Here is a 115,343-nt window from a genome sequence, read left to right as displayed (position 1 = left end):
CTACTTCTTCACTTTCAAGATCAGTTCCTGCAATTTCGTTCCAATCACTAATTAGCGCCTTGCCGTTAACCAAATAACGCTGCTGCTCAATATATTCGATTTCTTTCACTTCATCCTCATCGAACTCATCACGGATTTCCCCTACTATTTCTTCTATGATGTCTTCGATGGTGATGAGCCCCGCCGTTCCACCATATTCGTCCAACAAAATTGCAATTTGAACGCGTTCCTGCTGCATTTTGCGGAGCAGCTTATTGATCGGCATGACTTCAGGAACTGACATAACGGGCTGAAGCAGAGATGTTACGTCGATATCTCGGTTTGTTTCATAGCGGAGAAAAAATTGCTTTGTATTTAATATCCCAATGATGTTGTCTTTGCTTCCTTTGGCCACAGGGAAACGTGTGTATTGCTCTCTTATTATAATTTCGAGGTTCTCTGCGCGAGTATGATCCACATACAAACAGGCCATATCCGTCCGAGGAACCATAATCTCTCTCGCAAGCCGCTCATCAAACGCAAAAATCCGGTTGACATAGCCATACTCACTTTTATTAATTTTCCCGCTCTCATAGCTTTCCGACAAAATGATGCGGATTTCCTCTTCGGAATGAGCCTCATGCTCATTCGCTGGCTTTAAGCCCAGCAATCTTACCAAGGAGTTAGCAGATCCGTTGAGAAGCCAAATAAACGGATACATCACCTTATAAAAAACGATGATAATTGGAGCTGTAAACTGACTGACTTCTTCCGATTTAATGATGGCTAACGTTTTGGGAGCAAGTTCTCCTAGCACGACATGCAAGTACGTTACAATGATGAAGGAAATGACAAACGAAAGCACCGAGCTTAGCTCGCCCTCGATATGTATCCGATCAAATAACGGGTGCAATATAAGCTCAATCGTTGGTTCTCCCAACCATCCGAGGCCAAGCGCCGTAATCGTAATGCCGAGCTGGCAGGCAGATAAATAACCGTCAAGCTTGCTCGTTACCTGCTCAACCGCTCTAGCATTTTTCATGCCCTCTGCTACCATCTGATTGACGCGGCTTGATCGCATACGAATAATTGCAAATTCAGTCGCGACAAAAAAAGCTGTAAATACGAGCAATAATACGAATAGTGCAAGCTTTAAAACCATCGTCTTCTCCCTTTTGCAATGGAGATGCTACTAGTAGCCCACCTCAACTGATGCATTAACGATGTAAATCAAATCGTTTTTATCATCTTTGTCCGGCAGTACTACACCGCTAGTCGTCAGCATGCCGCCGTGTATGACTTCTACAGTCACTTGTCCATACGGCAGCACTGCTTTTACCTGCTCAACGTCAAGAAGCTCATGATCACAAGGAAGTGCAAGCCTTACCCGCACCTTCATGTTATCAAGCGTTCCTCCTGGCAGTACGGATCGCAGTCCGGGCATCGAGTTATGATGAATCGCGTTTTGTACCGCGCGCACCGATGCCTTTGTAATATTTTGACCGTGTAGATCGCATCCCATGCCTATTTCTATAAAAAATAAGTTGTCCACTTAAATATCCTCTCCTTCAAAGTGAAATTTCATACGTACTAGATGACTTACCATGGAACATCATCGTTATTGCCTGAGCCTTCTCCAGCAGGGGTGTAGCTATATCCGGAATCCGCATCCTCAGCAGGCTTCTTGCTTCCGATACGCGGCATAACATCAACCAGATCAAGCGGCTGGACGAGCTCAACCGGCGACATGCCTTTATCGAATTGGAAGGAATCCCCTTCAATTACGACGACTTAACGTCCGTTATGCTTGGCAAAATGGATGCTGTCGCCAAAGTCAGCAAGCAGTCCTTTTACTGTAACGTCGCCTAGTTTAAATGTAAAAGGTAAATCCGGCTTCTGCTCTACTAATGCCGCTGCTGCAACTCCTACCTGCTCCGGCGTCCACCACTCCTGAAGGTCGCGCTTCTCACTTGCCGCCCACACCTCAACCGCATTTTCTTCCTCGCGGCGCTCCGAGCTTTCATCCTCTTGCCACTTATCCGCAATATATTGATGAACCATCTCCACCACTTGCTCACCCATGACCTCAGGCAAAGGCTTCTCATAAGAAACATATTTTAAGAAATCTTCAAAATATCGAGCGTGCGACGCCTGATGAATTTTTAGCTCCCAATGCTCTAGCATGCCCTCCTCTGGCATATGCGGATACTGAATCGATTTGATGCTGCGAGCAGATATCGCCATCTCCACCTGGGAGATTAGGCTTTTTTCATCCGAAATACGAGCAATCTTAGGCTCAAAATCACATTTCAGCAAAAATAAAAACGGCTCATCGAAATACGTATTAAGCTTGGATAACGCAATAATAAATGCGCCTCCCCTTACTGCACTCGTATCCATGTAGATTCGAACGAGCTCGTCGGCAATGCCGATAAAGCGCTCCTTGGAATCCGCGTCACGCAGTCGCTGAAATAAATTGTAGTTCTGATTGCTACCGAGTTCATAACCGGGCTCGACCATAAATCGACCAATCTTCGTTGGCGCGCCTGCTGAGTTAGGATTGCGCTCTACTTTTCTTTTGACGATCCGTTTAAATTCATCATCCAAAAACCTTTGAATTTCACTATCTTCATACGTGTCCTCTTCTAAAGTCTGATAATGCTTAAACCGTTTTCCTGATGATGTGGCACTCTCTTCACCATCGGTATGAATAACGAAAAAGGATAAATATTGCATATTAAAATCCACGTTTATAATTCCTCCAAACAAGCTGATGTCATCTACTTAGAATAGCATATCTCGCCTCTTCGCGACATCAGATGAGAGAACCAATCACATTAATCTCTCAACTGAATCTGATAGAATTTCAAACATGTTCCAAGTGTATTTCAAACCCTTGATAATAATATCTTGCACAACATGTACAATGTTTGTAGAATGTTGTGAAGGCTATTTTTGCTTACTATAAGCATTCGAACGAATGAAGGAGAATCTCGACATGACAGAACGTAACACCATGCTACATATGACTACCCAGGTATTGGACAAGCGAGCTGTTCTTACAGCTATTGAGCAGTCGCTCGCCATGATCGAATTCGATGTTCAAGGGAAGGTTTTATGGGCAAACGAAAATTTTGCGCAAGCTATGGGATATCACTCCTCAGAAATGCCAGGCATGCTGCATAAGCAATTTTGTTCGCAACAATTTGTGAATAGCACTGCGTATGCCAAACTCTGGGAAGACTTGCGCAATGGACTACCCTTTCAGAATAAAATTTTGCGGATTACAAAAACCGGAAATGCAATCTGGCTGGAGGCCACTTACATGCCGGTCAGAGATGAAGAAGGCCGTGTTATTGCGATTTTAAAAATGGCAACCGATATTAATGCCCGCGAACAGGCTACTTCTCAGATGACAGAAAATTTGCTAAAAATGTCCGAGGAGCTGCTCAGCCGTGCCCAAGAAGGGATATCACACAGCCAAGAAGTGGAAGCGGCAATTGAAAGAGTGGCTGTAGGTGCAAGCGATAATATGACTGTTCTCCACCTTCTGGAACAACAAACAAGCTTCATTCGTAAAATCGTTCGTACCATCCGCGACGTTGCGTCGCAAACGAATATTTTATCTTTAAATGCGGCAATCGAAGCTGCACATGCCGGTGAGCATGGCCGGGGCTTCAATGTGGTCGCGATAGAGGTGCGCAAGCTGGCTGGTCAAGTCCAGGAAGCAACCAAAGAAGTAAATGGGTATGTAGAAGATATCGTAAACCATGTTCATGAGGTCGTGAACGGCACCAAACTCTCACAAGAGGTCGTTGCGGAAAGCCAGCTGCGCATTCAACGGGCTGTCGATGAATTCATCAGCATTGGAGAAGCGGCGCGGCAGCTGGATATGCAGGCGAAAGAGCTTAAAAATACGATATAGCAATCATCTTCAGCATGGCCCGAAATGAGATGAATATGATTCTCCCGTACGGCCTCAAGCTGTTTCTACTCCCCTTACACGATTAATTATGTAATAAATGTTATACATTAGGTGCGCTTTTTCGCTCCTTTATTCCTGCATGCTCTCTATAATTTCACTAACACAACGTTCGATATCCTTATTTGAGCAATCAAAAGTTATATCACTATACTTCATGTATAGCGGCAATCTTTCCTCATAAACGTCCTTCAGGCTATTTCCTTTCTTCATTACAATCCCTCTGGTTGTTATGTTTATGAGCCGCTTTTGAATTTCTTCATATGGGACATGTAAATACACAATCTGCCCAACCTGTTTCAGGGCATTCATAGCTTTATTTGAATAGATAACACTTCCACCTGTAGAAATCACACAATTATTCAGTTCCAGTTCAGAAACGATTTTCTCTTCGATTTCCATAAATTTGTCGATACCCTCATGATCAATTATTTCTTGCAGCAACCTACCTTCTAGTTGTTGAATAATAAGATCTGTATCGATGAAATCCATTCCTAAAGCTTTTGCAAGCAATACACCTAAAGTGCTTTTACCCGCTCCTGACATACCGATTAGTACGATATTCATATTTTTCCGCACCTTTGTAATGCCTCCATCTTCCCTTTAAAATAACCTCAAAGTAGCACGGGAAGGCTGTCATCCTACCGGCTGCCTCGTTCAGTTAATTGTTCAGATCATTGTTTACCTAATCCTTTACAGAGTTTGTCAGCCGCTTGTTGATTAACTCATCAATTTGATTGATTGCTTCTTCACTTAAGAAATATGACTTTTGTACTTCAAGATCTGTAATCATTTTTAGAGGTTTGCTATTCCAGTATCGAAAACGTTGCTCTGAGGATGAATATTTTACGACAATGTCGTAGTTCGGTCCGATAGCAACAACCTCCCCTGTAGCTCTAACCGCATCTTTTATTGCTTCTGAAAATGCTTGAAATTCATTTTTCTCGGTAAGAGTCGCTAATGGTTTAGGCATTGGCTCTAAATCTATGCCATCAGGTTCTATGATAACAATTTCCTTTATTTCATTCACTGGCAATTGTGCAAATGGCAAATTTTCTTCAACTACAGTATTTACGGAAGTTCGGTTTGATGCTGCGGGATCAGACTTTGTGGAACAACCAGATATACAAACCGTAATAAACAATACCAAGCAGACAAACTTTTGCACAAGAACCCCTGCCTCTCTAACATTCAAATTAAAAGTACACACATCTACTTCGACGTATGTTAATAATTTTATGTTGCGTAATTTTTGAGGATCTCCTGCTAAGATTCGTTCGAATTAATTACCCATATGCACAAAAAAATGGTTGCCAATCACTCAAAATGAAATACATTTTTGTTGTCTACATTAAATCCATTCAATATGAAACCAGGATAAACCTCGCTATAACGATCTTGCAAAGCAAACCATAGCTTAGTCCCATTTTGTAGCTCCACTATTTCTGCATCTTTATCAATATGTTTGTTTGTACCTTTATCTTCGATATGAAGTCTGGCAATCGACTGTTCATTTATAATGCCATAATAAAGCTGGTACTGCTTATCTTCTTTTTTTGCATTGTTATCAAGGTTAACCCATCCCCAGTCAACATCCCTCTCCGAAGAAAACGGCACCGTACCGCCGCCGAAGCCCCATTTATACCTATTTCCCTCATTATAAACAATACCAGCATCTATGCCTCCGCTTGGATTTTCATAAAATAAAATGACTCCTTTTTCCACTTCATATTGATGATAAATTTGTTTGGATTGTATTCCAGCGTGTTTCATAGCTTCATCTATCGATTTATAGCCGAGTTTAAGGCAACTTGAAAGGATAAGAAATATCGCCAAAAGAAGCAGCATTTTGAATCTCATCACATACCCCCTTTTCTTGGTTTACCTAAAATAAAATGTGCAAGACACCCCAATGCCTGCTCATCCTTATGTATGATTCTTATATCGTTTAACGTCAGCTAATAAAAGTCTCTCAGTTGATTACAGTTTACTAAAATTAACATTCCTAGATAGTATGTGCGACCAACATATTGCCATCGGGATCAAAAAATTTCAAAAATCTTCTTCCTTCCTCGCCTGGCGGTGCTTTTGGGTCACCATGTACCTTGACGCCAGCTTCAGATAGCTTTCTGCAAAGCTCATCCATATCCTCTACCTGAAAACCAATGCTCGGAAACGGTTCGCCGTTAACTGTAAACGTTGATGATTCCTTATCTGAAGACTGCCATAAAAAGATATGTGTTTTATCTCCCTTAAAGCCTATAATAGCAAATTCACCGAAATTAGCATGTAACGTACAATCGAGATTGGTAATATACCATAAAGCTGCATCCTCCAAGTTTTTCACTGGAATCTGTACATGGCTAATAAATTTTCCCATAAAGAGCCTCCTTATTTTTTTAGTCTCCTATTAAAACAATCAGGCATTCATAATTTTCTCTGCAAAAGCAAGTTCATCTCAAAATTCGACTTCACATGCTTAAAATAAAAAAATAGAGGAGATTAGCCCAATTCATGAACTAACATTCCTCTATTTATCTTACTACATTTCATACATTATTTCCTTAATATGGAGCAGCTTGCGCTCGATAAGCAGGCGTTCGTTCCGCATCATCAAAGCTGCGATGCCATATGCCCGTTGTAGCGGGTGACATAGGCGGTATAAGCCATGACCAACGACCGGTCACAGCTCTACCCTGCTCCTGCTCTTGCTTCTCAAAACGTAGAAACTGCTCCGATGCTGTATGATGGTCAACAATGCTGACGCCCTGCTTTTTGAATGAATACAGTACAGCTACATTAAGCTCCGTTAAAGCACGGTCCTTCCATAACGAAGTATTCGTTGACATATCAAATTGAAAAAGCTTTGCAACATTCGGCAGCTGATTATAGCGACTGGTGTCCGATAGGTTTCTCGCTCCGATTTCAGTACCCATGTACCATCCATTAAAAGGAGCAGCCTTATACAAAATTCCACCAATTTCAAGCTCCATATCGGATATAAAAGGAACGGCGTACCACTGCAATGCGAGCTGCTCGAACTCCTGATTTTCAGGATGCGTCAACGCAACCTCTAGCACGTTCTCTTTAGGCAGTTCATACCATTTAGGCGATTTTCCTGAAAGCGAAATGACTAGCGGAAGCACGTCAAATCGACTACCTTCCCCCTTCCAGCCCAGCTTCTCACAAACAGCTGTAAAGGCTGCGGAGGCAGGATCGCCAATAATAGCTTCCCCCTCGCGGTAACCTGCATAACGTACAAGCTGATGATTCCAAATTATTACGTTATTTTGGGAGTGGCTGGCCGGAAAAATCGTAATAGCTGGCCTAATCCTACCTCCATTTGTTGCATAGCTCATATGTTGGAAGATTCGTTTTGCAGCGTCTTGTTCATCCACTATATCGCGTGCATCGAATACTTCCAGCGTCTGCCAAAACAATCGACCGATACAGCGGTTATTGTTCCGCCACGCCATCTTTGCACCATGCCTTAGCTCTTCATACGTATGTGTATAATAACCAGTATCCTCTAATTGCTTCAGCACTTCATCAATTCGCCGCTTCGCTTCTTCTTCGGTTTTTCCAAGCTCATAATACGCTTCACCTAGAAAAGCAATCGCTTGCTCGGCTATGGTCTTTCTCATGCTGCTCGTCGTCATTATGCTTTCGCCTCATTTTCCCCCAGCTTTATCAATACTCTGCGTTTTCGATACAGCATGGTTGCTGCTTCTGCAACATCATTCAGCATGCCCCGATTGATGAACGCTCCGAATAACATGCCTGCCACAGGTATCATTTGAAATAGCTTCTTCCAGCCAAAATTGTCCCGATAAACAGCAACCACTTCACTCCAGCCCTGCAGCTGCGACAGCATTTGATTGCTTCGGTTCATTTCCTCATAAGCACTGAGCTCATCAAGTATCGCTTTTTTCCCTACAATATCTGAAGAAGCAAATTGCATTACTTTAACTGCAAATACACGTTCTTCCTTGCTTTTTGGATCAAATCCATAGCAAATCGCAATTTCTTGAATGATCTTCAGCGATAAGCCGAGTATTGCTGGAATATCGATCGCTAATGTAAAAATGCCGCCAATTCCTGTCGTTGCCCCTTGAAGCGTGGCCATTTTCGAACGACTGGATGCCAATTGCTCAGCAGTTAAGTTTAAAATAGACAACGGCATATTAGCCACATCGTTAATGGTCATCTCTTCATGATCGGCTCCAAGAAGCACATCGTTCTGAGCCGCATTATGATGCAGTTTATCAATAACCGAACGCTCCGAAATCAAATATTTCCCGCCATTTTGAATATAGCTTCCGATCTCATCCACTGCAAGTCCAAGTTTTTCCTGTATAAACTTTGGAGTAATTTTGTCGAGCAGCATAAATGGCAAACGCCCAAGCTTTTCCCAAAACCATAAATCCTTCTGTTCTTTTTCCCATTTCTCTATTTCAAGCAAAGCAGATTTCAAATTTTCTGGTGAATCCATGACAGTAGGCATCTTCGGGCACGCTCCTTCTCCGCAAGTAATACGCAGAAAAACTGGATTCGGATTCGTCCTTCACATTATTGTTCCAATTTGCGTCCCGTAAACAGCAGCATGACAAAAGAGAACGAAATGATAGCTATCGTCCAAGCCCAAGCCATTCCCATTTCACCTGTCTCAACAGCGATGTATATAGCAGTAGGTACTGTCTGCGTGCGACCTGGTATATTTCCTGCAATCATCAAGGTTGCGCCAAACTCGCCAAGGCCTCTAGCAAATCCTAGCAGGTATGCCGTAGTCAGTGATCGTTTAGCAAGCGGCAGCGTGATATATCTCAGCACCTGCAGCTCACTGGCTCCTGCTGAACGTGCAGAATCCTCAAGATGGCGATCGACGGAAAGAAAACCAACCTTCATCGTCTGATAAACGAGCGGAAACGCAACAATGACCGCCGCGATAACCGCGGCGATCCATGAGAAAACGATAGGTTGAGCAAATAACCACTCGTATGCTTTACCAATCCAGCTCCCTCGTCCAAGCGTTATGAGAAGAATGAACCCAACGACGGTTGGGGGCAGGACCAGCGGAAGCATGAAGAAGGTTTCTATGATACTTTTGCCTTTAAAAGAATGCCGTGACATGAAGCGTGCTACGAGCATTCCAATAATGGCAACGATAATGCTAGCAATAATAGATACTCTCAAAGAGAGCCATACTGGCGGCAGCCATTCGTCCCAGTTCATAAATAAGTAGCCTCCGGATAGACGTTATGTTGCTGCCTATTATATCGAAATTAAGCTTCGTCGCCCAGCAGTAATGTGAGTTTTCCGCGATAAAACAGCTTAAGCTTATGCAAGGCGCGCGTGCATCCGACGTACAATAGCTTCGCATCAAGCTCAGAATAAGCTTCCTCGCTCGCATCTGCTACAAGAACGGCATCGAATTCCAAACCTTTAGACAAGTAGACAGGTACTACAGACAGGCCGCCGCCATATGCAGGTTGCTTGCTCTGCACTAACGAAGCATCCAAACCTTGCTTAATCAAGAAGTTATAAATTTCTTCGCATTCAATCGCTGTACGGCCAATGACAGAAATCGTCTCATATTCCGCCTTCGATTGCCATTCACGGATAGTACCTTCAATGGAAGCTAACCAATTATCGTTTTCAACTGGTACTGCAAGAACGGCATCTCCGCTTCGGAAAACAGGCACCGCAGGTTTGACTTCACCGATCATGCTTCCTAAAATTTTGTTGGCAAATTCAATAATTTCCATTGTCGAACGATAGCTTCGATTGAGCTCATAAAAGTCAATCTGCTCTTCATTAAACAAAGCGGTAAGCTCTGTCCAGCTTTGTACGCCTGCGTAGGCATGAATTCCTTGCTGCAAATCGCCTAGCACGGTCATCGATGCCGTTCTTTGACACAGCCGCAGTACTTCCAGCTGAAACGGAGAATAATCCTGTGCTTCATCTATAACGATATGATCGAAAAACTGCTTCGGCAATCCAAATAGCTGAAGCTGGATATAGGCGAGTGGTGCCAAATCCTCCGCAGCAGCCATTTCTTTCTTTAATCGTTCGGCAGTTGCAGCTGCGATAACCTTAGGAATACGGCTCTCAAGCTGTTTGCCGCTGAATAACGAAGCATATAGCTGTAAAGAGGTATAGGCCGGAATTTTTTTGGTGTAGCTATTAAACTTAGTGAGCGCCTTCGCTCTTATTTTTTTATCAACAATCCGCTTCATCTTAAGCTCGGACTCCATCCAGCGACGAATTCGACTAACCAGTCGATCCCGTTTCTTCATGAGCGTCTCTTCGCCATAATCGGTATCATACCACTCGCGAATTTGCTCTGGCGACAGCTCAAGCCCGTCAATTGGCAAAAAAGATGTCGTTGGCACAATCCGTTGCTCAAAGTTAGCGATCCGCTCATCTATAATTGCTTTAAAATCGAGATTCCCTTTAAAACGTCCGGATGCATTCTCCACTTCTGAAGCGGTTCTGCGTTCTTCGAACCAATAAGCCATCGTATCAGACGGATCGCTGACAGTTACTGTTTTCTCAAGGAGCTCAAGAGACCAGTCACTGAATGTCGTTTGCTGAATATCACCCACGCCTAGCTCTGGCAATACACCGGATATGTAGTCTAGGAACATTCGGTTAGGTGCAAAGATAATCATACGCTCCGCTCGCATCCGATCAGCGTACTGATAAAGCAAGAAAGCAAGTCTATGCAGCGCAACGGTCGTTTTACCGCTTCCCGCGACGCCCTGTATAAACAACGCTTTGTTACGATCCGCACGAATAATACGATCTTGCTCGCCTTGAATCGTAGAAACGATATCACGCAGCTTATTATCCTTGTTCTCTCCTAAGCGATACAAAAGGAATTCATCCGTTACCGAGCCTTCTTCTTGGCCGCGTACATAACTATCAACCAGACGAATGATTTCTCCCTGGCGGATCATGAAATTTCGCTTTAAATGGACATATCCTTCAATTTCTCCGTCAGGCGATTGATAAGAAGCTGGCGCTTCTCCGCCTGTGAAGGAATAAAACAAGCTTGCTGCTGGCGCACGCCAATCGATGACAAGCAGCTCATTGCTGCCTTGCTTTGCCACACCGGCTTTTCCAATATATAAGGGCTTTGTTTCGCCCACTGGCAACTCTTGAAAATCAATGCGGCCGAAATAAGGCTCACGCTTCGATATTTCAAGTCTAAGTCTACGTTCCTCTTGCTGTAAATCGAGCATTTGCTCTGTGAAATCATCGCCTTTGTAGCGTGGACCAATTTCTTGAAGCTGATTTACAATATCATTCAGCGACTCGGTTAATCGATCCTGCTCTTCTTGATAGGCACTTTGAACGGTCATGTCAGTTACCTCCTAAGTTTGTGGTGTGCAAGAAAAAAAAGAGAAGCCCCAATATACCATAGGAAGGCTTCTCAAAGCAATCAAGAGTTTACAGTCATTCCAATAAGCTTGGCAGCTCCTAGAATGAGCAATATATTTAAGACAAACAGAAAAGGAATTCCTACTGTAAACGAGCGATGTTTTGTTTTATGACGCCATTTTTTCATCGCAAGCCATGTTCCGCCTGCACCGCCAATGGCACTCAGCAAAAACAATCGTTTCTCGGGAACACGCCTGCGCTGCTTCTTAGCGCTTTTCTTATCAAAGCCCATAAGCGCAAACGTGTAAATATTTATAAACAGCAAATATAGTATGACTAAATAAATGATCATTGCTTTGGCACACATCCTCTCAGAATAGGGAGATTTCTCGTGCTTAGGCAGAAACAGCTGAGTCCCTTATGTGTTTCTCGGCTTCGCTCGATTCGTCGGCATCGCTGTGTAAGGATCATCCGGCCAATAATGCTTCGGATAACGTCCTTTCAAATCCTTCTTTACCTCGAAATACGTATTCTCCCAAAAGCTGCGCAAATCACGCGTGACTTGAACCGGTCGCTGCGAAGGGGATAAAAGATGCAGTGTAACCGGCAACCTGCCCCTTGCTAGTCGTGGTGTATCCGTAAGGCCGAATAGCTCTTGTAACCTTACAGCGAGCACAGGCGACTCCGGATCACTGTAGTCTATCGGTATGCGAGAACCGCTAGGCACAACGATATGGGTAGGAACCTGCTCATCAAGCTCCTGTTTTTGCTTCCAGCTAAGCTTGCCTTCAAGCAGCTGAAGCATGGAGAGCTTCTGTAAATCAGCACGGCTCTTCATCCCAAATAGATGCGGCTTCAGCCACTCTTCGAGCGTGCCGAGCAGCGCTTCATCGGAAGCATCGGGCCAATCATCGCCAGCCAGCGCCATGAGCCTCATCCTTGCTTTCAGCTGCTGCGCTTGCTTGCTCATTGGCAGCATTACAAATCCAATTTCCTGAATCGCAGTAATCAAAGCATCCGCTACAAGTTGTTCATCCGGTTTCTGAAGAATGGTTTCTTTCATCACAATACTGCCAAGTCGCAATCGCTTTCTAGCACGAACAGCTTGTGCAGCAGCATCCCACTCTACGACCTCTTCAGCTGTTATATAGCCACTTAGATAATGCTCGATATCGCTTAGATGAAGTTCAGCCGCTAACCGTATCCGGCTTTCGGAGCCTGTATCATCGAGCTCGCAAGCAGCAAGATAAGCTGAACGCGATAGCGGCTGAAGTTCAGGCAGTACAGCTCCTCTGCCGTTAGCTAATAAATATCGGCCATCGCTGCGCCTTTGAGCGATTCGGTCCGGATACGCAAATGCCAGTAAAATGCCAATTGGAATAGGCGACTTGTGCTGAGCTGTTTTTTCAAAAGCTGTCTCGGCAGCGGTTTGCGCTGACAATTTCCGCTCCCATTGATCCGCTTGCGCGATAATTCGGCGTACTGCGCCTCTGCTGGGATGCTCGGAGCTGCCGCCCATCAGCAGTTTGCCATCTTTTCCGGACAGCTGATATAACAAATCCAACCGTAGCTGCACATCTACATTGCGCTCCTGTGGAAGTAAATCACGTTCGCTTAGCAAAGCTGCTGCATCACATGCGAGTCTTGCAGAACCTAGCTCTGAAGCCTGCAAAATCATGGCACCGAGCCGCGGATGCAAACCAAACTGTGCCATTTTCACTCCCGCGGCTGTTGGTTTACTGTCACCGTCTATTGCGTTTAGCTCTTTCAGCAAAGCAACCGCTTGCTCATAAGCAGCTGCAGGCGGCGGCGTCAACCAATTAAGCTCCAGCGGATCTTTTATTCCCCAAATGGCTAGCTCAAGGGCTAGGGAAGCAAGATCTGCCTCAAGCAGCTCGGGTGTACTCTGTTTCGGCAAATAAACTTGCTCTTGCTCTGTCCATAACCGATAACAAGCACCTTTAGCCAACCGTCCTGCTCTCCCTCGTCGCTGATCCGCGGAAGCGATCGAAACAGGCAATGTTTCCAACCGAGTCATGCCAGTTCTTGGAGAAAACCGGGGAACTCGCATTAAGCCGCTGTCTACCACAACCTTAATTCCTTCAACGGTCAGACTTGATTCTGCAATGGAAGTCGCAAGCACAACCTTGCGTTCACCATCAGCACATGGAGCAACAGCCGCATCTTGTTTCTCGAGCGGCAAGCTGCCATGCAGCTCCTCTACTCGAGCAAATGAAGATACGCCGCTCTCCATTAACCATCTGGCTGTGCGGCGTATCTCTGCAACACCTGGCAAAAACGCTAATACATCTCCATCAAACGAACGGAGCGCTTCCATAATCGTTCGTGCCATGTGGGGCTCTATAGGTCCCGTAAGCTTTGCTTTCATGTACTGTGTCTCAACAGGGAAAACCCGGCCTTCACTGCTAATAATTGGTGCACCCTCAAGCAGCTCGGCAATCGGCTCTGCATCCAGCGTTGCTGACATAATAACGAGGCGTAAATCATCTCTCAGCAATTGCTGTGATTGCAAGCAAAGCGTTAAGCCAAGATCGCCATGCAAGTGCCGTTCATGGAACTCGTCGAACAAGATCGCCCCAACCTGCTCGAGTGCGGGGTCCTCCTGCAGCATGCGCGTTAATACACCTTCGGTCACCACTTCAATGCGTGTTTGCGAACTAACCCGAGAATCTAATCTCACCCGGTAACCAACCGTTTCACCAGCCTGCTCGCCAAGCGATTTTGCCATAAACTGAGCGGCTGAACGTGCGGCGAGTCTGCGCGGCTCAAGCATTATTATTTTTTTGCTTCCCAGCCATGGCTGATCAAGCAGCGCAAGCGGAACTCGTGTCGTCTTTCCGGCTCCCGGCTCTGCGATCAGCACCGCATTCACACCGCTTTGGAGAGCCAATAGCAGTTCCGGCAATACCTGATCAATCGGCAATTGCTGTTGATTCATGCTGATTGCTCCTTATCTTATCTCAACTCATTTTACGATCCGGATCATTTGTACAACCGGTCTGTTATCTCCAGGCAACGATGCCTTGCTGCCAAAAAGCTGAGACGACCCGTCACCATCTAGAAATATACCGTCAACCAGCTTTCCATCGCCAATGCTTGATATAATTGCTTCTCTAAATACAGCAAGCGAGTTTTTCGTTTCACTAACAATTAAATATAACGCCCCTGCTTGATCGTACACCGCTGCCGATCGCAAGCGATTGTCATCTGGAAACGGCGCATTCTCCTTAACCGACTGCTCAATCCAATGTGCATCATCGCCTAAGCTCATGCTAATACCGCCTTGTGCCCAGAAACGTGTGTGATCCTTCACTTTTATCTCGGACGCTTGGCTTGCAACCTGAACGCTTAATGAATCAGAAGCGCCATCCCAAACGAGTGTGCCACGCGCATATTTTACGTTTTCGCTTCCCGTTCCGAAATTGCCAATTTCCTTATTAATCGGAATGCTATTTACAACCCCGATGCTTAACAGCTGATTGCCATAAAAAAATCCGCCGTTAATGCCGACTTTCCCGGTAATGGTAACATTTGTATTGATCGTTTCAAGAGTGACATAGGCGGGCTTTGTTTGCAGTACGTGCAGCTTTACCCCACTAGTTGAAGTCTTTGAAAAATAGGAGTAATGCAATGCTTGCTCAGACTTTGAGAGATTAACTGCATTGCGATTTCCGAGTGAAATAATCATTAAATAAAGCATCACGACGAGTACAAGCATAATGCCTGCCATAATGCCGACTATGGTGAACAGCCGCTTTTTGCTCATCCGAGCAGGTTCTTTCATTTCCATTGCTCTCCAAGCTCCTTAACATTCATTTAAACCAACCTTTGCTTCGGAACCAAGCATACATGCCAAGCCCGATGACGAGCATAATCGTTATGACAGCAAAATAGCCCCACGTCCACTCCAGTTCAGGCATATTACGAAAGTTCATGCCATAAATGCCAGCCAAAAAAGTGAGCGGCATGAAGATCGTCGTGATAACGGTAAGAGTTTTCATAATGGAGTTCATCCGATTGGAGTTAAAGGAAATGAAGCTGTCACGAAGATCTGCCGTCATCTCTCGACTTGAATCCATCATTTCAGTCAATTTGAGCAAATGATCATAAATATCATGATAAAAGGCCATATAAGGCTTCAGCCCGTCAATGCGATCGGAATTCGTTATACGATACAATAAATCACGCATGGGGACAATCGTTTTGCGCAAACGCAGCAGCCTAGAACGTATGTTGAATATATCGCTCATAGCCGTTTGACTTTGTTCGTCGCCGCTTCCGATTTCCATGTCAAGAAGCTGGTCTTCCAGCTCATGAACCGCAGGAAAATATTGATCAACCAGCTTGTCTATTACGAGATATGCCGCATATAGCTGGCCTTTGTCGCCGATCTTCGTGCTCGATAATAGCTTAGTTTGAGCTTCCTCAATCTCTGGTGATCGCTCATAATGAAACGTAACAATAAATGATGGACCGATGAACATATTGATTTCATTTACGGTCAACGTCTTACGCTCAATTTCGTGCAGCACAAAAAAATGAATATCGTCGTAATGATCTACTTTCGGCCGCTGAAGCAAATGGTAGCAATCCTCGATAGCGAGCGGATGAAAATGAAAAAAGGTATCGAGCAGTCTGCACTCCTCTTCCTTCGGGTTACTAAAGTCGACCCAATACCAGTCAAGCTCAGGCGAGTTTAGATCTTCTATCGTTAAATCAGTTAACCATTGCTTTTGTTTTGTATAACCTACTATTTTAATCAAAGGATGTTCCTCCGTTCTAAGCGGCACACGATCGATCTTATGACCGATTGTTCAACTTTATCATTTTACACGATTTCACAATCGCTGTAATGTAACTCCGCTATTTTATTCCGCTGCTTCTTTTATATTTATCAATGAGCATTCCCTCTAATTGGCGCCTTGCTTCCAGGTTTAAGTCTAGATTGCGGATAAATGCTCAAACCATTCGTATTCTTTTGCCCATTTTCGCAGCTTTTTCTCGTATTTTGTCTGTTTGAGCTTCTCCCATTTCCCGTTTCCGTCCGCTATAAATAAATCGGCAATAAACTCAAAGACAATTTCAATTAGCATCCCCATTGTTATCTTGTCTCCCGGCATGGCGTAGTCGGTAGTCGGCAATAGTAAAAGCAGTACGCTGTTTCATTGTTTAAGCTGCATGTTCGTATAATAGGGTTCAAAACCACAATTCGTCCAAAATTGCTGCCCTCGCGGATTGGAGGCCAACACATCAATCGTCACTTTGGCACCGCTTGGAAATGAGTCGCGGACTAATTGTTTTAATACTGCGCTTCCATAACCATGGCTCCGATGCTGTCGAGCGATGCAGTACTGTCTGAGATAAACATTTGACTCCTCTGGTTAAAAATCATCTTCCCTGATTTGATATACCGCATATCCTAAAATAGCAGAAGCCTTCTCAAACAATGCAATCTCCCAGTCGCTTGACAATCATCCAAGAAATCTGTCTTCAAGCTGCACGAGAGTCATTGGATTACGGCTGCCTTCATCCTCGATAAGCTCTTTGTTCATTTGAGAGAGAAGCTTAAGATCATCGATCGTCGCTTTTCGTATCCAAAATTCCAATTCGCATACCTCCTTATAGAAATTATGGCGAAGGTCGTTAATCCTTAGTCATCATGCTGCGTTCGTGTTGCTTCTAGTACAGTCTCATAGACCGCTTCTCCAATCGCGCACCCAATTGTCGTAGCTGCACCAGCATACGCATGAACCGCATTCCAGCTTGCTGCTTGACTAACCGCTACGACAATGGCATCCGTTGTCGTCCCCGTAGCTGATTGTCCTGTTTCCATCTCAACGATGCCTAAATGCTGTAATGCTGCTGTTTTCGCTTCAGTTGCTGTTATGACCGCATTCACCATAGCTGATTCAGTCATTTGACCATCGATTAAAATAACTATATTGATCGTTCCCGGAGAATAAGCAGAGAAGGTACTTCGCGGCATACCAGATCTTGCTGCATTACGTGTGCCTACCGTCGTACAGCAGATAAGCTTAAACAGATCGCCTTCCATTTCAGTGATGGATGCATGTGTCAGCTTCGCTGCTGTTAATAATCCTACTGTAGCTTCTGGTTCGCAGCCCCATTCCGAACATTGATTAATGATGTCGAGAACAGGATCTTCACATTGATAAGTAAGCGGCACTTTCCAATTCACAATACGATTGGTATAAGAAAAGCCGCCCGGATGAATTGCGCTGCTTAGTGCATATAAAGGAACATTGCTGCTTGCTTCAATACGGTCCTCAAGGAGCTGCAAGCTTACGCCGCACCACAGCTGTGATTGATAATAATGCTGATCTTTGCGAAAGGGCTGTGTCACTTTTTTCCCTCCTTTGGCTGTCACAGAAGCTTATACATGAGTTTAATTTGGAATGGATAGGAAATTTGCAATTTGTTAAATTTCCTTATCCGCCTTGGTTTTCATTCCATTTCAAGCAATGCTTAAAAGCAGCGACCAGCTGTTCATTTTGCTGCCGAAGTTTAATGGCAACCCGGATATACGTATGATCAAGCCCTGCAAATCTCGATGCATCGCGAATAAGCACCCCCTGCTTGCCCATCTCAAGCTGAAGCATGCTGGCACTGAGACCCGCATCGCTCGGAATCCGAATGAGCAAATAATTGGCCGCACTTGGGTTAACTTCAAAGCCGATCGCCTCAAGCTCAGACATGAGCCAAGGTCTTTCCTGCTCTAACCAAGCAAGTGTACGCTCTGCATAATCCTTCTCATCCAGCACCGTTTCCCCAATCAACTGCGCTAAAGAATTAACGCTCCATGGTATTTGCAAGCGTCGCAAACCGCTTATCGTTCTAGGCATGCCAACGATATATCCAAGTCGAATGCCGGGTATCGCATAAAATTTTGTCATTGAGCGGATGACGAACAACCGTTCATGCTTAGTTGCTTCTTGAACAAGGCTGTACCGTGCTTCATCAGGCACAAAATCCATAAACGCCTCGTCAACTACGACGTAGGCTCCTTTACTTAAGAGTGCACGTATAAGCTCTGGATCTACGAGCTGCCCCGTTGGATTGTTTGGCGAACCGAGCATAACTAATGATCCTGTTGCGGCCGCTTCGCATAAATGCTCGGAATCCAAGCTAAGCTTAAATTGCATGTGAGATGATAATTTAATTTCATACACAGCTCCGCCGATTTTCCGAATGGCATCGCCATATTCATCAAAGCACGGAATGGCAAGTGTCGTTAACTTTGGTTGCAGCGTACGGACGATAAGATCGATTAGTTCTGCCGCTCCATTTCCTACTACGATGGATTGAGCATCAATATTATGTAGTTCAGCAAGCTTCTTTCTTAGGCCGCGAACGGCTGGATCAGGATATTGCTCTATCATATCTGCATAGGTAAGAAGCGCTTGTTTAACGCTTAACGGCGCTCCTAGCGGATTCATATTCGAGCTGAAATCAACAAATTTATGTGCAGGTATATCGAACGCTTCTTCCGCGGTCCGCAAATCGCCGCCATGACCATATCTTTCTAACATTTTACAAAAACAACTCCTTTTCTATTGCGCATATAACCAGATGACCGCCGCAAGCAGCAATAACGCTTCAATCGCTTCGTTCATCGCACCATATGTATCCCCAGTTAATCCGCCAAGCTTCCGATTTAACCATGTCGCTATAAAACCACCACAGCAAATCGTTAAGATGACGATAATAAGCAGCATTATTAATGCTACGTTTGTACCGGTGCCGGCGATCCAAAAAGTAAGGACAGAAAGAATGGCTGCCATCACAAAAGAAGCAGTCGCCTGCGGCCATTTGACCTCATTAAATAAAACAGCAATCCCTTCACCCTGACGGGCATTCGGCCACCCTGAAATAGCTGCACTCATCCAAGCACGGCTCCAAATCGGCGCGATGATAAGCAGTGGTCCATATTGCTCAAAATGGCCACCATTCAGCAGTTCTGCTAATAACGATGCTTTGAGAAGAAGGAGCAATACTGCGGCAATGACGCCCATCGCTCCTACTCGGCTATCCTTCATAATCTCTAGCATACGCTCGCGAGAGCGGTGACTCAGCACGCCGTCTGCTGTATCCATCCAACCGTCCAAATGCAGGCCCCCGCTTAATGCAGTCCATATCGCAAGAATCAGTACAGCACTTGGCCAAGCAGGGACAAATAATGCTAGCAGCCACGTACATGCAAGGAGGCAGATACCGATAAACGCACCAGCTACAGGGAAAAAGACGACACTTCGCGAGAGAACAGATCCTTGGAAAGGAACCGTGATGGGAACTGGAAAACGAGTTAGAAATTGAAAAGCAGCAATAAGTGCTTGGAAATACAGCTTTAATTCACGACGAACCATACGGCGATCACCCCCGCAAATAATATAAAACTAACGCTGTACAGTAACCGCACGCTTAGTACAATATCGTTTGGTTCCAGTTGGCGAGTTGGCCATCCCATCCTTGCTCGTTCACTGATTACGCCAAAATACGAATTCAAACCGCCGAGCTCAATGCCTAGCGCTCCTGCAACCGCTGATTCCGGTATGCCGCTATTTGGACTTGGATGAAGATGTGCAAACGTGCGAATGGCAAGCCACGCCTGCTTCGCCTTCATTCTCTGATCAAACAGCGATGACAGCGTAAGCAAAACGCCAGTTATTCTTGCAGGGATATAATTTAATACATCATCCGTCCGTGCAGAGCACCAGCCAAAATACTTATATTTTTCATTGCGATATCCGACCATGGAATCCAGCGTGTTCGTTGCACGGTAGAGCATAGCAAGCGGTGCTCCTCCAATTAAAGCGAAAAACAAAGGTGACACGAGCGCATCTACCGTATTTTCAGCAACCGTCTCAATTGCAGCGCGCGATGCCTCCCGTTCATCCAGCTTTGCAGTATCTCGGCCTACGATATAACCAACATATTTACGTGCTTCATCTAATCTTCCTACCACTAGTGGATGATAAACGAGCATAGCTGCTTCCTTTAAGCCCTTAACCGCTAGTGTTGTGGAAATAAACCATGCGCTCACCGCATAGCCTAGCCAAGTATGTATAGCATCTGCCGCCCAAATAATGAACCACATTGCGCCGCAGCTTACAACGAGTGTGACAACGGTCAACACTACACCTAAACCTCTTACAGCAGCCGGGTGTTCCTTCAATCGTTCAGGAGCAAGCAAACGTTCCAGCAGTCGAATGAGCCTGCCTATCCAGATGACAGGATGAGTTGGCCATTTCGGATCACCAACGATCCAATCTATTGCAATGGCTGCCGCTGCGAGGAGCAGGAGCTCCTTTATTGAATAAATCATCATAATTGATCCCAGTTAAAAGCTTGCGATTTCAATTCAACTGGAATGCCTGCGGTGACGAGAAAAACCCGCTCGCATATCGCAGCAATCTGTTGGTTGAACCTCCCCGCCTCGTCTCGAAAAAGCCTGCCTAGAGGATATGCCGGAACAATGCCATCTCCTACCTCATTGGTTACAATGATTAATGGATATGGATAGTTGTTAATAGCTTCGAGAAGTTTCTGCTGCTCCATTTGCAGCCTCGTATCTTCATACGATTCTTGTTCTATTCGCATAAGCCAATTCGTCAGCCATAACGTTAAGCAATCGAGCAATACGACAGCAGGCTGCTGTCCGTTTGAAATTTCTTTATCGATTTGCTCTTTCAATCTGTAAAGCTCATTTGCTGCTTCATGCGGATCTTCGATGGTCTGCCAGCGGAAGCCTGAATCTTCACGATCCTTGCGATGTTTTCCTATTCGCTCGCGCATCTCCATATCATACGGCTGACAGGTCGCAATATAAAATCCACGGGCTGCAACCCTCATCGCATACTGCTCGGCAAATCCGCTCTTCCCGCTTCTTGCTCCGCCCGTTACTAGAATTGCCATTCACGCTCACCTAACCTTTGGATACGCCTGCACTCTCAAATGTTGCCATTTCATTCATGAGATGGAGCGCAGCGTCTATAAAATGAAAACATAATACAGCACCAGTGCCTTCGCCAAGCCGCATCTCCAGCTGCATCATGGGAAGCAAACCTATCGATTCAAGCAGCTTCAAATGGCCTTGCTCTTGAGAGAGGTGGGAAGCAATCATAAAGGGAAGCGTCTGCTCCGCTATCCGCGATGCGACAAGCGCTGCAGCAGATGAAATATAACCATCGATGACGACTGGGCAGCCGTTTGCTGCAGCTCCGATAATAACGCCAACAAGCCCTGCGATTTCTGCACCGCCAACCTTAGCCAGCACATCGATTGGATCGACACTAGCGCGGTCCAATTCGTTGACAGCAATTGCGCGTTTGACTACCTGCACTTTATTTGCCCAGCTTTCATCATTTATGCCAGTTCCTCGGCCGACTGATTCCTCAGGAGATAGACCCGTCAATACGGTCGTTAACGCCGCACTGGCAGTCGTATTGCCAATACCCATTTCGCCTGTTGCAAACAATCGGCAGCCGCGCTGCACCTGCTCATTAACAACTTCAATACCAACAATAATAGCTTGGACGGCCTCTTCGCGAGTCAACGCTGGCTGCTTGGCCATATTGGCCGTTCCCCGCACCACTTTACGGCTTACTAGCTTCTCATGCTCCAAATCCGCATTTACACCAATATCCACACAAACAACATCTGCGCCAGCTTGTCTTGCCAGCACATTGACTGCTGCTCCTCCGCTGAGAAAGTTTAGCACCATTTGTGGTGTCACCGCTTGTGGAAACGCACTGACTCCTTCATCGCATACACCATGATCACCCGCCATGACAATAACGGCTTTATGTGACAAATCCGGCCACAGCTCGCCTGTAATGCCGGCAAGCTGCCTGGCGATTGTCTCTAGCTTGCCGAGGCTGCCTGGCGGTTTCGTCAATGAATCAGAATGCTTCACAGCTAATTCTGCTGCCTCTTCATTAAATGGTTTGATTTGTTTGATCGTCTCTGCAAGCTGAGTTTCCAATGCATGTTTCAATTTCATAACTCCTTCAAGCGTATTATAAGCTTTTATATTTTCATATCCGGTTGGAGCAATATTTGCGGAGCACCTGTAACAGGATGGGCGATCACAGTTGTATCCGCCTGATAAACCTGCTTGATAAGATCTGCAGTTATGACCGCCCTAGGTGTTCCAGCTGCTGCAACTTTGCCTTCATGAAGAACGACAAGCTCATCGCAATAAAGCGAAGCCAAATTAAGATCATGCAAGACGGCAATAACGGTCAGTTCACGATCACGCTGCCAAGCACGTACCGTATCCAAAAGCTGAATTTGGTAACCAATGTCCAAATAAGTCGTCGGCTCGTCCAATAATATAATAGAGGGCTCCTGCGCCATAACCTTTGCCAATGCAACACGTTGACGTTCACCGCCGCTTAGTTGATCCATTTTGCGATGCGATAGCTCTTCGAGTCCCATGGTCATTATCGCTTTATCAATAATTTCCTCTGAATCATGTTTATCGCTGCCAAGCCAGTTTTGGAAAGGGTATCTTCCCATGCTAACAACCTCACGCACAGAGAATCCTACCTGAGGCAAACCGCTTTGCTGCAAAACTGCCATCCTTTGTGCGATTTGCTTTCTTGGATATGCCGAGATGCTCTGCCCCTCGAATAAAACTTCACCTTGCACCGGCTGTTCAACGCCTGACAATACATGCAGCAGCGTTGATTTGCCAACACCATTAGGTCCAATAACACCGTACATCCGCCCTTTTTGAAATGAGCAGGAAAGCTTATTGAGCACAGTCCTCCCTTGCACCGTCTGAACGATGCTGCGCACCTCAATCATAACGCCCCTCCTTGCTTCAGCTTCCGCCGATGCAGCAAATACACAAAAAATGGCGCACCAAGCAGAGCCGTAACAACGCCAAGCGGTATTTCCTTAGGCGTCAGCGCCATGCGCGCAAGCGTATCAGCCCATAAAATAAATATGCCTCCACCGATAGCCGATAAAGGGGTAATTAATCGATAGTCGGGGCCAACGAGCAAACGAATGAGATGTGGAACCACGAGTCCAACAAAACCAATTACACCAGAAACAGAGACTGCTGCTGCCGTCAGCAAGGTCGAGCTGATTAAGACGATCAGCTTCGTTCTCTCGACACGGATGCCAAGATGCGCTGCATGGCGTTCCCCCAGTACAAATAAATTGAGAGATTGCCCATATGCAAGCAGAAGTGGAAAGCCTACCGCGAGAAAAGGAATAAGCATATATACATGTTCCCAGCTTCTCATCGCAAGCGACCCCATTAACCAGAACAAAATTTGATTCACGACGCCCTCTGAGACGGACACCATGAAGGATACAAAAGCGCCTAAAAAAGACTGGATGATAACCCCAGATAAAATTAGCGTTTCAATATGTATAATACCCTTGTTGCGAGACAACCAAAAAACACCAAGCAGCGTCAAGGTTCCTGTAGCAAAGGCAACTAGCGGTATCGTCCACATGCCAATCGCTGACTGCAAGCCGAATAAGATAATGAACGATGCACCAACTGAGCTCCCCGAAGACACTCCTAGTGTATAGGGATCAGCCAGCGGGTTTCGAAGAACCCCTTGAAAGCCCGTGCCAGCAAGTGCGAGACAAGCACCAACGAGGACAGCAAGCAAAATACGCGATAGACGTACTTGCGTGACGATCGCTATTTCGGCAGGTGTATAAGGAACTGAATTATCAGCAAGCCAAGGCAGCTGATGAAGCAAAATACCCCAAACATCTCGAATGGAAATACCAGCCGAACCAATCGATAAACTTACAACGATAGAAACAGCAAGAAGGAGCATAGCTGCTCCTCCATACCAAACTAATTTATAGGTCATCATTATTTTACGAGATCCGGGTGAATCACTTTCGCAAGCTCCAGCAAACCATCTGCAAGTCTCGGCCCTACACGAACAAGCGGATCCTCTGTTACTGCATGCATTTGCTTATTTTTCACCGCATCAATGACATTCCAGCCAGGACGGCTCTCAATGCCAACAACAATCGGATTCGGCTCCTCCTTCAATGCAGGGTATATAATGAGCTCGGGATTCTGAGTAACAATCGACTCTGCACTCACCTCATACCAGCCTGGAGCAGCTCCAGCAACATTCTCGCCGCCAGCCAGTGCCAGCAATTCGTCAAGGAATGTGCCAGATCCAACGGTCCAGCCTGGGGAAAATTCTAAATACACTTTCTTTTTCACTGCATTCTTAACTGCATCCGAAACTTGTTGCTTCACCGAAAGCATGTGACCTGCAACCTCAGCCGCTTCGGATTGTTTATTCATAATATGACCTAAATTTTCGATTTTGGCAATAACTGCATCATACGTGAGAGGGTCTGTCGCATAGACCGGAATTTTCAGTTCTCTGAGCTTCGTGATTGCCTCTCCATTCATTGAAGAAGACGCCAGCACGAGATCCGGATTGAGAGCTGCAACAGCTTCAATATTCGTCGTCATATCGCCAACCTTTGCCTTGCTTGCCGCCTCCTCAGGATAGTTGCTTGACTCATCTACACCTACCACACGGTCACCTGAGCCGATTGCATAAATAGCTTCGGTTTCACTAGGAGCAAGCGAGACAATTTTAGTTGGCTCTTGCTCAAACGTAATTTCCGTACCTGTATCATCCTTTAAAGTTAGTGGATAAACGGTCGATTCATTCGCCTTGGATGGCTCGTCAGTTGCAGCCTGACCAGCATTATTCGTTGTTTTTCCCGGCTCGTTAACCGTGTCCTTATTGGCACCGCATGCTCCTGTGAATACGAGCATCATCACGAGCAGAAAACCTACTAGCGTTTTCATTGTACTTTTATGTAACCTTTTCATTTTCCTTACTCCTCCTGCGTCATATATCGTATTAAAAATAGCATCCCCGACCTTGAGTCAGAAATGCTAGTATACGCTTTTTCTAATTAGGCTAAGCGAACAGCTTCTCCAACAATATCGGATCATGCAGGAGAAGATATGGTGCATCTATCCCCGTCCATCATCTATAAAATGATCCGTTGTTACTATACAACGTCTTGTTCTATTTGTCTAATGACATCCATGCCATACTCATCCTAATTATCGACGTTCTGCTTCACTCATTTGCCGCATAGGTAACGTAATGGGTCTATTTCTTAGCGCGCGTTTTTTTACCATGATGAGTGCGTTTAGCCTTGGCCTGAACTGAGCAGCAAGATGTAATTTTCAAGAGTCCGGCTCATATTTGAAGCTAACGGACATACATTCCGCTATTTGGGCTAACGGCTGCTAAAAACTAACTGGTGGAGCCAAATAAGGGGGCTTCAATGTCCGATGCAGCTACGGCAGCGTAAGTAGCGTAAATCATCACAATAACGTATCTGATGTCCATGAGCTTTTCGCAATAATCACTTCAGATCTCCTAACGGACATACATTCCGCTATTTTCAAGAATTGGGCTCATATTTGAGTCTAACGGACATAGGTTCCGCTATTTGGACAAGAATGAGCTAAAAACTTACCCGTGGAGACAAATAAGGGCTTCTATGTCCGTTACGGTTGTGGAAACAGCGAAAATGAGCTTAATAGCGTATCTGATGTCCGTTAGCTTTTCGCAATAGTCACTTCAAACCTCAACGGACATACATTACGCTATTTTCAAGAATTGGGCTCATATTTGAGTCTAACGGACATAGGGTCCGCTATTTGGGCAAAAGGTAGCTAATAACTAACTCGTGGAGCCAAATAAGGGCTTCTATGTCCGTTACGATTGCCAAAACAACGAAAATGAGCACAATAGCGTATCTGATGTCCGTTACCTCTCCTTGCGACTTCTCCACCCTTGCTATGCTTTTATTTTTCTTACCGTTCGTTCCGCAAGCAAATAGCAGACAGCAGATAATACATCCGACTCTAACACTCATTCTTTTTATGAATCTAACAAAAGAATATGCAACTCATAAAGGAGGTTCTTTCCTAGATATGAAAGTAGAACACAAACCAAATTATAATCTGCTAAAATTCACTATCATTTTACTGGTTGTGGCAATTGTCGTTGGCATAGTTTTCACATGGCTCCGAAAGGGCGAAGAATTATCTCCTCCCATGACTGAACATGTATTCGACAAAGGCGAAGCTAAATGGTCCATCGATGGTTATCCAGCGAAGGTGCTACACAACAATTTATTTAAAATCGAGCTTACTGATCTCTCGGGCGCCCCATTACAAGGAGCTGAACTATCAGTCAAGCTTGAGATGATGGATATGGTTTGCGGCGATTACGAGTTTAAAATGACGGAAGCTGAGCCTGGAACGTATACGGGCGAAGGCGTACCGCTGATGGCTGGCACATGGAAAGCGACTCTAACACTCAAGACGGTTGATCAAACGTATACCATCGACAGATTACTGCGAGCGGTTCATTAGCAAATTACCAAAGCCATGGATTAATCGAAGGAATGACACCATTCACCGCAAGCCCGCGCAAAATCGAGATGACACCCACAGCAATCGCCGTGACTACACTTGCTTTACGCATAAATCGCCGCCATTTCTTATTGGCAAAAGCAGCGATCGACGCGGCAGCCGCTAAAGCAGGGAAAGTCGATAGCCCAAACAGAGCCATGACAGCCGCTCCTTCAAGTCCTGAGCCAGTGGAGGCTGCCGTCATTTGCATCGCATAAGTTAAGCCGCATGGCAAAAATCCGAAGGCTATTCCAGTTGCGAGCAAATGGAACGTTTCCTGCTTAGCAGAGCGAGAAGCACCGCCTACTAATCTTTTGTGCAGAAAGCTAGACAATCGGTTCATGAGCGGCAGCTGAAATCTCCGCCAAAGCCAGAGCAGCAAGAAACAGCCGCCAATAATGGATGCCAATCCTTGAACCCCTGCAAATTTACCTGCAACATCCACAAAAGAACCTACTGTTCCCATTACAGCCCCTAATAAGGAATAAGAGAGAATGCGGCCTGTATTATATAGAAGCATTGATTTTTTAACTGGCGCTGAGGAATTTAATGAGACGGTTGATACAATCCCCCCGCACATACCGATACAATGAGGTGCGCTGAATAAGCCTGTTAAAATAATGAATCCAATCAGCTGCCAAGTCAGCGTCATCTGCTTGCACCAACCCGGCTCTTGCTTTGTAGCTGACCAGAAAGCCGAAGCGCATTGCTTACAACAGAAACAGAGCTAAGCGCCATCGCCGTTCCAGCCATCCAAGGCTCAAGCAAACCAAAAGCAGCAAAAGGGATGACGATAACATTGTATAGGAAAGCAAAGGTTAGATTTTGACGCACATTTCGAATCGTTAATCGGCTAATTCGAATCGCTTCTGGAATGGCATGCAGACGAGAGAAAAGCAGCGTCATATGGCCTGCGCTAAGCGCTGCATCTGTTCCTTCACCCATTGCTAAACCAACATCGGCTGCGGCTAATGCCGGTGCGTCATTCCATCCATCCCCTGCCATTGCGACTCGTTTGCCGCGACGCTTTAACTGCTCCACCAGTGCCAGCTTACCCTCGGGAAGCATGGAAGCATGTATGCTTGTAATGCCAACCGCTTTTGCAGCAGCAAATGCCGGCGCCTTGTGATCTCCAGTAGCTAGAACAGCGGAAACCCCTAAATTTTTAAGCTCTTTCACTGTCTCTCTCGCGTTTTCCTTTATCTTATCGCTAAATGCGATTACACCAGCAATCTGATCGTCTATTGCTGCATATAGCACGGTTTCACCCAAATCCTCACGTTGCCTTGCGAATGCAATGATATCGACGCTCAAAGCCCATTGGCGTTCTGCTGCAAACCGAGCATTTCCGATAGCGAAGCGCTGTTCCTCAATTATCGCTTCAACTCCTCCGCCTGGTGAGAAGACATGATGACTGGAAGCTGGAATAATAAGCCCTAGTCTGACCGCCTCCTTCTCAATTGCTCTTGAAAGCGGATGTGTGGAGTCCGCTTCAGCGGCTGCCGCCAATCTCAGCAAAGCATTTCGGCTCCCTTTAATAGCTAGTGAAGCACTTATATGAGGCTTGCCTTCCGTTAATGTTCCTGTTTTATCAAAAATGATCGTTTGAATGCTTGCCAAACGTTCAAGCGCGCCCGCTTCCTTCGTAATAATGCCTTGCTTCGCAAGTCTGCTGGCTGCGATGACAAGTGAAATCGGTGCGGCTAGACCAAGCGCGCATGGACAGGCTGCTAATAAAACAGCAATGCCGCATATGAATGCTCGGCCCCAATTCCCCGGCTCAAGAAATAATCCCCACATGAAAACCGTTGCAACGGCGAAGAGAAGCATAACAGGAACAAACCAGCTTGCAGCCGCATCTACATTTCGCTGAATGGCTGATTTCGAGCGTTGTGCTTGACGAACAAGCTCCTGTATGCGGTTAAGCATCGTATCATGGCCTGCCGCCTTCGTACGAATGCGAAGCTGCGAGCTTTCATTCCAAGTTCCCGCCCACACTTGATCTCCTTCCCGCTTTGCAATCGGCAGACTCTCGCCTGTTAGCAATGATTCGTTGGTTGCGGAGTGACCGCCGCATACAATGCCATCGACCGGAATCGTTTCTCCAGCCTGTACGATGACAATATCGCCCGCTCGAACAAATTCGGTCTGAATATGTATCACTTCACCTGCCCGTTCAACCGCCGCCGTCTGACTTTGCAGTTTGCCGAAGCCGTCTGATCCGCGCTGCGCCCGCAGCGAGGCGGAAACTTCAATGTATTTACCCAGCAGGACAGCTGTGATTACAACAGCAGAAGTTTCAAAATACAATGGCGGTGCATGAGAAGCCACCTCTGAGATCGGCCGAAACAAGCCGTTCTGAAATACGACATAATGGCTGTACAGATAGGCGGCTGTCGTTCCAATAACAACAAGCACATCCATATTGGCGCTTCGCTCGCGTACCGCATGATATGCGCCGAAATAAAAAGGCAAGCCTATAGCGAATTGAATAATCGTGGCAAGTATGAGCTGCAGCCATGGAATAGTGAGCCAAGCAGGTAAATAATCAAGCATCGGCCTTAAAAAAGGCAGATGCTGCATCATCCCAGTTAATAACGGCACCGTAAGTACCGCTGAAGCAATGAGCCGCAGCTTCAATATACGATGCTCCTTGTGCAAGCCTTCTTTAGCTGTCTCATTAAGCATCGCTTCAAAACCTAATTGCTTGACACGCTCAGCAATTTGTTTCGCTCCGAGCCGCTCAGGCTTAAACTGTACCCAAGCGGTTCGAAGCGGAAAGCTGACGGCAGCCAATTGAACACCATCCATTTTGCTGACTGCTTTCTCTATTCTTGCCGCACAAGCTGAGCAGCTCATTCCCTGAACCGCAAAATCTATCGTAAGGTCGCTATCCTCTACCTGATTATCATGTACCTGCTCCATTTGCAGCACCCGCCCTTCGTTCATCGCTGTTAATGCCTGTACCTCTGCGTTAAACTATATGACGGGCAAGCCAATTGCATGATTGGAACATCTGTTTACATTCTATTTGGCGCAGGAAGTCCCAGTATGTGAAGTGCATCCTGCATCGTTTGCTTATAACGCTCGGTAAGCCAAATACGCAAGCTTTTCGCTGAGCCTTCAGCCTTCAAAATAGGACATGTGGCGTAGAAATGGTTAAACAATGCGGAAAGCTCATATACATACGTACAAAGCTGATTAGGAGACAGCTCCAAAGCGGCAGCTTCCAGCGTTTCTGGCCAATAAGCTAAATGTCTCAGCAATGAATGCTCTTGATTCTCAAGATCGCTAATCTCAGCTAGAGCTTGTGGGTTAAACTCAGTGTCTCCTGCTCTCTTCAAAATACTGCTGGAGCGAGCATACGTATACATCAGATAAACACCTGTATTGCCGGATATTTCGGTTGCTTGATCAAGATCAAACACAACCTCTGTTTGCAAGTGAAAACGAAGCAAGTAATAACGAATCGATGCTGCTGCTATCGTACGACTTGCCAAGCCTCCTTTACGGGATCTTTTTGCGTCTATGATTTGTTCCATTCTTACTAAGAAATCCGCTATTTTTATGCCGATTCCTTGCCTGCCTGACATCGCATACGCATGCTTGCCGTCTGACGTATCGATACCTAAACCATTTGCCGTATTTGGGCTTAATGCAACAACACCATAACTGACATGCTTTAACTGCTCTGCTTGCTCCTGAAAACCCAAACCGAGCAATGCTTGTTTAACCATAGCCTGCGGATACTCTTGGCGCTGATCAATTACATTTATGACCATATCCGCATGACCGATTTTTTTCCTTACACCACTCGTATGCGTTGACCACAAACCATCAGAAAACTTCTGGTAACGGAAATCGTTATCGAGCAATCCAAACTTCCACAAATGGTAAGCAATATCTTTAGCCGTATAAGTCAAAATTCCGTTTGAGCGAACGAGCACTTTATCTGCGTGGAAATCCGATTGTTCCTCTTGTTCTCCGTTTTCATCAGAATGCTTCAGCACATAACAGCCCTTCAGCTTCCCTTCTGTTTCCTTGCGGAATATTCCCGTTGACTGCAGCAGTTCAAACGCGCGAGCCCAGAAGCCTTCACGCACAATATTGCTTTCCCATACCAGAACATCATACGTGATGCCAAACTGCTTCATTTCCTCGACATGCTCGCGCACAATTCTTTCTGCGACCAACAAGCCCATCCATGCTACATTCGAATGCCCTTCTTCCAGCTCTGCAAGAACCTTGGTACGTTGTTCAAGCAATTCTGGCTGCTCTTTATAAGCTCGATTAATACTTGAATACGTATCCCAGCAAAAATCCCCAAAACGCTCATAAGGCAGCACCGACTTTGTCTGAAGAATGCCTACCACCGTATCCGCTAATTGGTTGCCTAGATCATCAATGTAGTTATGCACCTCAACCTGATGACCCGTCCTTCTGAGCATTCGCGCAATCGTATCGCCTACGCAGGAATTACGCAAATGACCAATATGCGCAGATTTATTTGGATTGATAGATGTATGCTCAACAAGCACTTTTTTGTTAACTGTCGTTTTCTGTGATGCAAGCTGTTCTATATTGACTGCCCACCAAGACCAATTCACATAAAAATTTAGAAACCCGGGTGAAGCAATTTCAATCTTTTTTATGGATGAGGAAAGACTTGGATGCTTGATTAATTTTTGTTTGAAGTCATCTGCAATCAATGAAGGCGCACGTTTTAAAAGCCTAGCAAGCTGCATCGCAATATTGCTGCTATAATCGCCATGCGCTAAGTTAACGGGATGCTCGACCGCAATTTTGAGATTTTCAGGTCGCTCTGTACGTCCCTCTTCCAGCATGCCTTGCGTTATTTCTTCAATTGCTCCAATAATCAGCTTATGAATCATTGTAATTCCTCCTATTATCAAAATAAAAAAGGCCCCCGTCTCTAAAATAAGAGACGAGAGCCATAAAGATCCCGTGGTACCACTCTAAGTGCCAAGCCTGATAAGCAGCTTGACCCCTCATTTTCGTAACGGTCAATGACCGGATTTGCCTACTAAGTAACTTCGTTCGTTTCGGCAAACCATTTCATGGGCCCGCTTCATCTAAGACATCCGTACCGGCTTCCACTAACCCGGCTCGCTGTAACTATCGGTCCTAGACTACTGTCCCAATCGCTAATGTTGTTATTTCTAACTCATATGCTTAGAAGTATTTATACAGGAAGTGTATCTCGGTGTCAAGTCTCGCTGCATTTTTCGAACTATAACTTCCATTTGTTCAACGGTTCATCATCCCACACTTGCACTTCGATGTATCTTTCTGGTCCTCTTTCTCCCTTGGCATTCCATTCTTGTGGCAATCCAAATTCTCTTACTACTTCAAAGATCTCGTTCATAGTATAGACCTGACCTCGATAAGGCTTTCCGTCTTGGAACCTCATCGTCGGAAACAAATCTCCATAAGTAAAACTAATCGTATTTGACTCGAAATTCGACATTGGAACTTGCAGTACTTTACCTGCTGGATACCATTCTAAGAGCCATGGACATTCCCCGAGAGTCATATAATGGGGAAACTTCCGAATGGGCATGCCGCCTTTATCTATAAATAAATCTCTTGCTTTTAATTCGAGACTCCGTCGAATTTTCAAATAATCCGTGGACCGTTTGCTAGCGAAGCCTTTATTTTGAACTATGATTTCGTTTAAAACACGATCTGCTTCCTCTGGATTTAAGTCTGATAAATTGCGGAATGGACCAGTCGATTCATCATAGTAGTGATACAAGTATTCAAGCATGCCTATATTCCCCCAATCCATAAAAAGTATAATACTACTTATGGTTGCTTTTCAATATGGAAAATAGTAGAATCTATTATAGAACGTATGTTCTTATTGATAACAAAGGAGCTGCACCTTATGTTTAAGAAACTAGAATGCGTTTGCATTCACACGATCGAAATTGAGAAATCTCTTGCCTTTTACACTACGATGGGTCTAACTGAAAGCTGGAAAATAGAACGAGCATTAGAGGATGGGTTTGTTTGGAAAATCATCGGTCTAAAATTTCCAATGAAGGACAGCTCTGAACTTGTTCTTAGCAATCATCCTGACAACAAATTTACTGAAGTTGAAATTCTGGTTGAAGATGTCCGTGAAGCACACAACGAGTTAAGCAAAAATGAAGAAATTCAATGGATTAGAACACCCTTTGCTACGGAGTCAGGACATGTCGCTGTATTCGAAGCCCCTGATGGCAACGTTTTCGTTCTAGTTGGAAAATAAACCAAGAGCCGTTAAGAAGAGTTGTATATGGGCCAACCTCGAATGGGTCCAGCACTCATATCCCAACAAACATCTTATCGGCTCTTTTTTAACTCATTTCTATTAGAAATTCATAGAAGTTATTTCGTAGATTTTTGCAGCAACTGATATAAAATGACAGCTGCTTGTGCACGGCTTGCCGTTTGATTTGGTGCAAAGCTGCCATTGCCCATGCCGTTAATTGTACCCGCTGCTTGCAGCATGTCTACAGCCTCTTTGGCATATTCAGCTATAGCTGCTGCATCGTTGAACTGGGCTTTATCGTTCACTTGTTCTAACGGAATGCCCGCTTTCTGCAACGCTCTGTATGCCATTGCTGCCATATCCTGACGGCTTATTTTGTCATTAATGCCGAATGTCCCATCTGACAACCCTGTAACAATGCCTAATTGCTGAGCTGAAGCAACTGAATTATAATACCAAGCGCCTTCCTTCACATCATGGAATGTGCTGATCGCTCCTGCTTGCTTCAGGTTTAGCGTTTGAATAAGCATATGGATAAACTCTGCTCTCGTCACTGAACGATTAGGCTCAAAAGCTTGTGAAGATGCACCCGTAACGATGCCACGAGCTGCAAGCCCGATAATACTGTCTTTCGCCCATGTAACAGAAGTTATATCTTTAAAGCTTACATCGATTGAAACAGCAGCATATTTACTAAAATGAGTCGTAATAAACTTGGCTATACCTGTAACAGCATCGTATCTGCTATTCGCAAGCACTTCAAGCTTCCCATCCTCAGAAATATACAATATGACGATTTGATTTGCATTTTCGCCATTCTTCAACTCGTAAGGCACAGATACATCTACAGACAGACCATTTCCAAACTGGCTTATCATCTTGCCGCCAATGATTAAGCTGAAATCATAAACCGCATTCGTTCCAATCTGTTCACGAACCTCGCTAGACATTGTCTCGGCTGCGATTTTATTAACAATGAGTTCAATATTTCCTGTCGATTCAGTGGCTTCGAATAATGAAATCGGCAATTGAACAGTAGCAAGGCCAGCGTTGAATTCGATGGTTTTAATACCTGCCGTTTTCGCAGCTTGAACTTGCTCAACAGAAATATTGAAAGCGACCTGCTTCGCCTTATCCACAGCTTTAGCCTGGAATTTCAACAAACCGGCTTTAGCATCTGCAATAGCAGCTTTCACATCGGCAGCACTGATAGATGCCTTAGCATTGCCGTTCGCATCTATAGTAACATTAATTTCCCCTGGTTTATTAGCAGGAATGCTGCCTGTGTTGCCGTTGCCGCCAGGATTAGGGTCTCCGCCGCCATTAGGCTTGCCAGCTAATACAAGCACACCGAATCGTGAGGTGTTCTCATAAGACTTTCCTGTTGGATCGTTCCACATCCATACGCTATCTCTTTTACCCGTGCCGTTATCGTCATTGTTGACCTGAAGATCAAAACCAATGATCGTCTCGTTGCTTGAAGTGATCAAATCCAAGTTGATTGCAGCCTCTACAATGTAACCCGTAGCAATATTATCAGTCCCATAAACTGTCTTCGTCACCGAAGTGTAGTTGTCATGAGAGGCATGACCGCCTACCGTATGCAGATTTTTGTAATTAATTCGATATTGACCATCATCACCCTCATAAGCGCTAGTTTTTCCATTGTTTTGGTCTACGAAAACTTCAATGGAATCATGTTCCCATGGGTTTGGACTCGCATCCGACAATTTTTTGTCGGTTACCAAAGCATAAACATAAAGATGCTTATCGTCCCACATCGTATAAAATTCAGCTTTAGATCCTTCGCCGCCTTCTACTTTAACTTGGGTAGCAAGCTTGCTGGCGCTCGCCCACATTGCATCCATTTCACCGTCGAGAATAGGCGTACCGTATTTTGCAGTTGATACTTTTGTTCCTGAGATAAGCGTCAACTCGCCATAACCGCTGCTATTCTGATCTTGATTGTTTCCAAGATCGCTCCACGAAATGATACTGCCATTCTTGCCATGCTCAGTACCGTCATCTGAACCAGAATCTGTGACGCGAATATCAAAAGATACTTTGCTGTCCACTGCGCTTCCGCTTAACGGAATAGCAGCAGTAATTGTATAACCTTTATTCGTTTCTACAGCGTTAGCTGCCCCTCTTTCAACCTGTACCTTTTTAATTTCATTTCCGCTCTTCACGAACAAATCGACCTTATCACCAGCAAATTTCGATGGATCAGTCACGATTGCCTTTACATAGATATTATTTTCATCCCACAGCACTTTCATAGCAGCTTCTAATACGCCGCTCTTCTCCAATGAAATAGCTGGAATTGTACTCCAGAAAATATCATTGATGTTGCTTGGGTTTGGACTTCCATTTGCAGCATTTGCAGTTTTCTTCACCGCTACCAGCTTCGTTGGATCAACCATTCCCCAATAAGCAGGTTTCGCTTGGAAGTTTTTATCGAAAGCAAATGGCGCGTCTTGACGAGTGACCGGACGATTGTGGAGCCATGTATGGTCGTCAGCGATTCCCCAGAAGGTAACATTACTTATCCAGCCTTCCGGATTTTCAGCTGTCCTGCCCATATCATCCAATTTCTTCAATTCTTCGAACAACTCTTTAAAACGGTAACCTTGTTTGGCAAGCAAATCTTGAGGCACTTCTTGATAGGCATCCGTGTTGTTCGAATAAACCGAGACATCAAATTCAGTTAATTGGTTGTCGAAGCCGGCCTCACCGAACATCTTAATTGAATTCGAAATTTGCTGAATTGACGGTCCGCTAATGTTAATATGAGTTTGGTGGCCAACCGAATCAATAGGCACACCTTCTGCTTTTAATCTCTTTACAAGGTTTAATAAAAAGTTTGCTTTTTGCGGATTATTTGTTCCGTAATCATTAATAACTAGCTTGGAATCCTTAGCCTTTGCATATTTTATCGGGTCCTGCGCATACAACTCATCGAGCAATCTACGCGTTTCAGTAAAGGCAACTTTAATGAAATCTTCGCCTGTTAATTGATACCATAAACTATTACGCATACCATTCGGTCTGCCCTCATCAATGACCTCATTCACGACATCCCAATCCGTCGCGACGTCTGCATATCTTGGTACCACTGCGCTTAAGTAATCTTTTAGCCGACTGAGAACAAGCGCTTTGTTTTCTGGAGTTGGACTCAATACGGTGCCATTATCATCGTTAAACATCCAGTTTGCTGCTTGTTCATGCCACACAAGCGTGTGGAATCGCATGTTTACTTTGTTGTCTCTTGCGTATTTGGCAAGCCTATCCGCACTCTCGAAATTGTAAGTTCCCTTTGTTGAATTAATTGAACCAGGCTTCATTGCATTCTCAGCAACGACTGAACTGAAATGCATATCTAGAAGTTCTCTGCTTTTCCCTTCAAGCTGAATCGGCTCTAGCGCTGCCCCTACTTTGAAATAATTTTGATAAACATCCTTCAGCTTCGCTAGATCTGTCTGAACAGGTAGGGATGTCTTAGGCGGCGGTTCCGTCATTAAGACATTAATATCGTCGATATAATAAGCGTCACTTACACCCGAACTTTCAACATAGAAGCTTAAATCTGTTAAATTCGAATTGAAACTAAATGTCCCCTTAAGCTGTACCCAATCTGTCGAAGCTACTGCTGCTGAGGCAATGCTTACCCAGCTATATGAACCACTTGCATCCAGTTCAGCCGATAACTTTATCGTTCTGGAAGCGGAAGGCGTTTCAGTAAGCTTGACGAAAGCTGTAACCTCATATTTTGCATTTCTGGTCATTTTGTCGAATACACTAACGGCCGGCCCGTTCCAGTCCAACGAACGGCCTGTCGTTTTCAAGCTGTATTGGCCTGACTTTTGCTGTTCTTGTGATACCGCTACGGCTACGCCCTCTCCCCTTGGTTTCCAGCCTTCTACTGTACCGCCATCAAAGTTATAGCCGAATTCCAATGGCCCAATCGGAGTACCTCCACCACTACCAGGGTTTTCAGTTGGTGTATGATCTACGATCAAGAGATCATCAATAAACACGTCAGCAGTCGACGAAACTGTCTCCAAATACATCGTCATAGCTTTTGAGCCAGTAGGTCTCGTATACGATGTTTTCGAGAAGGTTGTCCAGCTTTGATCATCAATGTTTTGGTTGCCCACGATCCAATCAAAGTTATTCGTTTGATCGGTCATTCTCATCGTAACATGCGCTTGATCTGTACCTGCTCCAAGCTTTACTTTAAACGAAATATCGTAACTATGTCCCTCTTGAAGCAAAGCATTGAGCTCAATGCTCGGGCTGCAGCTAACACTACCCCGCCCAGATAACTTCAAAGCTTTTGATCCCGTTGCGGCCTGCTCTGAAGAAACGGCTGCCTGCGGAGTGCCTCCGCTGCAATTAAACGGCTGCCAGCTGCCAGCATTTCCATCCTCAAACCCATTTTGAAGCACTGTTGTAGATGCTGCTTGAGCTGTGTTCCCGAATCTTCCTATCGGCGTCAGCATACCGAAGAGCAAAATGAACGCCAATAGCATACTTAACTTCCTTCGCATTTCCATCCCCCTTATCTTAATACGAATTGATAACGCTTACACAAAAATCTTATCAAAGCAGAAAGGAATAAAATACCTGAAGAAATATAGATTGTGCTCTAAAAATAATAGTTATATTTATTACTTTAACTAGAGATTTACAGTTTACAAGGGATGAGTTCCACCCAACGCAGTCGACAATTATCCGCACAAAAAAGACCCTTATCTCACAAATGAGAAAAGGGTTTAACCATTATTATCATTACGTTTAGTTAAAATCGCATAATACGGAACTGCACATTAGAGAGATCAACAAGCTTTACATACACTTTTGTTCATTCTCTGTAACTCCATTATTATCAACGGTTAACTTCGTGCTCCCAGAAAGGGATTCTGTATAACCGCAAGCAACAGTCTCCTTCGTCATTCCCCTGTCATCCGTATATTTCAAGTATACGGCACCTTCACCTGTTAATTTCAATTGCGGTTTTATTCGAACCGTGTCGCCAGCTTTAATTACTTTTGCATAGCTATGCTTTTCAAGGCTTGAAATAATTCCAGTTTCAACCGAAACGATATCATAATCCGATTGATTATTAATCGTCACAGAGAAGCTCTGCAGCATTCCGAAATTGTCAGTATTTGTTCTAAGCCAGTTGAATAAAAAAATGACAAGCAGCAAAGAGAAAACGCCTAATAACATATATCCCATTTTTTTGCTCAATATGGCTCCTCCCTCTCTTCAAGGTATTCATCTGATTATCGATGCGTTTTTCCGAAATATGCATGAAGACTAACTTCTTCCTGATATGTAATAAGACACTCTTCCTATTAAAAAAGTAACATGTCGTTAAAAAATGTTTAAAAAGAAGGGTGTTTTAAAAAGTTAACTTCGGAATCCATACCCAAGCTTTACATCTATTAATTTTCGAGAAAAGAACCTTCGTTTCCACTTTTACAGTTTATTGGAAGGTTCTTTCTACATCCATAAAGTCTACTCACTCACGCCCTTTTGGGGACAGTTTCTAAACTTAGAATTTTGTTCTACAAAATAAAATAGCCTGTGGCCTGTTGTTCCACTAGGAACAAACAGGCACGCAGGCCAAGTACAATGAAATTTATAGTAGTGGCCATTAGGCCATATTCATTTGCTATAGTCTGTTCATTTATTAAATCTATTGCTCGGTTAAAATAATCGGACCATTTTCTGTAATAGCAAGCGTGTGCTCGTATTGCGCAGATAAGCCGCCATCGATCGTTCTAGCCGTCCATCCGTCTTCATCGATTTTGCTGTGGTACTTCCCAGTATTAAGCATAGGCTCAATTGTCAAAACCATCCCGGCCTTTAAACGTGTACCTCGATTCGGCGGGCCATAATGAGGCACTTGAGGCTCCTCATGCATTTTCTGACCAATACCGTGACCTATAAAATCTCTTACAACCGAGAAGCCTTGTGCTTCAGCAAAAGCTTGAATCGCATGAGATATGTCGCCGATTCTGTTTCCGACTACAGCCTGCTCTATCCCTTTATACATGGATTCCTTTGTCACATCAAGCAGCTTTTGTGATGTTTCCGATATATTGCCGACTGCATAAGACCAAGCGGAATCTGCTAACCAACCGTCTAGGTTGACTACCATATCAATGGTTACGATATCACCATCGACTAATGCCCGCTCACTTGGAAAACCGTGGCATATTACATCATTAACCGAGGCACATGTTGCAAAAGGGTAGCCGTGATATCCTTTTTGTTCAGGAGTTGCTCCATTCTTTTGCAAAAAAGCTTCGACAAATTTATCAATCTCTAATGTCGTTTTGCCTGCTTGAATAAATGTACGCAGCTCTCGGTGGCAAGCAGCTAAAATTTCACCAGCTTTTTTCATCTTTGCTATTTCTTCACTCGTCTTGATAACAATCATTTCAATCACCCAATCCTTTACTTCATGGACAATGATGCCTGAAGTATTTTTCTAAAAAACAATGTGATTCTAAGGATACCTCAAATGGTCAAAAAAATATATCCAAACTGCACACAAACCGTCAGCATGTTGTCAGTTGCGTGTTCTCATTATATGTGCAAATGTCACTGCGTGTGTAAAGAGGCATTTTAAGGTTTTTACCCTTTAGGGAGAGATAGCAGCTTATCGCGAAGCTCGATATATGCATGATCCCAGCCCATTTTCGCAAAAAAGCGAAGACCGTCCAGACCTTTAAAGTATCGAGCTCCAATAAGCCGTTCTTTAAAGTTTTCAATTGGTTTGCCTAAATGCTCATAATGAACACGGAATGCTTCACCCAAATCTATACCAGGTACTGCTTCTTCTATCGTCGCTATATCGATCATAAAGTCGCCATAGATGAAACCTGCATCTATAATTCCGGTAATGCTGCTGCCATCAGAAATAATATTCCACTCATGACAATCATTATGAACAAAATGTCTATGTGCTGCGTTATAGCTGCAAAATGCCAACAGCCTCGAATATATCTCTTCAAAAACATCACGCTCTAAACAGGTCGTCTGATACAGCTCATGCCAGTTTTCCCAAAAGGTTCCCTCCTGATTCTCTGCAAAAAACGCTGCTACAAATGACTCCCAATCCGCATATTGACCATTTTTTCCGTCGATGACCGGGCCATATCCTGTTGTTTGTCCTAAATGAACCTGATTCATCTTGGAGATGACATGAACCAAATCCGGCACAACGGCCATTTTTTGCTCAGCCTGCAAATCCGCCAGTACGATTCCAAGCTTTCGCTCAGAAATACAATAGGAGAAATGCCGCTCTTCACCGATACCGCAAACTTTCGGATAAGGCAACTCTTGTGAAGAAAGCAGATTTGAAATCGTCTCTTCCTGCAGAAATGATTCTTTGGATGAATTGAAGCGTATTACATATGGTTCATTTGCCCATTCGAAGAAAAAAACGCTGCTGAAATTACCGCCTTCATTAGCCATAATATGGCTTACTTCACTTCCAAAGTGGCGCTGCAGCACCGTATTCACTTCTTGAATCGATAAGCTCGGTTTCGTGTGCGACATAATCAAGCCCCCCTATAATTTGGATTAAATATAGCTTGATTTCGTTAAACGCAGCAAGAGAAACAATAGATATATTCATTTGATACTTTTACCTCAGGTGATCTATTTCTGCATTCGAATATGCAAATAAAAAAAGCCCGCAATGGGCTTTTTTAGAAACCTATTATTCTATTATTCTCCAGTAGCTACTTCGCCTTGCCATTGAAGCATGCCGCCAGCTACGTTTACTACTCTATAACCCTGAGACTCGAGGTAATCACAAGCTTTCCCGCTGCGACCGCCGCTGCGGCAAATAATAAGGATCTCTTCTTCCCCTTGCTGAAACTCATCAATCCGCTCTTGGAGCGACGATAGCGGGATGCTGCGTGCTTCTTTAATATGGCCTTCTTGCCACTCCTCTGTTTCACGAACATCAACTAGATTTAAGGTTTTACCTTCCTTCAACTGGCTCTCTAACTCGGCTGTCGTAATCTCTGAGTACATGTTACCCATCCCTTCAAGCGTTGCATTTAAATTTTCATTTACAAGCATTGTAACGCTACGGCCAGCTCATGTCTATCTTGATTAACCCGATTAATTATTAATAGCATTAAGTAATTGGAACATACTCGCCGCTCCATTCATATTGGTAGTCATTGTTTATCCGTATGTACCCCAGTATAAAGCGTTGTCTTTCCCTGTAAAAAACATCTGAGTAGTTCTGATTGTCTCGATTACCCTCAGCTACGAGTATCTGAGTATCTTCGCAACTCAAAATGATGCCAATATGATCATGAGGCTCATCAGAGAGCAGCTTATCGTAAATGACAATATCGCCTCGCTGAGGTTTAAATCCATCCTGCCCATCCTTATAAAAAAATCCGGTTTCAGGCAGTTGTGCCCATTCCAGCCAAGCAGCTACACCCGCAAAACGACAAACACCATTCGGGTAACGAATGGGGAGACGAAATCCGGCCAATTTGCAGCAATAATAAACAAATGCAGCGCACCAGCTATTTTTCAATACTTTATGGATATCAGAGTCCGGCCAATATCGGCATATCTCTCTATACCTTTCATCGCCAGGCACGCCAATAATATCTTTACCCGCAAGCGACTCTGCGATGTCAGCAAGCAGCTCGCGCGTAGTTGAACGCTCATCCGTCCCGCCAGTATCACAGTTTATTAACGCTCCTACAAACTTGGCAGGAATCATAAGTTCATTTAATACCTTTTCAAGTCTACTTTTACCGTCCTGATCAAAACAATGATTTGGCTGGTAAAGATACAATTGCAATAAATAGGCATCCTTTAAAATTTCTTCATAAGGCCCTTGGCTTCTGCTTCTGTCTTCATAATAAAAGATCGCTCTAAGAATTGTATTTTGCTCTTCCTTCGTAAACAGATCCAAATCCCGAATAAAAGGTCGTACGGACTCCGCACTGTTAAGACCAGAAAACTCACTAATACCGGTTTTGTAATCATAATATCGGTGAAGCAATGCTGCGATTGAAGTGAGCTCAGCATCCTGTCCTCTTTTCATTGCCAACATGGAGGCCAAGCTAGCAACGCCGAATAAATGAATAGACGCTTCTTGTTTTTTCGCCTCATTATTGATCGATGAAATCAATTCTTGGACAAAAAAACGAATACTTTCCATTCGATGCTCTTTTTTTATCGTGTTCAATTGGGCACCTCCTCCGCATAAATAGTAGTATACTAACGCTTCTTTCTGTTTTTCGCTGCAAGCAGACGATTAATCGTGGCTCCGTTCTCTGCTTTGCCTTGCATATTCACACGATTCGAATCTAGTTCTCTTGCAACGCTAGGATCATTTTCTTGCGCGCGCTCCACCTCTTTGGTTGGCACTTGTACGCTCTTGTTCCTTGCAATAGAAACGTTCATTCTTTTCTCATCGTCTCGTTTGCCTGAAGGATCTCCCGATGGGCCTTTATCTTCACGATATCGTGGATGGTTATCTCCGCTATAAAAACGGACTGCTTCTGACTTTCTTTCCTTTAAGCGACTCACAGAGCTTGACGAATGGCCACTTAAAGCTCTTTCGTTATCTCGCTGGATTGATAACTTCGTTTTTCTACGAAATGTTTGGATAATCGGCTGAAACCCACGTTTCCATGAAATAGACAATCTACGAATGGCGATATCGAGCAGCCATAGCAGCAGTGCTGCCACGAGAACGCCATGTGTCCAGTTATAAACTTGCCGTGTAAGAACAGGTTCAAATTGGAAGGCTTGCTTTGGGTCTGTTGGATCTAACATTCTTCCACTAGTTGTGGAGGCCACCTGTTCAAGCAGCTTTAAACCATCCTGATTTGCGATTCGATATTCTGGCGAATAAGGGATCACAAATCCTGCCGTATTCCCATTATGAATAGACGATTGACTATCCCCTTGACCAATCTGCACCAAATAAACACCGGGTTCAGTAACTGCTAGCTTCGTTTCAAATTCACCAGGTGCCACTGGCATTAACCGCTTCCGTTCGCTTCCTCCCTCTTGATTCAGAATACCTGCAGAAAGCTTGCTGTCAGCCCCTGCTCCCTCTGCCTGTGAATGAACGGTTAACTTTGCTTCATTACCATCTACTTGTGCAGTAATGGAATAAGGAGCATGCTCAAACTGTGGAAACGTCCATTTTACCCAATCAACGAAAACTTTAGGAAGCTCTGCCCATTGCACCCATTGGCTTGACCATTTTCCGCTTAAATCACTAGTCCATGCAACCGTCCTTCCAGAACCATAAGACCAGCGTGCGAGGAGTGGATCGCCTTCAGGTGTCCATAATGCAATCTCAGCTGTTTCTTTCGGCGTAGTTGTTATATAGGCATGGATTGCAGGCAATCCATTGCGCCAAAGGGAAGACCACTCTCCTGCTTGACCGATACTTGGGGTGAAGGTTTGCTCCACGACGTACGTTCTAGACATCATCACGGTCTCTCGGCTAAAAATAGCGGGAAGCGTGCTTTCGTCTTTCGTAAAGTAATACCGTCCTTTGGCATTTTTGGCCAGCTGCTCAAGCAGATTTTGATCAGCGCCTTCTCCTACAGCAACTGTCGACAACGTCATATTTTTCTCATTCATTGCATCTGTAATCGTATTGTAGTTGGCATTCGTTGAAGATTGACCATCCGTCAGCAAAATCATGTGCTTGCGCTGTGCGTCAAGCTTATATAAACCTTCATAACCTTCATTCAGCGCTGAAAATATTTCGGTGCCTCCTTCAGGCTGAATGCTTTGGATTTGATCAAGGACAGCTTGGCGATCTGTAAGCTTCGTCGGCTTTACAACCCACCAAGGCGAAGAATCAAACGCAACTACTCCTACTGTATCTGTATCTCGCAGCAGCTCAATCGTTCGCATGGCAGCTTCTTTCGCAAGGTCAAGCTTGCCATCCGACATGCTTCCAGATCGATCAATGACGAGTACAAGTCCTAGCGATGGAATTTGTTTTCTTCCTTGCAAGTCCATATATACGGGTAACGCACGCTCAACTGGCGTTTTGAAATAACCGCCAAGCCCAAAGCTTTCGTCACCTCCGACCATCATCAAGCCTACCCCATAATCGCTAACGGCTTTTGCAATCCATTCCATAGGCTTCTCAGCTATACGCGCAGCGGATACATTATTCATAATAATGCTGTCATATGCTGCATATTGTGCTAGCTCGACCGACAATTGCTCTGGCATGATCGTCTCGTAACGGATGATGGAAGCTTGCAGTGCAGCTTCTATGTTAGCTGAGGAATCAGGGACGCCTTCCACAATTAATACATTTGGTGGACCACTTACCCGGCTAAAGGCATGTGCTGTATTATTTGCCGGCTGTTCATCGCCTGCTGTAAATATTTCAGCTCTAAAACGGTGAAAGCCCGGGTCCAGCGCAACACTTTGCAGCGAATAACGATTTTCGCCTCTTTCAAGCTGGATATCCGATACTGAGAGCTCAGTATCATCTGCATATAGTCGAAGCTGCGCCCGACCCGTAATTGTACTGTTAATGGCAATCTCAAAAGTAAAGGTCTCCCCTTGCTTAAGAGCTGCCGGTACATTCAGTTCTTCAATCGAGGTATCCGTTACAACCGAAGTGTTGATATGGACAACATCAACGGAAATACCTGCATTTTTGAGCATACGTGCTTGTCGAAGTACATCACCTGTATTTTCTGCACCATCAGAGAGCAGAACAATACGTCCTCCGCCTTCTTTTTGCAGCATAGCTCCTGCTAACTGAAGCCCTTGTGACAGATCGGTATAGTTCCGATTGACATTCGCTTGGAAATTAAACTCGGTATCCTCTGCTAAGTTCTTATTCGTAACCGTCCGTTCAACTGCCGCATTCAACCCAGAAGAAATGATTCCTCCCCAATCAGCTTCTTCTTTAGCAGTCCACGCCTCATTTATCCACTTGCCTATACGTTTATCGGCTCGCATGCTCTCTGACCTGTCAGCGACAAATACGAGGCTGCGCTGCTCTCGCTCAATAAACGGCTGGACTTGAGCTGCAATTGCAATCAGGAGTAACAGTATAATCGATCGTGTGACAATAGACATTATTTTTCTGCGACCGCGAAGTCGAAGGGTCATTATGAACATCCAAACGATATATAAAAGCCAAGGAAGCAGCAATAGAAATGCGAGCGGGAACTCAGCCTGAAAGCCCACGGCGATACACCTCCCATTCAGCTGCCATTATGAAGAGCAATAAAATCGCAACATACAATTGCAATGATATCTGCTGTTCTTCTGTTGAACGATCTATGCCGGGAGCTGGAGCGAGCTCAGAGGTTGCGTTCGGCAAAAACACCCCTGCATCGGGTCCATTATTCTGCAGCTCCTCATGATCAACCGTAACAGCGAGCAACCGACTGCTTACAGCCATTTGATCTTTGTCGCTTTCTACGAGGCGGTATAACCCTGGAATGGAGGGTGCGATATATAATCCAGCTGAATCCAAATCAAGCTCTGCTGACTGACGAAGCAGCGCACGCTCAGCTCGGGAGTCTCCTCCAGTAAGCTCAACCGCTTCCCAAACCGCTTTAACCGTATTCGTATGTAGAGAAATTTCCATTAACTGCTCAGAAATGACAGAACCAAGCTCAAGGCGAGAACCGCCGCTCATCCACTGTGCAGCTTGAAGGATAAGAATCGGAAACTCTGGCCGGAGCGGCAAATCTGTATCTTGAAAATTAAAAGTAAAGCGAAGCTTCGCCTTGCCATTCTCCTTGCCTGCATAAATTGCTGGTATTCCGCCATAGCTAAGTACCGGCTCTCCCCATAAAAGCTCAGATGCATCAGGCTTCTCCAGTCGACCAATATGCGTATCAGCAAATGTGATATAAGTCGTAAGGGGATGCTCCTTCTTCTCTACTCTCGTGTTCGTTGGAATGCTTGCTGTTTCATCCGATTGATCGGGATGATCGATCATCCATAGCGGCTTTGATTTAAGCAGCAGGGACCATTCAGAGTCGGCCATCAGCCGTTCATTCATCCCATCTAAAATAATCCAATCCAGTCTATTAACCTGCTCACCTGTTGGAACGGCGCTGTCTGGACTTATTTTTACCGTTTGGACGCCTGCCAGCTGAAGTGCTTTCTCCAGAAACAAATTTCCTTCCGAAATGAGAAGTGCTTGCCTAGCACTTGGAATTGTCGGAAATTGAAATGCCGTGTTATCAATGACAACAGCATCCATGCGTTGTTCAATTCTGGCCTTGTAATAAAGGGCTGGAGGAAGATCGACGATCTCCACGCTTTCCCACTCGCCTGCTGGAACAATAACGGTTCGATTTGCAGCTAGAATCTGCTTTTTCACGTCACTCTCATCATTTGCAGCGAATACATCAAGGTTTACCGTCTGCTCCCGCTTGCTGTCATTTTTTATCGTAATCATACCCACACTTTTACCGCTATCGTTCGAATCTGCTTTGATGCCAAAATATAAAAGCGATACATTGCTGTCAGAGCTCGCTTGTCCTACGATTACACGCTCAACTTTTGCATGCAGGTTGAGCTTGTTGGCTTCTGCAGCATCTGACCACTGGCCATCTGTAAAAATTACGACCTCTCCATTTGAATCCTCTTGCAACAAAGAATCTGCTAACGAAAGGGCTGCGGTATGATCTGTTTTTCCATAAAAAGGTGTTATCGCTTGCAGTTGTCGTTTCATCTGCTCTTTGTTTCTTTGGCGATTCGTCAACACTTCAGGCTGCGCACCTGTGGCAACAATCGTAATCAATCGAGCATTTGATTGTTTGTCAAGCCAGATCTCTGCTGCTTCTATTGCTGATTCAAGGCTTGTCTTCGCAGTAAGATTGTTGTCTCCTGTTTTTGCCGACATGCTTGCAGAACGATCAATGAGGAGGACAGCATGACCAAATGGTGCTGCCTGCCTCATGACTATTGGCTCCATTAAAGCGAAAACGAGTATTAGAGCAACGAGCAGCTGCAAAATGAGAAGCCAGCGGCTGCGGAGCTTTTGCCATGGCCGATTCGCTTCCTGCTCCTGCAATACCCGTCTCCATAGCAGGTGACTAGCGATATGCTGGTTCTTATAGGTTCTCTTTAGGATATACATGGCAGCGATAGCTGGCAACGCAAATGCAAACCAAGCCGATGCCACGGACAAAAACTGCATCCAATACCCTCCAATCCATTCTAATCATGCTTTAAAGAGATCTAGGAAAGTACATATGCAAAAACCTTATAAAGCGATAAATTTGGAACTAGCTGTTAAGTACATACGAGGATAAAAGAGTGTGTCTAACCGTTTCCTCTAATGAAATACCAGTATTCACGAAAATATAGGAGGCGCCGCGTGCTGCGCATATGCTCTTCAGTTCATTTTGAAAGACTGCAACTGCACTGCGGTATTCCTGAAGCAGCTTTTGACCTATCGCTACTTCCTTTCCCGTCCCCAGCTCGCTGTCAATTAGCTTGAGTTCTCCGCTCAAATCGGGGCTCAACTCATCAGGCGACAATAGATGTACCAGTACGACCTGTTGACCTGCTGCTGTTAACGAAATGAGAGTTTCTTCGATTCCCTGTTCAAACATTGCATCTGTAAGTACCCACGCGGAACCAGAACGTCTCGGCAATGCAGCTGCCGTCTGGAATGGTGCTGCCATGTTAATGAATTTTGTTGCAGCAGAGGAAGAAGAATCGCTATCCATCTCCAGCTGCTGCATGGCATCTGCTAAAAAATGAAAAAGCTTTGATGAAGAAACACGCCCATGCAGCGGCTGCAGCTCCTTAATGATCGTATCACGAAACAAACGCACCGAAATTCGATCATCTCCGCAAAGGGCGATATGCCCTAAGCATGCAGCTAGTCTTAATGCATATTGAAGCTTGTTTGTATCTGAATGTCCAAAAGCCATGGATTGCGATACATCGATGTAGAGGCTAACCTGCAGCTCTTGTTCATCCCAATATTGCCGAATAAACGCTTTGCCTGTTCGCCCGTAAACATTCCAATCTATTCGGCGGATATCATCACCGGATGAATAAGGCCGATAATCAGCAAAATCTTGCGATCCGCCAAGCGAGCTGGAGCGCCTTTTGCCTGCCAGCAAACCTTTGATGCGGTTACCTGCACGAATACGCATTCGTTCAAGCTCCGTAAGAAAAGATAGATTAGGAAATAATAGCTTCAAAGCTTCCTGATTCGAAAGTCCGGCAGATGGAGAATAGGCATTCTGTAATGAATTTGCTGATTCTTTGCTCACGCTCATCGCGCGGCCTCCACAGCCGTTAAAATGGCTTCGGACATCTGGTCGCTCGACAAGCCCATCGCTTGTGCCTCATAGCTAAGCACGAGTCGATGCCGAAGCACCGGCAAAGCCGTTTGCCGAATGTCATTCCAAGAAATATGAAGCCTTCCAGCTGATAATGCTCTAACTTTACTAACAGCGATAATGGCTTGAACAGCACGCGGCCCCGCTCCGAATCGTACGTATCGTTTAACCTCTTCAGGTGCGTCAGGCTCGCCAGCATGCGACATCATAACAACCTTAACCGCTAAATCAAGCACATCATCGGCGACTAAAATCTGTTTAGCAGACATCTGTAGATCCAATAATTCAGCCGCGGAAAGAACAACTGATACTTTGGGCTGAGTGATTGAAGTTGTGCGGAGCACGATTTGTTTAAGCTCCTCGCGGCTTGGATAATCCACTCCAATTTTGAGCAAAAAACGATCAAGTTGCGCTTCAGGCAGCGGATAGGTTCCCTCTTGTTCTATCGGATTTTGGGTAGCTAGCACAAAAAAAGGTTTTGGCAGCTGATGCGTCTCCCCGCCTGCTGTTACCGTACCCTCTTGCATAGCTTCCAGCAATGCGCTTTGTGTTTTGGGCGTCGCCCGATTGATTTCATCAGCGAGCACTAAATTTCCGAAAATCGGGCCTGCTTGAAACCGATGTGCGGCTGCGCCTTGGGTACCAAAATCTATCAATGTTGTACCCGTAATATCCGAAGGCATTAAATCAGGCGTAAATTGGATACGAGAAAACTGCAAAGAGATGCAATCCGCAACAGTGCGGATCAGCATCGTTTTGCCAAGGCCTGGTATTCCTTCGAGAAGGGCATGACCCCCGGCAAGCAAACACCAGAGCAGCTGCTCCACAACGGCTTGCTGACCGACGATGACACGGCTAATCTCTTCTTTCAATGCAGCAATCCGCGCGGCAGCCTCATCTAACTGTGCTTTGGATTCAATCATATCGGATCATCTCCATTATCGGTTCGGTTGAATTTGATCAAAATATTGCTTAACCTTCTCCTGCATACTATCAGGCAGCTGAGAGCGTCCTAGCGATTGCTTCGCTTCTGCTGCATATTCGTTATAGACATCCTCATAAGGACGTGTCGTTCCATCGATCATCGGGGATTGACCGCCATTAACGGTCTGCCCCCCTGATGAAGGACCACCATCCTGCTGTACATTACCGGAGCCCTGCATCGTACGAGGCGTTGTGACCAAATTTCTGCCGCCGGCTCCTGTGCCAGCTCCTGGTCCAGTGCCGGAGCTAGAGCTAGAGCCAGAGCCGGTACCAGATCCAAAGCCAGAGCCAGAGCCAGAACCAGAACCATAGCCAGAGCCAGACCCGGAACCAGAGCCAGAGCCAGAGCCAGAGCCGGAGCCAGACCCGGAACCAGAACCAGAGCCAGAACCAGAACCAGTGCCAGAGCTAGAACCAGTACCTAAGGCAGAGCCAATACTAGAGCCAGAGCCAGAGCCAGAGCCAGACCCAGTGCCAGTGCTGGAGCCAGTGCCTAAGGCAGAGCCAGTGCCGGAGCTAGAGCTAGGGCTAGGGCTAGAGCTAGAGCTAGAGCTAGAGCCAGAGCCAGAGCCAGAGCCAGTGCCAGACCCGGAGCCAGTGTCTGAGGCGGAGGCAGAGCTAGAGCTAGATCCAGTGCCTGAGCTAGTTCCTGAACCATAGCTGGAACTAGAGTTAGATTGCGGAGCAGTGCCGGATGCAGCATTAGAGCTAGAGCCAGTGCCGGGCGCAACGCCCGCGGCGCCTTCCGCAGCCAGCTGCTGTGCCAGCTGCTGCCCGCTTTGCCCGAGCTGGCCCGCCATACCTCGGGCCAACTGCTCCAGCTCGCCCTGCGATAATTCGCGGGCGAGCGCTTTCTCAAGCGCCGCGAGTGCATCGCCGGCGCTCTCGCCATCCGGGGCGGCTCCGCCGTCCGCCCCGGCATCACCTGCGGCGCGCGCCTGCTGCGCCGCCTGTTCAAGCGCCGCAGCAAGCTGTGCGGCGCCCTGCTCTTGCGGCTGCTCTGCTGCCAGCCGCTCAAGTGCACTCGCCAGCGCTTCACGCTGCGCTGGCGACAGTTGATGCAGCTGCGATCGCATAGCGTCGATCGCTTGCTGCATGCCTGCGGCGTCTCGGTCCTGCAAAGCTTGACCGAGCTGCCGCAGGCTTGGCTCATTGCTCATCGCATTCGCCGCAGCTTCCAACCGCTTCGCCGTTTTTTGCGTCGCTTCAGCTGCTAATTCCAGCTTGTTAATCGAAGCCTCCAGTTGCTCTAGCGCCTCAGTTCCATCGCTGCCCAGCGAATCGAGCTTGCTGCGCAGCTCCTTCAGTGGTTTAAGCAGCTCCTGCTTCTGATCCTCTGGCAGCTCTGCTGCCTCCGCGAGATCAGTAAGCTTCTCCGTTTCTTGCTCCAACGCCACAAGCCTTTCCTTTGCCGCTGCGAGCGCTTCCGCTCGTTCGTCAAGTGAATTAGGCAGGAATAGCAGTATCGCCAAAACGATCCATACAGCAGCTGCGCTATAGATGAGCAAACGCCAGCTTCGCCAGTCTGGCCACGGCAGCGAAGAATGTAATCCGCTCACATATTTATCTGCAGCCTCTGTTGCCGCTTCTCGCTGCATGATAACGATCGGATGAGCGTGATCTTCTTCACGCATTAACCCATCAAGAGCAGTCGATATCGCATCCTCGGTTACTTGTTTATCCATCATTCTAGCTGCTTCCCTTAAGGAAGCACGCTTCCATAATCCAATGCCCGCACCAAAAACGAAACCTAAACTAGCAATGATGAACACAAGCAGTCGAACATGTAAAATAGGCCACAGCCTGCTTGAACCAAGCAGCAAAAGGCCAGCAGCACTGCTTCCAAGTAAACCTATCAGCGCATAACGGCTCACTGTAAACATTGTCAACCTGCATCTAACAGGCTGGAGCAGTTCAACCAACGACTTCTTTTGCATAACTGGCCCTCCTATAAGTTTTGCAAAGCAAAACTTTACTCTGTAAGCATCATTTGCATTACAAAACCTTACTCTACAGCATGATTTGCTTCACAACTCTCTCTTTCGTAACCATAATTTATTTTTCAAGCATTATTTTCGTCTCAAACGAGGACGAAGTCTACGTATGCCCAGCCATAGAGCAAGGATGGAGAGAAGCGTATAGATAATAATGAACTCCTGCCACAATGCAAGCGGCGCATTATACCCTTTCTGTCCAATCGAATTTACAGAAAAGGCTTGATTTGAGACGAGCGGATCTAAAATGCTGTACAAAGCAGCCGCAGGATTCAAGGCAATAATATGACCGATCCAGCTATAAGCATTTGTAGTCGTTTGCGGCATTTGCTCCATCACGCCTACAAGTACAATAAATAATAATGCTGTTCCGCCAAACATAAACAACGTAACGCCATACGTTACGATGACAGAAATCATTGTTCGCTTGAATAATGTCGAGAATAATATGCCAAAGGAACCGAGTACAAACATAATAAATAAATAAAACAAGAAAACGAGAAAGAGCTGTTCTGGCGAGATGCCACCATACAAAAAGATCATGCTGTATACAGGAATCGTACTGATCACAATCAGTATCATAAAGCTTAGTGACGATACAAGCTTGCTAAGCACAATCGTTGCTGAGCTCTGCTGCGTCGTGAGCAGCAAATTAAGGGTCTGCTTCTCGCGTTCGCCGCTAATAACACCAGAAGTGAGGCCCGGTGCCATGAAAGCAATCAACCCAAGCTGTGCCATGCTCATAAAATAAAACAAAATTTTGCTTTGCTCAGGATTATAGGACTGTCCTCGTCCAGAAGTTACTTCAGTTAAATAAATAGCACTTAAAGCCATTAAGCCAATTGCAAATAAATAAAAAAACAGCGTCCACATCGCGCGAGGCGTCCTCATTCTAAGCTTGAACTCTTTATTCAATACGGGATTGATAAGCTGGTGGCGCCAGCTCATTCGGTCTGCTCTTGCCGCCGATTGCTCCTTCATTCGAGTCCGTCTCCCCCTTTCGTAATTTCCAAAAACACATCCTCAAGATTCGTCTGCGCTTCACTGAAGGAGATCAGCTGAAAACCTGCTACAACCAGCTCATGAAGCAGCTGCGATTGCTCGGCATCTTGTCCGCCAAAGTGAATTTGTATTCCACGATCATCTCGGAAAATTCGGTTAACATAAGGGCGATCACGCAAAAACAGCTCCGCTTCTGACTCCCGATCAACTAATCTCACATGCAAGAAACGTTTGACACGCAATCTATTTTGAATATCTGCGACATTTCCGATCGCAATCATTTCACCATGCTCAATGACGCCGATTTCATCTACCATTTCGGCAAGCTCAGGCAATATATGTGAAGAAATGATGATCGTTTTCCCCATTGACTTCAGCTCTCGCAATATTTCTCTCATCTCAATCCGTGCTCGAGGATCAAGGCCGGAAGCAGGCTCATCCAAAATAAGCAGCTCTGGATCATGAACGAGGCAGCGTGCCAAGCAAAGCCGCTGCTTCATACCCCGAGACAATGAGTCAACGTAAGCATCTTTTTTATCACTCAAATTGACCAGCTCCAGCAATTGCGGAATCAGCTGCTCCCGCTCCGCCTTCGGTATACCATAGCTGGCGCCATAGAAATGCAAATATTCTAACGTTTTGAATTGGTCATACACACCAAAAAAATCCGGCATATATCCAATTCGCTTACGCACCTCATGCGGATGTTTAGTCACATCAAATCCGTCTACTTTTGCGATGCCTGAGGTGGGTATCATTAATGTCGCAAGAATAGACATCGTCGTTGATTTCCCTGCCCCATTGGGCCCAACAAAACCAAATACCGTTCCTTTTGGAATCGTTAGATCTATTGATTTAAGCGCTTGAAACGTTCCGAATGTTTTGGAAAGCTGTTTGATCTCAATCATCGGAACCAGAGGCGCATCATTTGATGGTTGTTCCGCAGGTTCCGTTTTAGGCACTTCCACATTAATGATCTCTATTTCGTGATTTTTGCTCATTTTTTCTGTATCTCTCCTTCTAAAGCAATCTGCGGTAAAGTCATGTCCACAGAACCAATGACAGAAAACTTCATTCGAACAATTTGATTGTTAATCAAATACTCTTTTGGCGCTGCTGCAGCTTTGCTTGGATCTGTCCAATTTCCTTCTTTCTCGTTCCAGACAGTCAATGTGAGATTTGAAGCAGTTGTACTATTGTTGTATAGGATTTCGAGATGATCATATACAGCATCATGATCATTTGGCAAAATATATTCAAATATAAGTTCGCCATCGCCTACAAAATAAGAACCGTTCCCGTAGTGCTGCAATTGACTCGTGGCATTCTCCGTAATAATGGGATTAATAAGACCTGCTGGTACGATGACACGATTCCCATCAATAAAAGATGTCTCGACCTTCTGAACCCACAGCTTCAAGTTATCAGTCTTTATCGTTTCGCCGTTTACCTTGTAATTCTGCTCATGATCAGTGCTAAAGCCAACCACTATAGGCTCCGGCGGGACAATGCCGCCATTGTTTCGATTCCCAAAGCTGTCTACAAGCTGTCGCTCTCGATTATACCCGTCATTGCCTCGGTTAGATGGATTAGGAAACATCATCTGTCCATAAGGGAAATAACCTGATTGATTAACCGTACTCGTTGTAATCGTCGTTTGCCCACTCTCGCCGACCTTCAAATCGCCAAAGAGCTGAGCTTGCCCATTGATTAGCATGGAAACATTCGTAAGATTAGTTGTCGTATTGTTGGTAGCAGTTACCTCAATCGCATGTCTGATCTGCTTATAAGCAAGAGTTAGCTGCCCCGTATCACTGCTCATCGTCTGCTTTTCTATCCATAGTTTCCGTGTCGACCAATAAGGAACGGAGCGCCATAGTGCTGTAGTCGAATCATTTTCAGAAATCAATTGCGTTTTATCATCTATAATCTGATTTCCATTTTGGTTGTAATTGGCGTAAAAAGATAAATTTACTCTTTTATCAAATTCTGCAGTCACTGTGCCCCCAGTTGGAATGAACACCGCAGTTGCACCTGATCGTACAGCGTCTCCTTGTCCAGTCAACTCAATGATCTCAATCGTATGGGCTGATAAATTCCGCTTATCTTCTGCGCCAAAGAAAAAGATTGCGAAACCGGTAATAACAGAAAAAGCAGGGATAAGCCACCAAGACCACTCTCTGCGATCTGCCTTAGCTAAAATTATATACAGTACCGGCGCTACGATGATCATATAGCCGATAAACATCCACATAAGCAGCATAAAGTTGGGCGGTTTAATCGATGGGAACTCATCTATAATACTTTCAATATTCCATTTCATATTATTGTTGATGCTCATCGCGCCAGGCTGAAGCGGCGTCAAATTTTTTTTAAGCACCTTCGCCCATAGCATCGCGCTGCCAGTCCATGTAGACATAGGCTCAAGTGATGGATCAAAAGCGATATAAATAACGCTGCCAAATCCATGTTCACGGGATATGACAAGCGGCAGGCCATTCTCAGCAAGCTCCGTTTTGCCATCTATTATACGACCTGTCGAGACGACCAAAGGTTTTTCAAGTGCAAGTGTGGTACCTCCGAAGCTGGCAAGTGAATCCGCGCTGGATATGGTCGATGTGCCTGACGATTCTAACGGTGCAATCTGTTTAAAGGCATCTGCAGTTTTGCCATAGCCGACTCCTCCAGTTAACACAAGTGTGCCGCCTTGCTGAACCCAATCCGTTATGGCTTTAATCTGTGCTTCATCCCATCCCGTGATTGGCATATCATTGATAACAATCGTGTTGAGTGTTTTGAGTAAAATGGGGTCACTGGGCAGTTCCTTCTGCGCAATCGGAATGACCGTTATTTCGTAGCCTCGTTGATTTAACGATGGCATAAAATTCAAAGTATCCGGGTCACGAGATATGACACCAATGGTGTAGCTGTTAGCCGTTCTTGCGTCTATGTAATCGTTGCCGAAAATCGGAATAAGTTTGCCTGATTTGTAGGAGTCCTTATAAAATCGTATTTTACTGTTGCTCCGATTAAGAAGCTCGCCTTGAATAGATGCAGTTAATTGTATGGCTGTGCCTAGAGGCAGCTCTGTGGGTATGATCAAGTCATTAGACCCTGCTATCGATATAACAACTTCGCCTTTCAAATCCTCAGCTGTCTGGTTTGTCAGTGTAAGCCTTACAGGATACCACTCGGATTGTTTCATGTAGCCTTGAAACCCGACACTCGTTTCCAATGAAATTCCCTTCTCCGTTGCTGCTGCCTGTGCGTTTCCAGTTCCCGCTAAGAAAGCAGCTATCAAACTAATCATGACCGCATATGCGATGGTTCGATTTCTTAAATGAATAAAACGGTTCACCATTTGACCCCTCTCTTTACTTGATCTTCCATTTATACACATCCTTATTTTAACGAATTTTACAATTGAATTGTTGCTTCTTTTTCTAAATAATCATAAAATGCAAAAAAAAACGACAAAACTTGATCATAGGTGATCATAGTTTTATCGTTTTCCAATTTTATGGTAAATTATTTTACAGGCGTACTGCTGTTCCGCTGACAGCTACCATTAACATTCCTTCACGCACAACCTCATAATCAATGTCGATCGCAACGATTGCATTTGCTCCAATCTTAGCGGCTTGATTTTTCATCTCATCAATGGCTACGTCACGAGCTTCCTTCAGCTTGCTCTCATACGCACCGGAGCGTCCTCCAACGATGTCTGTAATTGATGCAAAAAAGTCACGAACGACATTTGCACCCATAATCGCCTCTCCTGTTACGATTCCTATATAATCTTGAATAGGACGGCCTTCTATTGTTGGTGTTGTTGAAATTAGCATCATTATGCTCCTCTTGCTTCATAAAGAAGCGTGTATTTAAAACATTTGCTTATATTACGAAGCTGGCAGCTGTTTTGTTTCAATTAAGTTCCATTCATTAGCTCTTTCAATTCCACATCTATGAGTTTGTCCGTAATCGTGTTTATTCTAATCGTAACGCGAATAGCAAATTGCTTGGCATCTTTATTTAACAGTAGAACAAAACATTCCTCTGATTCTCCATTAGTTAGCTTTTTTCTTCCTTCGTATTTGTAATTAACAATTGAAGCATCCTCGTATGCTTTTGACGTTTCTTGCATGGCCAGCTTTCCCCACTTTGCGTAGGCCGGCTCCGCATGCAAATGAACCGCTTCTGTTGCAAACACTTCCGTATGCGTAAAGCTAAGCAGTGCGAACACAGCCTTAATTACAATATTAATTATCATTTTGCAACCACCTATTTCATGGATTGTGATGGTACTAGCGTCACCCTCTTTGCTTCGTCCTATTCTTCATTCCTAAAGGCTGCAGCCCAATTTATAGGGATAAGTGCCCTTTTTTCATTCAAAGCATATTGTAGAGTATGATAAAAAGGAGGCACACCATGATACGCAATCAATCTTATATGCCGCAATCGGCTGTTATGCCTGAGTATTTTCAACAAATGCAAACAAGCCCTGCCCAGGCCAATGTGGGACCGGAAACTGTGAATGCACAGACGGCTCCCGCTCCCGCTCCAGCTCATTGCTGTGTTGATTTAAGTCAAATGCATCATTATCCTTACATGCACGACTTTCATGACTTTCACCACATGCATCACTTCCATCCCATGATGGATGATTTTCATCCGATGATGGACGATTTCCACCATATGCATCACTTTCATCACATGATGGATGATTATCATCCCATGATGCATGAGATGTGGGATGAGCATATGCACTACGATCACCATCATCCTCATGATGGATGGGAGCTCTCGACTTTAGATTATCATCATGCTTGGTTTCACCCCATGATGCATCACCATCCGCACCATGTTTGCTTCCCTGTTACATGCCAGCCAGCCGGGGAGCTTCAGAAAAAGGTAGCAGCCGAGCAGCCTAACGGTTAAAAAAGAAAAACATAAAAAGGGCAGATTGAATGATTGCCATCATTCAATCTGCCCCTTTGTCTCCTCATCAACTATTGCGACAAACTGCCTTCGAGTCGTGAACGAGGTCGACATGAGCCAATAGGAATTTGAATAAGACTCGTTTGTCCATTTGGCGTTAATCCATAAAGTTCATTCATGGAGCTAACATCGAATCCTAGCAGGGGGCGTCCTTCCATCCTCAATGCGGAAGCGGCTAGCAGCAGACGTTGAACGAGCATTCCCGCTTCCATTTGTTGAATACGATAGCCGCGAAAGCCAAGCTCCTCATGAAAATGCTCCAGATCACCTGCCACATGAAAAGTAAGCGGTACCTGGAATAAATTCACGTTATCCAAAGACATGCCATACTGAAGCCATGACCTTTGGTCACCCGCACAGACAAGCTGCAACGCGTGAGCCGCATCATCATAGTAATACGCTCCATCTTGAATCCCATCAACCCCATAAAAACAGCCATATAAATGGACGCGCGACGATGGACTTCGCACTAAACCATCCAAATCATTGCGATACTTATAAGAAATCATGATCTCCTGCAATAGTTCTGCCAAATCTGTTAGACTCACGGTTTGCAATACATATTCATTTTCTGGCGAGTAGCGCTGCCTGCATACCGATGCTAGATCATACGTCATCCGATTTACGCTCGGTAAAGCATAAACATCGCTACTGCTGGCTAGTATTTGCTGCCCCTCTAGCTGTTTAAACGCGCGTGCGGATTCCATGATGGATGCTTCATTTAGCTTAATCAGCAACGGATATTCCAATACCTTTTTTGATCGCATGTACTGCTCATGTCTAATTAACGGAAGCGTACTGCATAATTCATCTGAAGAAATATTTTTTTCCGCGTTATCACCAGGGTGGAACCATTCCATATTGGCATCTATTGCAAGAGGAATCGTAGCGTATACACTTTCTTCCTTATCAGGTAGACCAAGCATATGATTGATTGCACCATCTAGAAACTGAAAGTAAACACCCGCTTCAAAGTCATAACGTTTAGCCACTTCAAGCAGCTGACCAACGAGCAAGCCAGCATCTAATCCTTGCAATCGATAGGAGAAGTTATTGTATTTATAAAAGTTTTTCCAAAAATAAGTGGACACAAATACGGCTCCGAAGCAGTTTGTTATATCGCACCGATCACCTAACGCATTGCCCAAATATCGATCAAATTGGCCTTCACGCAGCAGCATCAAACGATGATGTGCCACATCATAATGATAAATTCCGTTAGGTAATTCATCCAGCTTCAAATAAAGATATACTTCGCTTGGATACAGCCCTCCGCCTGATGGAACAAAACGTCTACAAAGCTGCAAGGAGTCCTCCCATTCCTCCCCTGTATGTTGTTCAAGAACAGATTGGCTCAGCTGTGTCAGCCCGAACGTATACCAAAGAAAATGGCCTATATCCCGTAGCGTTGGCATCGTATGTTCCCGTTTGCCCGTCAAAGTAAGCGGAACATCCGAAGCGAGAGGAAATGCCGGTACATGACGATATAATTTGTACGGTAGAGGAGCGTTATCCCAATCAATTTCCACATCTTGAGGTTTGGTTTTGTCTGGATCATATTGCAATTGGTGCAAAAAAGCCTTCAGACTCATATCTCCCCTCCTAAGTGCCAACTCGCCGAGATCCATTGCATGACAGCAGTCAGTGCTTATGGAAACGGATGCGGATAAGGATTAAGCAGCTCATGCGTTAACCGCTCCTTGACGTAACCCAGCTCAGCTGGTATTCGCAACACCCTCTCAAGTCCTCTCAAGCGGACAAGATGTTGACCAAACGTCATCGGGAGCATACCTGGAATGAGCACCTTTACACAATGGAGCCCATTTCTCAGCGTTTCCTGTGTCGTTTGATCAACCACGATAACCTCTAAATTTAATTCACGGAAAACTTTGAGGAATACGTTTAATTCATCTGTCAAATCTGCATGCTTTGGCCTTGGTTTAAATGCCTCTTCGAATGTACGGAGCGGCCTTTCGTTTTGAAGAAGGAAGTTCAAACGTTCCTCAGCTTCCTTCAAGCTGTACAGCATCGAATGATCATCCATTTGCCGTACTAGAAAAGGATCATGAAGCATGCGTTCATACTGCTCACGGTTTTCTTCTAACCTCTCATTAAACGCGAGCAGCATGCCAGCGATCTCATGGATGGCTCCTTTTGCTGCCCGCACTGGATCGGGATGCGCCCCAGCAGCACAAATCATATTAACGCCATTTTCCGTTCTGTTTTTGGCAAGCACCCAAACACTTGGAATGCCATGCTCCATAGTCGAATCGAATAAATGGACATCATATTGGGTGACATCTCGTAAACGCTCCACCATTAAGGTTAATTCCAGATCTCCGGAGGAATAAGGATCTATAGGATCAAGCGGAAGCTGTGCGTACCAGGTCATGAGAAATGAATCCCGTTCAACTACTTCCAGTATTCCGTAAAAAATAGCTTCCTCCAGGCTACCTCCTAAAGCACAGCCATTTGAGGTTTCGTATACAAATCCGTGGCCGCAGCCGGAGCTGTAATAAGCGAGCAGCTCCGGCACGAGAATAGGCTTATCCTGCAAAAACGAATAACCCCACACCCAATCGATTTTTCTGCTCGGGTCGAATGGTTGAAACGGAAAATCGGGACGCGCATACTGTTCCTTCTCATGTACGCCTACCCGAACGGGATCAAGGGCAATCTCACTCAAATGCTCATAGCTGTCATGAACCGCTGTCCTCTTTCCTCTAGGCGATATACCGCAATAACGTTCTAAACCTTCTAGTATGGCTGTCATTTCACTGTCTGCAAATGAATTTGTACGGCCAGCGCAGCCTTCATCTCCCGAAAACATCGGTAAAATAATGCTCGAATCCGCAAACGGCGACATCAGGTCAATCATTTTTCCATTCAAAAAACCTGTGCGATTGTCCAAATAATCATTGGCTAATACAGCTTTCAGCTCACTCATCGAACGAGTTCGATAGCTATTTTCGCTAATTTTCGGGCTTGGATGTAGCTTAATTCGCGAACCTATAGCCGAATCATCAGGTATTTCTCCACAAATCGTACAAAGCGGATCAGGCAAATAAAAATGAACCGAGCTGTTGAGCGTTTGCAAATGTACCAGCTTTACACGATTTGCAAGATGAGCCTTGTTGTTAAGGAGGAAATGTTCAGCTTCAACAGCAATATGATGAGCCACATGCAGAAGCCCGCTTCGAGAAGACCAAATATCCGGATAAACTTCACCGTGCATAAAAAGATGCTGCAGCTCCCACATTTCTTTTCGATCATTTCCAGCCATCAAACGCCGCAGATCAGCGCACTGCGAGCAGCCTGCTGTCCTGGGAATAACAAGCGGACCTATTACGCCCTCACCAAACGATACAAAGCCGCGCAGCCATGGTGTTCCCGATTGCTTAAACATTTCCTCTGCCATCAGATGAGAAGCTGAATCATAGCCATCGCTCAGTACGAGCGCAAGCTCTGCCGTTTCTGGAACACCAAACGACAGATCGCTCACTCGTTCAACCTGACAAAATTCAGATAATAGATCGGTTACATAATCTGCGAGCAGCCCTTCGCCCACAATTGCCATTTTAGCGCTCACTCTTCTGTCTCCTCTCGGAGCGAGATGCCGAATACTCCCGCCAGCTCCTCATTGAAAAAAGCTTCCGAAGTTAAGTTATACACAAGAAGACGCTTTTGGTTATTTTGTAGATGCATCAAAGCATTCTTCAGTACCTCTCGATGCTCAAATGGATCACACTCGGTTATGGAGAGGTTCACCACTTCGTCTTCCTTCACATTTACAGAAGCCAATTGATTTATTTTCCCTTTAAAGAGAGAATCTTTGTTCTGAATGTCCAGCAATGCGCCCAATAAAACTCTGCGAAGTGCCCTCGTTTCATTTAAATCAATTGCGTGATACCAGCAATCGCTAGTTCGCAGCCATACAACTGGAAAACCAATTAAAGTCTCACTGATGCCAAAGGAAGGGGATCCTTGCATCGTGGTTAGCGCTTTTATATAGTAACGACATCGTTCATCCTCAACATGACTAAGCTTTATCGGTGTGATAGAAGGAGGTTCTGCTTCGTATTGCCTTATCCATTCTTCGGATAAATACTTTTGCAAAGCGCGGCAGACGCCTTCCTCGATCGTCACCCCTGCTCCTACGCCCATAAACACAGGCTCTAATTCAAAGCCAATTTCAGGAGTCTGGTTGATGAATATATTGGCCATACGAGACACATAGGCTTCAATTCCAGCAAGTCCCGCTTCTCTGCGTGCCTCCTCATGTCTAAAACCGTTGCATACAATTTCCGAGAGCAGCAGCGCTGGGCCTTCTGTTAGAGGATCAACTGACTGAACCCGGCATTGCGACAACGGCAGCTGACGCAGCTCTCCTTCCTCCCAAATATGAAAGATGCCCGTCTCCATGGATGTTAATTGACTGAAGAAAGGGAGTAATCCGCTTGAATCACGTTTTCCCGTGCTCTCTTCCGACAGAAGCTCATAATCTTCAATCTTCTTCGCCTTTTGTTTTTCATTGGCTAACGGATGGGGAAGAAACGGATGCCACTTGCCTTCCAGCGTCTCTAGGTTCAGCAGAAAAAGTTTGTTATTTTGTAATTTCGTTACACCTGCAGCTGTTTTTAGCCATTCAAAAACGATCACGTTAGCGAGCAGCGATTCCGCAACAGATGAACCAGCATAATCATTTGTTTCCTTATAGATAGAAGCATAATGGACTCTGCGCCTTGCTGATTCCCAGTCACCCTCCGAATTTGAATAGGCGAGCGGAGCCGCTAGACCTGCCTGCCCTAGAATTATAGCCGGCAGCAGCACTTTATTATTTTGTAGACATACTTGGTTAAGAGATTGAAGCTCAGCTTCCCCTTCTGGATCTGACACATAAAATATTGCATCGTATGGCTGTATTACTAACGACCATTCCACTCCCCCATCCCTCGGCAAGCTGATCTCATCCACCTTGACCTCTGAATCGAATGGTCTGTAATGGTGCACCAACTCCGTAATTCGTCTAGGTCCCGTCGTTTCCGCGTTCATATTGATGAAGTGAAATTGAGGAAGGCCGGATTCAAGTAAAGATTTCACTACTGACACCAAAAAATTCCCGTTCCCGACAACAAGCACGCTGGACTTTCGAAACAGCTCAAAACGGTAAGCCCCAGACCCATCAAAGCTGTCCAAAAATTCAATCTGAGCCTCATATTGCTTAACAATATGGCTCGGAAGCTGATGCGGCCTATCCTGACTCACATCTTGGACATAACCATTCGCATACAATACTTTTGCAATCTCAAAAACATGATCACGGTATTGATCTGTCAATCCATCCGTTATTTCATGCATCGAATGCTCGCCATTAAACACCGGAATTAATTTCTCTATCCATTGATCAATCGTACTGCCTTCCATCCGAAATGAACCAATATTGTTGCGGAAATAGACACTTCCGTCCGAGCTAGGGAGAAAAAAAGTATCTCCTCTCACTTTAAGGCGCATAGAAGGATCCAAAATTCATTCCTCCTTATTTTGAAATCTGGCTTTTCGTAACAAGAGTTCCTCTATAAAGATATGTATGGCTATTTGTCCGTCATACCTGCACTCGCATAGAAAGACACCCCAGCATCCCGAAAAGCGTTTGCAGGGGTGTCTTGAACCTTCTATTTACATCTGAATATTTAGTTGACTAACGGCAACGGGCACAGCCAGCACAGCGGGCACAGCCGCCTCCGCAGCGAGCACAGCCACCGCATCTTGCACAACCTCCGCAGCCGCCGCACCCGCCACAGCCGCCGCATGAACAAAACCCGATACAAAAACCAATACAAAAGCCGATACACAAACGAGCATTATTTGGATCCATTTGACCTTGACCAGCATTCGGCGTCATTCCACTCGATTTAAATGCATCCATGTTCAAATTTTGAAGATCGTTCTTAAATTCATTCATCTTAGTAGCCTCCGTTATATGTTCATGTGATTATCATCGGCACTCACAAAATAGGAAATGAAAATGAGAACAACCCAAACTGGTCATATGCCGATAATCGTTCATGACATATACGTATGAAAAAAGCTCCGCTAGTGTTACTAATCCATTTACCTAGTCGCCCATTATGCAAACGGAACAACTAAAAAAAGAGGCTGTCTACAAGGTCAATGACCTTGTGACAGCCTCTCTGCTATCTCGAATCGTTATGCTTCTTCTGCAGTGCGTGGTTTGCGTTTACGGTTCAAGAACTCATAAACGATAGGTACGATAATGAGCGTGAGCAGTGTTGAGCTCGTCAAGCCGCCAATTACGGTAACCGCCATACCTTTAGAAATCAAACCGCCTGATTCGAATCCAAATGCAAGCGGAAGCAATGCACCAACGGTTGCAATCGCCGTCATTAGAATCGGACGAAGACGTGTACCCGCTGCTTCAATAAGTGATTCGCGGACGGAAAGTCCTTCTCTCTCTTTTTGAATAACACGGTCAACAAGGACGATCGCATTCGTGACCACGATACCAATAAGCATCAGGGCACCGATCATTGCGGTAACGCTCAGTGTTTCTCCTGCAATTAACAGTGCTACTAGTGCACCGATAATCGTAAACGGAAGGGAGAACAGAATTGCGAATGGTGTAAGTCCTCCACCAAATGTAATGACAAGCACAAGATAAACGACAGCAATCGCTGCAAGCATTGCTAAGCCTAGCTGCATAAATGACTCATTGATCTGCTCCGTTACTCCGCCCATTTCGATATCGACTCCAGCAGGAAGATCAGTCTCATCAATCATTTTCTGCAATTCTGCCGAAACCTTGCCGACGTCAGATGAAGTTGCATCTGCTGAAATCTCAGCATACATACGACCATCACGTCTTGTTATCGTATTCGGCGATTCACCTTCTTCGATAGTCACGACATCTTTCAAAGCAACTTCAGTACCTAACTGAGTAGTCAATTTTACATTCTCTAGATCTGATTTATTCGTATAGGTTTTTGTATCAACCTTCACATAAACGTTAAATTCCTCGCCATCCACTTCTACTGTCGTCAGAACGGGACGCTCGCGAACCGGACTAAGTGCCATTGCAATCTGGCCTGCTGTTAATCCGTTTTGACTAAGCTTCTCTTGATTAGCTACAAGGCGATACTGCTCATACGTTTCTGATAAGCTGGAATCAATATTTTTCAAATCCTTATGATCTGCAAGCTTCTTCATAAGGTCATCCACGATAGGTTGAACCGTGTTCATATCCGGACCATACACAAGCATCGATATGCCCGATCCGCCAAGACCTCCGCCTCCGAAATCCTGCTGTTTCCATTCGCCTTTGCCGCCTAGCTCTTGCAGCATAGGTACAATTTTTTCTTTCTCAGCAGTAAAACCAGCATAATTCTCATCATAGCTCAAGTTAAACAACGCTTGTTTTGAAGCTCCTGGGCTAAATGGATTTTGGCTGCCGACTGCATATTGCACGACTGTAACACCTTCACGATCGAGCAATTTCTTTTCAGCTTCAAGAGCCATTTTCTCTACCTGTTCAAGTGTTTCTCCAGGTGCTGGATTATAGGAAACAATCATCATTTTCTGTTCGTCGCCAGCGATGAAGCTCGTTCCAATCACTGGGAGCAGGAACAAACTTCCGATAAGTAGAAGTGTTGCTAAACCAAAAGTAACCAATTTATGATCAAGCGACCAGCGAAGTGCACCTTTGTACAATTCCGCTAAGCGGCCCGGCTTATCGTGATGCGCCTTGCCAGCTTTCATCCCTTTGCGGAACATCATATGCGCCAGCATTGGTACAACCGTAATGGCAACAAGCAATGATGCTAGTAGAGCAAATACAATCGTTAATGCAAACGGCAGGAACATTTCACCAATCATGCCCGAAACAAGTCCAAGAGGCAAGAATACGGCTATCGTTACGATTGTGGAAGCCAAAATCGGTACGAACATTTCCTTCGTCGCATCAAGAATTAATTCCTTGCCCTTCATCTTCTCTGTAGGGAGCGCCATTCGACGATATACATTCTCGATAACGACAATCGAGTCATCGATTACCCGCCCAATCGCGACGGTCATCGCACCAAGTGTCATAATGTTCAGTGTAATATCCATCCGACTCAAAATCAGAAGAGCGATCAGGATGGAAAGTGGAATCGAAACAACAGCAATAATCGTGGAACGAATATCGCGCAAGAAAATCATAATGATAATGACAGCGAACAATGCGCCAATTACCGCCTTGCTTAACATCGTGTGAACGGAATCCTCGATCGGCTTGCCTTGATCAAGTGTCGTTACAATAGACAAACCATCATTATTGCCTTCAAGCTCTTTTATTTCTGCTTTTACATTATTAACAACGTCAACCGTATTCGAATCAGCCGCTTTGACTACGTTAAAACCAATGGAGTCTTTGCCATTCGTACGAGAAATAGACTCTGCTTTGCCTACGATGCTTAAATCAGCAACATCGCTAAGCTTAACACCTGGCACGATGACTAAGTTTTTCAAATCACTCTCTGTCGTTATGTTTCCATCAACGACCAGCGCCTTCTCTGTCTCGCCAAATTCATAAATACCTAGCGGTACAGAAATAGCTGACGCTTGGATGATGCCTTTCACCATCTCTTCGGTTAAGCCGATTTGCTTTAGCTTATCCGTTTTGAAGGAAAGTTCACCTTCCTTAACATTTTGTCCAGATACTTGAATGCTCGCTACACCTTCAATACCTTGAAAGCGCGGCAACACATTTTCTTCTATTTCCTTCGTAAGCTGCTCCAAATTCATCTTTTCATTGGAGATACTCATCGCAAGGACAGGGAATGCATTCAAGCTGATCCGTGAAACGGATGGGGTTTGCGTTCCTGTTGGAAGCTTAATCTCGGAGAGGATATTTTTAACTTCCGCTTCCGCCTTTTCCATATCTGTCTCATAGGAGTACTCAATAACGACAGATGAAGCATTCTCATAGGATGTTGAGCTAATGACTTTAACACCTTTAAGATTGCGAGTCCGCTGCTCAATCGGCTTCGTAATTTTCTCCATAACCTCTTCAGGTGCAGCACCCGGCAATACAGTTGTGACGCTTACGATTGGAACCGTAATATCGGGCAATGTTTCCATTTTCATATTCATTCCTGAATAAAGTCCAGCAAATAACACAAGCAGCGTCAAAATCCACAAAGCAAATTTGTTATTAAGCGAAAATCGGATGATGCTCTTCAATCTCTCCCACTCCTCATCTTCTATCTATACTTTAAAACGGTAGCCCACTCCCCAAATTGTTTCTATATATTGAGGTTTGGATGGGTCATGCTCAATTTTCTCACGCAGCCTCCGAATATGAACCGTAACCGTAGCTGCGTCTCCATTTGAATCAAGCCCCCAAATACGTTCAAACAACTCTTCTTTCTCAAACACGCGATTAGGGTGTGAAGCTAAAAGCAGCAGAAGCTCATATTCCTTTGAAGTAAGCATCGCTTCCTGCTCATGTATCATGACTCTTCGTGAAGGCTTATCGATAAACAATCCGCGTATGCGAATATGCTCGCCTCGCTCCCCTTTGTCAGCTGTCAAACGCTCGTAACGAGCCAAATGAGCTTTCACGCGTGCTACCAGCTCACTTGGACTGAAGGGCTTGGTCATATAATCGTCAGCGCCAAGTCCTAATCCTCGTATTTTATCAATATCCTCTTTTTTCGCGGTTACCATCAGCACTGGAATATTGATCGTTTGTCTAATTTGACGACAAATTTCAAAGCCGTCGATTTTAGGAAGCATTACATCTAATATGATAAGATCAAACTTTCCTTCGAGCGCTTTCTCAAGTCCTATATCACCTCTCCCTTCAATTTGAACGTTAAAACCGTAACTTTCCAAGTAATCTCGTTCCAGCTCGGCAATGGCTTTCTCATCTTCAATAATTAGTATGCTCTTCATGACCACCCACCGTTTTGACGGATACTGACTTAGGCAATTTTAGACAGAACAACGCACCTCCATGCTCTGCATTTTCCGCCCAGACCGTACCGCCGTGCCCTTCAATAATTTGTTTGACGATTGCAAGACCGAGACCACTTCCACCTGTCTCTAAATTGCGTGATTGCTCCGCGCGATAGAAACGATCGAAGATATAAGGCAAATCATCCTTCTCAATTCCGGGACCTGAATCCTCAATTTCAATCAGAGCGTGCTCCTCCAGTTCTGTTACTCGAACAACGATGTTATGTTTTTCGAGAACAGAAGATTGTCCCATATACTTGACACAATTGTTCAGTATATTAGTTAAAACACGGCTTAGCTTGTCAGGATCGGCTGCGATCATCAGCGGATCAGAACCATGCTCGATATATTGCAATCCTACCCCTGATTTTTCCAGATCAAATCGCTGCTCATCCAAAAAATATTCTAAGTAGCGTTTAATGTCCATCACTTTAAAATCAAAGGCAACCGTTTGAAGATCAAGCTTCGAGAATAGGAACAGCTCATCAATTAATTGATCCATATCTGTAGCTTTACGATAAATCGTCTCCATGTAGCGCTTCCGCTTTTCATCCGTGTTCGCGATACCGTCCATGATCCCTTCAACATACCCTTTAATCGCAGATATTGGCGTTTTCAAATCATGCGAGATATGAGACAGCAGCATTTTACGGTTTTCTTCATACTGAAGGCTTTGATCAATCGACTGCTTCAATCTTACCCTCATATCCTCAAACGCGATGCTAAGCTGTCCGATTTCACCTTTCGTCGTGGCCTCAACCTTGTGCGACAAATCGCCATCCTTAATTTGTAGAGCTGCGGCTTCTAGTTTCTTAATGGGACGAATGATGCTTCTTGATACAAAGTAAGTAAGCAGCAAGCTCGTTAATCCAATAAAAGCTAAACTGAAAGCTGTGCCGACCGGCCTCCAATAGATAGGAACCGTATCATTTCGCCGGAACAGAACAGCACGACCCTCTCCCCCATCAGGATAAATAAAATCGACGGTACTCGTTTCGAATCGAAATGAATTAAATGCAACCTTCGAAGGCGGCTCGTCCAATAATTGCTGCCAATCAGCATGAACAGCTGACTGTTCCAAGAAAGGCGCTACAGAAGTAATCTTCCCATCCCTGGAAATAAGAAGTCCTGCCCATAGCTTGCCTAACCGCTCTTGAATTTCGGCTACGTATTCCTTCTTCTCGAGCTCACCGGAATCATTGCGAAGCACATAGGATAATTCGCCATACACCAAGGCTTGAAGATAAGGCTCTCTGTTCTCATTTTCATAATAATGACGAACATCCTCAACTCCGCGAGCATAAAAGATAAATATCATAAAAGCACTCATTAATATGATCGGTACAAAAATCATCGCCAAGTATGACATATACAGCTTTACTCGAATGGACAATCCTGTTCACGCCTCGCTGCTGCTTTTTTGTTAAGTGTGTTTCTGTCGTTGTTTCTATGGTTAATCATAACGGCTATTTCTAAACGAATTTGTAACCATTTCTTACAAAAGTATTACGTTTGATGATTTTGTGCATATAATTAATGACGTTTTTATTTAATGCTATAAAATAATTATTCGCTCAGTGTACCGAACTTAGGCAGCGGCCAAATACGGAATACGGCTTTGCCTTCGATGCTGGATCTAGCAATTGGACCAAGTTCACGGCTATCCATACTATGCTCACGATTGTCACCCATAACAAACAGCTGTCCTTCTTTAACTGTAAAAGGCACTGAAACACTGCCAGCTACTGTCTGACCCTTAACATATTGCTCTTCGATTTTTTCGCCATTCAAATATACTTCCCCGTTTTGGATATCAACCACGTCTCCAGGCAAGCCTACGACACGTTTAATTAAACGCAAATCGCTCTCTGGTCCGCTAATAATAACGATGTCGCCGTGACGAGGTTCATGAAGCCGGTAAGACCATTTGTCTTCGATTAATCGTTGTCCAGCGACCAGCGTATTTTGCATAGATACATTATGTACTTCCGATTGAGCATAAACATAGTTTTGGAAAAGCAGCGCTACAACGACGGCAATTCCAAGCGAGACGACCCATTCTCTTACTTCCTTCATCCAGCTTTTTGTTTTGCGTTTTTCTGTTTGCATGAACATTCTCCTCATCAGTAAGTGTTTTTTTTCTTGTAAGAATAATAATAATTGTCTACCTAATACGTTCTTTGCTGTACAAAGTTTTCATTATAGCGCCCAAAATAGGAAGTGACAACCGAACCAGACTTGCGATAAAGTGAAAGCGAAGGGGGCTTCCACAACGATGAATCAAATCTCTGGAGCACAAAGATTGCTTTTTACTACTATAACCATTTTATATTGGACTTCCATGTATGTATATGTCCCTACGCTTTCACCTTACCTTAGTGATCGGGGATTGTCCTTGCCTTTTATCGGCATCGTGCTTGGAAGCTATGGTTTTGTTCAAATGTTCGTAAGATTTCCGCTCGGCATTTTGTCAGATCGTTTCGGAAAGCGCAAGCCTTTCATCCTATTAGGGATGCTAACCGCTGCGATAAGCTGTTTGCTGTTCCTCATCCCTGATTCATGGGTATGGCCGCTTGCTGGCAGATTGATGGCAGGCGTTTGCGCATCTACTTGGGTCGCGTTCACCGTGCTTTACGCCAGCTATTTTGGAGCCGGGCAGACAGGTCGTGCAATGGGCAGTATTAGCGTGATGACGGTATCCGGACAAATGATCGGCATGCTCTTTAGCGGATGGTTAACGGATGGTTTTAGCTCAAGTGCTCCATTTATTGTAGGCGCTGTCATTGCTGTCCTTGGTCTAGTGCTCGCTTTCATGCTGAAAGAGCCTCGCTCGGAGCTCAAAGAACAGCCAGGAATGTCGTTTGCCATGATCAAAAATGTGGTAAAAACTAAAACATTGCTGCAGGTTTCTTTGTTGTCCATCCTTGCTCATGGCATTCTTTTTATAACGATGTTCGGATTTACACCGCTCAAAGCTCAAGAAATGGGTGCAGACGGTCTGAAGCTCACCTTGCTCGTATTTTCTTTTATGCTCCCCCATGCTTTTGCCTCACTCGTTACAGCGAGGTGGTTTACGCCTAAATTCGGCTATTGGGGTACGATTGGCGCTGGCTTTATATTGAGTACCATTTGCACAGGAGCAATGGTGTTTGCGGATTCTTTTGGTGTTCTTGTCGCAACGCAGGCGATTAATGGTTTTGCGCAAGGCTTACATATGCCGCTTCTGCTGGGACTGGCGATTCGAGATGTCGAGCTTCCTGGCCGTGCAACAGCAATGGGCTTATATCAAGCGCTATATGCCATTGGAATGTTCTCTGGACCATTCCTTGCTGGTTGGCTCAATGAAAGCTGGGGATTGAACGGAGGTTTCCTATTTGGCTCGCTGCTTGGAGCTGTCGCATTTGCACTTGTAATCAAGTGGGCAATGTCAGATCGCAAAGCTAAGTTTGCCGCGCGCACGAATCATGCAGAGGAGGTAAGCGGATGATTAAGCCACAGCTCGTGCTCGATATTGGAGGCGTGCTGGCGACAAACCTGTCGCCGCTCTTCTGGCAGCTGTTAGCTGCGGAAGCGATCGTTTCTGAAGAACAACTTTACTCTGAATATAAGCAGCAAATTAGCGAGCGGCTATGGACAGGCCAAATAACAGAGAAACAATTTTGGAGCTGGATTGCTGAATATACGCCAAACTTAACTAGTGCGCTAGCCAGAAGTTTTATCGATAGATGCCTACTGCCGCTTCCTGCCCTTGCAGAAATCGGCAATTGGAATGCTGTTGCTGATATTCATGTGTTAAGCAATCATTTACCTGCATGGGTTGAACCCATCATTACACCTATCAAGCCTTATTTGAAAAGTATCACGATCTCAAGTGAAGCAGCACTCCAAAAACCTCATCCGGCTATTTTTGACAAAGTAAATGAACAGCTGCCGCCTGACAGCTTTGTTTTATTTGTTGATGATCATCCTAAAAACACAAAGCAAGCAGCGCTGCACGGATGGCATACGCTGCTTGCTGATGAAGATGGACGTTGGATTTCGCAGGTACTCCCTCTTTTAAAACAATACAGCAATGAGAAATAGCAGAGAGCCTGCTGCTGCTGCAATACTCATTAGACGAGCATCTGCTCGTCCGAAGCGAAGCCGAAAGCTATAAGTCGGCTTTCGCTTCGCATAACCAAAGCCGCGTGCTTCAAGCGCATCCGCCATTTGCTCCGCAAGACGCAATATTGAACGTACGTAGGGAATAAGAATCGGTAGAAGCCTTTTCATCGGTACCGTCTTAAGAGGCGTAACTGCCTTTCCTCTCGCATGAGCCAGCTTCGCAAACCGCTCCCACTCTCCTGTTAGTAAAGGAATAAACCGAAAAATAAGAGTGACGATGATTGCAAAGGAATGAATGGGCACCTTCAGCCTCTCTAGGAAACCGAAGGTTTGCTCAAGCGAGCGTTGAAGCCGTAGAGGCGTCATCAGCTTTAGCATTGGGAGGCCTAAAAGCATAATCAACAAAAGCTTGCCTAATCGGATAACTATTAGCCAAACCTTGTCCAAATCAAAGGAAAGCGGACGAATGCCAATTCCTGCTATTACGCAAAAAATAATAATCATAATGGCATACGCGCGAATGACTCGTCTCCAAGGCCAAATGAGTGTTCGAAACGGAATTAAAAGCAAAATCGTTGAAACAGCTGCGACCGTTAGCTCCAATGCTGTTTTTTGCGCAAAAATGCTCGCAGATAGAAATAAATAAACGAGTACAAGCGCACGAGGATCAAAATAATTTGAACGCAGCAGAACCGATGGTTTGGCGGCTCCTAATTGAGAAACCTCTGTTATCGTTTTTTCAGCGAGTTTACCTTTTGGTTCTTCTTTTGGTTCTTCTTTTGGTTCTTCTTTTGGTTCTTCTTTTGGTTCTTCTTTTGAAAACGTGTTTGGCTTGTTGTGCTCAGTATCTATGCTGCTTGCTATACCATTTGTTACAACAACGGCTGCTGCTCCTGATTTCTGGCCGGCTCGACTCGCGAGTGCAATGGAAATCGCCGCAGCAAGCTCTTGCGGCGCAGGCCAAGGCACCTCATCCGCGTCTGCGCGCTGGATGAACTGCTCCAGCGGCATAGCCGCTTCCTCGCGCAGCGCGTCCAGCGCGCGAAGCGCCTGCGGCGCAGAGGCGGCATGCGCGATCGCCGCCGCCTTAGCCGCTGCGCGGACCGTGCCGCCGTCAACGACGGCGACCGCGTCCGCCAGCGGCAGCAGCGCGTCGAGGTCGTGCGTTGCCACGACCGCTCCGCGCCCAGCCGCCCTGTGCGCTTCCAGCACCGCGCACAAGCGGCGAATACCGCCGGCGTCTAACCCCGCCGTCGGCTCATCCAGCAGCAGCCAATCCGGCTCACACGCCAATAAGCAGGCGAGTGACAGCCGTCGCTGCTGACCGCCGCTGAGCGTCCATGGATCACGCTCCAACAGCTCCACTGGAAGCCCTACTCTCGCAAGAGCTTCCGCGATTCTCTCCTCGATTATGGATGAATCGAGCTTATATGGCTTGAGAGAATAAACCATTTCTTCTCGTACAGATGACGCAAACCACTGTGACTCCGCATTTTGCATCGATATGCCAAGCTTAAGCACCACTTCTGGATTTAGACGGCTGCGGCGGCCATTCTCCATCCATAGCTGATCGGTGCCCAGCTCAATATTTCCGCTTTGAATCGATCGTATGCCCGCCAATGTCTCAAGCAGCGTTGACTTCCCAGCACCATTTCGCCCGATTAAAAGTGTGATTTCACCTGCTTTGAAGGACGTATGAACTTCTTTTAGCAGCTGTTTTTCATTGTCATTCTCCGCGTGCACGCTAACGCCGCTTAACTGCCAGTCAGCGCCCATATTGCTTCACCGCCTCTGCCAGCATAGTTGCTGTGAACGGAAAAGGCGAAAGCTTCACACCCTGCTCCTCTAACTCCCATGCCACCTGAGCACAATAAGGAGCCTCTAAACCAAGTTGCTCACAAAAACTATCCCTTGCTCCCGCAGCCGATCTAGCAAACCAGGCTTCTACCCCGCCATCGTACATAATCGTACCGGCATTCATCGCAACGATTCGATCTCCCGCCTGCAGCTCCTCCAGCTTCTGCGTAATCCAAATGACCGTAATTCCGGCTTGCTGCAAACTTCTTGTTTGCTCCAGCACAGAGATTGCTGCTTCTGGGTCCAGCATCGCTGTTACCTCATCAAGCACAAGCATGGGCGCTTTTAATGCCAAACACCCCGCAATCGCAACGAGCTGCTTCTGCCCTCCGGATAAGGTTCCAATCGGTTGATGCATTCTCTCACCCATGCCTACTCTTTGCAGCGCATGCTCGGCTTCAGATCGAATACTAGACGCTTCCTGCTCATTCTGCTCCAGCATGACAATAATATCCTCGAGCGGCGTTGCCCCGATCATCGCTGCCTCAGGCTGCTGCATAACAATTGGAATCGGCTTCCCCTTTGCAGCAGTATGAATGTTCCTTAAGACTTGGCCGCTGACGCCTGCAACCCGAAAACCAGCAGCTACTTTCGCAACTGTGCTTTTCCCGCTTCCATTGCAGCCAAGCAGAGAAATCCATTCTCCCTCTTTTATAACAAGCGAAATATCTTTTATTATTGGTTTCCGTTTTTGTCCTTCACCTATTGCCGGAGGCGTAACGGTAACCTGCTTCAATTGTACCTGATTGCTCTGATTCAAAAAATTTCACCCAACCTCTTCCCGAAAACGATAGGCTATGCTACAATTCGATTTGTTAACCTTTTTTAAATATAAATGGTTAACAATATTATCGCAAGTACATAAAGGAGACTAACATCATTATGCAAACCAGCAACATTCGCTCACTCGTCTTTATTTCTTTGTTCGCAGCTTTGTTTATCGTCATGAGCTCTTTGACAATTAAGTTCGGCGGCTCATTCGTCCCGATTACTCTTCAAACCTTAGCTGTTGGATTAGCAGGCCTCTTTCTGACGCCGCGCAACGCTTTCCTCAGCATATTTATCGTCATTTTGCTTGCTGCTATCGGCCTGCCGCTATTTAGCGGGCAAGGCGGTATCCCTCATCTTACAGGACCTACTGGCGGCTTTATATTTGCCTTCCCGTTCTGTTCGCTATTGGTTAGCCTAGCGATTGGCGGATTTCTACGCAGTAACATGTCCAAAGGAAATCAAGCCTTAGCTTTTATTGTTTTTTTCATCATTTTCGAGCTATTCAGCTCCATCACCTCATACATTCCAGGAATTCCATGGCTTATGAATTCTCTGGACCTTTCGTTCCAGAAAGCGATGACGGTCGGATTCTATCCGTTCATTATCGGTGATGCACTAAAATCATTGGCAGGCGCTATTTTAGCAACCTCTTTAACACCTTACATTGTCCACATACGCTCGTCAACCGTAAGAAATAGCGAAGAGAAAACAACTTTTAATGTTTAAAACCGCTGTTCTATGAAAGCAAAAAACCGCTTTATCCGATTATGCATTTTGAATCGGAATATAGCGGTTTTTGTTTTAGACATCTACTTTGAAATGCCTCGCGAGTTACTTTCCTAAAGTTCTTAAAATGTTCCCGCGATATTCAGTATCCTTTTCTTTCAATTCAAAAACCTTATTCTGTACCGATATATTCATATATAATTCGCAATACAAATCAAGTTCATTATTATCATCGAAAAAGACCTTAAACTTAATATCTTCATTTGCAATATTTCTAGGGTCACCCTCTAGTGCAAAACATGTAAATGAGATTTCATCATCACACTTTAACTCTCCCTCATTGCCATAAAGCTCCAACAAAGCCGTAATGAACGCATCTGATTCTTTACCAATTGATTTAAGAGTTATTCCCTCAAAATAAAATGCCTCTTGATTGATTTCTCCCTGATTCCATCCAGGAATCATATCCTTGTTTATTAGCACTTCGAAGCCAACAATTTCATTTCCATATTGACCATGAACAAGAAAATAATTTCGATGATTTATCACATGACTTTCAATGATATCGAATTCTAAATCCTGAAAATCATCTTCAGTGTTTTGGTTTATTTCTCTATATTTCATTTGGAATAATCCCTTCCGCTTGTTATGTTAATTTGAAAAAAGTTACATTTCATATGTAAAAATGAAAGCCGCATGTCTGCATCCCAAAAAAGGAGCTGCAAAACATACGGCTTATAATGCTAGTCTAGCTTATTTTAGTCGCTGCACTCTTCAGGAGCTGGCTCTGACGCATCCTCAACGTTGATTTTCTCAGACACGGTATCACGGATGATCGAAATAACGAGCTGAAGCAAATAATTGATGTCGCTTTGACTTTGTTGGAACTCGGACACGATAGGAATGCCATCAAGCTCGTCCTGCAGCTCTTCCATTTCGCCTTCGATCTTTTTAACCATGTCAGCATTTTTGAAAGTGGTTTCGAAAGCAACAACTTCCTTTTGTTTTTTCTTAATTTTTGTAATCAACTGCTGCACGCGCTCATTGCCGTTAATTTGCAGCTCTGCGCGGCGGTAGTGCTGTACTTCCTCTGAAGTAAAGATGAGATTTGCTAATTCTTTCGCTTTTTTCGAAATATCTTCACGTACGATGAGATCGCGAGTATGGAAACTCGGAATTCCACAGCCTTCGCCATGCTCATGATCATGGTCACATTGCGCTGCTTGATTATCTGCTGTATGCTGCTCTGCCATTTGTCATCTCTCCTGTTTTACCGTTAGCTAACGGCTTCTTGTGCATCCTGTTCTATTCTTTCGGCTTTGATATACCAAGTTTGTGCCTCAGTAACCTTAGCCATAATAAACTGGCCAACCCATTCCTTTGGACCTTCCAAATGCACTAATTTATTCGTACGCGTCCGTCCAGAAAGGACATTAGCGTTGTTTTTGCTTTCGCCTTCAATGAGAACCTCGACAATTTCGCCGCGAAGCTGCTCATTCTTTTCTCTCGCATTTGCAGCAAGCTGTGCATTGAGACGCTGCAGACGAGCTTTTTTCACCTCTAGCGGAACATTATCTTCCATACTAGCGGCAGGTGTACCCTCACGCGGAGAGTAAAGGAAAGTATAAGCCGAATCAAAGCCAACTTCTTTCACCAGCGTCATCGTATCCTCGAACTGCTCGTCTGTTTCACCAGGGAAACCGACGATTATATCTGAAGTGAGCATTGCACCCGGTATTGCTTTTTTAATTTTAGCAACCAGCTCTAGATACATCTCGCGAGAATACTTGCGGCTCATTCGTTTCAATATTTCGGTGCTGCCGGACTGTACAGGCAAATGAATATGCTCAACCAAATTGCCTCCTGTTCCAAGCACCTCAATCAAATGATCGTCAAAATCACGCGGATGGCTCGTCATAAAGCGAATACGCGGAATGTCAATTTTGGACATATCATGCATCAGATCGCCAAAGCGATAGTTGATGTCCTCAAAATCCTTGCCGTAAGCATTAACATTTTGCCCAAGCAATGTAATTTCTTTAAATCCTCGTCTAGCTAAGTCGCGCACTTCAGCAATGACATCTTCTGGACGTCTGCTGCGCTCTTTCCCGCGTGTATATGGCACGATGCAATACGTACAAAACTTATCGCATCCGTACATAATATTAACCCAAGCACGCATTCCTTCGCGTTTCTTAGGCATATTTTCGATAATATCGCCTTCCTTGGACCATACCTCAACGACCAGTTCTTTACTGAAATAAGCATTTTGCAGCAAGTACGGAAGTCTATGAATGTTATGCGTACCAAAGATCATATCTACAAACGAATGCTTTTGCAAAATACGTCCTACAACCGATTCTTCCTGTGACATACAGCCGCAAACACCTAACAGCAAATCCGGTTTCTCCGTCTTCAGCGCTTTCAAATGGCCAAGCTCTCCAAACACTTTATCTTCAGCATTCTCACGAATGGCACATGTATTAAGTAAGATCACATCTGCAAGATTTCGATCCTCCGTAGCTATATAACCCATTTCTTCGAACATGCCCTTCATGACTTCGGTATCATGCTCGTTCATTTGGCAGCCATACGTTTGGATTAAATAAAACTTTCCTATACCCATCGATCGAAGCTCAGCAGGAATCGCAAAGTCATAATGCACCTCGATATCCTCTTTGCCCCGCTTCTTCTCATCCTTGTGATTAGGAGCAGAGTTGATTTGTATATTCCGACCTTTAATTCGAACGGTAGTCATGCCATCTTCTTCTCGTAAAATCTTTGCATCCGAAAAATCGAAATACTTGGAGTAGTCCTTAACACCCGTGCCAGATTTTAAGTCTGGTGTGCTTTTGGTCTCCTTCGTCATAGGGATTCACTTCCTTTATCTGCAATTTCCTTAATCAATTATATTTATTCATTTGAACATATCAATTAGAAATTATATCATAACGCCCCCGCCTAATCCATCACAAGCAAATCAAAAAAAGCTTATAGAAATGGTTTCTTTCTTTTACTATCATTTTTATTGCAATGTATAGTCAAATGGCAGTCATTCAAATGGACATTGATTAATGTTTTATAACTCACATTGCAATGTCATAATTTACATGCTAAAGTTAATATATAGATTATTGATTAGAGTAACCTTATTCAAACGAAAAAGGAGTAGTTTTATGGCTGGAAAAAAGATCAAAATTGCTGTGCCCGACGAAGAAGGACAGGTTTCCATCATGTTTTCCCGTGGAGGACCTCGTGCTGGAGCCGGAAGAAAAGGATTTGGGGAAACTAAAAAAATTTCTTTAACGCTCACCAATGAGGTCTGGAGCGAGCTTGAAAATCAGTGCAAAACATCTGGTCTCTCCAGATCTGAAGTAATTCGCGGAATAATAGAGTCATCATTAAATACACACGACAAATTATTGTAAAGACGGGTGACAATCATGCTTGTTGAAGTGAGACAGCAATCGTTGCATATTGGACTTCAGCATATTGCTGCTGGTTTGGCCTTAAGAGCAGTTTCCCCTATTCTTTCAGGCATTAAAATGCAAGCCGGAGCCCATGGTCTTTCTCTCACAGCCTGCAATGCATCTATGGCTCTACAATATAATATCCCTTATCATTGTGACCAGCTTAAAATTGATAGAGAAGGAAGTACAGTTATCCCCGCTCGTCTTTTGCTCGATATTGTCCGCAGTTTTTCAACTGAAAGCAAAGTAAAACTCGCAGAGTTAAAACATAATTTTATACATATTGAATCAGATCATTCTATATACAGTCTGGCTACAATGGATGTTTCACAATTTCCAGATATGCGCAGCTTGGAGAATAAAGCTAAATATCAAATCGATAATATAGCGTTTAAAAAGATTGTGAAGCAAGTTTCGTTTGCAGCATCCACTTCTGAAGCGAAACCGATATTGACAGGCATTTCTTGTCAAACCATAAATGGAAAGCTGAGGCTTTCTGCTACCGATGGCGTTCGGCTTGCTACAAGCACCTCAAATCTAAGTGAAAACAGCTCTGATTCAGTTCCGTTTGTTATTCCAGCAAAACATTTGTCCGATTATTCTAAAATGTTGTCAGATGGATCTAGCAAAACACAAATTACGATTTCAGACCAGGTCATTTCCTTCAACACATTAAATTTCAGTATGCAATCGCTGCTTATTCAAGGCACATTTCCTGTAGTTGAAAGATTGGTGCCACAAACCTTTTCAACCGAAATAACGATGAACACTGCCCCTTTTCTTCGGGCCGTCCAACGCGTCAGCTTGCTCGTTAGTGATACACATGCCATCGGGATGCGCATTTCATCTTGTGAAGTCGAATTATTTGCAACAGCAGCTGAGATAGGCGATGTCTCGGAAAAGTTCGCTATTAGCCCTATTTTTGGTGAGCCGCTTGTTGTTTTTTTCAATGGAAAATATATGAGAGATATTTTGCAAGCGATTGACAGCACACAAGTGTTGTTGCGATTTACAGGAAAAAATAAACCGATCTTAGTTAGGCCGACCAACAACGAAGATACACTATACATTATTTCTCCAGTGCTGACTGCGCATCAGCTATAATTTCAAGACAAATAAAAGAGAGAACAGCATATACGCTGTCCTCTCTTTTACATTACTAAACAATTAACGAAATAAAGGATCAATAAATGTCTTGCAAAACCGGTCCTGTATTTCTTCACAAGTGTAGCCCATCACGTACCGCAATTGCCTAAACGTATGCGGGGATTGAATGGATATAAAGGAATGAGCAGCATAACAAGGATCAATAGGCTTAATTTGCTCTTTCTCCATTGCTTCCTCAAACAAGCTGCGCAGGACAGTATGCAAATAAAGATAAGGGGGTGATTGGAAAAAATCACCTTTAGGATGTTCAAGTTCGATTTTATTAAAAGATTGCATCACGCCAAGCCATTTCGATTCCTTATCGATAAACGCTATAATTTTGCGCATAACTCCGCTCAATCGCTCGTGTACGGACAGCATAGCCTCTTCTGTCAAATACGCGTCGATCTCATTGATGAAAATTTCAAAATTCTCTTTCATCATATCCATACACAAATCACCTTTGTTGGAATACCTCCGGTACAAGGTGCCTTGTCCAATACCGACTGATTTGGCGATTTGATGCATACTGACCGATTCTACCCCATGCTCCGTAAACAAGTGATTAGCCGTACGCAAAATCGCTTTGCTGAGCGCTTGTTTCGTTCTGCTGTTTTCTGGTGCAGTCATCGTTCCTATCTCCTTTTTCCGCGTTTACAAATCTTACGATTGACAATTGCCCCATTCGTCTTTATTATTCAGTAATGCGGACAATTGTCCGCTCATAGAAGCGGTCACCTTTTATTGTAGCCTGCTGGTACACAGAGGTCAACAATAGTTGGATAGACCCTCATATTTGGATAGGAGGAAATAAAATGGCTTCAGCTTCAAAAAAAGCAGCACCTGCTGGTGATCCGATGTCCATGCGCAATATTATTGCACCGCTGATTGCCATTATCGTCGGTATGTTCATGGTTATTTTGGACGGCACCGCAATGAATGTCGCTATGCCAGGCTTAATGGCCGACTTCAAAAGCTCGATGTCACTTGTGCAGTGGACCATTACGGGTTATGCACTTGCACAGGCTGCTGTTATTCCGCTTGCGGGATGGATGTCAGATCGTTTTGGCGCCAAACAAGTCTTTTTGTTCTCAATCATTATGTTTACGATTGGTTCCGGTCTTTGTGCATTAGCAACAACCGCTGAACAGCTTATCGTATTCCGTATCATTCAAGGTCTTGGCGGCGGTATGGTTGCTCCAATCGCAATGGCCTTTACCTTTAGACTCAGCCCTCCTGGCAAACAAGGAGCAGTTATGGGTATGATCGGTATTCCAATGCTGTTAGCTCCCGCTCTTGGCCCTGTAGTAGCAGGCTGGCTCGTTGATTATGTGTCTTGGCATTGGATATTTATTATTAATCTTCCGATTGGTGTCATTGCCGTTATCGTAGGGCTTCGCACCTTGCCAAAAATTGAACGCAAACATGTTCCTTCCCTAGACTTTTTAGGTATGATTTTTGCCCCACTTGCTTTTGCCAGTCTTGCTTATGGCGTAAGCTCTGCTGGCGGCGGTGAAGGCGGCGCAGGCAGCGGCTGGACCTCACCTGAAGCTTTGATCGGTATGATAGTAGGCGGTATTTCGCTTATCCTCTTCATCATCATAGAACTGAAGCGCAAGGAGCCTTTGCTTGAGCTTCGCGTCTTTAAATCAAGCAATTTCACACGCGGCATTATTTTGCAGTGGATTGTTCAAATCGCATTATTCGGAACATTATTCTTAATTCCGATTTTCTTGCAAATCGCCAAAGGTTACTCCGCATTTGATACTGGACTTATTTTGCTTCCACAAGCTTTAGCAGCAGGTATATTCATGCCGATCGGCGGCAAGCTGTTTGACCGCTTCGGAGCTCGTCCAATCGTCATTGCCGGTTTATCCATTGTAACAATTGCAGGCTTCATCCTTAGCCAGCTTTCAGCGGACACGACTCTTCTCACTCTTATGATTCCGATTGCTCTTCTTGGTGCAGGTATGGGCTTGTCGATGATGCCGCTTAACACACATATTATGCAATCCGCTCCTAAGGAGCTCGTTAGCCGCGTAACCTCGCTGACCGCAGCTGCGCAGCAGGTTATGACTTCCTTTGCAATCGCCGGCTTGTCGACGATTCTCGCTAGCAGAGTAGAGCATTACAGTGTAACTAACCCAGGACCAAATGTAGTGTACTCCTCTTACGGGGATACGTTCTTCATCTTGGCATCCATTTCAATCGTTGGCGCCCTCACAGCCTTCCTGCTTCGCAGACCGAAGCAAGAAGATGGCACCAATGCTGAGAATAAACCTGAAGTATCCATGATGATGGGACATTAATTCCATCTTTCCAAACAAAAAAAACAGCTTCCTCATCGTCTCTGACGACAGGGAAGCTGTTTTTTTTATTGACTAATCTATGATTTCAGCCATATCTCCGTTTTTCACGCCTGCTGCATTTGCTTCATCTGTATCAATATGCATATCAAGTGCGAATTGATCAGATACACGTGCAACAACATTTTCGAATACGACACCGCGCTCGCCAGCGAAACGAACCCGCAGCGACTGCTTGTCCGCAATACCAAACCGCTCAGCATCGCTTGTGTGGAAATGAATATGACGAGCCGCTACAATGACGCCCTCTTCGATTGTAACCTCTCCAGCAGGCCCTTGAAGCTTAATGCCTGCAGAGCCTTTTGTATTACCTGATTCCCGAACTGGCGGGTTAACGCCTAACGCAAATGCGTCCGTACGCGATACCTCGAGCTGCGTCTCTTTCCGTGCAGGTCCGAGAATTCTTACTTTTCCAAATGTTCCTTTTGGACCAACAACCGCTACCGTTTCATTCGCAGCGTATTGTCCTGGCTGAGACAATGGTTTCATTTCAGTTAACGCATAACCTGCCCCAAACAATATTTCAACATGCTCCTGTGATAAATGAATATGTCTTGCAGATACTCCGATTGGTACTCCTCTATGTATCATGTTGTCACTCTCCTGATTTAATTTTGTTGTTTTCCACAGAGTTGAAAGAAAAAGCATACGGCCTTTTGGCCGCATGCTTATCATACCACTTATTTAAATTCGGCAACAAGCTTATCGAATTCTTCTGGGGTGATTTTGATATTTTGCTTAGCTAGAGCCTCGGGCTTGAAGCCTGTAATCAAATCTTCATAGGCTTTTCGCGTTTTATTCTGATAGATTAGTCCTGTGAGCATGCCGTTTGTTTCCATAATCTTGTTCATCGCCTGCACGCGGTTTGTTGGATCGTAATCAGGGAATTGCTCCAAGTTCACGATATTTTCCTTGAACCAGTCGTACGTATTAATTTTGTTGAAGGTAACACATGGGCTGAATACGTTAATCAAGGAGAATCCTTCGTGGTTGATTCCCTCTTCGATTAATTTCGTCAGCTGCTTCAAATCACTCGAGAATGATTGAGCAATAAATGTTGCACCCGCAGATAACGCAATCTCAAGCGGTGACAGCGTCGACTCAATCGAGCCTTCCGGCGTCGATTTTGTTTTGAAGCCTTCCGCGCTGCGCGGTGAAGTTTGACCTTTGGTTAAGCCATAAATTTGGTTATCCATTACGATATAAGTCACATTCAGGTTGCGACGGATCGCGTGAACCGTGTGCCCCATACCAATAGCGAAGCCGTCTCCGTCTCCGCCTGAAGCGATTACGGTAAGCTCGCGATTAGCAAGCTTTACACCTTGTGCGATAGGCAGCACGCGGCCGTGTATGCCATGGAAGCCATAAGCGTTAATGTAGCCAGAGATCCGACCTGAACATCCAATACCTGATATAACCGCTAGGTTCTCAGGTTCTAGTCCTACGTTAGCTGCTGCACGTTGAATCGCCGCTTGAATAGAAAAGTCTCCGCAGCCCGGGCACCAGTTAGGTTTTACATTATTTCTAAACTCTTTGAACGTTGCCATCTAAACTCAACTCCTTACATGCTTTGTGAACGTCGGAAGGTAAAAATGGGTTACCGTCGTATTTAAGCAAGCTATCGATTTTTTCTGCAAAACCAGCATGCATTTTAATTTGTCCTGCCAGCTGTCCGGTTGCATTATTTTCGATGACAATTACTTTTTTCGCATTTTGCAAGTAAGGAAGCAGAGGTTTAGTTGGGAACGGATGAATTTGACGAATCGTGATATGGTTCGTTTTCACGCCATCTAGAGTCAGCAAGCTTCTAGCTTCATCAATCGTGCCGCCAGTAGAACCCATACCGATAATAAGCAAATCAGGCGTTTCATGAGGCGCGTCAACACGAATAGCTTCACGAATGTACATATCATTCAGCTTATTCAATCGCTTATCCATCATGTGCTGACGGTTCATTGCATTCTCCGATGGACGTCCAGTTTCATCATGCTCTACGCCGGTCACATGATGCAGACCGCCCTTCTCGCCAGGCAATACACGAGGGGAAATGCCGTCTTCTGTTAGCTCATAGCGTTTAAACAAGTCGTGGCCTTCAAGGGCAGGCACATTCTCGACTAGTTTGCCGCGTTTGATTTCAATTTTGCTGTAATCAAGCTGATCACAGGATTGTTTGCCGAGCGACAGCTGCAAATCGGTCATCAGAATAACCGGTACTTGATATTCCTCAGCCAAATTGAACGATTCAATCGTATCGTAGAAGCAGTCTTCAATCGATGCAGGAGCAATGACGATTTTTGGAATCTCTCCATGTGTGCCATAAACCATTGCGTTCAAGTCCGATTGCTCTTGCTTCGTAGGTAGACCCGTTGAAGGACCGCCACGCTGCGTATTAACGATGACCAGCGGTGTTTCTGTCATGCCTGCAAGACCAATAGCCTCCATCATTAGGGACAGTCCAGGACCCGCAGAAGCGGTCATTGTGCGTACGCCAGCATAGTTTGCACCAATCGCCATCGTTACCGCTGCAATTTCATCCTCCGTTTGCACGACTGTTCCGCCGAATTTCGGAAGCTTTTTAATTAAATATTCCATAATCTCGGAAGCTGGTGTGATCGGGTAAGCCGCCATCAAACGGCAACCAGCTGCCAAAGAACCTAGACCGATTGCTTCATTGCCAATCATGAACAGCTTCTGCTGCCCATCCGCCTCATCTAGCTTAAATTCGTCAAGCGGTCCGCCCGCTTGCTCCAGCACAAACTCAGCGCCGCTTTTTACCGCTTCGATATTTTTCTCTACAACAGCTGCGCCTTTGCGTCCAAACTCTTCTTCAACCGCTTTATTGAATACTTCAAGCGGAAGACCAAGAAGCGCCCAAGAAGCGCCGGAGGCAACCATGTTTTTCATTAATGAAGTGCCTAGCTCCTCAGCCATCTTCGTAATCGGAACAGCAAACAGTCTAGCATCTATGCCTTCAGGTATCGTTGGGTTAAACTTTGCATCTGCAACGATAACGCCGCCTAGACGCAATTCCTTCGCATTCAAATCAATGCTTTCTTGGTCAAAAGCAACCAAAATATCCAAATCATCCGAAATAGCACGAATCGGCTTCGTGCTTATACGAATTTTGTTATTCGTATGTCCGCCTTTGATCCGCGAGGAGAAATGACGATATCCATATAAATAATAGCCTAAACGGTTTAGCGCCGTGGAAAAAATCCGGTCTGTACTTTCGACGCCTTCACCTTGTTGTCCCCCGATCTTCCAAGACAATTGACTAATCAAAATGCCCAACTCCTCTTTGTCTAAAACGTGCAATATTCTATTTCATCAAGTAATTATATAGTATAATTCATAACAGTCACAACAAGTTTAAAGCGCATATCTATAAAAATCAAGATGTAAACGCTTAATATAAGCATAGTTTGTTTCGATCAATCCCATACCGCAAATAGATCGAATTCATTTTAGTTAAAAGGGAGATTTTCCCGAAGGAAACGAAGAGCATTGCCGGACATAAACTGTTCGGTTTGCTGCTCAGAATATCGTTTAAGAAGTGCCTCTTGAAGATTAATGAGTTCTCCAGGATGCGTTAATTGTTTCATATAACTATCAATTCCGTCAAAATCAGAGCCGAGCATAATATGCGATGCTCCGCCTAGCTCACAAATATGCTCAATATGACGCAATAAATCATCGATGACAACGACTTCCGCGCTGGATACAAACCAAGGCACAAAAGTAACCCCCACTACTCCATGCATCTCAATTATTTTTTCAATTTGGGCATCCCTCAAATTTCGCGGATGATCACAGATTGCTCTTGCATTTGAATGAGAAGCTAGGATCGGTCTCTTGGAAAGCTCAGCAACATCCCAGAACGCACGTTCAGATAAATGTGATACATCTATTAGTATATCCAAATTATTGCATTCTTCTACTAGCAATTTCCCTTTTGCGGTCAAGCCCCCGCCACGCTGCTCCATCGCTCCGTCCGCAGCCCAATTCGCATGATTCCATGTCATTCCAGCTGCACGTATGCCTAATTGATGCATAATGCGAAGCAGCGACATTTGTCCTTGAAGACCATCAACACCTTCAAGCGACAGTAATGCTCCAATTTTTCCATCCTTAATACAAGAATCCAAGTCATGGGTTGTCCTTACCCACACCATGTCCTCGCAGCTTAATACCATCTGGTGGAAACGATCTATACTCTCCAAAATTGGCTCTAGTCGACCATTCATTGATTGTGGAATATAGATTGCAAAAGTTTGCAAGATCGTTCCTGCAGCCTTTAAACGCTCGTATGTAACATCTAATTTGCCGGGTTTATTGCCTTGAAAATATAAATTTTCATCAATCAACAGTTTGCATAGCACATCGCAATGGAAATCTACCACTTTCATAGACGCACCTCACCGTTTATAATTTGCAGCAAAAAAACCTGTCTACGACGTAAACAGGCGAACGATTGTTTTTTAATCCAATTGGCTTACACCTTAACGCCGCTTGGACTTGCTACCGAGGTTCAACAATCAATTTGATTGCTGTTCGATCCTCCCCATCGATAACAATGTCAGTAAAAGCCGGTATGCAAATTAAATCCACCCCGCTGGGAGCGACAAATCCACGAGCAATCGCAACTGCTTTGATCGCTTGATTTAACGCACCAGCACCAATGGCTTGCAGCTCCGCACCACCACGTTCACGAAGAACGCCAGCTAGCGCACCTGCAACGGAATTTGGATTGGACTTTGCTGAAACTTTTAATACATCCATAAAAAGAACCTCCCCTTGGACTGTTGGATGGATTCCACTTTTAAATAGTATTCGAGGGAGTTTAAAAAATTCCTGCTTTTATTCCGCATATTAACAAACTGTTCTGAATTGTCAGAACTTTCACTAGAATCATAGTATTACATCAGAAGCCATTCATCTTCCGTAAGACGAATTTTCTCAATTTTCCGTGCCTGTCCCGTCGCATCATCGATTTGAACAGAGATTGCATGCAAATGCCACTTTCCTTCATCCACTACAAAACGAACCGGCAGCTGCGTAATAAATTTATGCAAAACGGCGTTTCGCTCCATGCCAAGCACCCCTTCTTTAGGGCCAACCATGCCAACATCTGTTATGTAAGCCGTGCCCCCAGGCAGGATCGTATCATCATTCGTTTGTACATGCGTATGCGTGCCAAGCACGATAGAAGCTCTGCCATCGAGATGCCATCCCATTGCGATTTTCTCCGAGGTTGCTTCCGCATGAAAATCAACAAGGATATTGTTCGTTTGCTCTTTTGCCTCTTCGATCAATTCGTCTGCTTTGCGGAATGGACAATCGATTGGCGGTAAAAAGGTGCGGCCTTGCAAGTTAATAATAGCGAGCTGCTTGCCGCCAGCCTTAATAAAAGCCATGCCTTGTCCAGGAGCGCCTTCTGCATAATTTGCTGGGCGAACCAAGCGCGGCTCGTCGTCGATCCATTCAAAAATATCTTTATTATCCCACGTATGGTTGCCCATCGTTATGCCATGGATTCCCCATTCGAAAAATTCTTTAGCAATGGTTGCTGTAATCCCACGACCAGCAGCGGCATTCTCGCCATTCGCAATAATAATATGAGGGTTATATTTACTTTTAAGTGCTGGCAGTACTCGTTTTAACGCGCTTCTTCCTACATTGCCTACGATATCGCCGATAAATAATACGTTCATTCATTACACTTCCTTTTTTGTACGCCTGCAAACAGAAAAGTGGCTAACTAGCAGCCACTTTTCTGAAAAGCTTATATTTTTTTGTTTACTTACTTTGCATATTCAACCGCGCGTGTCTCACGAATAACCGTAACTTTAATATGTCCCGGATAATCAAGTTCGCTCTCGATTTTCTTCGTAATATCACGAGCGAGTCGGAATGCTTCTGTATCATCGATTTTCTCTGGCTGCACCATGACGCGCACTTCGCGGCCAGCTTGGATCGCGTATGATTTTTCAACGCCTTCAAACGATTCGGAAATGTCTTCAAGCTTCTCCAGACGTTTGATATACGTTTCAAGCGTTTCACGACGAGCTCCAGGGCGTGCAGCGGACAATGCATCTGCTGCTCCTACGAGCATCGCGATAACGGAAGTGGCTTCCGTATCACCGTGATGGGAGGCAATACTGTTAATAACGACAGGATGCTCCTTGTATTTCTTAGCGAGCTCAACGCCGATCTCAACGTGTGACCCTTCAACTTCGTGGTCAAGTGCTTTACCGATATCATGCAGCAAGCCTGCACGCCTTGCGAGCGTAACATCTTGACCAAGCTCTGCTGCCATCAATCCAGTCAAGTAAGCGACCTCCATTGAGTGCTTCAGCACGTTTTGACCATAACTTGTCCGATATTTCAATCGACCTAAAATCTTGATTAAATCCGGATGCAAGCTATGAACGCCAACCTCGAAAGTAGCTTGCTCACCGTATTCACGGATACGCTCATCCACTTCTTTACGAGATTTTTCAACCATTTCTTCAATGCGGGCAGGATGGATACGACCGTCAGCCACAAGCTTTTCCAAAGAAGTGCGGGCAATTTCGCGTCTTATCGGGTCGAAACCAGATAAAATGACCGCTTCCGGTGTATCGTCGATAATAAGATCGATACCAGTCAATGTTTCCAAAGCACGGATATTACGGCCTTCACGCCCAATAATACGGCCTTTCATTTCTTCATTAGGCAAGGTTACGACGGAAACCGTCGTCTCAGCCACATGATCTGCCGCACAGCGCTGAATAGCTAGTGATATAATATCACGGGCTTTCTTATCGGCCTCTTCTTTCGCTTGCTGCTCGATCTCTTTAATCATCTGTGCTGTCTCATGTCGTACTTCCTGTTCAACATTGGATAAAATGATCGATTTCGCATCTTCCGTTGTCAGACTCGATATACGTTCCAATTCACTTAACTGTTGCTTGTAAATGGAGTCGATCTGCTCTTGCGTTTCTTCGATCCGTTTTTCTTTGTTGGCTACAGTTTCTTCTTTGCGTTCTAGCGCTTCTAACTTTTTATCCAGCGACTCCTCTTTTTGGAGCAAACGTCTTTCCTGACGTTGAGCCTCGTTGCGACGTTCACGAATGTCTCTCTCGGCTTCGGAACGAAGTTTGTGGACTTCATCTTTTGCCTCTAGCACAGTTTCTTTCTTCTGAGCTTCCGCTTCTTTTTTCGCATTTTCTACGATTACAATAGCAGCTTGCTCAGCACTTGAAATTTTGGCCTCGGCAATCGACTTTCGAATAAAATAACCAATCCCAAAGAATATTGCGCCAACAAAGAGACAGATCAAGATCCAAATGATCTCATTAGGCATCTTGTTCACCTCCTTGTTGCATACACCAAGGCACTGCTTGGGATGATATTAGGTTTTCAACCGGCTTCAAACCGTTTAAACATTTACTAATTTGACGAAAATAATCGTATTGAATCAACTTTTGGAAGGAAAATTGATTCAATAATGAAGGAATACAACCTCATTTTATCTTTTCGTAAAATCAATTGTCAAGCAAAAGCCCATCATCTTCCTCGAATGAGTCTTCTTCCCCATCCAGATCGATCGTCTTTATCACATCTTTCACGATATCTCCCGGAAAGCCGCTGCGCATTAAATACCCCATAAGCTTACGTTTTTTCTCAAATGGTTCGCCTTTTAAAGATCGCCATTTCTTCTCCGCAGCCTTTCTAGCAGATGCTAATTCCACTTTCTGGTCCAGTGAACCGATTGCTTCTGCTGCGGCTTCTTTCGACACGCCTCGCTGTTGCAGCTCTTGCTGAATGAACCGTCGACCTTTTAAGCGATTCTTAAGTCGGCTGGTCGCAAATTGGCGTGCATATTGTTCATCATCCACAATATGCTCTCTTTCTAAACGGTCAAGGGCATACTGAATATTGTCAGCTTCAAAAAACTTGCGATTCAAATATTGCTCAATCTGCTTTCTCGTTCGCGGTCTAGCTCCCAAATATGCGATAGCCATTATATATCCCCGATAGCGCTCATCTTCCATTCGTATTTCATCGGCCTGAGCTTCGGTTACAAGTTGTCCCTTGGTCAATCGATAACGAATCAATATATCTTCATGCACGGACAGAATAGCTTTCTCTGACTCGGCAAAAAGATGGTATAACTTCCGTTCTTTTTTGTCTTGCTTAACGGATAATATCATCCATTCTTCTTCGGTTCTTGAATGGCTTTCGGTCATACGGTACATCCTCTCTAAACACAGCTTCGCCGTCCCTAACAGGACGGCGAAGCATCAACACGTATAATTGCCGGACAATTTATTCTAGATCTTCGAACTCTTCATCGTCTTCATCAGGTTTGAAATTAGCCTGAGTTGCTGCTGCAGACAAGTTGCTCGCATCGCGAATTTGCTTTTCAATAACTTCGGCAACATCCTTGTGATCTTTCAAATATTGCTTCGCATTCTCACGACCTTGGCCCAGACGCTCGCCATTGTAAGAGAACCATGCTCCGCTCTTCTGAACGATATCCATCTCAACACCGATATCAACAAGTGTACCTTCTCTGGAAATACCTTCGCCGTACATGATGTCCACCTCAGCTTGCTTAAACGGTGGAGCAACCTTGTTCTTAACAACCTTAATACGAGTACGGTTACCTATCATGTCATTGCCTTGCTTCAGCGTCTCAATACGACGTACGTCAAGACGTACGCTTGAGTAGAATTTCAATGCGCGTCCGCCTGGTGTTGTCTCGGGGTTACCGAACATAACGCCGACTTTCTCACGCAATTGGTTAATAAAGATCGCAATTGTTTTCGATTTGCTGATTGCTCCCGATAGCTTTCTCAAAGCCTGAGACATCAGACGAGCTTGAAGACCTACGTGAGAATCACCCATGTCGCCTTCGATTTCAGCTTTCGGTACGAGTGCCGCAACGGAGTCAATAACGATAATATCTACCGCGCCGCTTCTTACAAGAGCTTCGGCAATTTCCAAAGCTTGTTCGCCTGTATCAGGCTGCGAAAGCAATAGCTCATCAATATTTACACCAAGCTTGCTTGCATAAAGCGGGTCAAGCGCATGCTCGGCATCGATAAAGGCAGCTTGTCCGCCAATTTTTTGAACCTCAGCAATCGCGTGAAGCGCGACTGTCGTTTTACCAGAAGATTCTGGTCCATATATTTCGATAACCCGTCCACGCGGTAATCCGCCTATTCCCAAAGCAATATCTAGAGCAAGCGAACCGCTAGGCACGGTCTCAACTTGCATGTGTGTGGATTCTCCCAATTTCATGATGGAGCCTTTACCAAATTGTTTCTCAATTTGACGCAAAGCCATTTCTAGTGCAGCGCGACGATCCGACAAGAAACTCACATCCTTCTTTATTTATAATTTTATGATACCTTTTTTCCGGCAGGTTGACAAGCATTTTTTCGAACATACATTCGCCTTTTCGCTTCGCCCCCTTAAATGGACATAAAAAAACCGCAGCAAAGGTAATCTTCGCTACGGTTCTTCCGATAACTAAGCTTTATTATAACGGTCAAACCGTCAATTGACAAACATTATTTATGGCAATCATCCATTTACCAAACAAGCATCTGCCATTCCTAATCAACAAAATTACCGTGCTTGCAGCGCAAGCCACAAACGATACAAAGCAGACTTTACTGCTCGCATTCTGATCATGCCTCTGCCGCCGCTCAAATTCAGCGTATGAACAGCGGTCGGTTTGCCGCGCTCGGCAATTCCTACATAGACAAGCCCCACTGGCTTGCCTTCTGATTGTGCTGGACCAGCAACTCCTGTCAAAGAAACGCCAAAATCAGCATCGGAGAGTTCTCGAACCCGCTCTGCCATTAAAGCGGCAGTCGAATCGCTAATCGCTCCAGGAGCCCCTTCGCCTTCAAGTTGAGTCATCGGAATGCTGAGCATATGATGCTTCATTATATTGGTGTAGGTGACAACCCCTCCTACGTACTCTCCACTGCTTCCAGGAACGTTTGTAATTAGCTCGGCAAGCAAACCCCCACTAATGCTTTCCGCGCTCGCCAGCTTGCGTCTTGAGGCTCTCAGCAGGTGTATAACCTCCTCCTCCAGAGGGATATCCTGCTCTGCATACAAATACTCGCCTACCCGATCCTTAATCTGCTGCACACTTTTATCGATTTTCAGATCAGCCTCAATGGAAGAGCTCGCTTTGGTCGATACGCGTATCGAAACCTCGCCTTCCTTTGCATAAGGTGCGATCGTTGGATCAAGCTGCCCATCAATTAGATCCAGAAGCTTAGCTTCGAGGTTGGATTCACCTATCCCCGCAAACTTTAAAATGCGAGAATAAAGCGGATTGGCCTCTCCCAACATCGAACGCAGCCACCGTTCACCGGCGCCTTCCATCATCGGCTTCATTTCACGCGGCGGTCCCGGCAGCAGCAAATAAAGTGTTCCATCAACAGACAAACCGTTGCCAACTGCTAAGCCTGTTGTATTTTCCAACGGAACCCCGCCATCGATCATCAAAGCCTGACGACGATTGCTCTCCACCATATGAATGCCGCGCGAGCTGAACATCTGCTCAATTGCTGACATAGACGGCTCATGAATACTCAGCTCACGGTTCAAATAATCAGCTAATACATCTTTTGTAAGATCATCTTGTGTTGGTCCGAGTCCGCCAGTAAAAACAAGCAAATCCGCTCGGCTTCTGCCGATCTCAATGGCTTGCCTCAGGCGAGCAGAATTATCCCCAACTACAGTCTGAAAATAGACGTCTACACCCAACTCTGCAAGCTTCTGCGATAAGTATTGGGCATTAGTATTAACAATTTGCCCGAGCAGCAGCTCTGTCCCGACTGCAATAATTTCTGCTTTCATGATTCAAGTTCTCCTTCATATTCAAATGTATGAGTAAATACAGGCAAATACAGGCATATAAGCAAAAGCATCTCCCCTTTTTGACGGAAAGATGCTTTACCATTATTCTACCGGAATCAGATGTTTGTTTTTCAAGAAATAATCAATGCCTGAGTAAACCGTAATAGCAGCTGCTACCCAGCTTGCGATAACATCGAATGGAAAATCAATAAAATTGAATGGGAAATTATTAATAAGGAGAGCGATAATCATCGTAATTTGAATCGCCGTCTTCCATTTCCCCCAAGTGCTGGCAGCCATAACAGAACCCTCTAAAAGTGCGATTTGACGAAGTCCTGTAACAGCAAACTCTCTACTGATAATAACAATGGCAATCAGCGCATTAAGTTTATCCATTTCAACAAGTGAAATGAGAACTGCCGCCACGAGAAGCTTATCCGCCAAAGGGTCAAGCAGCTTGCCGAGGTTAGTTACAATTTTGTTTTTCCTTGCAATATAACCATCTAGACCGTCTGTGCTTGCTGCCACAATAAAAATGAGTGCCGCTGCAATTTGATTGTATGTAATGGAGAAGTCAGAAATCGTGAACGACCCCAAATCCACTTTAATAAGCAGAAAAAACATAATAACCGGCACCAAAAATATTCTGGCTAGTGTAATGCGGTTCGCCAGATTCACGCAATTCCCTCCTCAGATCGATCTAACTCATAGGTGTGCGTTACGCGAACCCTTTGTTTGTAAAAAAAATCAGATTTTTGTCCCAGCTGCAATTCATTTGTTAAGCAGCTTTGAGTGACCGCATGTGTTTTTTCTCTCATCTATGTATCCCCCAGATCCAACTGTAAAGCTGTCTAAACAAGTATAATACATGCCATTACACGTGTCAAAAGCGGCTAAAGCCTCATTTTTCATCTATGGCTTTACCAAAACGAAAAGCCCCGTTTCTCGGAAACCGATGAAACGAAGCCTTTTTAAATATAAGAAAGTATATAGTTTGCACCTACTCTTCTTATATTTCTTCGTCAAAGCTGCTTCAGCATCCAGAGGACGCTGAAGGCGTTTTTGCTTGTTAGGAACGATAATTAGTAAATTGAAGCTCTACAGGCAAATCCGCTTCCCTGAGCAGCTTCATAACAGCTTGCAAATCATCTAAGCTTTTTCCGGAAACGCGCAGTTGGTCGCCTTGAATCAAGCTTTTTACCTTCAGCTTTGAATCGCGGATAAGTATATTAATTTTTTTTGAAACATCCTGCTCAATACCCTGTCTTAGCTTAATGCGCTGACGAACCGTATTGCCGGAAGCACCTTCAATTTTTCCGTAGTCCATATTTTTAATTGGAACTCCGCGTTTTACCATTTTGGATAATAAAATGTCCAGCACACTCTTAAGCTTATACTCATCCTCTGAAGCAACAACAAGATCTTCCTTCTCAAGTGCAATGGAACTCTTGCTGCCTTTAAAATCAAAGCGTGTTTCAATTTCCCGCTCCGCCTGCTTAATCGCATTGGCTAATTCTTGCATATCCACCTTGGATACAATATCAAATGCATTTTCTGATGCCAATTCAATCTCTCCTTTGTTACGGTATTCATTATTCCGTTTTCGTTTGATTCGTTTCCGTACCTGTACCTGTACCCGTGTTAGTGCCAGATTCAGTTCCAGTTTCAGTATTTCCACCTGTTGGAGCGTTTTCGTCAATTAGAGGTTTAAGCAGCAGCTTCTTCGAGCCCGCTCTGTCCCCGTCAGGAACAATAACGCCATCAACCTTAATTTCCGTCAAATCTGCTCTACCAACATTGATATAAAGCGGACCCGTCAGTTCAAATGTTTCAACACTGCCGTCCTCAGCATTCGCAGAATAAAGCTTCTCGCCTTGATTGCTGTCTGAACGTACCTCTAACCAGCTTCTGCCGCCGCTCACTTTAACTTCAACCTTATGGGCAACGCCAACAGGACCGATATCATATTGATCCGCTTTGCCTACTTTGCTTCCGAAAGTAACCGTAGTTGGTGCTTGTGTTGGTGTTGGTGGAGCTGGATTGTCGGTTGGCGTGTTTTCGTTTCCACCCGCGGTTCCTCCCTCGTTCGTAGCTGGAGGTTTGGAAACTTCCGTGATATTAGTATTGTTGTCGGTTTGTTTGGCACCACCTGTGTCATTATTAATAACATACACCCAGATGACGACAACAATTAAAATAAGAAACGACCACATCATCACATTGAAGCCGATTTTCCCTAGTCTTTCTGAAGACTGGGACTGCACACGTCTTGGTGATCTTGATACAATCGGCTCAGATATTTGTTCTACCGGCGCTGCAGGCACCTCATGCTGATACAAACGAAGCACTTCGTCCGGATCAAGCCCAACAGCTTCTGAGTAATTTTTCACAAATGCTCGTACATAAAAAGGACCAGGCAAAACCGTGTGGTCTCCACTTTCAATCGCTTCCAAATACCGTTTTCTAATTTTTGTCGTTTCTTGAATATCGTCAAGCGTTAATCCACGTTGCTCTCTCGCCTTGCGAAGCAATTCTCCTAAGTCAGACATGAGACGGCCTCCTTCCGATTAGAAATCGTCTGTATAGTTAGTTGTAAAAGACTCATAAGAAATTTCTTCATCTGGGTTGTTCCGTAATTCAACAATTATATCAAAATGGCTATAATCGTAATTGGATTCCTTAATAAATATGTCCGGATGCTCAATTACTTTAGTTGATGGCATAGCCATAATTTCCTGAAGCAAGCTGTAGTGCTTTTCATTTGAACGAATCGTACTGACGATACCATCAATGATAAAAATCGTATTCGGCTGCATTTCGTCCTCTGACATCTGGCTTCTAACCGTCTGGCGCAATAAGGTGGAGGACACAAAGGACCATCGTTTGTTCGAGCATACGCTTCCTGCAATAATGGATTCTGTCTTCCCAACTCGCGGCATCCCTCTTACACCTATAACCTGATTGCCGTCTCGTTTAAACACTTCACCCAAAAAATCGACCAAAATGCCCAGCTCATCACGTGTAAAACGAAACGTCTTGCGATCATCAGAGTCACGTTCAATGTAGCGTCCATGGCGCACTGCCAAAATATCAACAATTGTAGGCGTTCTCAGTTTGTTAACAGTAATATTATCTACTTTTTGCAGCATTTTGCCAAGCAATTCAATCTTCTCATCATCGTCAGTTTGAAGCAGCATGCCCCTAGTTCTATCTTCCACACCGTTAATTGTCATAATATTAACCTCAAGCATACCGAGCAATGAGGCGATATCTCCAAGTAATCCCGGGCGGTTTTTATGTATTTTGTATTCCATGTACCATTGTTTCGATTCCAATGCGGTCACCGTCCTAAACCTGTTCTTGTAGAAGTATGTAAAAAAAGATTACATACATCATGAAACATAATTCTACAAGTTTCGTCACAATCCTGCAACCCAAAAAGAAACATTGCAGAAAAGCCTCCTAGAGGAGGCTCTTCTGCTTCTGCTTCTGTTAAGGAAGATGACGATTTCGTACGATTGCTGCTAAGACTCCTGAACGAGCTTGACCATTAAGCATGCAAGTGTTTTGCGTTCTGCTTCATCGCCAGCGTCCCATAGCTGCTTCAATACGCGTTCTTCCTCATTTTTCGGATCGACCTTCTCGTCGAGAAAAGTACCGATTTCGTAAGCTAAGCTTGAAATCGTTTCTTCCGTCATGCCGATTTTTTTGGCTTGCGATACACGCTCTGCCAAAAATTGCTTCCATGTTGCAAAATTAGAAAGTACGGTTGACATGTTTCTTCGCCTCCTAAGGGTATAGAAAAAAATCATCAACAGTCATATGATGCGTAAACACTGTTCTAATTATGCAACAAGCTTGTCCCAAGAAGCAGCAGCCACCGACTACGTATGCCATCCGCCATTCGGACTAATGACTTGGCCCGTAATATAGGAAGATTCCGGCAGTGCAAGAAAATATACAAGTGATGCAATTTCATCTGTTGAGCCAAAACGTCCAACCGGAATTTCCTGCTGAATAGCTGCCTTTTCCTCCGCATTGAACCCATCCATCATTTCTGTCTCAACTGCACCAGGAGCAACCGCATTAACAGTAACGCCTGTCGGCGCCAGCTCTTTCGCCAGCGCCTTAGTAAAGGCGTTCATGCCACCCTTCGTCGTGGAATAGAGAACCTCGCACGAAGCACCTGACATTCCCCAAATAGAAGAAACATTTATGATGCGGCCAAAGCGCTGTGCAATCATATTCGGCATAAATAGCTGCGAACAAAGGAACATTCCTTTTAGGTTGACCGCCATCACATCATCCCATTCTTCCTCTGTCACATCCATTAACATGCCATAATGTGAAATTCCGCCATTATTAACCAATATATCGGGAAGCATATTATGGCTCTCCAGCTTCTCCCGCATCCGCTCCAGCTGCTCCTTAGAGCGCAGATCAGCAGAAATGGTTAACACATTCGCGCCAAGAGCCATACACATCCGTGCCGTTTCATTTGCTGTCTCATGAGATTGCAAGTAATGGATAACGATATTTACGCCTTCCGCTGCAAATCGTTTAGCAATAGCTGCTCCGATGCCGCGGCTTCCCCCCGTTATAAGAACCGTCATCTGTTGGAGCGTCTTCATTTTGAAGGCTGTTCCACAATGGATACTGCAAGCTGATCGAAATCAAAATGCTCGCGGAGCCGTTCATTCACTTGTTCAAGTGTACATTTCTCATAGAAATCGAGGACGTCGAACATGTCGCTGTCACGGAATCGATATCTTGTAAATTCACCGGCAATTGCTTCTGGGGAGTTAAGCATACGCAAATATCCACCGATTTTTTTACGTTTGGATCTTTCAAACGCAGTAGGCTCAATACCGCTTACCAAAACGGCTTCAACCGCCGTTTGGATTTGCTTAATAAGCTCATCAGGATTTGGAGTATCTCCGCCGATAACGGAGAAAGCATAACCCGTGCTCGAATTATACTCGCTTCCAAATGAATCAGAGATCAGATCATTTTCATACAGCTGCTGATAAAGCTTAGAGCTAGGCCCAATCAAAGCATCCAACATCAGCTTGGTCGTTACTTCTTGACGAAGAAGCGCTTCCCCTTCAAGACCTGTCTGCTTTTCTTTGAAGCCCAGCATGCATTTAGGCAATGATACAGGAAGCTCCGTTACCTTACGCGCAATTTTTACTGTTTCCGGCTCTTTCTCGAAATAACGTTCAATCGGTCCTTGAGGTTCAAACGACTTACTATTTTGATTGTCGCGGACAAGCTGGAATACTTCCTCCGCCTTCACTCCGCCAACAACAAACAACAACATATTTGATGGGTGATAAAACGTTTCATAGCAGCGATATAGCGTTTCCTTATCTATTTGCCTGATGGACTCGACAGTGCCGGCGATATCAATATGAACAGGATGCTCATGATAAAGCGCATCAATCAATCCAAAATAGACTCTCCAATCCGGATTGTCGCGGTACATATTGATTTCTTGCTCAATGATCCCTTTTTCCTTCTCCACATTTGTATCCGTAAAATAAGGATTCTGAACAAAATTGATAAGCGTCTCTAAATTCGCGTTGATTTGCTCCGTAGCCGAAAACAAGTATACGGTTCGGTCAAAGCTCGTAAAGGCATTAGCCGATGCACCTTGAGAGGCAAATACTGCGAAAATATCGCCTGTTGGCTCTTCAAACATTTTATGTTCCAAGAAATGTGCAATACCGTCCGGCACTTTTACAGGCGGCTGGCTGCCAACTGAAAAACGGTTGTCAACGGAACCGTATTTTGTAGAAAATGTCGCGTACGTTTTATGAAAGCCTTCCTTCGGAAGTACGATAACTTCAAGTCCATTATCAAGCACTTCACGATACAAGGTTTCCTGAACATTTGGATAATTTAGGGTTTGCACCTTTTATGCCTCCTTTCGATCGCGCAAAAAGTAAATCGTATCGAGCTGTACTTGCTCTGCAACCTTAACGATATCCTCAGCTGTTACCGCTTGAACCTGCTCAAGCAGCTGCTCTGCACTTCGATCTTTACCCGTTAACACGCCATTAAAATCATAAGCAATCATCTCATACGCTGAGTCTTGAAGCTCACGGAGGTGATTGGATATCATCGCCTTGGTTTGGTTCATCTCAAGCTCCGAGAGTTTTCCTTGACGCATGCTTTCAAGCTGCTCTTTAATAATCACAACTGCTCGCTCGTAATTCGCAAACTCAATTCCGGATTGAATTGTGCATAACCCTTTATGTCCATCAAGACGGGATGCAGCGTAGTAAGCCAAACTCTCTTTCTCGCGCACATTCAAGAAAAGCTTCGAATGAGGGTATCCGCCCAAGATTCCGTTGTACATTAATGCAGCAGGATAAGCATCATCAACATACCCGACTCCCGTGCGAAGCCCTAAATTCAGCTTGCCTTGACTGACCTCCATCCGTTCTGTGACCTGTTTCACTTCCTTAACAGGGTGATGGATATTCGGAGTGGAATAAGTAGATGGTGAACCATCCTTCAACTTGAAGGCGCTCGCCACAAGCTTCGTTACTTCCTCAAGCGTCGTATCTCCAACGACATACAAGTCAAGTGCTGCATTATCCAGCCACTGCAAATAGGAATCATACAGTGAAGATGAGGTAATGGATTCGATTTCAGCAAGCTTGCCTAGTGGATGCAAACGATAAGGCTCATCCGCGCACATTTCTTCCAAGCAGCGCTCTGCGGCGTATCGAATTTTATCATTGACGATCGCCTCTAAACGTTTTTTGAGCGTCGTTTTTTCGGCATCTACATACTTCTGATGGAAACCATTCTGATCTATGAGCGGATCTGTTATTACATCACCTAGAAATTGCAGCGATTCTGCAAGAAGTGGAGTATCGGATGAAACAAACTCATCATTTATGACATCCATTCGAAATTGGACAATCTGAGAGTCGCCTCTTTTATATACATCGAACCCAAAGCCTGCTCCATATAAATCGTCAAGCTTCTCACGAAAAGTAATCGTTTCTGGTAATTTCGCCGTGCCTCTTCTCAGTACAAACGGAATAAGAGCAACCGGTGTTACTGTTGCTTCTTCAAGTGAAAGTCCCGCAAATAACGAAATGGCAAACGTTTTGAATCGTTTTGTAGGCAATACATGCAGACGAATGCGCTGCAGCTGCCCTCTTTCAAATGTGGACACTCGGTTTGCTCCTTTCAACGGCGCGTTATAGAGTAAATCTATTCCATTAAACAAATCACTATACCATTCTAACCTATAGGAAATGGAAGAAGCAACCACTGCTGCACTAGGCAGTAACGGCTGCTTCCTTTCGAGAATGGCTTATAGTTACATACAGAATATATGCTTGCCGATTGTTTTAATTTGTGTTCTTGTCCAGATCCATTTCGAGGTTGCTGTTTCTGGATTGAAATAATAAAGACAACCGCCAGAAGGATCTTGGCCGTTAATGGCATCCATAACTGCCTCGCGCGCTTTCGCATTAGGCGTAAGCCAAATTTGCCCGTCAGCAACCGCTGTAAAGGCACCAGGCTGGAAGATGACGCCATAAATCGTGTTAGGGAAACTTTGAGACTTCATACGGTTAATGATAACCGCAGCAACCGCGATTTGGCCTTCATACGGCTCGCCTCTTGCTTCACCGTATACGGCATTAGCCATAATCTGTATGTCATTTTCCGACAAGCCTAATCGGTTGGAACCTCCAATGGGTGCCTTATTGCCGGAAGAACCAGCATCTTCTTTACCGCCAGAATTAGAACCGGAAGCAGGCGGGGCTGCTGCTGATGGCGTCCATTTTTTTGTTGCTTCCCAAAGCTTCAGCTTTGTTTTGGCACCGACAATACCGTCCGATTTAAGCCCAAACTTCCATTGAAACCATGTGACCGCATTTTTTGTGCTCGATCCAAACTTCCCGTCTATATCACCTTTAAAATAACCGAGGTGCTTTAGCCGTCCTTGCAATTCTTTTACGTCTTGTCCAGTTGAGCCAACAGTTAAGGTGGCGTTGCTGAACGTTTCCTTTACTCCGTCATGCTTTCCGCTCAGTAACGAAAAGGAACCGAACAACAACAGCACGATAATCGAGGTCACCAAAATCAAACGATTTCTCATGATGGGATCTGCCTTTCTCTTGCAAGTTAGTTCGCTTAAGGTAGCGTTACCTAACTTTAGTATGAGAAGTTGATCCCACTTCTATGCACTTCGTTCCGTTTTCTGCAAACTTCGGAAATTATGAGCTAGCTCTTCCAGCTTGAAATTGATCGAGCGTAATTAGCACTTCCCGCGGCTTACTGCCTTCATAAGGACCAACAATAGAGCGAGCCTCCATTTGGTCGATCAATCTTGCCGCTCTAGTATAGCCAATTCTCATTCGCCGCTGCAGCAAGGAAACCGATGCCTGCTTCGCTTCCAATATCACTTGTACCGCTTGATCATAAAGCTCATCCAGCATTTCGTTCCCATCCGTTGAGTCCTCTTCAACTTCCGGTACAAGATCCTCTTTATACTGCGCTTCGGCTTGACCGCGTGCGTAGTTTACTAATGATTCTACTTCTTGATCGGATAAAAAGGCCCCTTGCACCCTTATCGGCTTCGACATTCCAACCGGCAAGAAAAGCATATCACCGCGACCAAGCAGCTTTTCCGCTCCTACCATATCAAGAATGGTGCGAGAGTCTACCTGAGAAGATACACCGAAAGCAATACGGGAAGGAATGTTTGCTTTAATAACGCCCGTAATGACATCGACTGATGGCCGCTGCGTTGCAATGATAAGATGAATACCAGCTGCACGCGCCATTTGAGCAAGCCTTGCAATGGAGTCCTCTACATCGTTTGCAGCAACCATCATCAAGTCAGCAAGCTCGTCCACAATAACAACGATATAAGGAAGAACAGCTGCAGGATTATCGGCCATTAAATTGTTGTAGCCTTCGATATTGCGAGTTGCGGATTTGGAGAAAAGCTCATAGCGGCTTTCCATCTCAACAACAATTTTCTTTAGAGCCAGAGAAGCACGCTTAGGATTCGTAACAACTGGAGCGAGCAAATGCGGAATTCCATTGTATACGTTCAGCTCAACCATTTTTGGGTCAATCATAAGAAATTTAACCTCGTCTGGCGCAGCCTTATACAAAATACTCGTAATAATGCCGTTAATACAAACGGATTTACCCGAACCTGTAGCACCTGCTACAAGCAAATGGGGCATTTTGGCTAAGTTGCCTACGATCGTCTGTCCAGATATATCTCGGCCGAACGCGATAGACAATTTGGAGGCAGCATTTTGAAACGCAGTGGTTTCCATTACCTCTCGCATCGTTACGACGGAAACCTCCATATTTGGCACTTCTATCCCTATGGCTGATTTCCCCGGGATCGGTGCCTCCATCCGAATATCCTTAGCTGCTAACGCAAGAGCGATATCATCCGTTAAACCAACAATTCGGCTAACCTTAACGCCCGTTGCCGGCTGAACTTCATAACGAGTTACTGCTGGCCCGCGAACAACATCCAGTACCTTAGCACGTACGCCAAAGCTTTCCAGCGTTGCCTCCAGCTTTCGGCGAGAGTCGTACATGTCGGACGCATCAGCATTTTTGCTCATTAAATTCGGTTTAGTAAGCAGCGTAAAAGGCGGCAGCAGGTAAGGTTTAGGTGCGTTCTCTTCGGCAATAGGACGTTTCGGAATCGGTTGCTCCGTATCTTCCTCATATACAAGCGCTTCTGAAGAATTAGCACCAGCCGCGATTATTTCAGGCTCCAATAAATCCGTATCATCATCCTCAGCCTCTTCCTGAGTATCGTTAAGCAGCTCTGAATCGGCTAATTCCTGAATAGGATTCGTTTGGTTCCATGCTTCATCACGATTAGCTACAAGCGGCTCATGGTCGATTATAAGACCATCACCAGCATTTTCCCATGGCGGCGTGCTGTCATGCTCATCTGGAGTCAAATCTGTATGTAAATCAGCGCCGGATTTCTCCCAAGGCGGTTCGATATCATTTTGCCAGGCAGGCTTCGCGCTTGCAAGCGTATCCGTTCCATTTGGCTCGAACACCCATTCATCCTGCGGATGACTGGAAGTATCAGACTCTTCCTCATCTTGATCCTGTCTCCAAGAGAAAAACAAAGATCTTCTCTTCTTCTTCTTAGGAGGAGCAGCAACATAACTTTCATGATCGTCATCAATTGTTTCATCATCATCATCAAAATCAGCCTGTCCAACATTGGCACTCGCTTGTGCAGCTGCGGCAGCACGCAGAGAAGCTCTCTTCTCCCATTTAGCTGCAAGCAGCTTGAACATACGATTGCCACGGGTCGTAACCAATCTCCCTAACTCCACATACGACTTACCTGTCATAAGCATGATAGAGATCGCGAACATAACAAACATAATAAGCTTCGCGCCATAATACCCGAACAAAGAGAAAAATAATGAATATTGAATAGCGCCTACAAAACCACCGCTTATTTCTTTGTCTCTGATCGGTAAATCATTTTCAGCCGGTACACTTATTAAAGATAATTTTAAATCGCTGCTAAGCTGATTAAAAATCTTCGACCCTGTCAAATCAACCGTAGGGCTCAGCTTTTGATCAATTTCAGATATGGAGCTCATGAGTGTAAATGCAAGCACCATGATAAACAAGCCTGTTCGCTTGTTCGTCCATCCTTTAGGCCAAGCGCGTTTGATCATGACAGCAAGTCCAATGACAATCCCAATTAGTGCTAATACAAAATAAAACTTGCCGAGCACAAGCCCAAATAGCTTGGATAACGAGCGCCCGACAGCCGCCTCTCCAGAGAGGGCAATAATTGATATTGTAATAAGCAAAATTCCATATACTTCATATTTTAAGTTTGTGCCAATTGATTTTTTTCGTCTCTTTTTCTTTGCCAAATCCGTCACCTCTGGTAAAAGATTATACCATAGGTGGGCAAATGTTCCTATGAGACATTTGCACGAACATTTGTTTGTTCCTTATTTATAATTCACAATCGTGCCCGGCATTAAATTTGGATTGAGATAGTCGTCGAGGCTGCAATCTAATAATCGAATAATTTTCCCCATTCCCGGTGCGATGGGAGTCACCTGCATCTTTACACCATTTGACCATACCTCTTGCGATTGCTCCATTTCGTCATTAAAGCCCTCCAGCACAACCTCAAGAGGCATATTCGTATAAAGTGTCATTGGATATTCACCTCAATTCTACCGAGCTTGGAAGCCTCAATTCTTCGGTTTAATTCCTTTAACGCCTCACCCAAGCCGCCAACGGCATCAATCAGACCATGCTTGACTGCATCAGACCCAATAACCGTAGTTCCTATATCCCGTGTAAGCTCCCCCGTCTTGAACATGAGCTCTTTAAATGTATGTTCCGTCACGTTCGAGTGCGAAGTTACAAATCGTACGACGCGCTCCTGCATTTTATCCAAATATTCAAAGGTTTGTGGTACACCGATTACTAAACCGTTAAGACGAATTGGATGTATCGTCATCGTTGCTGTTTCTGCAATAAACGACATATCGCCAGCAACGGCAATCGGAACGCCTATAGAGTGTCCTCCGCCAAGCACGAGCGTTACTGTTGGCTTGCTGAGTGATGAAATCATCTCAGCTATTGCCAGTCCTGCCTCGACATCACCGCCTACAGTATTCAGAACGATAAACACACCTTCAATTTTATGATTTTGTTCAGCTGCTACGAGTTGTGGAATAAGATGCTCATATTTAGTCGTTTTATTTTGCGGTGGCAAAACGAGATGTCCCTCCACTTGCCCAATGATGGTCATACAAAAGATATTGGATTCCGTCAATGCAGGAGCCGCTGTCTGACCAAGCTGCTGAATCGTTTCGACAACAGCATTCGCCTTTTTTTTATCGTCTGGAATAGGTTGTTCAGGCTGCTCTGAAGTAAACTGCATGTTTGTGTGACCATTCATTTAAATATCCCCCTCTTATGTTGATGCTCGTCATAGTATGAGGTCTGGTCAAAAATTTATACAAAATACAGTCTAGATCTCTTGATTTGACAAACCAAGCAGAAAAGTCTTCTGTTCTTATATAAAAAAAGAATCGCTTGTGTCCGCCGCGGCAATTGCGGAAAGGACAAGCGATTCTTTTCATTAATTATTTATATGTTAAACTTCCATAATGATTGGCAAAATCATTGGACGACGACGAGTCTGCTCGTACAAGAAACGACCAAGCGCATCCTTCACATTCGTTTTGAGCGATGCCCACTCATTTACTTTATCATTCATCAAACGTGTAAGCGTCGATGTCACGATGCGATTGGCTTCATCAAGAAGACCTTCGGATTCACGAACATAAACGAAACCGCGAGAAATAATATCTGGACCAGACAAGATCGCGCCATCTTGTTTGCTTAATGTAACAACAACGACCAAAATGCCATCTTGCGACAATAGCTTGCGATCACGCAATACAATGTTACCAACATCGCCTACGCCCAATCCATCAATCAATACGTTTCCTGCTTGTACTTTCGAGCCTTTGCGGCCGCTGCCGTTCTGGAACTCAACTGTATCACCGTTATCAATAACGAAGATGTTCTCGCGCTCAATTCCGATTGCTTCCCCAAGCTTCGCATGCTGACGAAGCATACGATATTCACCGTGGATAGGAATGAAGTATTTTGGCTTAATCAAGTTAAGCATAAGCTTAAGTTCTTCTTGGCTGCCGTGACCAGATACGTGAACGCCTGAAACGGAACCATTTCCGTAAATAACATTTGCACCAAGGCGGAATAATTCATCAACAGTACGACCAACATATCTTTCGTTGCCCGGAATTGGTGTTGCCGCAATAATGACGGTGTCGCCTGGTAAAATATCAACTTTGCGATGTGTCGAACGTGCCATGCGAGTAAGCGCCGACATCGGCTCGCCTTGACTGCCTGTACACAAAATAACAACACGATCAGCAGCTAATTTGTTTACTTCTTCCGGCTCGATAATCATTCCCTCTGGAATATTCAAGTAGCCAAGATCAGAAGCGATACCTACAACGTTAACCATACTGCGGCCAACAACCGCAATCTTACGTTTTGTTGCAATAGCAGCATTTATAATTTGTTGAATCCGGTGTACGTTGGAAGCAAAAGTTGCTACGACAACGCGTTGTGACGATTTGCGGAAAATATCCTCTAGATTGTCGCCAACTTGTGCTTCAGATGGCGTGTATCCTGGACGTTCAGCATTTGTACTGTCTGACAATAGCGCCAAAACGCCGCGCTTGCCAATCTCAGCAATACGCTGCAAGTCAGCAAATTGCTCATTCACCGGCGTATGGTCAAATTTAAAGTCACCTGTATGAACGACAGTACCTTCCGGTGTATCCAAGCTGACACCAACGGAATCTGGAATACTGTGGTTCGTTCTGAAGAAGGATGCACGAATCGTGCCTAATTGAATTTCGCTATCTGCATTGATGAGAATACGTTTCGTTTCTCCGAGCAAGCCGGCTTCCTTCAATTTTCCTTCGATAAGTCCGAGTGTTAGTTTTGTTGCATATAATGGCACATTTAAGCTTTTTAGTACATAAGGCAAACCGCCAATATGATCCTCGTGACCATGTGTAATAATAATTCCGCGAACTTTGTCGCGATTTTCCGTTAGGTAAGAGATGTCAGGGATAACAATATCGATTCCGAGCATGTCCTCTTCAGGGAACTTAAGTCCTGAGTCAACTACAACGATATCATTGTTATATTGGATGACGTACATGTTTTTCCCGATCTCGCCAACTCCGCCTAGTGCAAAAATGAGCAATTTATCCTGGTTGTTCTTCTTAGACAAGTGTTTTCCTCCTTAAAATTTTGCGAAGCGAAATTCGCTTCGTAATCATTGGGTTAATTTTCGAAGCAAAATAGCTTTGTAAGCATTTTCTTAAATATTTCGAAGCGAACGGCTCCGTAAGCATCTAATTATTATTGCGAAGCTATAATGGCCTCGTAAGTATTGTCGTAATATGGAAAAGCAATATTTATTTTGTACGGATCCACAGGTAATTAATGCCGAACATTGTTTACCTATGCGTTGTTATCGTCAGATGCCGCTCTGACGTTAATTTCATTTCCAAATATTTGCCGCACCCAGTCACTTGAAATCATTATACATGAAGAAAAAGCTGGAATACAAGTGAAACACGATATTGCTATTATGCAATATGCTTCCCAAAAAAATAAAACCGATGCTGGATGCACCGGCTGCAATCAACGATTACGTGTATTTACACCAGTAAATTGCGTAAGAATGCGGCCTCAGCCTCGGTCACAGTAACAAGCGGAAGTCTAACTCCTCCAACTGGCAAACCTTTTAAGCCAAGTGCAAATTTCACGGCCACAGGATTAGGTACAGGATGAGGACAATAGAATAAACCTCTGAAAATTGGATGTAAAATACCATTTATTCGAGCAGCTTCCTGAACGTTTCCGTTCACATAGGCTTCGATTAATTGTTTCATTTGCGCGCCAACGACATGTCCCGCAACGCTAACGATTCCGTAAGCTCCAATAGCTAAAGCAGGAAGTGTAGCACTGTCGTCCCCGCTGTATACTTTAAATCCTGCAGGAGCACCACTAATAATTTGAGTTAATTGATCTGTTGAAGCACAATCTTTTGTCGCCACAACATTGTCGATTTGTGCTAAACGAAGCGTCGTTTCGACAGAGATGTTGACTCCCGTACGACCTTCCACATTATACAAAAGAATAGGCAATTTTGTTGCTTCAGCAATAGCCTTAAAGTGCTGATAAAGTCCTTCTTGACTAGGACGGTTATAATATGGAGCGACAAGCAAAATGCCATCAACGCCTGCTGCTTCTGCGTCTTTTGTCAGATGGATGGAATGGGCTGTGTTGTTGCTGCCCGTACCAGCAATGATTTTGCAACGACCATTCGCATGCTTAACAGCAAATCGGAACAGTTCCAGTTTTTCTTCATCGGAGAGCGTCGGTGATTCGCCAGTCGTGCCTGAAACGACAAGACTATCGCTTTGCTGCTCCTCAATCAAATAATCAATTAATTTTGCTGTCGTTTCCCAATCAATATGACCGTCCGCATCAAATGGGGTTACCATTGCGGTAATTAGTCTTCCAAATTCCATCTGAATTCCTCCCAAAAAAGTTGCTCTATCGATGAAGCTCGAACTTAGCGTGCAGAGAACGAAGTGCCTCTACCATATCCGCTTCACGAACGAGCACCCATATCGTAGTATTAGAATCAGCCGATTGCATGATTGAAATGCCCTGCTCCGTCAGCGCTTCCACGATACGCGCCATAACGCCTGGCTCTCCATTCATACCACCGCCGATGACGGATACTTTAGCACAGCCTTTAATAGCTGAAGGTGCAAAGCCGCATTCCTTCAGTACATCAACTGCACGTTTAGCATCATGATCAAATACGGTATAAACTGCACCGCTTGGCGTTACATTAATAAAATCAACACTAATATGATGTTTAGCCATAGATTGAAACACTTGCAGCTGCACGTCATTTCGGCCTTCAATAGCCTTTACTGATATTTGAGTAATCCCTGCTGCATGGGCAATTCCTGTAACATGACGATCCTTAACCGCCAGCTCAGCCTTAAGCTCAGCAGAATCAGTTACTAATGTGCCTGTTTCACTTGAGAAGGTAGAACGAACGCGGAGCGGTATACGAGCCTGCTGAGCAATCTCAACGGCACGAGGATGGATAACCTTAGCTCCTTGCCTTGCCATGTTGCATATTTCAGCATAGCTTACGACAGGAAGCGGTTTCGCCTCCTCGACTAATCTAGGGTCCGCCGTTAAAATCCCGTTAACATCCGTATAAATATCGACCATTTCAGCGCGCAGCGCAGCACCTAATGCTGTAGCTGAAGTATCGCTTCCGCCGCGGCCAAGTGTTGTCGTATCTCCTAATGCAGTGCTTCCTTGAAAACCTGTTACGATTACAACGGTTCCTTCACGTAAATGATGAAGCACCTTATCTGGCCGAATCTCTTTGATTCGGGCTTGCCCATACTGCTCGTCAGTAATCATGCCCGCCTGTCCTCCGGTTAGGACAACGGAAGGAATGCCGCTCGCAATGAGCAAGCTGCATAAAGCGGCTGCGGAAATAATTTCTCCGCAGCCTAGCAGCATATCTCGCTCACGCGCTGGCAGCCTGTCGCCATTATCACGTATAACCTGAAGCAAGGTATCCGTTGCGTAAGGATCGCCCTTACGCCCCATAGCAGATACGACTACGACTACAGCAAGGCCACTGCTGCGTTCTCTGGTAATATGACTAATTACGTGTTCTCTGGCATGATCGGTAGAAAGAGAGGTGCCCCCGAATTTTTGAATCAGGATGCGCATATTATAATCCTCCATGATCGATCCAGGGAAGAAGCAAGCTTTATTACCTTTTACTTAATACATTAACCTCTTGCGATATGTTCAGCGATTTGAACAGCATTCCATGCTGCTCCTTTGAGCAGGTTATCGGAGACGATCCACATATTAAGTCCGCGATCCGATCCAAGATCACGTCTCAAGCGACCAACAAATACATCCGGCTTACCGGCAGCATCAGTCGCAAGCGGGTATTGCTGATTAGCAGGATCATCAACGAGCGTAACGCCCGGTGCATCTGCAAGCAGCTGCTTAACCTCTTCCAAATCGTAGTCGTTTTTGAGCTCAACATATAGAGATTCCGAGTGACCGTAAACGACAGGAATTCGCACGCATGTAGCTGTAACCTGAATAGACTCGTCACCCATAATTTTTTTCGTTTCGCGAACCATTTTCATTTCCTCAAGCGTATAACCATTCTCTTGAAACTTATCAATTTGCGGAATCGCATTAAATGCAATTTGATGCTTAACCGGCAATGCGCCTACTGGAAGAATAGCTGGGTTTACCTCTTCACCCTGAAGTGAAGCTGTAGTTTGACGAAGCATCTCATCTATGGCAAGATTTCCAGCACCAGAAACCGCTTGATAGGTGGAAACGATAATACGCGAAATGCCAAAACGGTCTTGTAGCGGTTTAAGAGCTACTACCATTTGAATGGTCGAGCAGTTCGGATTAGCGATTATGCCCTTATGCTCGCTAACCTTCTCAATATTTACCTCAGGAACGACAAGCGGTGTGTTTTCGTCCATGCGGTATGCATTGGTGTTATCAATACATACTGCACCATGTTTAACCGCATGTGGAGCCAATGTTTTAGTAACATCGCCTCCTGCACTAAACAAAGCGATGTCGATACCTTCGAAGCTTTCCGGCTTTGCTTCTTCAACCGTAAGCTCCTGATCTTTAAATGTAATTTTTGTGCCGGCTGAGCGAGCAGACGATAACAGCTTAAGCTTTCGGATCGGGAAGTTTCTGGAAGCAAGTAATTTCAGTATTTGTTCTCCTACTGCGCCTGTTGCACCAACAACTGCAACGTTAAACAATTTCTGATACGACATCTGTTGTCGTCTCCCCTCTATCCGTGTGTCATGAATGACGTTCGATAAGCAGAGGCTGCAGCTGTTTGCCAGAGAGGGCAGCTTCGCATGCTTCCAAGACCAAATCCATTCTGGCAACAAGCGAATTAGGCTTCTGCACCGGGTTATCTTGGCCGAACGGTACAAAATAAATATGTTTAGCCACTAATAGCTTCGCTATGTTAGCGGCATTTAAACCAAGTCCATCATTTGTCGAAATAGCAAGAACCAGCGGACGGCCGTTGCGCATTTGGGCTTTAGCAGCCATAAGTACTGCGCTGTCCGTTATCGCATTTGCAAGTCGGCTTGTCGTATTTCCTGTGCAAGGTGCTATGACAAGAACGTCCAGCAGCTTAGAAGGCCCAAGTGGCTCCGCCTGCACAATGGTCGAAATAAGTTCATTTCCGGTAATCGCTTTTAACTGTGTTTGCCAATCCTCGGACTTTCCAAATCTAGTGTCCGTTGTCATAAGTGTATTCGAAACGATCGGCACCACATTGGCCCCCGCATCGACGAACCGCTTAATTTCAGGCATAACTTCAGCAAACGTACAATGTGAGCCTGACAATGCATAACCTACCGTAATTCCAGACCAATTCATATCCCATTCCCCCGCTTAATCGTATCGTCCAAAATCAACTGAGATAAGCAATCCGCTATGATACGTCCAGCTGTTTTCGGTGCGACGATACCGGGTAGTCCGGGTGCGAGCATCGCTTTAATGCCACGCTTCTCAGCGAAGCGGAAATCTGTCCCGCCAGGCTTCGATGCGAGGTCAATAATGACGGCTCGCGAAGGTAAATTTGCGATAATTTGTGCTGTGACTATCATAGTCGGAATTGTATTAAAAAGCAAGTCAATATTGCTCACATGATGCAATAAACCACTGATGTAGAAAGGCTCAAAACCCATCTCTGCCGCTCTTGCGAACTGCTCTGAACGCCGTACACCGACCTTCACTTTGGACCCCAAACCTTGAAGCGTTCGTGCCATTGTAAAGCCTGTTCTACCGAAACCAAGCACCATAGAAGAAGACCCATGAATCGTAATATCCGTATTCTGAATGGCCATCATTAAGGCGCCTTCCGCTGTCGGAATTGAATTGTATATGGCAACATCATCACGGTCAAACAGCTCAACGAGCGACAGTGAATGCTGCTCGCATAGCTGACGCAAATAAGGCTTCGCCATTCCTGTATATACTGTGCAATGTTTTGGCAGCTTTGCAAAATGGCTGTCTGCCAGCTGCATTTGTCGGTCACTAAAAACACTCTGGATGATCCCTTGATCATCAGTGCCTACGGCAGGCAACAACAACGCATCGACGGATTCAAAAAGCTGTTCCTCGAACTCCGCCTGTACCGCTCCGTCGAGTGACGAATGCAAGCCGTCAAAACCCGAAACTGTGACAGCAGCATCAAGCTCAGTCAGCTTTCGAATTACCTCCAGCTGCCTTGCATCACCACCAAGCAGCAGCACTTGAACGCCTGTTAGCATTAAGCTTCACTCCTTTCTTGCTAATAGCTCTAGATCATCTTATGCTTGCGCCCAGAGCGGGGTGAAAAAGAAAAAAAGATCGGGCATATGCCCGATCTTCTTAATACTCATTTATGAATTCAAATCGCTTAAACGCCAGTATGTCCAAACCCGCCGGCACCTCGTACGGTGTCAGGCAGCTCATCAGCTTCTATAATCGTAACTGCCGGCACGAGTTGGAATACCATTTGAGCTATTCTTTCCCCGCGCGTAATTGTAAACGGCTGATCGCCTAAATTAACGAGCAGCACTTTCACTTCTCCTCGGTAGTCCGCATCAATCGTTCCTGGTGAATTCAAGCAAGTAATGCCATGCTTATACGCAAGGCCGCTGCGCGGTCTAATTTGCGCCTCCAGCTCCCCGGGCATTGCCATTGCAAAGCCGGTAGGAATAAGCTTACGCTCGCCTGGCTGCAATACAACAGGCTCTCCTACAGAAGCTTGCAGATCAAAGCCAGCTGCCCATTCGGACATTTTTTTCGGTATGGCTATATCTTCATTTCCTTCTAATCGTTTAAACTGAACTTGATACAAATTGATCCCTCCTGAGCTCTGCTGCTGCTTTATCATTCGTTCCGACCATTGCAACGGAGAAAGGAGCAGCTAACATACGCTTCGTAACATCAACTACATCTGACATCTGCACCGAATCGATACGCTTCAACAGCTCATCAAGCGTGTAATGATGACCGAGCATCAACTCGTTTTTGCCCAATCGATTCATTCTGCTGCTCGTGCTCTCTAAGCTCAAAATCAAGCTGCCCTTCAATTGCTCCTTGCCGCGGTGCAGTTCATCCTCGCCTAATCCTTTTACGGACAGCTCGTTCATCTGCTCCATCGTTAAATCAAGTACTTCCTTCGTTTGCTTAGGCGCCGTTCCAGCATATAAAGTAAACAAGCCAGTATCCGCATAGGAAGTGTGATAGGAATAGACAGAATACGCGAGTCCGCGCTTCTCTCTTATTTCTTGGAACAGCCTCGAGCTCATTCCGCCCCCTATAGCATTGTTAAGAAGAATCATGGCATACAAATTTGAATCGGTAATCGAGCACCCCGGGAAAGAAACACATAGATGGTTTTGCTCTGTTTTCTTTTTGTAAAACAAATAATCGCCATGAAATGCCGGAGGCGTAATGATGGATGAGGCTGGCTTGCTATTCTTAAAGCTTCCAAAATATTGTTCCATTAACGCAAGCAAGCTCTGCTCTTCAACATTGCCCGCAACACTGATTACTACATTCTCAAGTGTATACGTATCATTCATATATCCGCGAAGCGTATCGGAGGTCATGGCAGTCAAACGATCCTCAAGCCCCAGTATCGAATAAGCAAGCGGGTGTTCACCGAATGCTGCACGAGAAGCTTCGTCATGCACCTTATCATCCGGAGTATCCTCATACATAGAGATTTCCTCTAGAATAACATTTTTTTCTTTCGCCAATTCTTCCGGATCGAACTGGGAATTAAAAAACATATCCGAGAGAGCGTCTACGGCAAGCGGCAAATGCTCATCAAGCACCTTGGCAAAATAACACGTATATTCCTTCGAGGTAAACGCATTAACATTTCCGCCTATACCGTCGAATAAATCCGCTATGTCCTTTGAAGTACGGCTTTCTGTGCCTTTGAACAGCATGTGTTCAATGAAATGGGAGATGCCGTTATTTTCTGGCGTCTCATTGCGTGAGCCCGTTTTGACCCATATGCCAAACGATACTGATCTTACTGTCGGTATGTATTCAACGACAACACGCAATCCATTGCTAAGTGTGTATTTGTTCATCAGTAGTCCTCCTCATGTTTTGTGCAGCAAAATGATCATTATTATACGTCTCATCATTTTGCCTTACAAAACTGACATCATATACATGTGACTCTAAACATGAATGTTTTTACTATAGCAGAATCAGTCCGCTCCCTCAACTTCAACGGGAATCCGCTTGGAGGAAAGCGTCTCACTAACCGTTCCTATCGCGTAGCCTTTTGATTTAGCTGTAGCAATTATGCCAGGCAGCGCATCTCGTGTTGTGGCTGTAGGATGCATTAATATTAGCGCTCCAGGCTCTAATTTCGCTGCAATTTTGCGCACAACGGCATCTGCCGGCGGTTTCTGCCAATCAACCGTATCAATGGTCCACAGCACCGTTTTTAACCCCTGCTCCTCGGCGATCTGGACAGTAGCTTGATTAAAAGAACCCGAAGGCGGAGCAAACCATTTGTTGTTTACGTTCAAGCTCGATTTTAATAAAGCTTCGGTTTTGGCTATTTGATTGTACTGCGCTTCCCTGCTAATCGCACTCATATCAGGATGAGTATACGCATGATTAGACATTTCATGTCCTTCAGCTTGTATTTGCTTAGCAACATCAGCGTTTTTACTTAGCCAGCTGCCATCAAGGAAAAAGGTAGCTTTCACCTTTTCACGTTTAAGTGTTTTTAAAATGGAATCTATGTACTCATTGCCCCAAGCGACATTGATCATAAGCGATATCATCTTTTTGTTGGGATTGCCGCGAAAGATCGGATGTGGACCAAGATCATTAAGGCTAATTTCGGGTTCAACCTCTTTATATACATAAGGAATGGTTTGAGAAGGTGGAGCGAGCAATGCAGCTTCGAGTGTTTTATCCACATCGACTTCCAAGCCGTTATACCCTGGAATAGCTCTCCAAACACGATCAATCCGCGCGTCTACTGGTGCAATATTCAGCTTATCTGCTTCTTCTGAAATTATGTTCAGCAGCCTCTGCTTCTCCGATTGCGTATAAGAATATTGTGCATAAACCATTTTATTATCATATTTTAAAGAAGAGAGAAATTTTGATATGTCATCGTTCATACTGACGAATACAAGCACTAGAAGCATGCTTGCCACAATTGCAGCTGCTTTTCTAAGCATCATTATTCCCACTCCCATATAAGTCCTCGCACGCTTCCTAAGCTTGACCTTATTTCGGCATGTTAATTCATATGTATGAAAAGTAGGACGAGAATATGCAGCGGATGGGCTAGATGGTGACCCGATGTCGCTTAAAAAAACAAAAAGAGCCAGATCAAATCTGTCTCTTTTCTTCTTATTAATATGACAGCCAAGCCTTAAAAGCTTATTGCGGCGATGCTTCTGGTGTCATCAAAATTTTGGCAGACAAGTTAATACGGCCTTGTCCGTCAATTTCGGTTACTTTAACTTTGATTTGGTCGCCAATGTTAACGACATCCTCTGTTTTTGCAACACGTTCATTTGACAATTGAGAAATATGGACAAGTCCATCTTTGTTCGGCAGAATTTCAACAAAAGCACCGAACTTCTCGACGCGCTTAACCGTACCCATATAAATTTCACCAACAACCACTTCTTTAACGATACCTTCGATAATCGATTTAGCTTTTTGGTTCATCTCTTCGTTTGAAGAAGCGATAAATACCATTCCGTCTTGCTCAATATCGATTTTCACGCCAGTTTCTTCAATGATTTTGTTGATGATTTTTCCGCCTGCGCCAATAACATCACGGATTTTGTCCGGATTAAT

General features: G+C 44.8%; 102 protein-coding genes, 2 pseudogenes and 1 other annotated feature (2 of these 105 only partly in view). Of the genes and pseudogenes, 10 read left to right on the top strand and 94 right to left on the bottom strand.

The window, feature by feature from the left end; genetic code table 11:
- The 3 genes and pseudogenes from AC1DOV_RS15370 to AC1DOV_RS15360 all read right to left on the bottom strand — a co-directional run.
- On the bottom strand, positions 1-1,141 hold the 5' portion of the coding sequence (locus AC1DOV_RS15370) for a hemolysin family protein (RefSeq protein ID WP_477550352.1). Its footprint begins 173 nt before the window's first position; the window shows 1,141 of its 1,314 coding nt (coding positions 1-1,141); its start codon is at positions 1,139-1,141; its stop codon lies off the left edge, out of view.
- 30 nt (positions 1,142-1,171) lie between these two features.
- The gene (locus AC1DOV_RS15365; RefSeq protein WP_076269289.1) at positions 1,172-1,531 is read right to left on the bottom strand and encodes a Lin0512 family protein; all 360 of its coding nucleotides are present in this window, start codon (positions 1,529-1,531) and stop codon (positions 1,172-1,174) included.
- Between the two features lie 47 nt (positions 1,532-1,578).
- A pseudogene (locus AC1DOV_RS15360) lies at positions 1,579-2,727 on the bottom strand (DUF3900 domain-containing protein).
- A gap of 250 nt (positions 2,728-2,977) precedes the next feature.
- Here AC1DOV_RS15360 and AC1DOV_RS15355 point away from each other — a divergent pair.
- A complete protein-coding gene (locus tag AC1DOV_RS15355) occupies positions 2,978-3,904 on the top strand; it encodes a methyl-accepting chemotaxis protein (protein ID WP_477550351.1) in 927 nt (308 codons plus the stop codon).
- A 129-nt stretch (positions 3,905-4,033) separates the two neighbouring features.
- On the opposite strand, the gene thrB is transcribed toward AC1DOV_RS15355, so the two are convergent.
- From thrB to AC1DOV_RS15235, 24 genes and pseudogenes are all read right to left on the bottom strand, one after another.
- Positions 4,034-4,528 (bottom strand): homoserine kinase, encoded by a 495-nt coding sequence (gene thrB, locus AC1DOV_RS15350; RefSeq protein ID WP_477550350.1) that lies wholly within the window; start codon positions 4,526-4,528, stop codon positions 4,034-4,036.
- Between the two features lie 118 nt (positions 4,529-4,646).
- A complete protein-coding gene (locus tag AC1DOV_RS15345) occupies positions 4,647-5,129 on the bottom strand; it encodes a YhfM domain-containing protein (RefSeq protein WP_477512736.1) in 483 nt (160 codons plus the stop codon).
- 149 nt (positions 5,130-5,278) lie between these two features.
- Positions 5,279-5,821 carry a hypothetical protein gene (locus AC1DOV_RS15340; protein WP_477512735.1) on the bottom strand — a complete coding sequence of 181 codons (543 nt, stop codon included), beginning with the start codon at positions 5,819-5,821 and terminating at the stop codon, positions 5,279-5,281.
- Positions 5,822-5,966: 145 nt separating this feature from the next.
- Positions 5,967-6,341, bottom strand: a complete 375-nt coding sequence (locus AC1DOV_RS15335) for a VOC family protein (protein ID WP_477550349.1) — start codon at positions 6,339-6,341, stop codon at positions 5,967-5,969.
- 184 nt (positions 6,342-6,525) lie between these two features.
- Positions 6,526-7,620, bottom strand: a complete 1,095-nt coding sequence (locus AC1DOV_RS15330) for a nitric oxide synthase oxygenase (RefSeq protein WP_477550348.1) — start codon at positions 7,618-7,620, stop codon at positions 6,526-6,528.
- Entirely contained in the window at positions 7,620-8,465 is an 846-nt protein-coding gene (locus AC1DOV_RS15325; protein ID WP_477550347.1) for an EcsC family protein, read from the bottom strand. The genes AC1DOV_RS15330 and AC1DOV_RS15325 overlap by 1 nt, the downstream gene beginning before the upstream one ends.
- A gap of 65 nt (positions 8,466-8,530) precedes the next feature.
- On the bottom strand, positions 8,531-9,193 hold the full coding sequence (gene modB / locus AC1DOV_RS15320) for a molybdate ABC transporter permease subunit (protein WP_441884647.1): 663 nt from the start codon (positions 9,191-9,193) through the stop codon (positions 8,531-8,533).
- 50 nt (positions 9,194-9,243) lie between these two features.
- On the bottom strand, positions 9,244-11,325 hold the full coding sequence (locus AC1DOV_RS15315; protein WP_477550346.1) for a HelD family protein: 2,082 nt from the start codon (positions 11,323-11,325) through the stop codon (positions 9,244-9,246).
- Positions 11,326-11,405: 80 nt separating this feature from the next.
- Positions 11,406-11,696: a DUF1294 domain-containing protein gene (locus tag AC1DOV_RS15310; protein WP_339209079.1), complete on the bottom strand. Its 291-nt coding sequence runs from the start codon at positions 11,694-11,696 to the stop codon at positions 11,406-11,408.
- Between the two features lie 66 nt (positions 11,697-11,762).
- Positions 11,763-14,303, bottom strand: coding sequence for an ATP-dependent helicase HrpB (gene hrpB / locus AC1DOV_RS15305; RefSeq protein ID WP_477550345.1), 2,541 nt, complete (start codon positions 14,301-14,303; stop codon positions 11,763-11,765).
- Positions 14,304-14,330: 27 nt separating this feature from the next.
- Positions 14,331-15,155 (bottom strand): hypothetical protein, encoded by an 825-nt coding sequence (locus tag AC1DOV_RS15300; RefSeq protein ID WP_477550344.1) that lies wholly within the window; start codon positions 15,153-15,155, stop codon positions 14,331-14,333.
- 22 nt (positions 15,156-15,177) lie between these two features.
- The gene (corA, locus tag AC1DOV_RS15295) at positions 15,178-16,128 is read right to left on the bottom strand and encodes a magnesium/cobalt transporter CorA (protein WP_430054790.1); all 951 of its coding nucleotides are present in this window, start codon (positions 16,126-16,128) and stop codon (positions 15,178-15,180) included.
- A gap of 177 nt (positions 16,129-16,305) precedes the next feature.
- Positions 16,306-16,464 carry a hypothetical protein gene (locus tag AC1DOV_RS15290; protein ID WP_477550343.1) on the bottom strand — a complete coding sequence of 53 codons (159 nt, stop codon included), beginning with the start codon at positions 16,462-16,464 and terminating at the stop codon, positions 16,306-16,308.
- Positions 16,465-16,527: 63 nt separating this feature from the next.
- Positions 16,528-16,725, bottom strand: a pseudogene (locus AC1DOV_RS15285) (GNAT family N-acetyltransferase); the annotation flags it as partial.
- Between the two features lie 111 nt (positions 16,726-16,836).
- Positions 16,837-16,971 (bottom strand): hypothetical protein, encoded by a 135-nt coding sequence (locus tag AC1DOV_RS15280; RefSeq protein WP_477550342.1) that lies wholly within the window; start codon positions 16,969-16,971, stop codon positions 16,837-16,839.
- A gap of 44 nt (positions 16,972-17,015) precedes the next feature.
- Positions 17,016-17,729 (bottom strand): adenosylcobinamide amidohydrolase, encoded by a 714-nt coding sequence (locus tag AC1DOV_RS15275; protein WP_477550341.1) that lies wholly within the window; start codon positions 17,727-17,729, stop codon positions 17,016-17,018.
- An 85-nt stretch (positions 17,730-17,814) separates the two neighbouring features.
- Positions 17,815-18,915, bottom strand: a complete 1,101-nt coding sequence (gene cobD, locus AC1DOV_RS15270) for a threonine-phosphate decarboxylase CobD (RefSeq protein ID WP_477550340.1) — start codon at positions 18,913-18,915, stop codon at positions 17,815-17,817.
- Between the two features lie 21 nt (positions 18,916-18,936).
- Positions 18,937-19,749: an adenosylcobinamide-GDP ribazoletransferase gene (gene cobS / locus AC1DOV_RS15265; protein WP_477550339.1), complete on the bottom strand. Its 813-nt coding sequence runs from the start codon at positions 19,747-19,749 to the stop codon at positions 18,937-18,939.
- Positions 19,731-20,711 (bottom strand): adenosylcobinamide-phosphate synthase CbiB, encoded by a 981-nt coding sequence (cbiB, locus tag AC1DOV_RS15260; protein ID WP_477550338.1) that lies wholly within the window; start codon positions 20,709-20,711, stop codon positions 19,731-19,733. The genes cobS and cbiB overlap by 19 nt, the downstream gene beginning before the upstream one ends.
- Positions 20,708-21,298: a bifunctional adenosylcobinamide kinase/adenosylcobinamide-phosphate guanylyltransferase gene (cobU, locus tag AC1DOV_RS15255; RefSeq protein ID WP_477550337.1), complete on the bottom strand. Its 591-nt coding sequence runs from the start codon at positions 21,296-21,298 to the stop codon at positions 20,708-20,710. Before cobU ends, cbiB begins: the two co-directional genes overlap by 4 nt.
- Positions 21,299-21,308: 10 nt before the next feature.
- Entirely contained in the window at positions 21,309-22,385 is a 1,077-nt protein-coding gene (cobT, locus tag AC1DOV_RS15250) for a nicotinate-nucleotide--dimethylbenzimidazole phosphoribosyltransferase (protein ID WP_477550336.1), read from the bottom strand.
- Positions 22,386-22,411: 26 nt separating this feature from the next.
- Positions 22,412-23,194, bottom strand: coding sequence for a heme ABC transporter ATP-binding protein (locus tag AC1DOV_RS15245; RefSeq protein WP_477550335.1), 783 nt, complete (start codon positions 23,192-23,194; stop codon positions 22,412-22,414).
- Entirely contained in the window at positions 23,191-24,228 is a 1,038-nt protein-coding gene (locus tag AC1DOV_RS15240) for a FecCD family ABC transporter permease (RefSeq protein WP_477550388.1), read from the bottom strand. The genes AC1DOV_RS15245 and AC1DOV_RS15240 overlap by 4 nt, the downstream gene beginning before the upstream one ends.
- Before the next feature lie 2 nt (positions 24,229-24,230).
- Positions 24,231-25,223 carry an ABC transporter substrate-binding protein gene (locus tag AC1DOV_RS15235; protein ID WP_477512717.1) on the bottom strand — a complete coding sequence of 331 codons (993 nt, stop codon included), beginning with the start codon at positions 25,221-25,223 and terminating at the stop codon, positions 24,231-24,233.
- 1,122 nt (positions 25,224-26,345) lie between these two features.
- Between AC1DOV_RS15235 and AC1DOV_RS15230 the strand changes: the two genes are divergently transcribed.
- Positions 26,346-26,789: a FixH family protein gene (locus tag AC1DOV_RS15230; protein ID WP_477550334.1), complete on the top strand. Its 444-nt coding sequence runs from the start codon at positions 26,346-26,348 to the stop codon at positions 26,787-26,789.
- A 4-nt stretch (positions 26,790-26,793) separates the two neighbouring features.
- On the opposite strand, the gene AC1DOV_RS15225 is transcribed toward AC1DOV_RS15230, so the two are convergent.
- The 4 genes from AC1DOV_RS15225 to AC1DOV_RS15210 all read right to left on the bottom strand — a co-directional run bounded on the left by AC1DOV_RS15225 (position 26,794) and on the right by AC1DOV_RS15210 (position 32,616).
- Positions 26,794-27,480, bottom strand: a complete 687-nt coding sequence (locus AC1DOV_RS15225) for a sulfite exporter TauE/SafE family protein (protein WP_441884680.1) — start codon at positions 27,478-27,480, stop codon at positions 26,794-26,796.
- The gene (locus AC1DOV_RS15220; RefSeq protein WP_477550333.1) at positions 27,477-29,753 is read right to left on the bottom strand and encodes a heavy metal translocating P-type ATPase; all 2,277 of its coding nucleotides are present in this window, start codon (positions 29,751-29,753) and stop codon (positions 27,477-27,479) included. Before AC1DOV_RS15220 ends, AC1DOV_RS15225 begins: the two co-directional genes overlap by 4 nt.
- Positions 29,754-29,848: 95 nt before the next feature.
- Entirely contained in the window at positions 29,849-31,720 is a 1,872-nt protein-coding gene (locus AC1DOV_RS15215) for an arginine--tRNA ligase (RefSeq protein ID WP_477550332.1), read from the bottom strand.
- 46 nt (positions 31,721-31,766) lie between these two features.
- Positions 31,767-32,003: a binding site (T-box leader), on the bottom strand.
- A gap of 76 nt (positions 32,004-32,079) precedes the next feature.
- A complete protein-coding gene (locus AC1DOV_RS15210) occupies positions 32,080-32,616 on the bottom strand; it encodes a hypothetical protein (RefSeq protein ID WP_477550331.1) in 537 nt (178 codons plus the stop codon).
- Positions 32,617-32,736: 120 nt separating this feature from the next.
- Here AC1DOV_RS15210 and AC1DOV_RS15205 point away from each other — a divergent pair, with 120 nt between their 5' ends.
- Positions 32,737-33,102, top strand: coding sequence for a VOC family protein (locus AC1DOV_RS15205; protein ID WP_441884688.1), 366 nt, complete (start codon positions 32,737-32,739; stop codon positions 33,100-33,102).
- A 119-nt stretch (positions 33,103-33,221) separates the two neighbouring features.
- Here the strand turns inward: AC1DOV_RS15205 and AC1DOV_RS15200 are convergent, their stop codons facing one another.
- From AC1DOV_RS15200 to AC1DOV_RS15125, 16 genes are all read right to left on the bottom strand, one after another.
- A complete protein-coding gene (locus AC1DOV_RS15200; RefSeq protein ID WP_477550330.1) occupies positions 33,222-37,655 on the bottom strand; it encodes an endo-1,4-beta-xylanase in 4,434 nt (1,477 codons plus the stop codon).
- A 298-nt stretch (positions 37,656-37,953) separates the two neighbouring features.
- On the bottom strand, positions 37,954-38,358 hold the full coding sequence (locus AC1DOV_RS15195; protein ID WP_477550329.1) for a hypothetical protein: 405 nt from the start codon (positions 38,356-38,358) through the stop codon (positions 37,954-37,956).
- Between the two features lie 451 nt (positions 38,359-38,809).
- Positions 38,810-39,556, bottom strand: coding sequence for a type I methionyl aminopeptidase (map, locus tag AC1DOV_RS15190; protein ID WP_441884758.1), 747 nt, complete (start codon positions 39,554-39,556; stop codon positions 38,810-38,812).
- Between the two features lie 197 nt (positions 39,557-39,753).
- Positions 39,754-40,680 (bottom strand): aminoglycoside phosphotransferase family protein, encoded by a 927-nt coding sequence (locus AC1DOV_RS15185; RefSeq protein ID WP_477550328.1) that lies wholly within the window; start codon positions 40,678-40,680, stop codon positions 39,754-39,756.
- A gap of 171 nt (positions 40,681-40,851) precedes the next feature.
- Positions 40,852-41,163, bottom strand: coding sequence for a rhodanese-like domain-containing protein (locus AC1DOV_RS15180; protein WP_477550327.1), 312 nt, complete (start codon positions 41,161-41,163; stop codon positions 40,852-40,854).
- A gap of 106 nt (positions 41,164-41,269) precedes the next feature.
- Positions 41,270-42,346 (bottom strand): CHAP domain-containing protein, encoded by a 1,077-nt coding sequence (locus AC1DOV_RS15175; RefSeq protein ID WP_477550326.1) that lies wholly within the window; start codon positions 42,344-42,346, stop codon positions 41,270-41,272.
- A gap of 32 nt (positions 42,347-42,378) precedes the next feature.
- Complete coding sequence (locus AC1DOV_RS15170; RefSeq protein ID WP_477550325.1) at positions 42,379-45,342, bottom strand: VWA domain-containing protein; 2,964 nt, start codon at positions 45,340-45,342, stop codon at positions 42,379-42,381.
- Positions 45,326-47,314, bottom strand: coding sequence for a vWA domain-containing protein (locus AC1DOV_RS15165; RefSeq protein WP_477550324.1), 1,989 nt, complete (start codon positions 47,312-47,314; stop codon positions 45,326-45,328). The genes AC1DOV_RS15170 and AC1DOV_RS15165 overlap by 17 nt, the downstream gene beginning before the upstream one ends.
- An 88-nt stretch (positions 47,315-47,402) precedes the next feature.
- Positions 47,403-48,410: a DUF58 domain-containing protein gene (locus tag AC1DOV_RS15160; RefSeq protein ID WP_477550323.1), complete on the bottom strand. Its 1,008-nt coding sequence runs from the start codon at positions 48,408-48,410 to the stop codon at positions 47,403-47,405.
- Positions 48,407-49,396, bottom strand: coding sequence for an AAA family ATPase (locus AC1DOV_RS15155; RefSeq protein ID WP_477550322.1), 990 nt, complete (start codon positions 49,394-49,396; stop codon positions 48,407-48,409). Before AC1DOV_RS15155 ends, AC1DOV_RS15160 begins: the two co-directional genes overlap by 4 nt.
- 15 nt (positions 49,397-49,411) lie before the next feature.
- Complete coding sequence (locus AC1DOV_RS15150; protein WP_477550321.1) at positions 49,412-51,394, bottom strand: hypothetical protein; 1,983 nt, start codon at positions 51,392-51,394, stop codon at positions 49,412-49,414.
- A gap of 132 nt (positions 51,395-51,526) precedes the next feature.
- Positions 51,527-52,432 (bottom strand): ABC transporter permease, encoded by a 906-nt coding sequence (locus tag AC1DOV_RS15145; RefSeq protein ID WP_477550320.1) that lies wholly within the window; start codon positions 52,430-52,432, stop codon positions 51,527-51,529.
- Entirely contained in the window at positions 52,429-53,361 is a 933-nt protein-coding gene (locus AC1DOV_RS15140) for an ABC transporter ATP-binding protein (protein WP_441884760.1), read from the bottom strand. Before AC1DOV_RS15140 ends, AC1DOV_RS15145 begins: the two co-directional genes overlap by 4 nt.
- Before the next feature lie 89 nt (positions 53,362-53,450).
- On the bottom strand, positions 53,451-55,814 hold the full coding sequence (locus tag AC1DOV_RS15135; RefSeq protein ID WP_477550319.1) for a hypothetical protein: 2,364 nt from the start codon (positions 55,812-55,814) through the stop codon (positions 53,451-53,453).
- Positions 55,815-55,986: 172 nt separating this feature from the next.
- Complete coding sequence (locus tag AC1DOV_RS15130; protein ID WP_076269253.1) at positions 55,987-56,298, bottom strand: YbjQ family protein; 312 nt, start codon at positions 56,296-56,298, stop codon at positions 55,987-55,989.
- Positions 56,299-56,381: 83 nt separating this feature from the next.
- A complete protein-coding gene (locus tag AC1DOV_RS15125) occupies positions 56,382-56,723 on the bottom strand; it encodes a DUF3889 domain-containing protein (RefSeq protein ID WP_477550318.1) in 342 nt (113 codons plus the stop codon).
- Between the two features lie 158 nt (positions 56,724-56,881).
- Here AC1DOV_RS15125 and AC1DOV_RS15120 point away from each other — a divergent pair, with 158 nt between their 5' ends.
- Positions 56,882-57,391 carry a hypothetical protein gene (locus AC1DOV_RS15120; protein ID WP_477550317.1) on the top strand — a complete coding sequence of 170 codons (510 nt, stop codon included), beginning with the start codon at positions 56,882-56,884 and terminating at the stop codon, positions 57,389-57,391.
- A 71-nt stretch (positions 57,392-57,462) separates the two neighbouring features.
- Here AC1DOV_RS15120 and AC1DOV_RS15115 read toward each other — a convergent pair whose 3' ends face one another.
- The 8 genes from AC1DOV_RS15115 to lepB form a co-directional block, all read right to left on the bottom strand.
- A complete protein-coding gene (locus AC1DOV_RS15115) occupies positions 57,463-59,043 on the bottom strand; it encodes a SagB family peptide dehydrogenase (protein WP_477550316.1) in 1,581 nt (526 codons plus the stop codon).
- 56 nt (positions 59,044-59,099) lie between these two features.
- On the bottom strand, positions 59,100-61,040 hold the full coding sequence (locus tag AC1DOV_RS15110) for a TOMM precursor leader peptide-binding protein (RefSeq protein ID WP_477550315.1): 1,941 nt from the start codon (positions 61,038-61,040) through the stop codon (positions 59,100-59,102).
- Positions 61,037-62,974, bottom strand: a complete 1,938-nt coding sequence (locus AC1DOV_RS15105; RefSeq protein WP_477550314.1) for a putative thiazole-containing bacteriocin maturation protein — start codon at positions 62,972-62,974, stop codon at positions 61,037-61,039. The genes AC1DOV_RS15110 and AC1DOV_RS15105 overlap by 4 nt, the downstream gene beginning before the upstream one ends.
- A gap of 153 nt (positions 62,975-63,127) precedes the next feature.
- Positions 63,128-63,343 (bottom strand): hypothetical protein, encoded by a 216-nt coding sequence (locus tag AC1DOV_RS15100; protein WP_441884723.1) that lies wholly within the window; start codon positions 63,341-63,343, stop codon positions 63,128-63,130.
- A 315-nt stretch (positions 63,344-63,658) separates the two neighbouring features.
- Positions 63,659-66,688 (bottom strand): efflux RND transporter permease subunit, encoded by a 3,030-nt coding sequence (locus tag AC1DOV_RS15095; protein ID WP_477550313.1) that lies wholly within the window; start codon positions 66,686-66,688, stop codon positions 63,659-63,661.
- A 24-nt stretch (positions 66,689-66,712) separates the two neighbouring features.
- Positions 66,713-67,402 (bottom strand): response regulator transcription factor, encoded by a 690-nt coding sequence (locus AC1DOV_RS15090; protein ID WP_076269246.1) that lies wholly within the window; start codon positions 67,400-67,402, stop codon positions 66,713-66,715.
- The gene (locus tag AC1DOV_RS15085) at positions 67,380-68,858 is read right to left on the bottom strand and encodes a sensor histidine kinase (protein ID WP_477511392.1); all 1,479 of its coding nucleotides are present in this window, start codon (positions 68,856-68,858) and stop codon (positions 67,380-67,382) included. Before AC1DOV_RS15085 ends, AC1DOV_RS15090 begins: the two co-directional genes overlap by 23 nt.
- A gap of 173 nt (positions 68,859-69,031) precedes the next feature.
- Positions 69,032-69,574 carry a signal peptidase I gene (gene lepB, locus AC1DOV_RS15080; RefSeq protein ID WP_339209012.1) on the bottom strand — a complete coding sequence of 181 codons (543 nt, stop codon included), beginning with the start codon at positions 69,572-69,574 and terminating at the stop codon, positions 69,032-69,034.
- A 166-nt stretch (positions 69,575-69,740) separates the two neighbouring features.
- On the opposite strand from lepB, the gene AC1DOV_RS15075 reads away from it, so the two are divergent.
- Positions 69,741-70,952 carry an MFS transporter gene (locus tag AC1DOV_RS15075; protein ID WP_477550312.1) on the top strand — a complete coding sequence of 404 codons (1,212 nt, stop codon included), beginning with the start codon at positions 69,741-69,743 and terminating at the stop codon, positions 70,950-70,952.
- Positions 70,949-71,548: an HAD family hydrolase gene (locus AC1DOV_RS15070; protein ID WP_477550311.1), complete on the top strand. Its 600-nt coding sequence runs from the start codon at positions 70,949-70,951 to the stop codon at positions 71,546-71,548. The genes AC1DOV_RS15075 and AC1DOV_RS15070 overlap by 4 nt, the downstream gene beginning before the upstream one ends.
- Here AC1DOV_RS15070 and AC1DOV_RS15065 read toward each other — a convergent pair.
- Positions 71,522-73,345, bottom strand: a complete 1,824-nt coding sequence (locus AC1DOV_RS15065; RefSeq protein ID WP_477550310.1) for an ATP-binding cassette domain-containing protein — start codon at positions 73,343-73,345, stop codon at positions 71,522-71,524. The two genes, AC1DOV_RS15070 and AC1DOV_RS15065, sit on opposite strands and share 27 nt — an antisense overlap.
- Positions 73,335-74,186 carry an ATP-binding cassette domain-containing protein gene (locus tag AC1DOV_RS15060; protein ID WP_477550309.1) on the bottom strand — a complete coding sequence of 284 codons (852 nt, stop codon included), beginning with the start codon at positions 74,184-74,186 and terminating at the stop codon, positions 73,335-73,337. The genes AC1DOV_RS15065 and AC1DOV_RS15060 overlap by 11 nt, the downstream gene beginning before the upstream one ends.
- A 122-nt stretch (positions 74,187-74,308) precedes the next feature.
- Between AC1DOV_RS15060 and AC1DOV_RS15055 the strand changes: the two genes are divergently transcribed.
- A complete protein-coding gene (locus tag AC1DOV_RS15055) occupies positions 74,309-74,923 on the top strand; it encodes a biotin transporter BioY (protein WP_477550308.1) in 615 nt (204 codons plus the stop codon).
- A 105-nt stretch (positions 74,924-75,028) separates the two neighbouring features.
- Here AC1DOV_RS15055 and AC1DOV_RS15050 read toward each other — a convergent pair whose 3' ends face one another.
- From AC1DOV_RS15050 to miaB, 3 genes are all read right to left on the bottom strand, one after another.
- Positions 75,029-75,547, bottom strand: a complete 519-nt coding sequence (locus AC1DOV_RS15050; RefSeq protein WP_477550307.1) for a hypothetical protein — start codon at positions 75,545-75,547, stop codon at positions 75,029-75,031.
- Positions 75,548-75,681: 134 nt separating this feature from the next.
- Positions 75,682-76,176 (bottom strand): YlbF/YmcA family competence regulator, encoded by a 495-nt coding sequence (locus AC1DOV_RS15045; protein WP_076269237.1) that lies wholly within the window; start codon positions 76,174-76,176, stop codon positions 75,682-75,684.
- Between the two features lie 23 nt (positions 76,177-76,199).
- Positions 76,200-77,792: a tRNA (N6-isopentenyl adenosine(37)-C2)-methylthiotransferase MiaB gene (miaB, locus tag AC1DOV_RS15040; RefSeq protein WP_477550306.1), complete on the bottom strand. Its 1,593-nt coding sequence runs from the start codon at positions 77,790-77,792 to the stop codon at positions 76,200-76,202.
- A 307-nt stretch (positions 77,793-78,099) separates the two neighbouring features.
- Here miaB and AC1DOV_RS15035 point away from each other — a divergent pair, with 307 nt between their 5' ends.
- Together AC1DOV_RS15035 and dnaN are read left to right on the top strand one after the other, a co-directional pair.
- Entirely contained in the window at positions 78,100-78,351 is a 252-nt protein-coding gene (locus tag AC1DOV_RS15035) for a hypothetical protein (protein ID WP_430054882.1), read from the top strand.
- A 15-nt stretch (positions 78,352-78,366) separates the two neighbouring features.
- Positions 78,367-79,497: a DNA polymerase III subunit beta gene (gene dnaN, locus AC1DOV_RS15030; protein WP_477550305.1), complete on the top strand. Its 1,131-nt coding sequence runs from the start codon at positions 78,367-78,369 to the stop codon at positions 79,495-79,497.
- A 63-nt stretch (positions 79,498-79,560) separates the two neighbouring features.
- Here the strand turns inward: dnaN and AC1DOV_RS15025 are convergent, their stop codons facing one another.
- Entirely contained in the window at positions 79,561-80,169 is a 609-nt protein-coding gene (locus AC1DOV_RS15025) for a TetR/AcrR family transcriptional regulator (protein WP_441884746.1), read from the bottom strand.
- A gap of 185 nt (positions 80,170-80,354) precedes the next feature.
- Between AC1DOV_RS15025 and AC1DOV_RS15020 the strand changes: the two genes are divergently transcribed.
- Positions 80,355-81,848: a DHA2 family efflux MFS transporter permease subunit gene (locus AC1DOV_RS15020; protein WP_441884748.1), complete on the top strand. Its 1,494-nt coding sequence runs from the start codon at positions 80,355-80,357 to the stop codon at positions 81,846-81,848.
- Positions 81,849-81,920: 72 nt separating this feature from the next.
- Here AC1DOV_RS15020 and pduL read toward each other — a convergent pair whose 3' ends face one another.
- The 33 genes from pduL to pnp all read right to left on the bottom strand — a co-directional run.
- Complete coding sequence (pduL, locus tag AC1DOV_RS15015; RefSeq protein WP_372239009.1) at positions 81,921-82,496, bottom strand: phosphate propanoyltransferase; 576 nt, start codon at positions 82,494-82,496, stop codon at positions 81,921-81,923.
- Between the two features lie 89 nt (positions 82,497-82,585).
- Positions 82,586-83,452 (bottom strand): 2-oxoacid:ferredoxin oxidoreductase subunit beta, encoded by an 867-nt coding sequence (locus tag AC1DOV_RS15010; protein ID WP_076269213.1) that lies wholly within the window; start codon positions 83,450-83,452, stop codon positions 82,586-82,588.
- On the bottom strand, positions 83,430-85,187 hold the full coding sequence (locus tag AC1DOV_RS15005; protein WP_339208989.1) for a 2-oxoacid:acceptor oxidoreductase subunit alpha: 1,758 nt from the start codon (positions 85,185-85,187) through the stop codon (positions 83,430-83,432). Before AC1DOV_RS15005 ends, AC1DOV_RS15010 begins: the two co-directional genes overlap by 23 nt.
- Before the next feature lie 182 nt (positions 85,188-85,369).
- Positions 85,370-86,311: a dipeptidase gene (locus AC1DOV_RS15000; protein ID WP_477550304.1), complete on the bottom strand. Its 942-nt coding sequence runs from the start codon at positions 86,309-86,311 to the stop codon at positions 85,370-85,372.
- Positions 86,312-86,423: 112 nt separating this feature from the next.
- Positions 86,424-86,684 carry a stage V sporulation protein S gene (locus AC1DOV_RS14995; protein WP_006036664.1) on the bottom strand — a complete coding sequence of 87 codons (261 nt, stop codon included), beginning with the start codon at positions 86,682-86,684 and terminating at the stop codon, positions 86,424-86,426.
- 137 nt (positions 86,685-86,821) lie between these two features.
- On the bottom strand, positions 86,822-87,616 hold the full coding sequence (locus AC1DOV_RS14990; RefSeq protein ID WP_339208984.1) for a TIGR00282 family metallophosphoesterase: 795 nt from the start codon (positions 87,614-87,616) through the stop codon (positions 86,822-86,824).
- An 89-nt stretch (positions 87,617-87,705) separates the two neighbouring features.
- Positions 87,706-89,250, bottom strand: coding sequence for a ribonuclease Y (gene rny / locus AC1DOV_RS14985; RefSeq protein ID WP_076269209.1), 1,545 nt, complete (start codon positions 89,248-89,250; stop codon positions 87,706-87,708).
- A 181-nt stretch (positions 89,251-89,431) separates the two neighbouring features.
- Positions 89,432-90,136 (bottom strand): regulatory protein RecX, encoded by a 705-nt coding sequence (locus AC1DOV_RS14980; RefSeq protein ID WP_477550303.1) that lies wholly within the window; start codon positions 90,134-90,136, stop codon positions 89,432-89,434.
- Positions 90,137-90,215: 79 nt separating this feature from the next.
- Positions 90,216-91,265, bottom strand: coding sequence for a recombinase RecA (recA, locus tag AC1DOV_RS14975; RefSeq protein ID WP_054028920.1), 1,050 nt, complete (start codon positions 91,263-91,265; stop codon positions 90,216-90,218).
- 258 nt (positions 91,266-91,523) lie between these two features.
- The gene (locus AC1DOV_RS14970) at positions 91,524-92,774 is read right to left on the bottom strand and encodes a competence/damage-inducible protein A (RefSeq protein ID WP_441881218.1); all 1,251 of its coding nucleotides are present in this window, start codon (positions 92,772-92,774) and stop codon (positions 91,524-91,526) included.
- A 102-nt stretch (positions 92,775-92,876) separates the two neighbouring features.
- A complete protein-coding gene (gene pgsA / locus AC1DOV_RS14965) occupies positions 92,877-93,452 on the bottom strand; it encodes a CDP-diacylglycerol--glycerol-3-phosphate 3-phosphatidyltransferase (RefSeq protein ID WP_138751526.1) in 576 nt (191 codons plus the stop codon).
- Positions 93,449-93,592 (bottom strand): hypothetical protein, encoded by a 144-nt coding sequence (locus tag AC1DOV_RS14960; protein ID WP_179089831.1) that lies wholly within the window; start codon positions 93,590-93,592, stop codon positions 93,449-93,451. Before AC1DOV_RS14960 ends, pgsA begins: the two co-directional genes overlap by 4 nt.
- A 251-nt stretch (positions 93,593-93,843) precedes the next feature.
- A complete protein-coding gene (locus AC1DOV_RS14955; RefSeq protein WP_076269206.1) occupies positions 93,844-94,338 on the bottom strand; it encodes a YajQ family cyclic di-GMP-binding protein in 495 nt (164 codons plus the stop codon).
- A 28-nt stretch (positions 94,339-94,366) separates the two neighbouring features.
- A complete protein-coding gene (locus tag AC1DOV_RS14950) occupies positions 94,367-95,323 on the bottom strand; it encodes a helix-turn-helix domain-containing protein (RefSeq protein WP_441881221.1) in 957 nt (318 codons plus the stop codon).
- Positions 95,324-95,341: 18 nt separating this feature from the next.
- Positions 95,342-96,109 (bottom strand): DUF3388 domain-containing protein, encoded by a 768-nt coding sequence (locus AC1DOV_RS14945; protein ID WP_076269204.1) that lies wholly within the window; start codon positions 96,107-96,109, stop codon positions 95,342-95,344.
- A 189-nt stretch (positions 96,110-96,298) separates the two neighbouring features.
- Positions 96,299-96,550, bottom strand: a complete 252-nt coding sequence (locus tag AC1DOV_RS14940; RefSeq protein WP_076269203.1) for a DUF3243 domain-containing protein — start codon at positions 96,548-96,550, stop codon at positions 96,299-96,301.
- Between the two features lie 108 nt (positions 96,551-96,658).
- Entirely contained in the window at positions 96,659-97,405 is a 747-nt protein-coding gene (ymfI, locus tag AC1DOV_RS14935) for an elongation factor P 5-aminopentanone reductase (protein ID WP_076269202.1), read from the bottom strand.
- Positions 97,402-98,688: an EF-P 5-aminopentanol modification-associated protein YfmH gene (gene yfmH, locus AC1DOV_RS14930; RefSeq protein ID WP_441881224.1), complete on the bottom strand. Its 1,287-nt coding sequence runs from the start codon at positions 98,686-98,688 to the stop codon at positions 97,402-97,404. Before yfmH ends, ymfI begins: the two co-directional genes overlap by 4 nt.
- A 3-nt stretch (positions 98,689-98,691) precedes the next feature.
- Complete coding sequence (yfmF, locus tag AC1DOV_RS14925; protein WP_441881226.1) at positions 98,692-99,966, bottom strand: EF-P 5-aminopentanol modification-associated protein YfmF; 1,275 nt, start codon at positions 99,964-99,966, stop codon at positions 98,692-98,694.
- A 147-nt stretch (positions 99,967-100,113) separates the two neighbouring features.
- Positions 100,114-100,899 carry a spore cortex-lytic enzyme gene (gene sleB / locus AC1DOV_RS14920; protein WP_076269200.1) on the bottom strand — a complete coding sequence of 262 codons (786 nt, stop codon included), beginning with the start codon at positions 100,897-100,899 and terminating at the stop codon, positions 100,114-100,116.
- A gap of 118 nt (positions 100,900-101,017) precedes the next feature.
- Positions 101,018-103,690 (bottom strand): FtsK/SpoIIIE family DNA translocase, encoded by a 2,673-nt coding sequence (locus AC1DOV_RS14915; RefSeq protein WP_441881229.1) that lies wholly within the window; start codon positions 103,688-103,690, stop codon positions 101,018-101,020.
- Positions 103,691-103,771: 81 nt separating this feature from the next.
- Complete coding sequence (locus AC1DOV_RS14910; RefSeq protein ID WP_076269198.1) at positions 103,772-103,984, bottom strand: YlzJ-like family protein; 213 nt, start codon at positions 103,982-103,984, stop codon at positions 103,772-103,774.
- Positions 103,981-104,718, bottom strand: a complete 738-nt coding sequence (locus AC1DOV_RS14905; RefSeq protein WP_430055122.1) for a ClpP family protease — start codon at positions 104,716-104,718, stop codon at positions 103,981-103,983. Before AC1DOV_RS14905 ends, AC1DOV_RS14910 begins: the two co-directional genes overlap by 4 nt.
- A gap of 216 nt (positions 104,719-104,934) precedes the next feature.
- On the bottom strand, positions 104,935-106,614 hold the full coding sequence (locus AC1DOV_RS14900; RefSeq protein WP_053375776.1) for a ribonuclease J: 1,680 nt from the start codon (positions 106,612-106,614) through the stop codon (positions 104,935-104,937).
- A gap of 433 nt (positions 106,615-107,047) precedes the next feature.
- Positions 107,048-107,923: a 4-hydroxy-tetrahydrodipicolinate synthase gene (gene dapA / locus AC1DOV_RS14895; RefSeq protein WP_076269197.1), complete on the bottom strand. Its 876-nt coding sequence runs from the start codon at positions 107,921-107,923 to the stop codon at positions 107,048-107,050.
- Positions 107,924-107,948: 25 nt separating this feature from the next.
- Positions 107,949-109,163 carry an aspartate kinase gene (dapG, locus tag AC1DOV_RS14890; protein WP_339208970.1) on the bottom strand — a complete coding sequence of 405 codons (1,215 nt, stop codon included), beginning with the start codon at positions 109,161-109,163 and terminating at the stop codon, positions 107,949-107,951.
- Positions 109,164-109,225: 62 nt separating this feature from the next.
- A complete protein-coding gene (gene asd, locus AC1DOV_RS14885; RefSeq protein ID WP_441881232.1) occupies positions 109,226-110,260 on the bottom strand; it encodes an aspartate-semialdehyde dehydrogenase in 1,035 nt (344 codons plus the stop codon).
- Positions 110,261-110,288: 28 nt separating this feature from the next.
- Positions 110,289-110,879, bottom strand: coding sequence for a dipicolinate synthase subunit B (locus tag AC1DOV_RS14880; RefSeq protein WP_441881234.1), 591 nt, complete (start codon positions 110,877-110,879; stop codon positions 110,289-110,291).
- Positions 110,876-111,775 carry a dipicolinate synthase subunit DpsA gene (dpsA, locus tag AC1DOV_RS14875; protein ID WP_441881236.1) on the bottom strand — a complete coding sequence of 300 codons (900 nt, stop codon included), beginning with the start codon at positions 111,773-111,775 and terminating at the stop codon, positions 110,876-110,878. The genes AC1DOV_RS14880 and dpsA overlap by 4 nt, the downstream gene beginning before the upstream one ends.
- A 128-nt stretch (positions 111,776-111,903) precedes the next feature.
- Complete coding sequence (gene dut / locus AC1DOV_RS14870) at positions 111,904-112,383, bottom strand: dUTP diphosphatase (protein WP_441911347.1); 480 nt, start codon at positions 112,381-112,383, stop codon at positions 111,904-111,906.
- Positions 112,328-113,596 carry a M16 family metallopeptidase gene (locus AC1DOV_RS14865; protein ID WP_076269191.1) on the bottom strand — a complete coding sequence of 423 codons (1,269 nt, stop codon included), beginning with the start codon at positions 113,594-113,596 and terminating at the stop codon, positions 112,328-112,330. The genes dut and AC1DOV_RS14865 overlap by 56 nt, the downstream gene beginning before the upstream one ends.
- Positions 113,597-113,719: 123 nt before the next feature.
- On the bottom strand, positions 113,720-114,715 hold the full coding sequence (locus AC1DOV_RS14860) for a polysaccharide deacetylase family protein (protein WP_477550302.1): 996 nt from the start codon (positions 114,713-114,715) through the stop codon (positions 113,720-113,722).
- A gap of 202 nt (positions 114,716-114,917) precedes the next feature.
- A protein-coding gene (gene pnp / locus AC1DOV_RS14855) for a polyribonucleotide nucleotidyltransferase (RefSeq protein WP_076269189.1) crosses the window boundary here: on the bottom strand, positions 114,918-115,343 show its 3' end. The gene runs 1,674 nt beyond the window's last position; the window shows 426 of its 2,100 coding nt (coding positions 1,675-2,100); its start codon lies off the right edge, out of view; it ends in the stop codon at positions 114,918-114,920.

This window comes from Paenibacillus sp. 01T47 (genome assembly GCF_056398245.1).
Note: the sequence above shows the minus strand (reverse complement) of the source record. Positions and strands in the feature narration are given on the sequence as shown.

Excerpts from the sequence above, each read along its gene's own strand:
- AC1DOV_RS15050 (WP_477550307.1), bottom strand. The coding sequence starts at position 75,547 with ATGAAATATAGAGAAATAAACCAAAACACTGAAGATGATTTTCAGGAT.
- AC1DOV_RS14910 (WP_076269198.1), bottom strand. The coding sequence starts at position 103,984 with ATGACACTTTATACGAATATGCCTCTTGAGGTTGTGCTGGAGGGCTTT.
- AC1DOV_RS14865 (WP_076269191.1), bottom strand. The coding sequence starts at position 113,596 with ATGAACAAATACACACTTAGCAATGGATTGCGTGTTGTCGTTGAATAC.
- AC1DOV_RS15155 (WP_477550322.1), bottom strand. The coding sequence starts at position 49,396 with ATGATTGAATCCAAAGCACAGTTAGATGAGGCTGCCGCGCGGATTGCT.
- AC1DOV_RS14940 (WP_076269203.1), bottom strand. The coding sequence starts at position 96,550 with ATGTCAACCGTACTTTCTAATTTTGCAACATGGAAGCAATTTTTGGCA.
- cobS (WP_477550339.1), bottom strand. The coding sequence starts at position 19,749 with ATGGTTCGTCGTGAATTAAAGCTGTATTTCCAAGCACTTATTGCTGCT.
- AC1DOV_RS15000 (WP_477550304.1), bottom strand. The coding sequence starts at position 86,311 with ATGAAAGTGGTAGATTTCCATTGCGATGTGCTATGCAAACTGTTGATT.
- thrB (WP_477550350.1), bottom strand. The coding sequence starts at position 4,528 with ATGAATATCGTACTAATCGGTATGTCAGGAGCGGGTAAAAGCACTTTA.
- AC1DOV_RS15075 (WP_477550312.1), top strand. The coding sequence starts at position 69,741 with ATGAATCAAATCTCTGGAGCACAAAGATTGCTTTTTACTACTATAACC.
- AC1DOV_RS15235 (WP_477512717.1), bottom strand. The coding sequence starts at position 25,223 with ATGAAAAGGTTACATAAAAGTACAATGAAAACGCTAGTAGGTTTTCTG.
- AC1DOV_RS15135 (WP_477550319.1), bottom strand. The coding sequence starts at position 55,814 with ATGGTGAACCGTTTTATTCATTTAAGAAATCGAACCATCGCATATGCG.
- AC1DOV_RS14995 (WP_006036664.1), bottom strand. The coding sequence starts at position 86,684 with ATGGATGTATTAAAAGTTTCAGCAAAGTCCAATCCAAATTCCGTTGCA.
- dnaN (WP_477550305.1), top strand. The coding sequence starts at position 78,367 with ATGCTTGTTGAAGTGAGACAGCAATCGTTGCATATTGGACTTCAGCAT.
- AC1DOV_RS15230 (WP_477550334.1), top strand. The coding sequence starts at position 26,346 with ATGAAAGTAGAACACAAACCAAATTATAATCTGCTAAAATTCACTATC.
- rny (WP_076269209.1), bottom strand. The coding sequence starts at position 89,250 with ATGCCTAATGAGATCATTTGGATCTTGATCTGTCTCTTTGTTGGCGCA.
- AC1DOV_RS15240 (WP_477550388.1), bottom strand. The coding sequence starts at position 24,228 with ATGACCTATAAATTAGTTTGGTATGGAGGAGCAGCTATGCTCCTTCTT.
- AC1DOV_RS15335 (WP_477550349.1), bottom strand. The coding sequence starts at position 6,341 with ATGGGAAAATTTATTAGCCATGTACAGATTCCAGTGAAAAACTTGGAG.
- AC1DOV_RS14980 (WP_477550303.1), bottom strand. The coding sequence starts at position 90,136 with ATGACCGAAAGCCATTCAAGAACCGAAGAAGAATGGATGATATTATCC.
- AC1DOV_RS15115 (WP_477550316.1), bottom strand. The coding sequence starts at position 59,043 with ATGAGTCTGAAGGCTTTTTTGCACCAATTGCAATATGATCCAGACAAA.
- AC1DOV_RS15220 (WP_477550333.1), bottom strand. The coding sequence starts at position 29,753 with ATGGAGCAGGTACATGATAATCAGGTAGAGGATAGCGACCTTACGATA.
- AC1DOV_RS15130 (WP_076269253.1), bottom strand. The coding sequence starts at position 56,298 with ATGCTAATTTCAACAACACCAACAATAGAAGGCCGTCCTATTCAAGAT.
- asd (WP_441881232.1), bottom strand. The coding sequence starts at position 110,260 with ATGTCGTATCAGAAATTGTTTAACGTTGCAGTTGTTGGTGCAACAGGC.
- cbiB (WP_477550338.1), bottom strand. The coding sequence starts at position 20,711 with ATGATGATTTATTCAATAAAGGAGCTCCTGCTCCTCGCAGCGGCAGCC.
- AC1DOV_RS15020 (WP_441884748.1), top strand. The coding sequence starts at position 80,355 with ATGGCTTCAGCTTCAAAAAAAGCAGCACCTGCTGGTGATCCGATGTCC.
- AC1DOV_RS15160 (WP_477550323.1), bottom strand. The coding sequence starts at position 48,410 with ATGAGCGTGAGCAAAGAATCAGCAAATTCATTACAGAATGCCTATTCT.
- AC1DOV_RS15205 (WP_441884688.1), top strand. The coding sequence starts at position 32,737 with ATGTTTAAGAAACTAGAATGCGTTTGCATTCACACGATCGAAATTGAG.
- AC1DOV_RS15120 (WP_477550317.1), top strand. The coding sequence starts at position 56,882 with ATGATACGCAATCAATCTTATATGCCGCAATCGGCTGTTATGCCTGAG.
- cobT (WP_477550336.1), bottom strand. The coding sequence starts at position 22,385 with ATGAAATTGAAACATGCATTGGAAACTCAGCTTGCAGAGACGATCAAA.
- AC1DOV_RS15210 (WP_477550331.1), bottom strand. The coding sequence starts at position 32,616 with ATGCTTGAATACTTGTATCACTACTATGATGAATCGACTGGTCCATTC.
- AC1DOV_RS15185 (WP_477550328.1), bottom strand. The coding sequence starts at position 40,680 with ATGTCGCACACGAAACCGAGCTTATCGATTCAAGAAGTGAATACGGTG.
- AC1DOV_RS15340 (WP_477512735.1), bottom strand. The coding sequence starts at position 5,821 with ATGAGATTCAAAATGCTGCTTCTTTTGGCGATATTTCTTATCCTTTCA.
- AC1DOV_RS15010 (WP_076269213.1), bottom strand. The coding sequence starts at position 83,452 with ATGGCAACGTTCAAAGAGTTTAGAAATAATGTAAAACCTAACTGGTGC.
- AC1DOV_RS14860 (WP_477550302.1), bottom strand. The coding sequence starts at position 114,715 with ATGATGCTTAGAAAAGCAGCTGCAATTGTGGCAAGCATGCTTCTAGTG.
- sleB (WP_076269200.1), bottom strand. The coding sequence starts at position 100,899 with ATGAGAAATCGTTTGATTTTGGTGACCTCGATTATCGTGCTGTTGTTG.
- dapA (WP_076269197.1), bottom strand. The coding sequence starts at position 107,923 with ATGGAATTTGGAAGACTAATTACCGCAATGGTAACCCCATTTGATGCG.
- pduL (WP_372239009.1), bottom strand. The coding sequence starts at position 82,496 with ATGATACATAGAGGAGTACCAATCGGAGTATCTGCAAGACATATTCAT.
- AC1DOV_RS15315 (WP_477550346.1), bottom strand. The coding sequence starts at position 11,325 with ATGACCGTTCAAAGTGCCTATCAAGAAGAGCAGGATCGATTAACCGAG.
- cobD (WP_477550340.1), bottom strand. The coding sequence starts at position 18,915 with ATGTTAGAAAGATATGGTCATGGCGGCGATTTGCGGACCGCGGAAGAA.
- AC1DOV_RS15200 (WP_477550330.1), bottom strand. The coding sequence starts at position 37,655 with ATGCGAAGGAAGTTAAGTATGCTATTGGCGTTCATTTTGCTCTTCGGT.
- AC1DOV_RS15150 (WP_477550321.1), bottom strand. The coding sequence starts at position 51,394 with ATGCAAAAGAAGTCGTTGGTTGAACTGCTCCAGCCTGTTAGATGCAGG.
- map (WP_441884758.1), bottom strand. The coding sequence starts at position 39,556 with ATGATTGTTATCAAGACGAGTGAAGAAATAGCAAAGATGAAAAAAGCT.
- ymfI (WP_076269202.1), bottom strand. The coding sequence starts at position 97,405 with ATGAAGACGCTCCAACAGATGACGGTTCTTATAACGGGGGGAAGCCGC.
- AC1DOV_RS15055 (WP_477550308.1), top strand. The coding sequence starts at position 74,309 with ATGCAAACCAGCAACATTCGCTCACTCGTCTTTATTTCTTTGTTCGCA.
- AC1DOV_RS15330 (WP_477550348.1), bottom strand. The coding sequence starts at position 7,620 with ATGACGACGAGCAGCATGAGAAAGACCATAGCCGAGCAAGCGATTGCT.
- miaB (WP_477550306.1), bottom strand. The coding sequence starts at position 77,792 with ATGACGAAGGAGACCAAAAGCACACCAGACTTAAAATCTGGCACGGGT.
- modB (WP_441884647.1), bottom strand. The coding sequence starts at position 9,193 with ATGAACTGGGACGAATGGCTGCCGCCAGTATGGCTCTCTTTGAGAGTA.
- AC1DOV_RS15100 (WP_441884723.1), bottom strand. The coding sequence starts at position 63,343 with ATGCTGGTCAAGGTCAAATGGATCCAAATAATGCTCGTTTGTGTATCG.
- dut (WP_441911347.1), bottom strand. The coding sequence starts at position 112,383 with ATGATAAAGCAGCAGCAGAGCTCAGGAGGGATCAATTTGTATCAAGTT.
- AC1DOV_RS15165 (WP_477550324.1), bottom strand. The coding sequence starts at position 47,314 with ATGCAGTTTTTGTCCGTGGCATCGGCTTGGTTTGCATTTGCGTTGCCA.
- AC1DOV_RS15290 (WP_477550343.1), bottom strand. The coding sequence starts at position 16,464 with ATGGGGATGCTAATTGAAATTGTCTTTGAGTTTATTGCCGATTTATTT.
- AC1DOV_RS15225 (WP_441884680.1), bottom strand. The coding sequence starts at position 27,480 with ATGACGCTGACTTGGCAGCTGATTGGATTCATTATTTTAACAGGCTTA.
- lepB (WP_339209012.1), bottom strand. The coding sequence starts at position 69,574 with ATGCAAACAGAAAAACGCAAAACAAAAAGCTGGATGAAGGAAGTAAGA.
- hrpB (WP_477550345.1), bottom strand. The coding sequence starts at position 14,303 with ATGAATCAACAGCAATTGCCGATTGATCAGGTATTGCCGGAACTGCTA.
- AC1DOV_RS14905 (WP_430055122.1), bottom strand. The coding sequence starts at position 104,718 with ATGCAGTTTACTTCAGAGCAGCCTGAACAACCTATTCCAGACGATAAA.
- AC1DOV_RS14990 (WP_339208984.1), bottom strand. The coding sequence starts at position 87,616 with ATGAACGTATTATTTATCGGCGATATCGTAGGCAATGTAGGAAGAAGC.
- cobU (WP_477550337.1), bottom strand. The coding sequence starts at position 21,298 with ATGGCAATTCTAGTAACGGGCGGAGCAAGAAGCGGGAAGAGCGGATTT.
- AC1DOV_RS14960 (WP_179089831.1), bottom strand. The coding sequence starts at position 93,592 with ATGAGAGAAAAAACACATGCGGTCACTCAAAGCTGCTTAACAAATGAA.
- AC1DOV_RS15355 (WP_477550351.1), top strand. The coding sequence starts at position 2,978 with ATGACAGAACGTAACACCATGCTACATATGACTACCCAGGTATTGGAC.
- AC1DOV_RS15090 (WP_076269246.1), bottom strand. The coding sequence starts at position 67,402 with ATGAAGAGCATACTAATTATTGAAGATGAGAAAGCCATTGCCGAGCTG.
- AC1DOV_RS15180 (WP_477550327.1), bottom strand. The coding sequence starts at position 41,163 with ATGTACTCAGAGATTACGACAGCCGAGTTAGAGAGCCAGTTGAAGGAA.
- AC1DOV_RS15245 (WP_477550335.1), bottom strand. The coding sequence starts at position 23,194 with ATGATTGAGGTGCGCAGCATCGTTCAGACGGTGCAAGGGAGGACTGTG.
- AC1DOV_RS14880 (WP_441881234.1), bottom strand. The coding sequence starts at position 110,879 with ATGAATTGGTCTGGAATTACGGTAGGTTATGCATTGTCAGGCTCACAT.
- AC1DOV_RS14970 (WP_441881218.1), bottom strand. The coding sequence starts at position 92,774 with ATGAAAGCAGAAATTATTGCAGTCGGGACAGAGCTGCTGCTCGGGCAA.
- dapG (WP_339208970.1), bottom strand. The coding sequence starts at position 109,163 with ATGCGCATCCTGATTCAAAAATTCGGGGGCACCTCTCTTTCTACCGAT.
- AC1DOV_RS15025 (WP_441884746.1), bottom strand. The coding sequence starts at position 80,169 with ATGACTGCACCAGAAAACAGCAGAACGAAACAAGCGCTCAGCAAAGCG.
- AC1DOV_RS15300 (WP_477550344.1), bottom strand. The coding sequence starts at position 15,155 with ATGGAAATGAAAGAACCTGCTCGGATGAGCAAAAAGCGGCTGTTCACC.
- AC1DOV_RS15035 (WP_430054882.1), top strand. The coding sequence starts at position 78,100 with ATGGCTGGAAAAAAGATCAAAATTGCTGTGCCCGACGAAGAAGGACAG.
- AC1DOV_RS15045 (WP_076269237.1), bottom strand. The coding sequence starts at position 76,176 with ATGGCAGAGCAGCATACAGCAGATAATCAAGCAGCGCAATGTGACCAT.
- AC1DOV_RS15325 (WP_477550347.1), bottom strand. The coding sequence starts at position 8,465 with ATGCCTACTGTCATGGATTCACCAGAAAATTTGAAATCTGCTTTGCTT.
- AC1DOV_RS15310 (WP_339209079.1), bottom strand. The coding sequence starts at position 11,696 with ATGATCATTTATTTAGTCATACTATATTTGCTGTTTATAAATATTTAC.
- AC1DOV_RS15070 (WP_477550311.1), top strand. The coding sequence starts at position 70,949 with ATGATTAAGCCACAGCTCGTGCTCGATATTGGAGGCGTGCTGGCGACA.
- AC1DOV_RS14950 (WP_441881221.1), bottom strand. The coding sequence starts at position 95,323 with ATGTCTGACTTAGGAGAATTGCTTCGCAAGGCGAGAGAGCAACGTGGA.
- AC1DOV_RS15065 (WP_477550310.1), bottom strand. The coding sequence starts at position 73,345 with ATGGGCGCTGACTGGCAGTTAAGCGGCGTTAGCGTGCACGCGGAGAAT.
- AC1DOV_RS15215 (WP_477550332.1), bottom strand. The coding sequence starts at position 31,720 with ATGATTCATAAGCTGATTATTGGAGCAATTGAAGAAATAACGCAAGGC.
- AC1DOV_RS15140 (WP_441884760.1), bottom strand. The coding sequence starts at position 53,361 with ATGATTGAGATCAAACAGCTTTCCAAAACATTCGGAACGTTTCAAGCG.
- AC1DOV_RS15145 (WP_477550320.1), bottom strand. The coding sequence starts at position 52,432 with ATGAAGGAGCAATCGGCGGCAAGAGCAGACCGAATGAGCTGGCGCCAC.
- AC1DOV_RS15125 (WP_477550318.1), bottom strand. The coding sequence starts at position 56,723 with ATGATAATTAATATTGTAATTAAGGCTGTGTTCGCACTGCTTAGCTTT.
- dpsA (WP_441881236.1), bottom strand. The coding sequence starts at position 111,775 with ATGCTAACAGGCGTTCAAGTGCTGCTGCTTGGTGGTGATGCAAGGCAG.